Source organism: Streptomyces cinnamoneus, from assembly GCF_014650495.1.
Lineage (GTDB): Bacteria > Actinomycetota > Actinomycetes > Streptomycetales > Streptomycetaceae > Streptomyces > Streptomyces cinnamoneus.
Genome location: NZ_BMVB01000022.1, coordinates 1 through 112,354, shown reverse-complemented (window position 1 = coordinate 112,354; position 112,354 = coordinate 1). Strand labels below are relative to the sequence as shown.

At 71.0% G+C, this 112,354-nt stretch carries 105 protein-coding genes and 2 pseudogenes (1 of these 107 cut by a window edge); 58 read left to right on the top strand and 49 right to left on the bottom strand.

Annotated elements, in window-relative coordinates; translation table 11 throughout:
• A protein-coding gene (locus tag IE182_RS25435; protein WP_190112261.1) for a hypothetical protein crosses the window boundary here: on the top strand, window positions 1–130 show its final stretch. The gene continues 410 nt to the left of window position 1, outside the view; only the last 130 of its 540 coding nucleotides appear in the window; its start codon lies off the left edge, out of view; its stop codon occupies window positions 128–130.
• An 88-nt stretch (window positions 131–218) separates the two neighbouring features.
• Here the strand turns inward: IE182_RS25435 and IE182_RS25430 are convergent, their stop codons facing one another.
• From IE182_RS25430 to IE182_RS32940, 3 genes are all read right to left on the bottom strand, one after another.
• On the bottom strand, window positions 219–512 hold the full coding sequence (locus tag IE182_RS25430) for a hypothetical protein (protein ID WP_190112260.1): 294 nt from the start codon (window positions 510–512) through the stop codon (window positions 219–221).
• A gap of 316 nt (window positions 513–828) precedes the next feature.
• Window positions 829–1,080, bottom strand: coding sequence for a DUF7848 domain-containing protein (locus tag IE182_RS25425; RefSeq protein WP_190112259.1), 252 nt, complete (start codon window positions 1,078–1,080; stop codon window positions 829–831).
• The gene (locus tag IE182_RS32940) at window positions 1,080–1,706 is read right to left on the bottom strand and encodes an ATP-binding protein (RefSeq protein ID WP_506417124.1); all 627 of its coding nucleotides are present in this window, start codon (window positions 1,704–1,706) and stop codon (window positions 1,080–1,082) included. The genes IE182_RS25425 and IE182_RS32940 overlap by 1 nt, the downstream gene beginning before the upstream one ends.
• Window positions 1,707–1,952: 246 nt before the next feature.
• Between IE182_RS32940 and IE182_RS25415 the strand changes: the two genes are divergently transcribed.
• Window positions 1,953–2,669 (top strand): helix-turn-helix domain-containing protein, encoded by a 717-nt coding sequence (locus IE182_RS25415; RefSeq protein WP_190112269.1) that lies wholly within the window; start codon window positions 1,953–1,955, stop codon window positions 2,667–2,669.
• Between the two features lie 2 nt (window positions 2,670–2,671).
• Entirely contained in the window at window positions 2,672–3,142 is a 471-nt protein-coding gene (locus IE182_RS25410; protein ID WP_190112257.1) for an NUDIX domain-containing protein, read from the top strand.
• Window positions 3,143–3,147: 5 nt separating this feature from the next.
• Here IE182_RS25410 and IE182_RS25405 read toward each other — a convergent pair whose 3' ends face one another.
• The 5 genes from IE182_RS25405 to IE182_RS25390 form a co-directional block, all read right to left on the bottom strand.
• Window positions 3,148–3,570: a hypothetical protein gene (locus IE182_RS25405; protein WP_190112256.1), complete on the bottom strand. Its 423-nt coding sequence runs from the start codon at window positions 3,568–3,570 to the stop codon at window positions 3,148–3,150.
• 293 nt (window positions 3,571–3,863) lie between these two features.
• Window positions 3,864–4,718, bottom strand: coding sequence for an SAVMC3_10250 family protein (locus tag IE182_RS32855; RefSeq protein ID WP_373303614.1), 855 nt, complete (start codon window positions 4,716–4,718; stop codon window positions 3,864–3,866).
• A gap of 151 nt (window positions 4,719–4,869) precedes the next feature.
• A protein-coding gene (locus IE182_RS25400; RefSeq protein WP_373303613.1) for an IS5 family transposase occupies window positions 4,870–5,636 on the bottom strand; the annotation gives its coding sequence in 2 pieces (ribosomal slippage) (window positions 4,870–5,358 and window positions 5,361–5,636; 765 coding nt in all).
• A 117-nt stretch (window positions 5,637–5,753) separates the two neighbouring features.
• Complete coding sequence (msrA, locus tag IE182_RS25395) at window positions 5,754–6,455, bottom strand: peptide-methionine (S)-S-oxide reductase MsrA (RefSeq protein ID WP_190112267.1); 702 nt, start codon at window positions 6,453–6,455, stop codon at window positions 5,754–5,756.
• Window positions 6,456–6,479: 24 nt separating this feature from the next.
• Window positions 6,480–7,571 (bottom strand): hypothetical protein, encoded by a 1,092-nt coding sequence (locus IE182_RS25390; RefSeq protein WP_190112255.1) that lies wholly within the window; start codon window positions 7,569–7,571, stop codon window positions 6,480–6,482.
• Between the two features lie 127 nt (window positions 7,572–7,698).
• Here IE182_RS25390 and IE182_RS25385 point away from each other — a divergent pair, with 127 nt between their 5' ends.
• Entirely contained in the window at window positions 7,699–8,844 is a 1,146-nt protein-coding gene (locus tag IE182_RS25385) for a cystathionine gamma-synthase (protein WP_190112254.1), read from the top strand.
• Between the two features lie 324 nt (window positions 8,845–9,168).
• Here IE182_RS25385 and IE182_RS25380 read toward each other — a convergent pair whose 3' ends face one another.
• Entirely contained in the window at window positions 9,169–9,672 is a 504-nt protein-coding gene (locus tag IE182_RS25380) for a MarR family winged helix-turn-helix transcriptional regulator (protein WP_190112253.1), read from the bottom strand.
• Between the two features lie 205 nt (window positions 9,673–9,877).
• On the opposite strand from IE182_RS25380, the gene ilvA reads away from it, so the two are divergent.
• The 3 genes from ilvA (at window position 9,878) to IE182_RS25365 (ending at window position 13,118) form a co-directional block, all read left to right on the top strand.
• On the top strand, window positions 9,878–11,089 hold the full coding sequence (ilvA, locus tag IE182_RS25375; protein WP_190112252.1) for a threonine ammonia-lyase: 1,212 nt from the start codon (window positions 9,878–9,880) through the stop codon (window positions 11,087–11,089).
• Window positions 11,090–11,280: 191 nt separating this feature from the next.
• Complete coding sequence (locus IE182_RS25370; RefSeq protein ID WP_190112251.1) at window positions 11,281–12,261, top strand: ATP-binding cassette domain-containing protein; 981 nt, start codon at window positions 11,281–11,283, stop codon at window positions 12,259–12,261.
• On the top strand, window positions 12,258–13,118 hold the full coding sequence (locus tag IE182_RS25365; protein WP_190112250.1) for an ABC transporter permease: 861 nt from the start codon (window positions 12,258–12,260) through the stop codon (window positions 13,116–13,118). Before IE182_RS25370 ends, IE182_RS25365 begins: the two co-directional genes overlap by 4 nt.
• 61 nt (window positions 13,119–13,179) lie before the next feature.
• On the opposite strand, the gene greA is transcribed toward IE182_RS25365, so the two are convergent.
• Window positions 13,180–13,677, bottom strand: coding sequence for a transcription elongation factor GreA (gene greA / locus IE182_RS25360; RefSeq protein WP_190112249.1), 498 nt, complete (start codon window positions 13,675–13,677; stop codon window positions 13,180–13,182).
• Between the two features lie 244 nt (window positions 13,678–13,921).
• On the bottom strand, window positions 13,922–14,335 hold the full coding sequence (locus IE182_RS25355; protein WP_190112248.1) for a DUF4307 domain-containing protein: 414 nt from the start codon (window positions 14,333–14,335) through the stop codon (window positions 13,922–13,924).
• A gap of 103 nt (window positions 14,336–14,438) precedes the next feature.
• On the opposite strand from IE182_RS25355, the gene mca reads away from it, so the two are divergent.
• The 3 genes from mca (at window position 14,439) to IE182_RS25340 (ending at window position 17,678) form a co-directional block, all read left to right on the top strand.
• Window positions 14,439–15,308 carry a mycothiol conjugate amidase Mca gene (gene mca, locus IE182_RS25350; protein ID WP_190112247.1) on the top strand — a complete coding sequence of 290 codons (870 nt, stop codon included), beginning with the start codon at window positions 14,439–14,441 and terminating at the stop codon, window positions 15,306–15,308.
• Between the two features lie 4 nt (window positions 15,309–15,312).
• Window positions 15,313–15,555, top strand: coding sequence for an RAMP4 family protein (locus tag IE182_RS25345; protein WP_190112246.1), 243 nt, complete (start codon window positions 15,313–15,315; stop codon window positions 15,553–15,555).
• Between the two features lie 95 nt (window positions 15,556–15,650).
• A complete protein-coding gene (locus IE182_RS25340) occupies window positions 15,651–17,678 on the top strand; it encodes a thioredoxin domain-containing protein (protein WP_190112245.1) in 2,028 nt (675 codons plus the stop codon).
• Window positions 17,679–17,882: 204 nt separating this feature from the next.
• Here the strand turns inward: IE182_RS25340 and IE182_RS25335 are convergent, their stop codons facing one another.
• Window positions 17,883–18,515 carry a TetR/AcrR family transcriptional regulator gene (locus IE182_RS25335; protein WP_190112244.1) on the bottom strand — a complete coding sequence of 211 codons (633 nt, stop codon included), beginning with the start codon at window positions 18,513–18,515 and terminating at the stop codon, window positions 17,883–17,885.
• A 339-nt stretch (window positions 18,516–18,854) separates the two neighbouring features.
• Window positions 18,855–19,589 carry a PAQR family membrane homeostasis protein TrhA gene (gene trhA / locus IE182_RS25330; RefSeq protein WP_190112243.1) on the bottom strand — a complete coding sequence of 245 codons (735 nt, stop codon included), beginning with the start codon at window positions 19,587–19,589 and terminating at the stop codon, window positions 18,855–18,857.
• A 282-nt stretch (window positions 19,590–19,871) separates the two neighbouring features.
• Here trhA and IE182_RS25325 point away from each other — a divergent pair, with 282 nt between their 5' ends.
• Window positions 19,872–21,701 (top strand): phosphoenolpyruvate carboxykinase (GTP), encoded by a 1,830-nt coding sequence (locus tag IE182_RS25325; protein WP_190112242.1) that lies wholly within the window; start codon window positions 19,872–19,874, stop codon window positions 21,699–21,701.
• Between the two features lie 98 nt (window positions 21,702–21,799).
• Here the strand turns inward: IE182_RS25325 and IE182_RS25320 are convergent, their stop codons facing one another.
• From IE182_RS25320 to IE182_RS25295, 6 genes are all read right to left on the bottom strand, one after another.
• Window positions 21,800–22,342 (bottom strand): hypothetical protein, encoded by a 543-nt coding sequence (locus IE182_RS25320; RefSeq protein WP_190112241.1) that lies wholly within the window; start codon window positions 22,340–22,342, stop codon window positions 21,800–21,802.
• 161 nt (window positions 22,343–22,503) lie between these two features.
• A complete protein-coding gene (locus IE182_RS25315) occupies window positions 22,504–22,899 on the bottom strand; it encodes an SCO4983 family protein (RefSeq protein WP_190112240.1) in 396 nt (131 codons plus the stop codon).
• A gap of 55 nt (window positions 22,900–22,954) precedes the next feature.
• Window positions 22,955–24,163, bottom strand: a complete 1,209-nt coding sequence (locus IE182_RS25310; RefSeq protein ID WP_190112239.1) for a pyridoxal phosphate-dependent aminotransferase — start codon at window positions 24,161–24,163, stop codon at window positions 22,955–22,957.
• 76 nt (window positions 24,164–24,239) lie between these two features.
• Window positions 24,240–25,844: an N-acyl-D-amino-acid deacylase family protein gene (locus IE182_RS25305; RefSeq protein ID WP_190112238.1), complete on the bottom strand. Its 1,605-nt coding sequence runs from the start codon at window positions 25,842–25,844 to the stop codon at window positions 24,240–24,242.
• Between the two features lie 152 nt (window positions 25,845–25,996).
• Entirely contained in the window at window positions 25,997–27,286 is a 1,290-nt protein-coding gene (locus IE182_RS25300) for an amino acid deaminase (RefSeq protein WP_190112237.1), read from the bottom strand.
• A 178-nt stretch (window positions 27,287–27,464) separates the two neighbouring features.
• A complete protein-coding gene (locus tag IE182_RS25295) occupies window positions 27,465–28,823 on the bottom strand; it encodes a M14 family metallopeptidase (RefSeq protein WP_190112236.1) in 1,359 nt (452 codons plus the stop codon).
• A 215-nt stretch (window positions 28,824–29,038) separates the two neighbouring features.
• Here IE182_RS25295 and IE182_RS25290 point away from each other — a divergent pair, with 215 nt between their 5' ends.
• Entirely contained in the window at window positions 29,039–29,926 is an 888-nt protein-coding gene (locus tag IE182_RS25290) for a trypsin-like serine peptidase (RefSeq protein ID WP_190112235.1), read from the top strand.
• 99 nt (window positions 29,927–30,025) lie between these two features.
• Here the strand turns inward: IE182_RS25290 and IE182_RS25285 are convergent, their stop codons facing one another.
• Complete coding sequence (locus IE182_RS25285) at window positions 30,026–31,687, bottom strand: chitinase (RefSeq protein WP_229845088.1); 1,662 nt, start codon at window positions 31,685–31,687, stop codon at window positions 30,026–30,028.
• Window positions 31,688–32,008: 321 nt separating this feature from the next.
• On the opposite strand from IE182_RS25285, the gene IE182_RS25280 reads away from it, so the two are divergent.
• The 11 genes from IE182_RS25280 to IE182_RS25230 all read left to right on the top strand — a co-directional run bounded on the left by IE182_RS25280 (window position 32,009) and on the right by IE182_RS25230 (window position 41,830).
• Window positions 32,009–32,923, top strand: coding sequence for a hypothetical protein (locus tag IE182_RS25280; RefSeq protein WP_190112233.1), 915 nt, complete (start codon window positions 32,009–32,011; stop codon window positions 32,921–32,923).
• A gap of 51 nt (window positions 32,924–32,974) precedes the next feature.
• Window positions 32,975–33,712: a Flp pilus assembly protein CpaB gene (gene cpaB / locus IE182_RS25275; protein WP_190112232.1), complete on the top strand. Its 738-nt coding sequence runs from the start codon at window positions 32,975–32,977 to the stop codon at window positions 33,710–33,712.
• 62 nt (window positions 33,713–33,774) lie between these two features.
• Complete coding sequence (locus IE182_RS25270; protein ID WP_190112231.1) at window positions 33,775–35,424, top strand: nucleotide-binding protein; 1,650 nt, start codon at window positions 33,775–33,777, stop codon at window positions 35,422–35,424.
• Between the two features lie 3 nt (window positions 35,425–35,427).
• Entirely contained in the window at window positions 35,428–35,910 is a 483-nt protein-coding gene (locus IE182_RS25265) for a TadE/TadG family type IV pilus assembly protein (RefSeq protein ID WP_190112230.1), read from the top strand.
• Window positions 35,907–37,283 (top strand): TadA family conjugal transfer-associated ATPase, encoded by a 1,377-nt coding sequence (locus IE182_RS25260; RefSeq protein ID WP_190112229.1) that lies wholly within the window; start codon window positions 35,907–35,909, stop codon window positions 37,281–37,283. Before IE182_RS25265 ends, IE182_RS25260 begins: the two co-directional genes overlap by 4 nt.
• 147 nt (window positions 37,284–37,430) lie before the next feature.
• Window positions 37,431–38,372 carry a type II secretion system F family protein gene (locus tag IE182_RS25255; RefSeq protein ID WP_190112228.1) on the top strand — a complete coding sequence of 314 codons (942 nt, stop codon included), beginning with the start codon at window positions 37,431–37,433 and terminating at the stop codon, window positions 38,370–38,372.
• A gap of 34 nt (window positions 38,373–38,406) precedes the next feature.
• Window positions 38,407–39,294: a DUF5936 domain-containing protein gene (locus IE182_RS25250; RefSeq protein ID WP_190112227.1), complete on the top strand. Its 888-nt coding sequence runs from the start codon at window positions 38,407–38,409 to the stop codon at window positions 39,292–39,294.
• 362 nt (window positions 39,295–39,656) lie between these two features.
• Window positions 39,657–39,836, top strand: coding sequence for a Flp family type IVb pilin (locus IE182_RS25245; protein WP_190112226.1), 180 nt, complete (start codon window positions 39,657–39,659; stop codon window positions 39,834–39,836).
• Window positions 39,837–39,840: 4 nt separating this feature from the next.
• Window positions 39,841–40,581 (top strand): pilus assembly protein TadG-related protein, encoded by a 741-nt coding sequence (locus tag IE182_RS25240; protein ID WP_190112225.1) that lies wholly within the window; start codon window positions 39,841–39,843, stop codon window positions 40,579–40,581.
• An 81-nt stretch (window positions 40,582–40,662) separates the two neighbouring features.
• Window positions 40,663–41,238 (top strand): hypothetical protein, encoded by a 576-nt coding sequence (locus IE182_RS25235; RefSeq protein ID WP_190112224.1) that lies wholly within the window; start codon window positions 40,663–40,665, stop codon window positions 41,236–41,238.
• 7 nt (window positions 41,239–41,245) lie between these two features.
• Window positions 41,246–41,830, top strand: coding sequence for an OmpA family protein (locus IE182_RS25230; protein WP_190112223.1), 585 nt, complete (start codon window positions 41,246–41,248; stop codon window positions 41,828–41,830).
• A gap of 38 nt (window positions 41,831–41,868) precedes the next feature.
• Here the strand turns inward: IE182_RS25230 and IE182_RS25225 are convergent, their stop codons facing one another.
• Both IE182_RS25225 and IE182_RS25220 read right to left on the bottom strand, forming a co-directional pair.
• Complete coding sequence (locus tag IE182_RS25225; protein ID WP_190112222.1) at window positions 41,869–42,495, bottom strand: hypothetical protein; 627 nt, start codon at window positions 42,493–42,495, stop codon at window positions 41,869–41,871.
• 94 nt (window positions 42,496–42,589) lie between these two features.
• Entirely contained in the window at window positions 42,590–42,808 is a 219-nt protein-coding gene (locus IE182_RS25220; protein ID WP_190112221.1) for a hypothetical protein, read from the bottom strand.
• A gap of 1,032 nt (window positions 42,809–43,840) precedes the next feature.
• On the opposite strand from IE182_RS25220, the pseudogene IE182_RS25215 reads away from it, so the two are divergent.
• A pseudogene (locus tag IE182_RS25215) lies at window positions 43,841–44,045 on the top strand (cellulose-binding protein); the annotation flags it as partial.
• Window positions 44,046–44,461: 416 nt separating this feature from the next.
• Entirely contained in the window at window positions 44,462–44,764 is a 303-nt protein-coding gene (locus IE182_RS25210) for a cupin domain-containing protein (RefSeq protein WP_190112220.1), read from the top strand.
• Here IE182_RS25210 and IE182_RS25205 read toward each other — a convergent pair.
• Both IE182_RS25205 and IE182_RS25200 read right to left on the bottom strand, forming a co-directional pair.
• Complete coding sequence (locus tag IE182_RS25205; RefSeq protein ID WP_190112219.1) at window positions 44,754–44,951, bottom strand: hypothetical protein; 198 nt, start codon at window positions 44,949–44,951, stop codon at window positions 44,754–44,756. The two genes, IE182_RS25210 and IE182_RS25205, sit on opposite strands and share 11 nt — an antisense overlap.
• A gap of 13 nt (window positions 44,952–44,964) precedes the next feature.
• A complete protein-coding gene (locus tag IE182_RS25200) occupies window positions 44,965–45,819 on the bottom strand; it encodes a helix-turn-helix domain-containing protein (RefSeq protein WP_190112218.1) in 855 nt (284 codons plus the stop codon).
• A 277-nt stretch (window positions 45,820–46,096) separates the two neighbouring features.
• Between IE182_RS25200 and IE182_RS25195 the strand changes: the two genes are divergently transcribed.
• A complete protein-coding gene (locus IE182_RS25195) occupies window positions 46,097–46,606 on the top strand; it encodes an ATP-binding protein (RefSeq protein WP_190112217.1) in 510 nt (169 codons plus the stop codon).
• Here IE182_RS25195 and IE182_RS25190 read toward each other — a convergent pair.
• Entirely contained in the window at window positions 46,603–48,894 is a 2,292-nt protein-coding gene (locus tag IE182_RS25190; RefSeq protein ID WP_190112216.1) for a tetratricopeptide repeat protein, read from the bottom strand. The genes IE182_RS25195 and IE182_RS25190 overlap by 4 nt on opposite strands.
• A gap of 162 nt (window positions 48,895–49,056) precedes the next feature.
• Between IE182_RS25190 and IE182_RS25185 the strand changes: the two genes are divergently transcribed.
• The gene (locus tag IE182_RS25185; protein ID WP_190112215.1) at window positions 49,057–50,295 is read left to right on the top strand and encodes a hypothetical protein; all 1,239 of its coding nucleotides are present in this window, start codon (window positions 49,057–49,059) and stop codon (window positions 50,293–50,295) included.
• Here the strand turns inward: IE182_RS25185 and IE182_RS25180 are convergent.
• Window positions 50,270–50,698 carry a DUF192 domain-containing protein gene (locus IE182_RS25180; protein ID WP_190112214.1) on the bottom strand — a complete coding sequence of 143 codons (429 nt, stop codon included), beginning with the start codon at window positions 50,696–50,698 and terminating at the stop codon, window positions 50,270–50,272. The two genes, IE182_RS25185 and IE182_RS25180, sit on opposite strands and share 26 nt — an antisense overlap.
• Before the next feature lie 57 nt (window positions 50,699–50,755).
• Between IE182_RS25180 and IE182_RS25175 the strand changes: the two genes are divergently transcribed.
• The 3 genes from IE182_RS25175 to IE182_RS25165 all read left to right on the top strand — a co-directional run bounded on the left by IE182_RS25175 (window position 50,756) and on the right by IE182_RS25165 (window position 53,379).
• Window positions 50,756–51,472, top strand: a complete 717-nt coding sequence (locus IE182_RS25175) for a prepilin peptidase (protein ID WP_190112213.1) — start codon at window positions 50,756–50,758, stop codon at window positions 51,470–51,472.
• Window positions 51,473–51,497: 25 nt separating this feature from the next.
• Window positions 51,498–52,070: a TetR/AcrR family transcriptional regulator gene (locus tag IE182_RS25170; protein WP_190112212.1), complete on the top strand. Its 573-nt coding sequence runs from the start codon at window positions 51,498–51,500 to the stop codon at window positions 52,068–52,070.
• A 121-nt stretch (window positions 52,071–52,191) separates the two neighbouring features.
• On the top strand, window positions 52,192–53,379 hold the full coding sequence (locus IE182_RS25165; RefSeq protein WP_190112211.1) for an MFS transporter: 1,188 nt from the start codon (window positions 52,192–52,194) through the stop codon (window positions 53,377–53,379).
• Window positions 53,380–53,817: 438 nt separating this feature from the next.
• Here IE182_RS25165 and mgrA read toward each other — a convergent pair whose 3' ends face one another.
• Complete coding sequence (gene mgrA / locus IE182_RS25160; RefSeq protein WP_190112210.1) at window positions 53,818–54,861, bottom strand: L-glyceraldehyde 3-phosphate reductase; 1,044 nt, start codon at window positions 54,859–54,861, stop codon at window positions 53,818–53,820.
• A gap of 110 nt (window positions 54,862–54,971) precedes the next feature.
• On the opposite strand from mgrA, the gene IE182_RS25155 reads away from it, so the two are divergent.
• From IE182_RS25155 to IE182_RS25140, 4 genes are all read left to right on the top strand, one after another.
• Window positions 54,972–55,733 carry an isoprenyl transferase gene (locus tag IE182_RS25155; protein WP_190112209.1) on the top strand — a complete coding sequence of 254 codons (762 nt, stop codon included), beginning with the start codon at window positions 54,972–54,974 and terminating at the stop codon, window positions 55,731–55,733.
• A 704-nt stretch (window positions 55,734–56,437) separates the two neighbouring features.
• The gene (phoH2, locus tag IE182_RS25150) at window positions 56,438–57,760 is read left to right on the top strand and encodes an RNA 5'-3' helicase PhoH2 (RefSeq protein ID WP_190112208.1); all 1,323 of its coding nucleotides are present in this window, start codon (window positions 56,438–56,440) and stop codon (window positions 57,758–57,760) included.
• 413 nt (window positions 57,761–58,173) lie between these two features.
• Window positions 58,174–58,890, top strand: a complete 717-nt coding sequence (locus tag IE182_RS25145; protein WP_506417123.1) for an aggregation-promoting factor C-terminal-like domain-containing protein — start codon at window positions 58,174–58,176, stop codon at window positions 58,888–58,890.
• A 135-nt stretch (window positions 58,891–59,025) separates the two neighbouring features.
• Window positions 59,026–60,375, top strand: a complete 1,350-nt coding sequence (locus IE182_RS25140; RefSeq protein ID WP_190112206.1) for an AI-2E family transporter — start codon at window positions 59,026–59,028, stop codon at window positions 60,373–60,375.
• Between the two features lie 103 nt (window positions 60,376–60,478).
• On the opposite strand, the gene IE182_RS25135 is transcribed toward IE182_RS25140, so the two are convergent.
• Both IE182_RS25135 and IE182_RS25130 read right to left on the bottom strand, forming a co-directional pair.
• On the bottom strand, window positions 60,479–61,012 hold the full coding sequence (locus IE182_RS25135; RefSeq protein WP_071965633.1) for an alkyl hydroperoxide reductase: 534 nt from the start codon (window positions 61,010–61,012) through the stop codon (window positions 60,479–60,481).
• Between the two features lie 11 nt (window positions 61,013–61,023).
• Complete coding sequence (locus IE182_RS25130; RefSeq protein WP_190112205.1) at window positions 61,024–61,578, bottom strand: peroxiredoxin; 555 nt, start codon at window positions 61,576–61,578, stop codon at window positions 61,024–61,026.
• Window positions 61,579–61,708: 130 nt separating this feature from the next.
• Here IE182_RS25130 and IE182_RS25125 point away from each other — a divergent pair, with 130 nt between their 5' ends.
• Window positions 61,709–62,662 carry a LysR substrate-binding domain-containing protein gene (locus IE182_RS25125; RefSeq protein ID WP_190112204.1) on the top strand — a complete coding sequence of 318 codons (954 nt, stop codon included), beginning with the start codon at window positions 61,709–61,711 and terminating at the stop codon, window positions 62,660–62,662.
• A gap of 474 nt (window positions 62,663–63,136) precedes the next feature.
• On the opposite strand, the gene IE182_RS25120 is transcribed toward IE182_RS25125, so the two are convergent.
• Both IE182_RS25120 and IE182_RS25115 read right to left on the bottom strand, forming a co-directional pair.
• Entirely contained in the window at window positions 63,137–63,367 is a 231-nt protein-coding gene (locus tag IE182_RS25120) for a type II toxin-antitoxin system antitoxin (RefSeq protein ID WP_190112203.1), read from the bottom strand.
• Window positions 63,364–64,302 (bottom strand): SPFH domain-containing protein, encoded by a 939-nt coding sequence (locus IE182_RS25115; protein WP_190112202.1) that lies wholly within the window; start codon window positions 64,300–64,302, stop codon window positions 63,364–63,366. The genes IE182_RS25120 and IE182_RS25115 overlap by 4 nt, the downstream gene beginning before the upstream one ends.
• Window positions 64,303–64,543: 241 nt before the next feature.
• Here IE182_RS25115 and IE182_RS25110 point away from each other — a divergent pair, with 241 nt between their 5' ends.
• Complete coding sequence (locus tag IE182_RS25110) at window positions 64,544–66,811, top strand: transglycosylase domain-containing protein (RefSeq protein WP_190112201.1); 2,268 nt, start codon at window positions 64,544–64,546, stop codon at window positions 66,809–66,811.
• Between the two features lie 100 nt (window positions 66,812–66,911).
• Here the strand turns inward: IE182_RS25110 and IE182_RS25105 are convergent, their stop codons facing one another.
• The 4 genes from IE182_RS25105 to IE182_RS25090 form a co-directional block, all read right to left on the bottom strand.
• A complete protein-coding gene (locus IE182_RS25105; protein ID WP_229845087.1) occupies window positions 66,912–69,119 on the bottom strand; it encodes a SpoIIE family protein phosphatase in 2,208 nt (735 codons plus the stop codon).
• 41 nt (window positions 69,120–69,160) lie between these two features.
• The gene (locus IE182_RS25100; protein WP_190112200.1) at window positions 69,161–69,871 is read right to left on the bottom strand and encodes a class I SAM-dependent DNA methyltransferase; all 711 of its coding nucleotides are present in this window, start codon (window positions 69,869–69,871) and stop codon (window positions 69,161–69,163) included.
• 79 nt (window positions 69,872–69,950) lie between these two features.
• Complete coding sequence (gene fomD / locus IE182_RS25095; RefSeq protein ID WP_190112199.1) at window positions 69,951–70,649, bottom strand: cytidylyl-2-hydroxypropylphosphonate hydrolase; 699 nt, start codon at window positions 70,647–70,649, stop codon at window positions 69,951–69,953.
• Between the two features lie 80 nt (window positions 70,650–70,729).
• Window positions 70,730–72,124, bottom strand: a complete 1,395-nt coding sequence (locus IE182_RS25090; protein ID WP_190112198.1) for a class II fumarate hydratase — start codon at window positions 72,122–72,124, stop codon at window positions 70,730–70,732.
• Window positions 72,125–72,232: 108 nt separating this feature from the next.
• Between IE182_RS25090 and IE182_RS25085 the strand changes: the two genes are divergently transcribed.
• Window positions 72,233–73,756, top strand: a complete 1,524-nt coding sequence (locus IE182_RS25085) for a ricin-type beta-trefoil lectin domain protein (protein WP_190112197.1) — start codon at window positions 72,233–72,235, stop codon at window positions 73,754–73,756.
• 141 nt (window positions 73,757–73,897) lie between these two features.
• On the opposite strand, the gene IE182_RS25080 is transcribed toward IE182_RS25085, so the two are convergent.
• Complete coding sequence (locus IE182_RS25080) at window positions 73,898–75,577, bottom strand: fumarate hydratase (RefSeq protein ID WP_190112196.1); 1,680 nt, start codon at window positions 75,575–75,577, stop codon at window positions 73,898–73,900.
• A 161-nt stretch (window positions 75,578–75,738) separates the two neighbouring features.
• Between IE182_RS25080 and IE182_RS25075 the strand changes: the two genes are divergently transcribed.
• Together IE182_RS25075 and IE182_RS25070 are read left to right on the top strand one after the other, a co-directional pair.
• Entirely contained in the window at window positions 75,739–76,434 is a 696-nt protein-coding gene (locus IE182_RS25075) for a DUF1707 SHOCT-like domain-containing protein (protein ID WP_190112195.1), read from the top strand.
• Window positions 76,435–76,614: 180 nt separating this feature from the next.
• Window positions 76,615–76,971, top strand: a complete 357-nt coding sequence (locus IE182_RS25070; RefSeq protein WP_045932326.1) for a WhiB family transcriptional regulator — start codon at window positions 76,615–76,617, stop codon at window positions 76,969–76,971.
• Between the two features lie 190 nt (window positions 76,972–77,161).
• Here IE182_RS25070 and glpX read toward each other — a convergent pair whose 3' ends face one another.
• The gene (gene glpX, locus IE182_RS25065; protein WP_071965612.1) at window positions 77,162–78,193 is read right to left on the bottom strand and encodes a class II fructose-bisphosphatase; all 1,032 of its coding nucleotides are present in this window, start codon (window positions 78,191–78,193) and stop codon (window positions 77,162–77,164) included.
• Window positions 78,194–78,422: 229 nt separating this feature from the next.
• On the opposite strand from glpX, the gene IE182_RS25060 reads away from it, so the two are divergent.
• Window positions 78,423–78,983: a DUF4245 domain-containing protein gene (locus tag IE182_RS25060; RefSeq protein WP_229845085.1), complete on the top strand. Its 561-nt coding sequence runs from the start codon at window positions 78,423–78,425 to the stop codon at window positions 78,981–78,983.
• Between the two features lie 122 nt (window positions 78,984–79,105).
• Here the strand turns inward: IE182_RS25060 and IE182_RS25055 are convergent, their stop codons facing one another.
• The 4 genes from IE182_RS25055 to IE182_RS25040 form a co-directional block, all read right to left on the bottom strand.
• A complete protein-coding gene (locus IE182_RS25055) occupies window positions 79,106–79,696 on the bottom strand; it encodes a malonic semialdehyde reductase (protein WP_190112193.1) in 591 nt (196 codons plus the stop codon).
• Between the two features lie 168 nt (window positions 79,697–79,864).
• Window positions 79,865–80,119, bottom strand: a complete 255-nt coding sequence (locus IE182_RS25050; RefSeq protein WP_190112192.1) for an exodeoxyribonuclease VII small subunit — start codon at window positions 80,117–80,119, stop codon at window positions 79,865–79,867.
• A gap of 10 nt (window positions 80,120–80,129) precedes the next feature.
• Window positions 80,130–81,365 carry an exodeoxyribonuclease VII large subunit gene (xseA, locus tag IE182_RS25045; RefSeq protein ID WP_190112191.1) on the bottom strand — a complete coding sequence of 412 codons (1,236 nt, stop codon included), beginning with the start codon at window positions 81,363–81,365 and terminating at the stop codon, window positions 80,130–80,132.
• A gap of 241 nt (window positions 81,366–81,606) precedes the next feature.
• A complete protein-coding gene (locus tag IE182_RS25040) occupies window positions 81,607–82,974 on the bottom strand; it encodes an APC family permease (RefSeq protein ID WP_190112190.1) in 1,368 nt (455 codons plus the stop codon).
• 66 nt (window positions 82,975–83,040) lie between these two features.
• Between IE182_RS25040 and IE182_RS25035 the strand changes: the two genes are divergently transcribed.
• The gene (locus IE182_RS25035) at window positions 83,041–84,039 is read left to right on the top strand and encodes a 4-hydroxy-3-methylbut-2-enyl diphosphate reductase (protein ID WP_190112189.1); all 999 of its coding nucleotides are present in this window, start codon (window positions 83,041–83,043) and stop codon (window positions 84,037–84,039) included.
• Between the two features lie 29 nt (window positions 84,040–84,068).
• Complete coding sequence (gene ppgK, locus IE182_RS25030) at window positions 84,069–84,833, top strand: polyphosphate--glucose phosphotransferase (RefSeq protein WP_190112188.1); 765 nt, start codon at window positions 84,069–84,071, stop codon at window positions 84,831–84,833.
• Here the strand turns inward: ppgK and IE182_RS25025 are convergent.
• Window positions 84,730–85,332, bottom strand: coding sequence for a DUF6542 domain-containing protein (locus IE182_RS25025; RefSeq protein WP_190112187.1), 603 nt, complete (start codon window positions 85,330–85,332; stop codon window positions 84,730–84,732). The genes ppgK and IE182_RS25025 overlap by 104 nt on opposite strands.
• 187 nt (window positions 85,333–85,519) lie before the next feature.
• Here IE182_RS25025 and ychF point away from each other — a divergent pair, with 187 nt between their 5' ends.
• Window positions 85,520–86,608, top strand: coding sequence for a redox-regulated ATPase YchF (gene ychF, locus IE182_RS25020; protein ID WP_190112186.1), 1,089 nt, complete (start codon window positions 85,520–85,522; stop codon window positions 86,606–86,608).
• A 111-nt stretch (window positions 86,609–86,719) separates the two neighbouring features.
• Here the strand turns inward: ychF and IE182_RS25015 are convergent, their stop codons facing one another.
• Window positions 86,720–87,301, bottom strand: coding sequence for a Uma2 family endonuclease (locus IE182_RS25015; RefSeq protein WP_190112185.1), 582 nt, complete (start codon window positions 87,299–87,301; stop codon window positions 86,720–86,722).
• Between the two features lie 108 nt (window positions 87,302–87,409).
• On the opposite strand from IE182_RS25015, the pseudogene IE182_RS32935 reads away from it, so the two are divergent.
• Together IE182_RS32935 and IE182_RS25010 are read left to right on the top strand one after the other, a co-directional pair.
• A pseudogene (locus IE182_RS32935) lies at window positions 87,410–87,742 on the top strand (DUF8453 domain-containing protein); the annotation flags it as partial.
• Between the two features lie 62 nt (window positions 87,743–87,804).
• The gene (locus IE182_RS25010) at window positions 87,805–88,170 is read left to right on the top strand and encodes a hypothetical protein (protein WP_190112184.1); all 366 of its coding nucleotides are present in this window, start codon (window positions 87,805–87,807) and stop codon (window positions 88,168–88,170) included.
• Window positions 88,171–88,328: 158 nt separating this feature from the next.
• On the opposite strand, the gene IE182_RS25005 is transcribed toward IE182_RS25010, so the two are convergent.
• The gene (locus IE182_RS25005; protein WP_190112183.1) at window positions 88,329–89,492 is read right to left on the bottom strand and encodes a hypothetical protein; all 1,164 of its coding nucleotides are present in this window, start codon (window positions 89,490–89,492) and stop codon (window positions 88,329–88,331) included.
• 159 nt (window positions 89,493–89,651) lie between these two features.
• Here IE182_RS25005 and IE182_RS25000 point away from each other — a divergent pair, with 159 nt between their 5' ends.
• The 7 genes from IE182_RS25000 to IE182_RS24970 all read left to right on the top strand — a co-directional run bounded on the left by IE182_RS25000 (window position 89,652) and on the right by IE182_RS24970 (window position 97,189).
• Window positions 89,652–90,143, top strand: a complete 492-nt coding sequence (locus tag IE182_RS25000) for a cupin domain-containing protein (RefSeq protein ID WP_190112182.1) — start codon at window positions 89,652–89,654, stop codon at window positions 90,141–90,143.
• A gap of 223 nt (window positions 90,144–90,366) precedes the next feature.
• The gene (locus tag IE182_RS24995) at window positions 90,367–91,119 is read left to right on the top strand and encodes a GntR family transcriptional regulator (RefSeq protein WP_190112265.1); all 753 of its coding nucleotides are present in this window, start codon (window positions 90,367–90,369) and stop codon (window positions 91,117–91,119) included.
• A gap of 260 nt (window positions 91,120–91,379) precedes the next feature.
• On the top strand, window positions 91,380–93,023 hold the full coding sequence (locus tag IE182_RS24990; RefSeq protein WP_190112181.1) for an APC family permease: 1,644 nt from the start codon (window positions 91,380–91,382) through the stop codon (window positions 93,021–93,023).
• A gap of 156 nt (window positions 93,024–93,179) precedes the next feature.
• A complete protein-coding gene (locus IE182_RS24985; RefSeq protein WP_190112180.1) occupies window positions 93,180–93,359 on the top strand; it encodes an SPOR domain-containing protein in 180 nt (59 codons plus the stop codon).
• A 124-nt stretch (window positions 93,360–93,483) separates the two neighbouring features.
• Entirely contained in the window at window positions 93,484–93,906 is a 423-nt protein-coding gene (locus tag IE182_RS24980; protein ID WP_190112179.1) for a (deoxy)nucleoside triphosphate pyrophosphohydrolase, read from the top strand.
• Window positions 93,907–94,067: 161 nt separating this feature from the next.
• Complete coding sequence (locus IE182_RS24975; RefSeq protein WP_190112178.1) at window positions 94,068–94,487, top strand: ATP-binding protein; 420 nt, start codon at window positions 94,068–94,070, stop codon at window positions 94,485–94,487.
• Window positions 94,488–94,618: 131 nt separating this feature from the next.
• Complete coding sequence (locus tag IE182_RS24970) at window positions 94,619–97,189, top strand: SpoIIE family protein phosphatase (protein ID WP_373303611.1); 2,571 nt, start codon at window positions 94,619–94,621, stop codon at window positions 97,187–97,189.
• A gap of 37 nt (window positions 97,190–97,226) precedes the next feature.
• Here the strand turns inward: IE182_RS24970 and IE182_RS24965 are convergent, their stop codons facing one another.
• From IE182_RS24965 to IE182_RS24945, 5 genes are all read right to left on the bottom strand, one after another.
• A complete protein-coding gene (locus IE182_RS24965) occupies window positions 97,227–98,987 on the bottom strand; it encodes a TPM domain-containing protein (protein WP_190112177.1) in 1,761 nt (586 codons plus the stop codon).
• A 158-nt stretch (window positions 98,988–99,145) separates the two neighbouring features.
• Window positions 99,146–99,916: a succinate dehydrogenase/fumarate reductase iron-sulfur subunit gene (locus IE182_RS24960; protein WP_190112176.1), complete on the bottom strand. Its 771-nt coding sequence runs from the start codon at window positions 99,914–99,916 to the stop codon at window positions 99,146–99,148.
• The gene (locus tag IE182_RS24955; RefSeq protein ID WP_190112175.1) at window positions 99,913–101,856 is read right to left on the bottom strand and encodes a fumarate reductase/succinate dehydrogenase flavoprotein subunit; all 1,944 of its coding nucleotides are present in this window, start codon (window positions 101,854–101,856) and stop codon (window positions 99,913–99,915) included. The genes IE182_RS24960 and IE182_RS24955 overlap by 4 nt, the downstream gene beginning before the upstream one ends.
• A gap of 17 nt (window positions 101,857–101,873) precedes the next feature.
• The gene (sdhC, locus tag IE182_RS24950; RefSeq protein WP_190112174.1) at window positions 101,874–102,716 is read right to left on the bottom strand and encodes a succinate dehydrogenase subunit SdhC; all 843 of its coding nucleotides are present in this window, start codon (window positions 102,714–102,716) and stop codon (window positions 101,874–101,876) included.
• A gap of 54 nt (window positions 102,717–102,770) precedes the next feature.
• Complete coding sequence (locus tag IE182_RS24945) at window positions 102,771–103,073, bottom strand: Rv0250c family protein (protein ID WP_190112173.1); 303 nt, start codon at window positions 103,071–103,073, stop codon at window positions 102,771–102,773.
• A 270-nt stretch (window positions 103,074–103,343) separates the two neighbouring features.
• Here IE182_RS24945 and IE182_RS24940 point away from each other — a divergent pair, with 270 nt between their 5' ends.
• The 6 genes from IE182_RS24940 to IE182_RS24915 form a co-directional block, all read left to right on the top strand.
• Window positions 103,344–105,386: an ABC transporter family substrate-binding protein gene (locus tag IE182_RS24940; protein ID WP_190112172.1), complete on the top strand. Its 2,043-nt coding sequence runs from the start codon at window positions 103,344–103,346 to the stop codon at window positions 105,384–105,386.
• Between the two features lie 231 nt (window positions 105,387–105,617).
• Window positions 105,618–107,522, top strand: coding sequence for a translational GTPase TypA (gene typA, locus IE182_RS24935; RefSeq protein ID WP_190112171.1), 1,905 nt, complete (start codon window positions 105,618–105,620; stop codon window positions 107,520–107,522).
• Window positions 107,523–108,097: 575 nt separating this feature from the next.
• Window positions 108,098–109,717 carry a peptide ABC transporter substrate-binding protein gene (locus tag IE182_RS24930; RefSeq protein WP_190112170.1) on the top strand — a complete coding sequence of 540 codons (1,620 nt, stop codon included), beginning with the start codon at window positions 108,098–108,100 and terminating at the stop codon, window positions 109,715–109,717.
• Between the two features lie 142 nt (window positions 109,718–109,859).
• The gene (locus tag IE182_RS24925) at window positions 109,860–110,789 is read left to right on the top strand and encodes an ABC transporter permease (RefSeq protein ID WP_190112169.1); all 930 of its coding nucleotides are present in this window, start codon (window positions 109,860–109,862) and stop codon (window positions 110,787–110,789) included.
• A complete protein-coding gene (locus IE182_RS24920) occupies window positions 110,782–111,753 on the top strand; it encodes an ABC transporter permease (protein ID WP_190112168.1) in 972 nt (323 codons plus the stop codon). Before IE182_RS24925 ends, IE182_RS24920 begins: the two co-directional genes overlap by 8 nt.
• A gap of 11 nt (window positions 111,754–111,764) precedes the next feature.
• Window positions 111,765–112,354, top strand: a 590-nt coding sequence (locus IE182_RS24915) for an ABC transporter ATP-binding protein (protein WP_190112167.1), incomplete at its 3' end; no start/stop codon positions are given.

Here is a 112,354-nt window from a genome sequence, read left to right as displayed (position 1 = left end):
CGGCACCCTTGCTCCTGGCCAGACCACGAAGATGACGTTCGGCTTCTCGACGGAGAAGAAGCCGACGTACGTGAACGTGGATGTCACTCCGGGGCTATTCAAGACGGCCCACTTCACTTACAAGTTCTGATGGCCAGGACGACACGTAGAGGATGCCTGACGCTGCCCATTCAGGGCTTGGCCAGGCTGGCGGCGCTTGTGACGCATGGCAAGCCACCTCATCCGGCCCGCCGCAGCTCACCGGCGCTCCGGACGAGGTCCGCCACCGCCCTCACGGTCTCCGCCGGCCACAGCAGACGCACCACCCCCGACCCGTCCGCACGGGTCTGCGCCGAGCTCACCAGGCCCGCCGTATCCAGACCGGCAGCGGCAAGGGCGCCGGTCAGCTCTTCCGCAGCGTCGCGGGCCTCGCGCCAGCCGCTGACGTAGTCCACGCCGCGCACCCAGAGCACGGCATCCGGGTCGAACTCGCAGCCCGTCACCTCGAATGCCTCTTCACCCGACGCAGACATCTTCCACCCCTTCAGTCTTGGCTGATAACTGATCAAGGAAAGGGGCGCAGGCCAGCAACGCACGACGAGAGCCCCGGTACCATCGGCACCGGGGTCACCCGTGATTCCCTGCCGGACCGCCCCCAGGCCCGCCAAGGAATGTGGGGTGGTCCGGTTCTGCTGTTTGTGGTGCGGTCCGGTTCCCCAGGGGAGCTGAGGAACCGGACCGCTTGCTCCCTCCGACGCGGTGAGCCGTTCCGCCCGTGAGTCGGCGAATTAGGACGGACGCCGCTCATGAGCGGTCGCGTCGAAGGAGTCGAGGAGGCGGAACCGTCGTTCAGCCGACGTCGTCCGCCTGGTCCGGCAGGATCCTCCTCATCCGTGAGGCCCGGACGTAGTCAATCGCCGCGAACCTGAAATCCTGGTGATCAGTGGCCTCAGCGTGGCTGGTGGCCCACAGGTCCGCGTCGCTCGCGTCCGGCTCGGGCGCGGAGAAGTCCCGGCACACCCGGCACTCGACGAGATGACGCGGCGGGTTCAGCGACGGGGCCATCGGGTGCAGCATCCACTCGGCCGCTGGCTTGCTCATCAGCGGGCCTCCTGCCAGGACTTCCCCCAGCCGCGCTGAACCGTCACCTCGTGGTCGCGGCCGACACGCAACGGGTCCCCGCCCTTGAACACCACGACGATGTCCCGCCCGCGTTCGCGAACCGCCTTCACTTCCCGCCGCACGCGGCCGTCATCGACCACATCACCGCTGCGCAGCATGTACGCCAGCAGACGCATTACCGCCACCTCCCATCCGGCACGGTGATCACGGCCCACACCGACTTGCCCACGCCTCGCCGGGCGCTGACGCCCCAGCGGTCGGAGAGCGCCTCCACCAGGACCAGGCCACGGCCCCCCCGCCTCACCCGGGGTCCGCATCTGGGGGTGGCGCCGCTCGTCGGTGTCGTCCACGGCGAGCCGCACGCCCTCGGGGCCCCGGCAGAACGAGGTCTCGATGTCCCGCCCCCGCACGTAGGCGTGGGTGATCGCGTTTGTGACCAGCTCCGAGAGAACCAGCACCGCCGGTTCCTCGATCGCGGTCAGCCCCCACTCCGCCAGCGCCGCGCGCAGCTCATCGCGCGCCAGGCCGACGGATCGTCTGTGTGTCGTCCAGCGTTGTACACGGCGCGTCTCACCGCACCTGATAGCCGTACTGGCCCCACTCATAGGTCTCGACCGTCCTTCGAGAGCACGGATAAGTGACGTGAGCGCAGGTAGGGTCGCCGACACGAGGCAGACCCGAGCCCATGTGGCTCTGCTGTCGCTCACGCAGCGAGGATCGCGCCGGTGATCGGGACGGGGAAACCTCCCCCAAACCCCATTCTGGGACGTCCCGTAGGCGGTAGAACGTCCCTAGCGATGTCCCCGACGCCGGGAGAGACTGAGACGTCGAACGAGAGGCTTCGAGCCGCCATGGCCGCCGGAGGGTGGACGTACGCCACCCTTGCGGAGAAGACGGAAGTCGATCCCAAGTCCGTTGAGCGATGGGTGAATCAGGGGCGTGTGCCCCGCCGTGCGACGGCTGTGCAGGCGGCGGAGGCGTTAGGAGAAGACGTGCACGCACTTTGGCCGGCGCTCCGGCAGGCACGTGCCGCACGCGCTGTCAGTCCCGAGCTGGTCGCGCTCTACGACCAGCGCGCGGACGCTCCGGTGTCCCGCTACACCGACCTGTTCGCTCAAGCCCGCGAACACATCGACGTACTCGTCTATGCCGCCGTCTTCCTGCACGAGGCGTACCCCCGCCTGAACGATCTCCTTCGTGAGCGAGCCGCTGAAGGATGCTCGGTGCGGATCGCGCTGGGTGACGCCAACAGTGAGAACGTCCGGCAGCGCGGCGAGGAAGAGCGGTTCGGCCACGGCATCGAGTCCAGGTGTCGACTGGCCCTGATGCACTACCGGCCGTTGGCCGGGGTACCCGGCATCGAGATCCGCACCCACGGGACGACGCTGTACAACTCCCTCTACCGGGCAGATGATCAACTACTGGTCAACGCCCACATCTGGGGAGCGAACGCGTTCGCAGCGCCCGTCTGGCACCTTCGTCGCAACGGTGACGGAGGGGTCTTCGACACGTACGCGCAGAGCTTCGACGCGGTGTGGGCGACAGCGACGCCCGTCCAGGAGGAGTGATCGTGTCCCGCACCGAGTACTACGACGACCCGGAAGCCCCCGAGCCCAACAGCATGGTCGTCGCCGCGTCCGCTGTCGTGACCGACGAACAAGGCCGCATCCTGCTGCAGCGGCGGCGCGACAACGATCTCTGGGCCCTGCCCGGCGGTGGCATGGAGATGACCGATTCCCTCCCCGGCACGGCCGTGCGCGAGGTCAAGGAGGAGACCGGCCTGGACGTCGAGATCACGGGACTGGTCGGCACCTGCACCGACCCGCGCCACGTGATCGCCTACTCGGACGGGGAGGTACGGCGACAGTTCAACGTCTGCTTCACCGCACACGTGACGGGCGGGGAGCTTGCGATCTCCGACGAATCCACGGAGCTGCGATTCATCCATCCCGACGAGATCACCGAGCTCCCGATGCACCACACCCAGGAACTCAGGATCCGGCACTTCCTGGAGCGCCGGGAACACCCCTACCTGGGATGAGACCTCTAGGTGTACATGTATTCTCTCTCGAATTTGTCCACCTCGCGAGCGACGGTCCTGCATGTATCTCGAAATGCGTCAGGAGTTAGTAGTGCACTCCTCATGTTCTGCATGTAGTCCAGAACGTTGTTTCCGTTCGAAAACTTCTTGATGCACCAGAACCCGAGAGGCTTTCTGGCGTTCTCGCGGAGCGCGTAGACTAGCAAGGCTTTAGGAAAATCCCCAGGGTCATTTTCTTTTATGGCGGCCAGGCATGAAAACTCCCAGTATTGACCTTCATTGAATGGGGTAATCCAGACTCTCTGATGTGTTTCTTTTTCGTTGCCGGAAAAGGTGAAGTTAACCTCGGCGTGTGCGGGGTCGACCTCGGCTACCTTGATGTCGGCCTGATAGGCGAGAGTTGTAAGTCGATCGCCGAAGCTGCTCATTGAATCACACCTCCCGTGCATTTATAGTTAGCGAATATGTTTTATGGCCGACGCACACGTGGCCTTTTTCAATTCTCCTACTGTCAGGCTTCGTTCGCATCTGGAGCCGCCGCGGGCGGACTGGGTCATAGCCGCAACGGCTGGAGGCTTGGCGAGTGTTTCGCGGGGCCAGCTTCCAGGGTGTTGTGCTTAGTTGCGTTCGGGTCGGCGTGATCCCCTCGATGATCTTGGCCCCACCCTAGCCAAGCTAGTGCTGCTACCTGCCCCGTTGAGATTCGGCCCGAGCGGGAACGTCACTCTGAGGCTTGAGTGCGCTCGGGTGGGTAGTAGTACCTGCCGCGGTCGCGTGGTGGTTGATCAGGCTGCCACTGCCAGATGGACCGGCGATGGCGGCGGTGCAGGTCATGGTGAAGTCGCAGGCGTGTGAGCCACCGAATCTGCGAGGTGTCCTGGACGTACAAGGGGGTTGCCACGATGAGCCGTGGGAGGATTCGCGACTCGGGAATGTGGAGATCTACCCGAGCTAGCCCCTGTGCCCGTGCCCGATGCTTTGGTGCGTGGTGGCCTTCAATAACGTTAAAAACCCATCGGGCTACTTGATCAGGGCGGTTGATCCGTGGCGCTGCCAAGGCTTCCGCGGTCAGTGCTTCGGGGATGTCTGTGTGTCCGTGTGCATCGGCATTATTGATCTTAAGGATCAGGTCATGTAGCCATTCGGTGCCTGACCCCATCCTGCCTGCCGTCGCAGTCTTCTTGAGTAGATGTTCCGTAGAACCGCACAACATCAGATCGACAGGTATTCCATCCGGACTTCGCTCTCTCCGCAAAGAGCCGAAGAAGAGCACCACATCGTCGAGGTCGGGGAGGGCGCTGTCCTCGTGGGATGTGCTCCAGCCCATCTCTATGTCGAAGAAGATCCATTCGCCAGTCGCTAGCTCGGGAGCGTAGAAATGTGCTGCTTCACGCTCAAGCTGCCGTCGTACTTTCCGGAGCCTATGGAGTTCGGATTCGGTCGGATTCCGTGGCGGAGCGGGGGATAATGCCACCGATGCGACCTGTAAGTCCACTTCTGCGCTTACCGCTGGCATGCGGCGTGGGGGGCGTGCCGGAAAGAAGGCATCCAGTCTACGCCGGGAGAAGTAGATCATGTTGTTCCACCGCATGCATACTCCCTAGGCTCAGTGGCACCTGGATAGCGCTCATGGCATAGATCCTCAACGGCCCGCCGGATGGCTAGCCTTCCCAGCGTCGAGTGACTCAATGGTCAGGTCAACAAAGTGCTTAGAGCTCGTAACAGGATCATGGTCTGCGGTTCTTCAGGCGTCGCCAGCAGATGAGTCCGCACGCGAGTGAGGCAAGGGCGTCGTGCAAGTCGAGGCGTCGTTCCCATCGGATGCTGAGACGCTTGAACTGGTGGAGGAGGGCGAAGGTCTGCTCGACGACGTAGCGGAGCTTGCCCAGGCCGTGGATGTCGGGTGAGCCTTTGCGGGAGATGACCGGCAGGATGCCGCGTTTCCGCAGTTCACGACGGTTCGGATTGCTGTCGTAGCCCTTGTCTCCGAGTAGCGATTCGGGGCGCTTGCGGGGACGGCCGGGACGGCCGGCGACCGGCGGTATGCCGTCGACGAGTGCGAGGGTCCGGGTGACGTCGTTGACGTTGGCTGCGGTGGTGATCACCCTGAACGGGGTGCCGTTGCCGTCACAGATCAGGTGATGTTTGCTGCCGGTCTTGCGGCGGTCGACCGGCGAGGGGCCCGTCGCCTCGCCCCCTTTTTCGCCCGCACGTGGGAGGCGTCCACGCAGACGCGCGACCAGTCCAGTTCTCCGGCCGCGTTCAACTCGGCCAGCAGCAGGCGGTGCAGTGTGTCGAAGACGCCGGCCTCGTGCCAGCGGCCGAGGCGGCGCCAGCAGGCCTGGCCGGAGCCGAAGCCCAGCCCCAGTGGGAGCTGCTGCCAGGTGATGTTGCAGTGCAGCACGTAGAGGATGCCCTGCAGACACCGCCGGTCATCCACCGGACGAGGGCCCGGCGAACGCTCCGGCCACGGAGGCAGAACCGGCTCGACCATCGCCCACAAGTCATCGTCCACGATCCACGGCCTGATACTCACACTCTCACGAACGGCTGAATCGTCGTACGAGTCACGCCAGACCAGCAACGCTCACCAAGATCCTGTTATGAGCTCTTAGCCGCCGTCCGGCGCAGGCGCGATCCCCGTAGGGCACGCCCCGCCCCAGCCCTCCTCCGACGGGTCACCCAGCTTGACCCCCGTCCCCCCGATCCCGCAGTACCCAGCCGGGTTCTTCGCCAAGTACTGCTGGTGATGCGGCTCCGCGTAATAGAACGGCCCCGCCGGGAGGATCTCCGTGGTGATGGGGGCGTGGCCCGCCGTGGTGAGGACCGGCTGGTAGCGGTCGCGGGAGGACTCGGCCGCGGACTGGTCCTCGGGGGAGTGGGTGTAGACCGCCGAGCGGTACTGGGTGCCGCGGTCGTTGCCCTGGCGGAAGCCCTGGGTGGGGTCGTGGGACTCCCAGAAGAGCTTCAGCAGGGACGCGTACGGGATCCGGGCCGGGTCGTAGACCACCCGGACCGCTTCCGTGTGGCCCGTCAGGCCGCTGCAGACCTCGTCGTACGTCGGGTTCGGGGTGTGGCCGCCCTGGTAGCCGACCAGCGTCGTCCACACGCCCTCCGCCTGCCAGAAGATGCGCTCCGCGCCCCAGAAACAGCCCAGGCCGAAGTCGGCGACCGCCAGGCCCTGCGGGTAGGGGGCGGCCAGGGGGGTGCCCAGGACCGTGTGGCGTTCCTGGAGGGGGAACTCCGGCTCCGGGCGGCCCCTGAGGGCCTCCTCGGCGGTGGGCAGGCCGGTTTCGCGTCGTCCGAACAGCATCATGCTCCCTCCAACGGTCATCCCCTACGCGGAATTCCGGCCCGACTCCCAGCCCGCGACCGCCATCGCGCGGTACGCCGTGTACGCCGCCACCGGGTCGGCCTCGTACGTCCACGGCACCGCGCCGATGTGACCGTCCACCTTGCGCAGCTGCTCCAGGGCCTCGCCGTGGCGGTCGGCGCGCACCAGGAACCAGACCAGCAGATGCCGCACGTGCGGCAGCACGGGGTGGTCCTCCGGCGCGTTCGCCACCGCGAACTGTGCGCCCTCGATCGCCTGGCGGATCACCGCGCTCTGGAACAGGCTGCGCACCAGCTGCACGTCCGGCAGGTGGTCGTGGACCGCGAACAGCGGCAGCGCGGGCAGCAGGCTGCCCTGCGCGGCCGAAGCCGCCGCGCGCTGCGCGAAGGCGTCCGCCTGCTCCCGCGAGCCGTGCCACTTCGCGCTCCAGTACCGCAGCGCCGCCAGGTGCGCGCCCATGTGCTGCGGCGCCCGGGAGACCACCGTCTCCCAGACCGACTGGAACTCCGCCTCGCTCGCACCCAGGCCCCGGGCCACGCCCAGCTCGACGATGTACGGCACCGGGTCGCCCGGCGCCAGCAGGGCCGCCTCGGCGCAGACCGTGCGGGCCTCCTCCAGGATCATCCGGAAGTCCTGCGACGACGGGTCGCGCAGCGCCTGCTGGACCAGGAACTCGGCCTGCACCGCCGCGCCGCCCGCGTCCTTGGGCGCGACCACGCGCCAGTGCCGCAGCCACATCCCGCCCGTGCCCGGCGCCTCCGCCAGCTCCTGGGCGGCCGCCCCGGCCAGCGTCTGCACGCGCTGCCAGCGCAGCTCCGCCGCCTCGGTGGCCGACGTCCGGGCCAGCAGCTCGGAGGCCGGCTTCCAGTCCTGGGTGCGGCGCGCCTCCTCGACGGCCGCCAGCAGCTCCGGGTCCGGGCCGGGGAGCCGTACGTCCAACTGTCCGGGCGGGACGAAACCGAAGGCGCCCACCGGATCGACGGCCGCCCCGGCCCCGCGCACGGCGTCCTGCTCGGCGCGGCGCCGGCGCAGCGCGGGCACCGCCACGACGCCGCAGATCACGACGAGGGCGAGCAGGATGAACAGAAACTCCATGAGGCGTCCCGGAAAGCGAGAGAAACGAAGGTGGACGACGGTACAACGCGGCAAACCTGCGGATCGTTCATCCGCCGGTTACAAGTGAACAGGAGTGTTCGGGCGAACGGGCACTACTCTCGGATGAATGAGCGACCAGCACAGCTTCGAGACCCTCGCGATCCATGCCGGGCAGGAGGCGGACCCGCTGACCGGGGCCGTCGTGCCGCCCATCTACCAAGTCTCCACCTACAAGCAGGACGGCGTCGGCGGCCTGCGCGGCGGCTACGAGTACAGCCGCAGCGCCAATCCCACCCGTACCGCCCTGGAAGAGAACCTGGCGGCCCTTGAGGGCGGCGTCCGCGGTCTGGCCTTCGCCTCCGGCCTGGCGGCCGAGGACTGCCTGCTGCGCACGCTGCTGGCGCCCGGCGACCACGTGGTGATCCCGAACGACGCCTACGGCGGCACGTTCCGCCTGTTCGCCAAGGTCGTCGGCCGCTGGGGCGTGGAGTGGTCGGTCGCCGACACCTCCGACGTCGACGCGGTCCGTGCCGCCATCCGGCCGCAGACCAAGGCCGTCTGGGTCGAGACGCCCTCCAACCCGCTGCTCGGCATCACCGACATCGCGGCGGTCGCGGCCGTCGCGCACGAGGCCGGCGCCAAGCTCGTCGTGGACAACACCTTCGCCAGCCCCTACCTCCAGCAGCCGCTGGCCCTGGGGGCCGACGTGGTCGTCCACTCCACCACCAAGTACATGGGCGGCCACTCCGACGTCGTCGGCGGCGCCCTGATCACCTCCGACGCCGGCCTGGGCGAGGAACTGGCCTTCCACCAGAACGCCATGGGCGCCGTCGCCGGCCCCTTCGACTCCTGGCTGACGCTGCGGGGCATCAAGACCCTCGCGGTGCGCATGGACCGCCACACCGCGAACGCCGAGCGCGTGGTGGAGATGCTGCAGGCGCACCCGAAGGTCACGCAGATCTACTACCCGGGTCTGCCCGAGCACCCGCTGCACGAGGTCGCGGCCAAGCAGATGCGCGCCTTCGGCGGCATGGTGTCCTTCCGCGTCGCGGGCGGCGAGGAGGCGGCGGTCGAGGTCTGCAACCGCGCGAAGCTGTTCACCCTCGGTGAGTCGCTGGGCGGCGTGGAGTCGCTGATCGAGCACCCGGGCCGCATGACGCACGCCTCGGTGGCGGGTTCCGCGCTGGAGGTCCCGGCGGACCTGGTGCGCGCGTCGGTGGGCATCGAGTCGGCGGACGACCTGGTCGCCGACCTCGCCCAGGCGCTGGGCTAGCCGCTCGCCCGGCCGTCGGCCGAGGAGCTCGGCCGCCGCGCGCTCGCCCGAGCCCAGGCGCTGGGCCAGCCGTTCGGCGGGCCGTGCCGAGGAGTTCGGCCGCCGCGCGCTCGCCCGGACGCCCGGCCCGGCCGTTCGTTCGGCCGGGGCCCGGCCGGGCATGGGGCCGGATGCGCGCGCGAACGGGCGCCGGGCCGGCTGCTGAGCCACGCTCCGGGGCAGCCGCCCCGGCACACCACAGACCCGGACGGGCCGGGCGGGCCGACGAGGCCCGCACCGGCCCGTCGGCGCGTCGAGGGGTGGCACGGGTGCCGTCCCGCGTGCTCAGGACGCCGGCGGTACCTGCGCCGGCTGCGTGAAGTGGATGTCGGCCAGCGCGCCGTTGAAGCGGGTGAGCAGGGTGCAGAAGGACGTGCGCTCGTCCTCCGTCCAGCCCTCCGTGACCAGCTGCATCAGCTCGCGCCGGGAGGCGCGCACCTCCTCCAGGCGGGCCTTGCCGCGCGGCGAGAGCTGCAGGACGACGGCGCGGCCGTCCTCCGGGTGCGAGGTGCGCTTGACCAGGCCGGTGTCGACCAGCGGCGCCACCTGGCGGGTGACGGTCGAGGAGTCGATCCCCATGCCCGCGGCGAGCGCCTTGACGCCCATCGGGCCTTCCTGGTCGAGACGGTTGAGCAGCAGGTAGGCGGCGCGGTCCATGGAGTTGTGGACCCGGCCGACGCCGCCGAGCCGGGTCTGCTCGGCGCGGCGGGCGAAGACGGCCACCTGGTGCTGGAGGGCGTCGAGGACACCGGGGGCGAGGTCGGTCGTCATGTCCTGAGGGGTGGGCATGGCCTGGGGCTCACTTCGTACGGCGGGCAGGGAACGGACGGGGAACTGCTCAGAACGCTGGGAACTGCTCAGAATGGGGGACAGAGTACGCGCCCCGTCGCCCGCTCGTGCCGGGGCTTCGCAAACCGGTCGGTATGCATGTATCGGGCGTAAGCGGAACGCCGTATCCGTGCAGGTGAGCGGGGTTGCGCGGGATACTGGCCCCATGGCCGCACGTCCGGTTTCCCTCGCCGATGTGCGCCGCGCGCGGCGGACACTGGCCGGGGTGACCCTGACGACGGCGCTGGAGAGCAGCCGTCGTCTCTCCGCGCTGGTCGGTGCCCCGGTCCGCCTCAAATGCGAGAACCTCCAGCGGACGGGATCCTTCAAGCTGCGCGGCGCCTACGTGCGGATCGCCGGCCTCTCGGAGCGCGAGCGGGCGGCGGGCGTCGTCGCGGCGAGCTCCGGCAACCACGCGCAGGGGGTGGCCCTGGCGGCCGCGCTGCTCGGGGTGCGGGCCACGGTGTTCATGCCGCAGGACGCGCCCCTGCCGAAGGTGGCCGCCACCCGCGGCTACGGCGCCGACGTCCGCACGTACGGGCAGGTCGTGGACGAGGCGGTGCGCGGCGCGCAGGAGTACGCGCACGAGACCGGCGCCGTCTTCGTCCATCCCTTCGACCACCGGGACGTCGTCGCCGGGCAGGGCACGGTGGGGCTGGAGATCCTGGAGCAGTGCCCCGAGGTGGCCACCGTCGTGGCGGGGCTCGGCGGGGGCGGGCTGCTGGCCGGCATCGCGGTGGCGGTGAAGGCGCTGCGGCCCGACGTGCGCGTCGTGGGCGTGCAGGCGGCCGGGGCGGCCGCGTACCCGCCGTCGCTGGCCGCCGGGCACCCGGTCCCGCTCGCGCAGCCGGTGACCATGGCCGACGGCATCAGGGTGGGGCGGCCGGGGGCGGTGCCGTTCCGGATCATCCGGGACCTCGTCGACGACGTCCGCACCGTCTCCGAGGACGAGCTGGCCGCCGCGCTGCTGCTGTGCCTGGAGCGGGCGAAGCTGGTGGTGGAGCCGGCCGGGGCGGCTCCGGTGGCGGCGCTGCTGGCGGAGCCCGGGGCGTTCACGGGTCCGGTCGTGGCCGTGCTGTCCGGCGGCAACGTCGATCCGCTGCTGCTGCAGCGCGTGCTGCGGCACGGCATGGCGGCGGCGGGCCGGTACCTGTCGCTGCGGCTGCTGCTGACGGACCGTCCGGGTGCGCTGGCGGCGCTGCTCGACGTGCTCTCCTCGGCCGGCGCCAACGTCATCGACATCGGCCACGTGCGCACCGATCCGCGGCTCGGCCTGACGGAGGCGGAGGTCGAGCTGCACCTGGAGACGGCCGGTCCCGAGCACTGCGCGGCGGTGGGGGCGGCGCTGCGCGCGGCGGGCTACGCGGTGATGTCCTGAAATCCATGGGTTTCCGGGGAATTCCGCGGGCAGCCGAACGGCCGCACCATGCGCCGTCGCGCGGATATCCGGTTCCGTGCTTGAGGGCAGACTTCGCGGCGGGTTTTTCCGGTGGCATTCATTCAGAGGGCGGAACGGCCCCCGGGAACGTAAAATCATCCATTACGTCACCTTTAGCGGGGAGAACCTCCATGCCAGGCGCGATATACGCCGAGGGCCTGGTCAAGACCTTCGGCGACGTCACGGCTCTGGACGGCGTTGATCTCGACGTCCCGGAAGGAACCGTCCTGGGCCTTCTCGGCCCCAACGGCGCGGGCAAGACCACCGCCGTGCGCGTGCTCACCACCCTCATCAAGCCCGACCGCGGCAGGGCCCTGGTCGCCGGTATCGACGTACTGAAGAAACCCAACGAGGTCCGCCACTCCATCGGACTGTCCGGACAATTCGCGGCGGTCGACGAATATCTGACGGGCCGTGAGAATCTGCGGATGGTCGGGCAGCTCTACCAGATGAGCGCGCGCGATGCCAAGGCCCGGGCGGGGGAGCTGCTGGAGCGCTTCAACCTCGCCGACGCCGCCGACCGCCCGGCGAAGACGTACTCCGGCGGCATGCGCCGCCGCCTCGACCTCGCCGCCGCCCTGGTCGTCAGCCCGCCCGTGATGTTCATGGACGAGCCCACCACGGGCCTCGACCCGCGCAACCGGCAGCAGCTGTGGGAGGTCATCCAGGAACTCGTCGCCGGCGGCACGACGCTGCTGCTCACCACCCAGTACTTGGAGGAGGCCGACCATCTCGCGCACGACATCTGCGTGATCGACCACGGCAGGGTCATCGCCCGCGGCACCTCCGACCAGCTCAAGGCGCGCACGGGCGGCGAGCGCGTCGAGCTCGTCGTGCACGAGCGCGAGCACATCGCCTCCGCCCTCGACGTCATGCGCGCCTTCGGCAAGGGCGAGGCCACCGTCGAGCAGCACACCCGCAAGGTCATCGTCCCGGTCTCCGGCGGCGCCAAGCTGCTCGCCGAGGTCATCCGCGAACTCGACACGCGCGGCATCGAGATCGACGACATCGGGCTGCGCCGCCCGACCCTCGACGACGTCTTCATCTCGCTCACCGGGCACGTCGCCGAGGCCGCCGACGGCAACGGCGAGCAGGAAGGGGCCACGTCATGAGCGCGGCAGCCGACACCCTCTCCCGGCGGCCGGTTCCCACGGCGCGTGGCGGAGCCGTGCAGTCCGTGCGCGACTCCCTGGTCGTTGCCCAGAGGAACCTTATCCGCATGGCCCGGATACCCGAGGTGGTTGTCTTCGGCCTCGTCCAGCCGATCATGTTCGTGGTGCTGTTCAGCTACGTCTTCGGCGGATCGATCGCCGTCGGCGGCAGCACGGACCCGAGCCTGTACCGCGAGTTCCTGATGGCGGGCATCTTCGCCCAGACCGTCACCTTCGCCACCGCCGGCGCGGGGGCCGGCATCGCGGACGACATGCACAAGGGCCTCATCGACCGCTTCCGCTCGCTGCCCATGGCGCGCGGGGCCGTGCTCACCGGCCGTACGCTCGCGGACCTGGTGCAGACCGCCCTCACGCTCGTGGTGCTGGCGATCGTCGCCGTGATCGTCGGCTGGCGGATCCACGAGGGCGTGCTCAAGGCACTGGCCGGCTTCGCCCTGCTGCTCCTGCTCGGCTACGCCTTCTCCTGGATCGGCGCCCTGATCGGGCTGTCCGTGCGCACCCCGGAGGCGGCGACCTCGGGCGGCCTGATCTGGCTCTTCCCGCTCACCTTCATCTCCAACGCCTTCGTCCCCGCCGACAACATGCCCACGGTGCTGCGCACGATCGCGGAGTGGAACCCCTTCAGCGCCACGGTGCAGGCGGCGCGCGAGCTGTTCGGCAACCTGCCGCCGGGCTATCCGGTGCCGTCGGCGTGGCCGATGCAGCACCCGGTGTGGGCGTCGCTGATCTGGTCCGTGGTGATCGTCGCGACCTTCCGGGGGCTGGCGGTGCGGAAGTACCGCTCGGCCACGGCATGACGCGGGAGAGCCCCGGACCCATCGGGTCCGGGGCTCTCCGGCGAAGCGTCCGGCGCGGGGCTCAGCCCTGGTAGGGCTTGGCCTCCAGGATGCGGACCATGGCCTTCTTGCCGTTGGGCAGCTCGTACTCGGCGTCCTCGCCGATCTTCTTGCCGTTGACGCCGCTGCCCAGGGGGGACTGGGGCGAGTACGTCTCGATGTCCGAGCTGGCGTACTCGCGCGAGGCGAGCAGGAAGTCGAGCGTGTCGTCCGGGTCGCCGTCGAAGGCGATGGTGACGACCATGCCCGGGGCCACCACGCCGTCGGCCGCCGGGGCCTCGCCGACCTTGGCGGCCTCCAGCAGCTGCGTGAGCTGACGGACGCGGAGCTCCTGCTTGCCCTGCTCCTCCTTGGCCGCGTGGTAACCGCCGTTCTCTCGCAGGTCACCTTCCTCGCGGGCCGCCGCGATCTTTGCGGCGATCTCGGTGCGAGCGGGACCAGACAGGTACTCCAGCTCGGCCTTGAGCTGGTCGTACGCCTCCTGAGTCAGCCAGGTGACGTTGTCGCTGGTCTGGGTCACAGGTGCTCCTCGTCGGTACTGGGGAATGCTTGGGGTACATCGCGATAACAAATGAACGCCCTACTCAGAAGGGTGCACCTTCAAAGCGGGGCGAAACCACGAGCCTAACAATTACGTCCGTTAAGGGGGAAGAAGTAAAGGGGAGAAACCGCGCAAGAATCACGTCATTGCAGGTCAGCGCAGTGTGGTGTGAGACGTAGAACGGCGTGCTGCGGCGCATGCCGGAACGCGGGGCTCCTGTGGATCAGCCGCGGGAGGTGGTGCGGCAGCCTTCGAGCTCCGTGGCGGTGGCGCGTCCGATGGTACGGAAGGTGACCAGCTGGGTGAAGTGATCCTCGCGACGGTCGAGGGTGACGTCCTTGCGGGCCACCTCGCCGCCGTCCTCGCCGAGCGAGCGCAGCGTGCACACGCCGGTGGCGTCCTTCTCCTTGCGGATCTCCAGCACCGCCTGCACGGTGTCGTCCGAGACCGTCTTGGACCGCACGAGCTGGCCGCTCACGTCCGACTTCGTGACGTAGTGCACACCCGCCCAGCCGACGAACCCCAGCAGCGCGGCGAGCAGCACCCCGCCGACGATCTTGAGCTTGCGGTCGGCGCGTTCGTCCGCCGAGCGGCCGTAACGGCCCTCGGGCACGGCGGCTTCGCGCTCCGCAGCCATGATCGTTCCTCCCGGTCCTCGTTCGGCGGACGCGGAATGAAACGGCGCCCGTTTCGGTCACTATAGGAGGCGTCTCCCGCGACAAGTGACTGAGGATCGAGCCTTGACTGAGCAGCTGCGACTGATGGCCGTTCACGCCCACCCCGACGACGAGTCGAGCAAGGGCGCGGCCACGATGGCCAAGTACGTGTCCGAGGGGGTGGACGTGCTGGTCGCCACCTGCACGGGTGGTGAGCGCGGCTCCATCCTCAACCCCAAGCTCCAGGGCGACCCCTACATCGAGGAGCACATCCACGAGGTCCGCGCCAAGGAGATGGCCGAGGCCCGCGACATCCTCGGCGTCCAGCAGGAGTGGCTGGGCTTCGTCGACTCGGGCCTGCCCGAGGGCGACCCGCTGCCCCCGCTGCCCGAGGGCTGCTTCGCCCTCCAGGACGTCGACGAGGCCGCCGGCGCGCTGGTCAAGCTGATCCGCGAGTTCCGCCCGCACGTGATCACCACGTACGACGAGAACGGCGGCTACCCGCACCCCGACCACATCATGACCCACAAGATCTCGATGGTGGCCTTCGAGGCCGCGGGCGACCCCGAGCGCTACCCCGAGGCCGGCGAGCCCTGGCAGCCGCTGAAGCTCTACTACAACCAGGGCTTCAACCGCCCCCGCACCCAGGCCCTGCACGACGCCCTGCTGGAGCGCGGCATGGAGTCCCCGTACGGCGAGTGGCTGGAGCGGTGGCACACGATGGGCCGCGAGCGGACCCTGACCACGTACGTGCCCTGCGGCGACTTCTTCGAGATCCGCGACAAGGCGCTGATCGCCCACGCCACCCAGATCGACCCCGACGGCGGCTGGTTCCGGGTGCCGCTGGACCTCCAGCGCGAGGTCTGGCCGACCGAGGAGTACGAGCTGGCGAAGTCCCTCGTCGACACTTCCCTCCCCGAGGACGACCTCTTCGCGGGCATCCGCAACAATTGACCCCATGATGAGCGCGACCACTTCCCTCGCCGCCACCCACGTGGTGACGCTCGCCAAGGACCTCGACCAGAACAAGGTCACTCCTGGCGTGCTCGGTTTCATCGTCTTCGCCGTCATCGGAGGAGCCGTCTGGCTGCTGATGAAGAGCATGAACAAGCACATGAAGCGGGTGAACTTCGAGGAGGCCCCCGAGCCGGGCGCCTCCGGCGAGGGCCCGGTCGGCAAGATCGGCAACAGCACCGTCTAGATCGGTAACGGCACCGTCCAGGCCGCGGACGCCGCCCGGGACCGCCGGGCGGGTCAGGGGCCCGTCTTCCCCTTCCCTTGGGGAAGGATGGGCCCATGCCGAACCGTCTGGCGCACGAGACGTCCCCCTACCTCCTCCAGCACGCGGACAATCCCGTCGACTGGTGGCCCTGGGCCCCAGGGGCCTTCGCCGAGGCCCGCCGACGGGACGTCCCCGTGCTCCTGAGCGTGGGGTATTCGAGCTGTCACTGGTGCCACGTCATGGCCCACGAGTCGTTCGAGGACGAGCCGACCGCCGCCTACCTCAACGAGCACTTCGTCGCCGTCAAGGTCGACCGCGAGGAGCGGCCCGACGTCGACGCGGTGTACATGGAGGCCGTCCAGGCCGCCACGGGCCAGGGCGGCTGGCCGATGACGGTCTTCCTCACGCCCGACGCCGAGCCCTTCTACTTCGGCACCTACTTCCCGCCCGAGCCCCGGCACGGCATGCCCGGCTTCCAGCAGGTCCTGGAGGGTGTCCAGGCCGCGTGGCGCGACCGGCGGGACGAGGTGGGCCAGGTCGCCCGCCGGATCGTCCGGGACCTCTCGGAGCGGACGCTGGCCGTGGACACCACCCGCCCGCCCGCGGCCGAGGAGCTGCACTCCGCGCTGCTGGGCCTGACCCGCGAGTTCGACGGCGTGCGCGGCGGCTTCGGCGGCGCACCCAAGTTCCCGCCCTCCATGACGCTGGAGTTCCTGCTGCGCCACCACGTGCGCACGGGCTCGGAGGCGGCCCTGGAGATGGCGGCGGCCACCTGCGAGGCGATGGCCCGCGGCGGGATCTACGACCAGCTCGGCGGCGGGTTCGCCCGCTACTCGGTGGACGCCGGGTGGGTGGTGCCGCACTTCGAGAAGATGCTCTACGACAACGCCCTGCTGTGCCGGGTCTACGCCCACCTGTGGCGGGCCACGGGCTCGGAGCTCGCCCGCCGGGTGGCGCTGGAGACGGCGGACTTCATGGTCCGCGAGCTGCGCACCGCGCAGGGCGGCTTCGCCTCGGCGCTGGACGCCGACAGTGACGACGGGAGCGGGCGGCACGTCGAGGGCGCGTACTACGTGTGGACGCCGCAGCAGCTGCGGGAGGTGCTGGGCGAGGCGGACGCGGCGGTCGCGGCGGTGCACTTCGGGGTGACCGAGGAGGGCACGTTCGAGGAGGGCGCGTCCGTCCTGCAGCTGCCCGACACCGACCGGCTCTGGGACGCCGGGAAGATCGAGTCGGTGCGCGCCCGGCTGCTGGCGGCGCGCGAGCAGCGGCCGCGCCCCGGCCGGGACGACAAGGTCGTCGCCGCCTGGAACGGGCTGGCCATCGCGGCCCTCGCCGAGACCGGCGCCTACTTCGACCGCCCCGACCTCGTCCAGGCCGCCACGGACGCCGCCGACCTGCTCGTGCGGACCCACATGGACTGGCACGCGCGGCTGTACCGCACCTCGCTCGACGGCGTCGCCGGCGACCACGCGGGCGTCCTGGAGGACTACGCGGACGTCGCCGAGGGCTTCCTCGCGCTGGCCGCGGTCAGCGGCGAGGGCGTGTGGGTGGACTTCGCGGGCCTGCTCCTGGACACCGTGCTGGTCCACTTCACGGACGTCGACGGAGCGCTCTTCGACACCGCCGACGACGCCGAGATCCTCATCCGCCGCCCCCAGGACCCCACCGACAACGCCACGCCCTCCGGCTGGACCGCGGCGGCCGGCGCCCTGCTGACGTACGCCGCCTACACGGGCAGCACCGCGCACCGGGAGGCGGCGGAGAAGGCGCTGGGCGTCGTGCGGACGCTCGGGCCGAAGGCGCCGCGCTTCATCAGCTGGGGGCTGGCGGTGACGGAGGCCCTGCTCGACGGGCCGCGCGAGGTCGCGGTCGTCGGCCCGGCCGACCACCCCGTCACCGGTCAGCTGCACCAGACCGCCCTGCTGTCCACGGCCCCCGGGCTGGTCGTCGCGGTCGGCGAGCCGGACTCCGGGGAGGTGGCGCTGCTGCGCGGCCGCGGCCTGGTCGACGGCCGGCCGGCCGCCTACGTGTGCCGGAACTTCACCTGCGCGGCGCCGGTTGACGACCCGCGGGCCCTGGCCGCCCGGCTCGCGGACTGAGGCCGGGACGCGGACCGAAGGCCCGGGGCGCCGTGGTCCGCCCGGCGGGGCGCGGGGCGCCGGGCGGGCGCTCAGCGGGCGCTCAGGGGGGTACAGCAGGTCCGGCGGATGCAGCAGGTCCGGCGGGTGTAGCGGCCGCTCAGCGGGGCCGGCGGGTTCAGAGGGTCCAGCGGGCGCTCAGCGGGTCCGGCGGGTTCAGAGGGTTCAGAGGGTGAGGCCGCGGGTCAGGACGCCCAGGGTGCGGTCGAGGAGGGGCAGCAGCTCCTCGCCCTGGCCCTGGTCGACCCAGACCATCATCGCCTCCAGCATCGCCGCGAGGACGGCGGCGACCGCCACCCGCAGTTCCAGGTCGTCCGGCGAGCGGCCGGTGCGCTCGGCGAGGACGGTGCTCAGCGAGCGGGTGGACTGGGCCATGCCCTCCGCCGAGCGGCCGCGCAGCGCGGGCACGTCGTGGACGAGCCGGGCGCGCTGCCGGAGTTCGGCGTCGTCGGTGCGCAGGATGTGGCGCATGGCGTCCAGGACGCCCTGCCGGATGGCCTCCGGCACCGGCTCGTCGGCGGGGCGGGCGCGGATCGACGCCTCCATCGCGGGGTCGTACTCGTCGGTGAGCACGATGTCCTCTTTGGTGGGGAAGTAGCGGAAGACGGTGCTGGGGGAGACGTCCGCGGCCTCGGCGATCCGGTCGACGGACGTGGCGTCGTAGCCGTGCTCCGCGAAGAGGCGGTAGGCGGCGCTGCGGATCGCCCGACGGGTCTGGATCTTCTTCCGCTCGCGCAGGCCCAGGCGGGGGCCGGGCTGCGCGGCGGGGGAGGTCTGTGCGGGGGCCATGCACAGCATTCTCGGTCATCGGCCCGCGCCTGTGGCCGCCTGGGGATCTTGATGACCCGCTGATTGTCAGTGGGGTGTGTGACGCTGTGTGCGGGGCAGGGACCGGTCAGTGAACGATCGGAGGTAGTCATGATTGCCGCACTCAATGTCCTCGCCGTGCTGGTGGCGGGGCTGTGCGTCGGCGGGTACGTGCTGGCGGGGGAGCTGGCCGTGCTCACCGTGGTGCTGGCGGGCGTGGGCTCGCTGGCGTGGCGGGTGGCCGCGGCCTCGCGGCCGCGGCCGGGAAGAGCACGGCGCTCGCCGGGGGCTCTCCGCTTCCCCGGCGTGCACCGCTCCTCAGGCGTGTCCTCAGGCGTGCGAATAGGCCACGAGCGAGATGCCCACGTAGTGGGTGATGAACGCGGCCAGCGTGAGGGAGTGGAACACCTCGTGGAACCCGAACCACCGAGGTGAGGGGTTGGGGCGCTTGATCCCGTAGATCACGCCGCCCGCGGAGTAGAGCAGGCCGCCGACGATCACGAGGACGAGGACGGCGATGCCGCCCTTCTGCAGGAAGTCCGGGAGGAAGAAGACGGCGGCCCAGCCCATGGCGATGTAGCAGGGGGTGTAGAGCCAGCGCGGGGCGCCGACCCAGAAGACGCGGAAGACGATGCCGGCGAGGGCCGCCGCCCAGACCGCCCACAGCAGCACCTGCCCCCTGCTGCCGGGCACGAGCAGCATGGTCAGCGGGGTGTAGGTGCCCGCGATGATCAGGAAGATGTTCGCGTGGTCGAGGCGGCGGAGCACGGCGTTGGTGCGCGGGCTCCAGTCGCCGCGGTGGTACAGCGCGCTGATGCCGAAGAGCAGACAGGCGCTGAGCACGTAGATCGCACAGGCGACTCTGCCGCGGGTGCTGTCGGCCAGTGCCGTGAGGAAGATGCCGGCGATGAGCACCGCCGGGAACATGCCGGCGTGCAGCCAGCCGCGCAGCCGCGGCTTGACGAAGCCCGGGTCCTCGGTGACGGGGGCGTCGGGGAGTGCGGCGGTCGCGGCCGGGGAGGAGGCGGAGGGCGCGATTCGCGCTGCGTCGGGCGCGGGAGTCATGGCGCCATGCTACCTACGCCACCGTAGGTTACGGGCTGGTACCGCGTGGCGATGGTCACGGGGGTGCCCCCTGGACAGATCGGATGATGAGTCGGATGATCAAATGAGTGCGGGCGGCACCGGATGAGCGGTCACGAAGCGTCTGGGTCGCAGCCCCCAAGGGGCATACATGTGCAGAGACGGACCAAGCAGGGCATACCTATGGGCATCCCTATGGGACTGGTCCGTTCCACCCTCAACAGCTGACGCCGGGACCGCGGGTCCCGGCGGGACGGAGCGATCGTGGCGCGCAGCAGTGCGGCTCCCACCACCCCCACCAACCACCAGGAGCTGATCTCCTGGGTCGACGAGATTGCCGCCCTCACCCAGCCGGACCAGGTGGTCTGGTGCGACGGCTCCGAGGCCGAGTACGAGCGCCTGTGCGAGGAGCTCGTCGCCAAGGGGACCTTCCGCAAGCTCGACCCGGTCAAGCGCCCCAACTCCTACTACGCCGCCTCCGACCCCACCGACGTGGCACGCGTCGAGGACCGCACGTTCATCTGCTCCGCCAAGGAAGAGGACGCCGGCCCGACCAACCACTGGAAGGACCCCGCGGAGATGCGGGAGGTCTTCGCCGGCAAGGACGGCGACGGCGGCATCTTCCGCGGCTCCATGCGCGGCCGCACCATGTACGTCGTGCCCTTCTGCATGGGCCCGCTCGGCTCCTCGCTCTCCGCGATCGGCGTCGAGATCACCGACTCCGCCTACGTCGCCGTCTCGATGCGCACCATGACCCGCATGGGGCAGCCCGTCCTCGACGAGCTCGGCACCGACGGCTTCTTCGTCAAGGCCGTCCACACCCTCGGCGCCCCGCTCGCCGAGGGCGAGGCCGACGTCCCCTGGCCGTGCAACTCCACCAAGTACATCTCGCACTTCCCCGAGGACCGCGAGATCTGGTCCTACGGCTCCGGCTACGGCGGCAACGCCCTGCTGGGCAAGAAGTGCTACGCCCTGCGCATCGCCTCCGTGATGGCCCGCGACGAGGGCTGGCTCGCCGAGCACATGCTCATCCTCAAGCTCACCCCGCCGCAGGGCGAGGCGAAGTACGTGGCCGCCGCCTTCCCCTCCGCCTGCGGCAAGACCAACCTCGCCATGCTGGAGCCCACGATCTCCGGCTGGACGGTGGAGACCATCGGCGACGACATCGCCTGGATGCGCTTCGGCGAGGACGGCCGCCTCTACGCCATCAACCCCGAGGCCGGCTTCTTCGGCGTCGCCCCCGGCACCGGCGAGCACACCAACGCCAACGCCATGAAGACCCTGTGGGGCAACGCGGTCTTCACCAACGTCGCGCTGACGGACGACAACGACGTGTGGTGGGAGGGGATGACGGAGAAGTCCCCCGAGCACCTGACGGACTGGAAGGGCAACGACTGGACCCCCGCGTCCGGCACCCCGGCCGCCCACCCCAACGCCCGCTTCACCGTGCCCGCCTCGCAGTGCCCGATCGTCGCCCCCGAGTGGGAGGACCCCAAGGGCGTGCCGATCTCGGCGATCCTCTTCGGCGGCCGCCGCGCCTCGGCCGTTCCGCTGGTCACCGAGTCCTTCACCTGGCAGCACGGCGTCTTCCTCGGTGCCAACGTCGCCTCCGAGAAGACCGCCGCCGCCGAGGGCAAGGTCGGCGAGCTGCGCCGCGACCCGTTCGCCATGCTGCCGTTCTGCGGCTACAACATGGGTGACTACATGGCGCACTGGATCAAGGTGGGCGCCGACAAGGACCAGACGAAGCTCCCGAAGATCTACTACGTGAACTGGTTCCGCAAGAACGACGCGGGCAAGTTCGTGTGGCCCGGCTTCGGCGAGAACAGCCGCGTCCTGAAGTGGATCGTGGAGCGCCTGGAGGGCAAGGCCGAGGGTGTCGAGACGCCGATCGGCATCCTGCCGACCCGCGCCGCCCTCGACACCGACGGGCTCGACCTGCCCGAGGAGGACCTGGACTTCCTGCTCAAGGTCGACACCGAGGTGTGGCGCGAGGAGGCGGCGCTGGTGCCCGAGCACCTCAACACCTTCGGTGACCACACGCCGAAGGAGCTGTGGGACGAGTACCGCGCACTGGTCCAGCGCCTGGGCTGACGCCCCGGAGCATCCCGCTGCCGCACGCCGGCGCCCCCGCCCGACCGGGCCGGGGCGCCGGCGCGCGTCCGCGGGCGGTCACGCGTGCGCGCGGGGGATCAGAAGATCCGTACGATCTCCACCCGCGCGCTCCCGCTCTTGAACGTCGCGTCGCTGTGGGGCGCCAGCTTGGGCGTGCTGTAGGGGCCGTTGTTGGTGCGCTGCTCGTAGTACGTCGCCCGGCAGGTCCACTTACCGGAGTTCATCCTGGTCCGGTGCGCGTAGCCGGCGTCGTTCCAGATCTGCCCCGACCTGTAGAAGCCGTACCACTCGTACGGGACGGGGGCGTAGAGCGTGCAGTCCGAGGGCTCCGGCGGCGTGCGCATCTTGGTGGTCGGCCGGAACGGTGACGCCTCGTCGGCCGTGCCCGCTTCGTCGGCGGCGTCCGCTGTCCGTCCCTCGCGGTAGCCCGTGAAGGTGATGGTGCCCTTCGTGACGTCGATGTCGTAGGTGGCGGTCCTGCCCTCCGGCACCGCGTCGGAGGGGTTGCGCCCCACCCAGGTGAGCTCCTGGGGCTCGGGCGGCGCGCCGGGTGCCGCGACGGCGGGCGACACCGCCGCGAGGGTGGCCGGAACGGCAAGGGCGAGGGCGGCTGCGGCCAAGCGTGATCTTCTCAACGTCCTTCTCCCGTCAGCACATTGGAAAGGGTGCTCGACGGGAGAACGCGTGCACGAAAACGCAAGTGCCCACCTTTTCCGCCGTGTTCATGGCGGAATGGGTGGGCCGCGGAGCGCGCCCGGGCCGGGTCGCGAGGCTGCGTTCGTCAGGCCGCACCGGCGATGCCGAGCGCTGCCGCGTGGGCGTGCAGGCGTTCCTCGGCCAGGGTCGCGCCGGCCGCGTCGCCCCGCTGCGTCGCCACGACCAGTGCCTGTCCGGCCAGGGTGTGGGCGCGCTGGTGCAGGGCCGCGACGTGGCCGGGGCCGGCGGTCCGCGCGGTCGGGACCGCTCGCAGCGGCCTGCCGCCGTGCAGCCGCTCCACCCATCCGGCGAGCCGCGCCGCCGCCTCGTCCAGCGCGGCCGACGGCGTCAGGGCGCGCAGCTCGTCGGTGACGGTCAGCAACGCCATGAAGTGCCCGGCGAGCCGGATCTCCAGCTCCTCCTGGCGCGAGCGGTGAGGGCCGTGTGCGTGGACCGACTTCGTGCGGATCGGTTCGTACATGGATGGCCTCCTGAGTTACCTCTGAAGGCCATCCTAACTTAGACAGCGTCTAAAGTTATTGCCCGTAGCCGTCCAGGAAGGTGCCGATCCGGGTCACGGCCTCGGCGAGGTCCTTGGCGTTCGGCAGCGTGACCAGGCGGAAGTGGTCCGGCTCCGGCCAGTTGAAGCCCGTGCCGTGCACGACCATGATTTTTTCGGCCCGGAGCAGGTCCAGCACCATCTGCCGGTCGTCCTTGATCTTGTAGACCTTCGGGTCCAGCCGCGGGAACGCGTACAGCGCACCCTTGGGCTTCACGCACGTCACGCCCGGGATCTGCGTGAGCAGCTCGTGCGCCACGTCGCGCTGCTCCAGCAGCCGGCCGCCGGGCAGCACCAGGTCGTTGATCGTCTGCCGGCCGCCGAGGGCCGTGGCCACCGCGTACTGGGCGGGCATGTTGGCGCACAGCCGCATGTTGGCCAGGATCGTCAGGCCCTCGATGTAGCTGTCGGCGTGCGCCTTCGGGCCGCAGACCGCCATCCAGCCGCTGCGGTAGCCGGCGACGCGGTACGCCTTGGACAGACCGTTGAAGGTCAGCGTCAGCAGGTCGGGGGCGATGGCGGCGGTCGGGGTGTGCGTCACGCCGTCGTAGAGGATCTTGTCGTAGATCTCGTCGGAGCAGACGATCAGGTTGTGGCGGCGGGCGATCTCCGTCAGGCCGCGCAGCATCTCGTCGTCGTAGACCGCACCCGTGGGGTTGTTCGGGTTGATGATGACGATGGCCTTGGTGCGGTCGGTGACCTTGCGCTCGATGTCGGCCAGGTCCGGCATCCAGTCCGCCTGCTCGTCGCAGCGGTAGTGCACGGCCGTGCCGCCCGCGAGCGAGACGGACGCCGTCCACAGCGGGTAGTCCGGGGCCGGGACGAGGACCTCGTCGCCGTCGTCGAGCAGCGCCTGCATCGACATCTGGATCAGCTCGGAGACGCCGTTGCCGAGGTAGACGTCCTCGACGGAGAGCTCGATGCCCCTGGTCTCGTAGTGCTGCACCACCGCGCGCCGGGCCGACAGCAGACCCTTGGCGTCGCCGTAGCCGTGCGCGTCGCCGACGTTGCGCAGCATGTCCTCAAGGATCTCCGGCGGGCACTCGAACCCGAAGATCGCGGGGTTGCCGGTGTTCAGCTTGAGGATGCGGTGACCTGCTGCCTCAAGTCGCATGGCCTCCTCAAGCACCGGGCCACGGATTTCGTAGCAGACGTTGGCGAGTTTCGTTGACTGGATCACCTGCATGACGGCCACCATACGGGGACGCCCACCGGCGTGCGCGCCCTTTCCCGTGCCGCCGGACGCCCCCGCGGCGCGCCGCTCAGCCCGCCGGAGTGCGCCGGATCGTGCGCCCCGCGAGCACGTCCGTCCGGCGGCCGTCTTCCATCACAAAGCGCCCGGCAATCAGGACATAAGGAATGCCGGTCGGAAGTCGTCGTGGGGCTTCGAAAGTGGCACCGGCGGCCACGGTCGTGGGATCGAAGAGCACCAGGTCGGCGACGTGTCCCTCGCGTACGAGACCCCGGTCCGGCAGCCGGAGCCGGGCCGCGGGCCGCGACGTGAGATGCGCCACGCACTCCTCCAGCGGCAGCACCTCCAGCTCGCGCACATACCGGCCGAGGTAGTGCGGGAACGTGCCGAAAGCTCGGGGGTGCGGCTTCGCGCCGTGCAGGATGCCGTCGCTGCCGCCCGTGTGCACGCGGTGTCGCATGATCGCCCGGACGTTCTCCTCGTTCCCCACGTGGTACAGGATCGTCGACCCCAGCCGGTCCTCCAGCAGCAGCCGCCGGGCGGTCGCCCACGGCTCCTCGGCGCGCTCGCGGGCGCACCGGGCGACGGTCCGGCCGACGTACGGCGCGAGGACGGGGTCGATGACCCCGGAGATCTCGACCGTGTCCCAGTCGACGGGCACGCCGTGACAGCCGTCCGCGCCCTCCACCTCCAGGGCGTGCCGGATCCGCCCGGCGGTGGCGTCGTCGCGCAGCCGCGCCAGCACGGCCTCCGGCCCGCCCTCGCCCGCCCAGCCCGGCAGCAGCGCGACGAGCGTGGTGCAGCCGGGGGTGTAGGGATAGGTGTCGAGCGTGAGGTCCGCGCCGTCGGCGAGCGCGGCGTCCAGGAGGGCCAGCAGCTCGGGGGCCCGCCCCTCGTTCACGCCGAAGTTCATGACGGCGTGGGCCAGGTGCAGCGCGCAGCCCGCCGTGCGGCAGAGCGCGATCACCTCCTCGTACGCGCGGAGCGCACCCGCCCCGTACGAGCGGTGGTGCGGGCAGTAGTAGCCGCCGTACCGGGCCACGACCCGGCACAGCGCGGTCAGCTCGGCGTCGTCGGCGTACGCCCCGGGCGTGTACGTGAGCCCGGACGACATCCCCACCGCCCCCTCCGCCAGCCCGTCGGCGACCAGGCGCCGCATGCGGCCGAGCTCGGCGGCGGTCGCCGGACGGTCCTCCCAGCCGACGGCGAGCATCCGCACGGTGCCCTGCGGGACGAGGTAGGCGGCGTTGACGGCGATGCCCTGCCGGTCGAGCCGGTCCAGGTACCCGCCGACCGTGCGCCAGTCGACGCCGACGTCGTCGGCGTCGCCGTTCCAGCCGCCGATCGCCGTGTTCAGCTCGGCCAGCGTGCGCGCGTCGACGGGCGCGTACGACAGGCCGTCCTGGCCGAGGACCTCCAGGGTCACGCCCTGCGCGACCTTCGCCTCGTGCGCGGGGTCGCGCAGGAGGGCGAGGTCGCTGTGGGCGTGCATGTCGATGAAGCCGGGGGAGAGGGCGAGGCCGTCCGCGTCGAGGACCCGGCGGGCCGTGGGCCTGCGGCCCTCGCCCGGGCGGTGGACACGGACGATCCGGCCGTCGGCCAGGGCGACGTCGGCACGGTAGGAGGGGGCGCCGGTGCCGTCGATGACGCGTGCGTCGCGTAACACGGTGTCCATGGGCGGATACCTTCCCCCACCCCGCCCCTTCCCGAAACCGGGGCTTCGCCCCGGACCCCGACAGGGAAGGGACGGGGAAAGGGCGCGTTCGCGTTCGTCTGCGGGCCGGTGGGGGCCGGCCGTGCAGTTCCCCGCGCCCCTTGCAGGGCGGCTCAGAAGAACGTGCGGACGTACTCCGTCACCGTGCCGTCCGCCGTCGCCAGCGGGATCAGCGGCCACTTCTCGAAGACGGTGCACGGGTGGGACAGGCCGAGCCCCACCCAGTCGCCCACCTCCAGGGCCTGCGCCTCCTCCGCCACCGAGACGAACGCGTGCTGGTCGGCCAGGCGCGTCACCGTCAGCCCGGTGGCCGGCCGGAGGGACCCGTCGCGGGCGGAGCGGACGACCTGTACCTCCGGCAGGCCGAGGTCGTAGGAGACGTCGCGCTTGCCGGCGTTGAGGTAGGCCATGCCCGGCTCGGGGCGGGAGACGACCTGGGTCCACAGCCGCAGCGCGGGCTGCAGCGCGCCCTCCCCGGCGAGCCGGTTGAAGGGGGTCTTGTTCCGGTACTGCCCGTCGTCGTGGGTGACGTACGCGCCGCTGCGCAGCAGCTTGAGCACCGGCGCGGACAGCGGCGGCAGCTGCGCGAAGACCTCGGCGACGGCGTCGAACCAGGCGCTGCCGCCCGCGCTGACGACGATCTCCTCGACTCCGTCGAAGCGGCCCGCCTTGTCGAAGGCGACCGCCAGCCCGGTGAGCCGGAGCAGCCACGCCCGGACGGCCTCGCCGTCGGCGTCCGGGATCTCCGCCTCGTAGCCGGCGAGGCCGACCAGGCGGAGGGTGCCGGTGGCGGCGACGGCGTCCGCGACGCGCTCGCACTCCGCCTCGTCGCGCACGCCCGTCCGGGCGCCGTCGGCGCCGAGCTCGACGACGACGTCGACCGGACGGCCGGCGCCGGCCTCGCGCAGGGCGGCGTCCATCAGCTCGACGCCACGCACCGAGTCGACGTAGGTGACGAGCCGGAAGTCGGGGTCGGCGGCCAGCTCGGCCGCGATCCAGCGCAGGGCGGCGGCGTCGACGACCTCGTTGGCGAGGAAGATCCGCCGGACACCGAAGGCGCGGTAGACGCGGGTCTGCGCGGGCGTGGCGGCGGTGATGCCCCAGGCGCCGTGTTCCAGCTGACGCTCGAAGAGGCGGGGCGCCATGGTCGTCTTGCCGTGCGGGGCGAAGGCCAGGTCGTGCCCGGCGCTGTAGCGCTCCATGAGCGCGAGGTTGTGGTCGAGCGCCTCGGCGCCCAGGGCGAGCACCGGAGTGGTGAAGCCGCCGGTGAACAGGGAGCGGCGCTCGGCCGCCAGCTCGCCGACGGTCCGCCCGTCCGCGTCCGGGGGCAGCCCCTTGAAGCGGTGGTCCAGCCTCTCCTGGGCGAGGCGGGCGACGGCGTCGGTGGCGATGGCGGCTGCCATGGGGCCTCCCGGGTTCGTGGGGCGGTACGTACGGGGTGCCACGTCCCCATGACGGGCGCGCGGCACTGCCCGCTGTCTAACATCCCGCAAAGTGCCCGGTCAACGGCCCGATGGGGGCGGGCGGGCCGCTGGTGGGGCCCGCCCGCCGCGCTGCCGTCACCGGGTCACCACCAGGGCGTTACCGGCAGTACTGCGCCTCCTTGCCGATCGCCCGGTACATGCAGTCGGCGTTCTCCAGCAGTTGGAGCACCGCGTCGCGGTTGCGCGCCGTCTCGCGGTCGATCACTTCGTCGGGCGGGTAGAAGCCGCCGCCGGCGCCGCTGGAGCTCGGATACATCTCGAAGGTGTAGGCGAAGATCTTCTGGTTGCCCCACAGCCAGTCGTCGATCGAGCCGTCGGTGATGTACAGGTCGCTCGACTGCTCGGGGGTGTAGCCGTTGCTCGCGGCCATGGACTTGCCGACGGCCGCGAACGCGTCGCGGTCGTCCTGTGTCATGCCGGGCGCGGTGTCGTTGTACGTCCAGCCGAACGGCCACAGCACCAGTTCGCTGTAGGTGTGGAAGTCGATGGCGGCCTTGATCTGCTGTTTGCCGTCCACGACCCGGCTGCGGACGAAGTCGGCGACGACCTTGACCTCGGGGGCGGACTCGGGGGCGGAGCCGCGGTAGGTCTCGGAGCCGGTGCTGCCCGAGGAGCCGCCGCAGCATCCCCACTTGTAGTCCCAGTTGCGGTTGAGGTCCGTGCCGCGTGCGGACGAGCCGTTGTTGGGCTGGCGGTTCTTGCGCCAGCTGCGGTACGAGCCGGTGGCGATGTCGTACTCGCCGCCGTCGGGGTTGAGGTCGGGCACGACCCACACGACGCGGCTGTCGAGCATCTTGGTGACGCGGGCGTCGCTCCCGTACTTCGAGCCGAACTCCTTGAGCAGGTAGAGGGCCATTTCCACGGTCAGGTGCTCGCGGGCGTGCTGGTGGTGGGTGAAGAGCACCTCGGGCTTGGCCGCCGCGGTGCCGTCGGCAGGCTTCGTACCGGTGCTGGTGCCGGTGCCCGTGCCCGTGACCTTGACGGCGATGATGTCGCGGCCTTCGTACGACTTGCCGATGACCTGTTTGCTCATGAGGGAGGGATACCGGGCGATGTCCGCGTTGATCTCGGCCATCGCCTCGGAGTAGTTGTGGTAGTTCGCGTCCGCGGGCGGGAAGTCGAACGGCTCCGCCCTGCGGCCGTCGCTGCGGTCCGGCGGCCCGGGCAGGGCCCGTACGGTGTAGCCCATGCGCCGGACGCGCTCGGCCTGGGCGGTGTCCGCCGTGATGACGACGGAGCCGCTGCGCACGGCGTCGACGGACGCGCCGGTCGCGGCGACGGCGGTGCGCTGGGCGGCGGTTCTCGGCCCGGTGACCTCGTAGGAGCGCGTCCGCTCCTCGGTGCGGGAGGCCGCCGGCGCGGCCATGGCGAGCGTGAGCAGGACGGCGGTGGCGGCGGTCGCCACCTTGCCGTGCAGCCTGCGGGACCGGGGGGTTCGGGGCGTGGGGGGTCGCATGCGGCCGCCTCCTGGGGGTCCGTTCGTGCGACGAATGCGGTGGGTGAGCCTTCTCAGTGTTCGAGTGCTGGCATGAGCAGGTCAAGCAGCCGGATGCGGGCGAATCAGGCCAACTTCCCCGTCACTTTAGACAGGCCGATTGCCGCACTCCCTCACCGACACCAACAATGCACACGTCAAAACCGAGCACCTGTGATCGGAGAGGACCACCCCCCATGAGACGACCTCTCGTCAGCGCACTCGCCACGCTGCTGCTCACCGGAGCCACCCTGGCCGGCGCCGGCACCGCCCAGGCCGGCGCGGCCCCGCAGCAGCAGGAGAAGGCGGGGGCCACATCCAAGGCCGTCGACTTCGCCGGCACGGTGGCGCTCAGCAACTGCTCCGGCTCCCTGATCCGCCTGCCCGGCTCGGCCGACAACGACCCGGCCCTCGTGCTGACCAACGGCCACTGTCTGGAATCCGGCATGCCCGGCGCCGGCGAGGTCATCACCGACCAGCCCTCCAGCCGCACCTTCGGCCTGCTCAACTCCACCGCGGGCAAGGTCGCCACGCTGCGCGCCGTCAAGGTCTCGTACGCCACCATGACCGACACCGACATCACCGTCTACGAGCTGAACACCACCTACGCGAAGATCAAGCAGCAGTACGGCATCAGCGCGCTCGCCCTGTCGGCCGACCACCCCGCCGCCGGCACCCCGATCAAGGTCGTCTCCGGCTACTGGAAGCGGATCTACTCCTGCAACATCGACGGCTTCGTCCCCCAGCTCCGTGAGGCCGACTGGACCTGGAAGGACTCGGCCCGCTACACCCCGGCGTGCAACACCATAGGCGGAACGTCCGGTTCGCCCGTTGTCGACGTGAACACCGGCAAGGTCGTCGCCGTCAACAACACCGGCAACGAGAGCGGCGAACGCTGCACGATGAACAACCCGTGCGAGGTCGACGCCAACGGCAACGTGACCGTCCGCCGCGGCATCAACTACGCCCAGCAGACGTACGGCATCGCCAAGTGCTTCGCCGCCGGCAACAAGCTCGACCTCGGCCTGCCGGGCTGCGAGCTGCCCAAGCCGGGTGAGGAGGAGGAAGAGGGCGCGCTGCGCTGACGCCCGACCGCCGGACGGGCCGCGCCCGGCCCGTCCGGTGGCGCGCGTCCGCCCGCCCGGCCCGTCCGGCGACCACCGCTGCCCGTCCGGCGCCCCGCGCTACGGCAGCCCGTGGACGTGCGGGCCGACCGCGTTCGACCAGGCGTTGCCGCTCGCCGCGTCCCAGTTCGTCGACCAGGTCATCGCGCCCCTGAGGCCCGGGTACGTCTTCGCGGGCTTGAACGTTCCGCAGCCGGTGCCCCTGGTCAGGCAGTCGAGCGCGTCGTTGACCACCGAGGGCGCCACGTAGCCGCTGCCCGCGCCGCGCGGTGAGGCCGGCAGGCCCAGGCCGACCTGCGAGGGCGCGAGGCCGCCCTCCAGCTGGATGCAGGCCAGTGCGGTGAGGAAGTCCACCGAGCCCTGCGCGTACACCTTGCCGTCGCAGCCGTTCATCGAACCGCTGTTGTAGAACTGTGTGTTGACGACGGTGAGGATGTCCTTGATGTTGAGGGCCGTCCGGAAGTAGCCGGCCGACGTCGACTGCATGTCGAGGGTCTGCGGCGCCATGGTGATGACCAGCTTGCTGCCCGCCTTCGCCGACAGCGCGCGCAGCGCCTGCGTCATGTGGGTGGGGTCGATCCCGTTCTCCAGGTCGATGTCGACGCCGTTGAAGCCGTACTTCTGCATCAGCGCGTGGAGGCTGTCGGCGAAGTTGGCGGCGGACGCGGCGTCGTTGACGCGCACCGTGCCCCGCTCGCCGCCGACGGACAGGACGACGGACGTGCCGGCCGCCTGCTTGGCGGCGATGTCGGCCTTGAACTGCGCCTCGCCGTACTTGAGCGCCGGGTCGAGGGCGAAGGTGACGGCCCCGGGCACGGCCGTGGCCTCCGCGAAGGCGACGGCGATGATGTCGTACTGGCGCGGCACGTCGGCGATCTTCTGGACCGTGGCGCCGTTGGCGAAGTTCTGCCAGTAGCCGGTGACGGCGTGCCGGGGGACGTCCGGGCCGCCGCCGCTGCCCGCGGCCGTGGTGGCGGTGACCGCCGCGGACCTCGGGGACTCGCCGGCCGCGTTGGTGGCCGTCACCTCGAAGCGGTACGAGGTGGCCGGGGCCAGGCCGGTGACGGTGGCCGAGGCGCCGGTGACGCTCCGGTCCGCGGTGCCGCCCCGGTAGACGGTGTAGCCGGTCGCCCCGGGGACGGGGTTCCACGACAGGGCGACCGACGACGCCGTGACGGCCCCGGCGGTGAGGCCGCCGGGCGCGGCCGGCACGGGCTCGCCCGGGTCGCCTCCGCCGGGCCCGGTGAGGGTGACGTCGTCCGCGAGGTAGGCGGGCTGCCCGTACCAGCCGTGCAGGCGGACCGTCACCGAGGTGGTGTTCGTTCCGGTTGTGAAAGCGGTGGTGAGCCGCTGCCAGTCGCCCGCGCTCGGCGTCCACGTCGAGACGTCCGTGGTGCCGGTGCCGCTCGCGCCGAGGTGGACGTACGCGCCCTGGACCCAGGCGCTGAGCGTGTACGAGGAGCCGGGCCGCACGGCGACGGTCTGCGAGCACGTGGCGTTGTCCGCCCCGGCGGGGGCGGCCCTGAGTGCGGCCGTTCCGGAACGGACGGGGGAGGCGACGGTGGTGCCGCTGTCGCCCGAGCACGTCCAGCCGGCGAGGCCGGACTCGAACCCGGGGTTCTTGACGAGATTGACGTCTGCGGCGGTTGCGGCTGTTGCCGTGCCGGCGCCGGCGCCGGCACCGCTCACTGTGAGGGCGAGGACGACAACGGCGCTGCTCAAGCGGCGGAACCGACGGTACCGGCTGAATCTGTGGGGGACGCGTTCCACGACTGCCTCCGGTGGGAAGGGAGTTGGCGCGGTGATGGGGGTGGTGACGCGGGTGTCGACGAGGGAACGGTGGCCGCCGTATGCGCGTAAAGGTGGTCCATACCAATGCGTTCGTCAAGGGTCGGCGGGCCGTCCCACCGGGCCGTGGGGCAAACATCGAGGAACGGTTCTCAGCCGCTCCATTCGTGGATAAAGTGCGGAGGCACCAGCACCGGGCAGTATCGATCTGCGACCGCCGGAGCCCCCGCGGCCGGAGTGAACGGGGAAGCCGACGTGCCGATTGCGATAGCGGTCACCAGCGCCGACCTGGTGCTCCCTCCGCCCGGCGGACCCGCCCCGGCCGCCGCCGTGCTGCAGCCACCCGAGGCGCAGCCGCTGGAGACGGCGGTCACCCAGGCGGCCGTCCTGCTGGAGCAGTGCGGACATCTGGTCGTGCTCTACCCCGACACCCTCCCGGCCGCGTACGTGCGCCGTCTGCACACTGTGCGGTCCGTCCTGGAGAGCGACCGCGTCGCCCTCCTGCCCATGGGGCTGCCCCCGCTGGCCGTGGGCGTACTGGCCCGGCAGTTACGGCAGCTGTCGGTGTCCGACCTCACCCCCGGCGTGCTCGCCTCCGCCGCGCGCCTGCTCGCGCACTACATCTACGCCGGCGCGCACCTGTCCTCCGTCTCCCGCCTCGACCACGTCGACGTCGGGCTCGGCGCGCACCTCACGTCCCTGCTGCCCGGCGCCCACTTCGGGGTCCTCGTCAATCCGTCCCGCCGCATCGTCCGCACCGGCGCCGGCGAGGTCCCCGAGGGCCCCGGCTTCGCCACCCGCATGACCGTCGCCCGCGGCCGGCCCCGCCGGGGCGGCGACGACTGGGTCACCGACACCGTCGCCCCGCAGTGGCGGGTCGAGGGCGTCCAGGAGGTGCTCCCGCTGCCGGAGGAGTCCCGGCGCTGGTGGGGCACCCACCGGGCGGTCGAGTTCGCGGCCGCCATCCCCGATCCGTCCGTGCTGTACCAGCTCATCGCGTCCGTGCGGCGCGAGGAGTGCCACTGGTGCGGGCTCGAACTCATCGGCGACCGCTGCGGGTTCTGCTGCGCGCCGGTGGCCCGCGCCGGCGGGACGCACGCCCTCGACCCACCGGGCCCCGCCCGGAGCGCTCCGGCGCGGGTCGCCTCCCCGGCGCCGTCCAGCCGCTGAACCGCAGACCGGTCACATCCCGAACAGGCCACGAACGAGGTTCGCCGTCCCATGAATTCACGTCAGCGCCGCGGGATCATCCTGCTGCTCCTGTCGGTCCTGTGTGCCGTCGGCGCGTTCGCCGGAGTGTTCTCCGTCATCCACGACGCCGAGTCCAAGGTCGGCCCCGAGACCACCGCCTACCGGCTCCGGTCCGACGTCCCCGCCTACCAGGACCTGGAGCGGAAGACGGACGCGTTCGAGAAGATCTCCGTGCCCGAGCGCTGGCTCCCGCCGACCGCCGTCACCGACCTCTCCGCCCTGCGCGGCAAGATCACCGTCACGCCGCTGCGCAAGGGCTCGCTCCTGCAGACCGACATGATCGTCGCCCGGCCGGCGCTGGAGCCCGGCAAGCAGGAGATCGCCATCATGATCGACGCGGCGACGGGCGTCGCCGGCAAGATCAACCCCGGTGCGCGGGTGAACATCTACGCCACCTTCGACAGCAAGGAGCAGGGCGCCAAGCCCGTCTCCAAGGTCATCGTCAGCGGTGCGCAGGTCATGAACGTCGGCAAGCTCACCCCCTTCGACCGCGACCGGGACGGCGGCGGCAGCCGCACCACCGCCTCCAGCACCCGGCAGGCGGGCGAGGCCGTGCCGATCACCTTCGCGCTCGACACGCGGGACGCCCAGCGCGTCGCGTACGCGGAGTCGTTCGCCACGCACGTCCGGCTCGCGCTCGTCGCTCCCGGCGGCGACGCGGGCGTCAGCAGCGGGGACCGCACGTACACCCTCGACGGCGACAAGTAGCACGTACACAAGCAGCAACACGGACACCTTCGACGGCGACAAGTGATGGAGGAAGGCCCACGGTGACGATCAGAATCCTCCCGGCCGTCGGCGACCCGGACGCCGCCCGCGCCGTGAGCGGGCTGCTCGCCCAGCTCCCGGGCGTCGAACCGCTGCGGACGGCCGGCGACTCGACCCGGCTGCTCGACACCCTCGCCGTGCTGGCCGCGGCCTCGGTGGAGGAGCTGCCGGAGGTCGTCCTCGTCCACGAGCACGTGGGGCCCGTACCCGCCCTCGAACTCATCCGGGAGATCGCCCTGCGCTTCCCGGCCACCGGTTCCATCCTCATCAGCGCCGACGCCGGGCCCGCCCTCTACGCCGCCGCCATGGACTGCGGGGCCCGCGGACTGGCCGCGCTGCCGCTGTCGTACGAGGAGCTGGCCGCGCGGGTGCAGTCGGCCGCGCACTGGGCCACGGGTGTGCGCCGCCACCTCGGCGCGGGCGCGGCCCCGGACGGCCGGCCCGCCCCGGCGGGCGGCGGCACGCTCGTCGCGGTGGCCGGCGCCAAGGGCGGCGTCGGGACGACCGTCACCGCCGTCCAGCTCGCCCTCGCCGCCTGCGCCGCCGGGCGCAGCGTGGCGCTGGCCGACCTCGACCTGCAGTCGGGGGACGTCGCCTCCTACCTCGACGTGCAGTTCCGGCGATCGGTCGCCGACCTCGTGGGCATCGGCGACATCTCGCCGCGGGTCCTGCAGGACGCCGTCTTCCCGCACCCCACCGGCGTCGGCCTGCTGCTGGCCCCGGCGGAGGGCGAGCGCGGCGAGGAGGTCGGCGACCTCGCCTCCCGGCAGATCACCGCCGCCCTGCGCAGCCGCTACGACGTCGTCGTCGTCGACTGCGGCACCCAGATCACGGCCGCGGGCGCGGCGGTCATCGAGACGGCGGACGTGGCCCTCCTCGTCACCACGCCGGACGTGGTGTGCGTACGGGCCGCCAAGCGCATGGTCCGGCTCTGGGAACGGCTGCAGATCCGCAAACCCGAGGAGACGACGACGGTGGTCAACCGCCACACCCGCCAGGCGGAGATCCAGCCGCCCCTCGTCGCCCGCACCACCGGCACCCGCACCGCCCGGACGACCGTTCCGGCCGCCTACAAGGAACTGCAGGGCGCCGTCGACGCCGGCCGCATGCAGGACCTGGACGCCCGCTCCGGCGTCCGCCAGGCCCTGTGGACCCTGGCCGGCGAACTCGGCCTGGCCACGGCCCCCGCCACGGGCCTGCGGCGCCGCCGTGCCATAGGGGGCGGCGGGGGCGGTACGGGTGCCGGTGGGGCCGGTACGGGGCCGGACCAGCTGGCGCCGGTACCGGCACCGGGCCGCTTCCGGCGACGGGCGGCCGGCGACCGCGGTCAGATCGCCCTGGAGTTCGCGGGCGTACTGCCCCTGATCCTGGTCGCGCTGGCGGTGGTCTGGCAGTGCGTACTGGTCGGTTACACCTACTCCCTCGCCGGCCACGCGGCCGACAAGGGCGCCCGCGCGGGCGCGGTGGGCCGCGACTGCCCGGCGGCGGCCCAGTCGGACCTGCCACCGTCCTGGCAGTCCGAACCGACCTGCGCCGCGGAGGCCGGCGTCTACCGCGCGAGCGTCAGACTCCAGGTCCCGGTCCTCTTCCCGGGCACGCTCAACTGGCCCTGGCCGGTGGAGAGCACGGCGGGCATGGCGAGGGAGGACTGAGCGATGGCGTTACCCACCGCGCGCAGCGCGGTTCGGTCCCCGGCGCCCGGGCCCGGGCCCGGACACGACCCGGCACCGTCCATCCGCCCCCGCTCCCGCCCCTGCCCCCGTCGCGGTGACCGCGGCTCGGTCTCCGTCGAATTCCTCGGGTTCCTCCCGCTGCTCCTCCTGGTCGCCCTCGGCGGTGTCCAGCTCGGCCTCGCCGCCTTCGCCGCGCAACAGGCCGGCACCGGTGCCCGGGCCGCCGCCCGTACCGCCACCCTCGACGAGCCCGAAGCGGCCCCCGCCGCCGCCGGCAAGGCGGCGATGACGTCGTGGGTGGCGGCCGACGCAGCCGTCGCCGCCCCCGCCTGCGCCCCCGCCGGCGGGCAGGTCACCGCCACCGTCACCGTCGAGGTGCCGGCCCTGATCCCCGGCACGGGGTTCACCGTCACCCGCCGGGCCACCATGTCCTGCCCGGCCGCGGCCCTCGGCGGTGCCCCATGAGCCTGCGCGCCCGCATCGTTCCCCCCGAGGCCCCGCCCGACGGCGGCCGGGAGTCGGACCACCTCGTCCCCGTCTTCCGCGCGAAGCTGCTCGAAGAGATCGACCTCGCCGAGATGTCCGCCCTCGCCGCCGCCGAGCGCCGCTCCCGCCTGGAGCGCGTGCTCGGCCACATCATCAGCCGCGAGGGACCCGTCCTCTCCACCGCCGAGCGCGACCGCCTCATCAGGCGCGTCGTGGACGAGGCACTGGGCCTCGGCGTCCTGGAGCCGCTCCTGGAGGACCCCTCCGTCACCGAGATCATGGTCAACGGCCCCGACCAGATCTTCGTCGAACGGGCCGGCCGCGTGGAGCTCGTACCCGTCCGCTTCGCCTCCAACGAGCAGCTGATGCAGACCATCGAGCGCATCGTCTCGACCGTCAACCGCCGCGTCGACGAGTCGAATCCGATGGTCGACGCCCGGCTGCCGTCCGGCGAGCGCGTCAACGTCATCATCCCGCCGCTCGCCCTCAACGGCGCGACCCTCACCATCCGCCGCTTCCCGCGCGCCTACACCCTCCACGAGCTCATCGCCCTGGGCACGCTGGACGAGCACATGCTGATGCTGCTGGCCGCGCTCGTCCGCGCGAAGTTCAACGTCGTCGTCTCCGGGCCGACCGGCGCCGGCAAGACGACCCTGCTGAACGCCCTCTCCGGGCTGATCCCGGACGGCGAGCGCATCATCACCGTCGAGGACGCGGCGGAGCTGCAGCTGCAGCAGTCGCACGTCATCCGGCTCGAATCCCGCCCGCCCAACGTGGAGGGCAAGGGCCGCATCACCATCCGCGACCTCGTCCGCAACTCCCTGCGCATGCGCCCCGACCGCATCATCGTCGGCGAGGTGCGCGGCGGCGAGACCCTCGACATGCTGCAGGCGATGTCCACCGGCCACGACGGCTCGCTGGCCACCGTGCACGCGAACAGCGCCGAGGACGCGCTGATGCGGCTGCGGACGCTGGCGTCGATGTCGGAGGTCAAGATCCCGTACGAGGCGCTGCGCGACCAGATCGACAGCGCCGTGGACTGCCTGGTCCAGCTCGCGCGCAACGCGGACGGCTCGCGCCGCATCGCGGAGGTCGCCCTGCTGGACGCGTACGGCGGCGGCGCCGGCCGGTATGAGGGCTACGGGCACGAGGGCTACCGGCTCGTCACCGTCTGCCGCTTCGACCCCGAGCCGATGGGCGCGGACCGGGTCGTACGGGGCACGTTCGCGCACTTCCCCCTCCCGGAGCGGGCCGCCGAGCGGCTGCGGCTGGCGAACGAGGCGGTGCCACCGGCCTTCGGCGTGGCGGCGTTCCCCAGCGAACTCCACATCAGGGAGGCGGGGCAGAGGTAGGCAACAGCAGCCGGATGACCGGATGGCGACCGGACGACCGGATGACGACCGGATGACCGGATGACGACCGGACGACTGGACGGGACGAGAAACGAACAGGCACGGGAAGGAAACGAGGGACACAGGCATGAGCCAAGAGGAACGGGCATGAGCCAAGGGGCACTGGCCGCCGGCGGCGCGACCCTGCTCAGCGGCACGCTGGCCGTCGCGGGCGTCCGCGCGTACGTCACCGGCCGGGACCGCCACCAGGCCCTCGTCGACCGCCTCTCCGACGCCCCCGCCCCACCACCGTCCGGCGGCCGGCCACGCCGCTTCCGGTGGATCGACCACCGGCTGCGCACCACGCGCCCCGGCAGACGGCTGGAACGGCGGATCGCGTCGACGGGGCTGGACGTGACGGTGGGCGAGTTCGCCGCGTACACGGTGGGCGCGGCGGCGGGGCTGTGGCTGCTGGCCGCGGCGGTCCTCGCGCCGTTCTTCGGACCGCTGGCCGGGACCGTCGCCCTGTGGTCCGCCTCCGCCTTCCTCACCTGGCAGCGACGGAAGCGGATCGAGAAGTTCATCAATCAGCTGCCGGAGCTCTCCCGCATCCTGGCCAACGCCACGCAGGCCGGCCTCGCCCTGCGCACGGCCCTGGGCATGGCCGCGGAGGAGATGGAGGCCCCGGCGGGCGAGGAGCTCGCCAAGGTCGCCGACAAGCTCGCGGTCGGCCACTCCGTCGACGAGGCCCTGGGCGAGCTCGCCGAACGGCTTCCCTCGCGCGAACTGGTGGTCCTGGTGACGACCCTCGTGCTCTCCAACCGCGCCGGCGGCACGGTCGTCAGCTCGCTGCGGAACCTCACGGCGACGCTGGAGGAGCGCAAGGAGACGCGGCGCGAGGTGCGGACCCAGCTGTCCCAGGTGACGGTCACGGCATACGTCGTGCCGCTGATGGGCATCGGCACCCTGCTGCTGATGGACCGCATCGCACCGGGCTCCATCGAACGGATGACGGGCAGCTGGCCGGGACAGACGGCGGTCGTGGCCGCCTTCGTCCTGTACGGCCTGGGCTTCTTCCTCATCCGCCGGATGTCGAAGATCGACGTGTGAGGGGGCGGCCGCGGACATGGGGGCGGGAACGGGCATGGGACTGCTGCTGGCGTTGGTGGCGGCCGCATCCGTGGTGGGAATCTGCTACGGCATCGCACTCGTCCGCAGCGAGGCCAAGCTGCCGCCGGACCTGGTGCTCGCCCTGGAGGTCGGCTCCACGCGCACCACGGCCGTCGGCTCCGCCGTCGACCGGCTCGGGATGCGGTACGCACCACTGGTGCTGCGGATGATGGGCGAGAAGCGCGTGTCGCGGGTACGGCGGCGGATCGACCGCGCGGGCAACCCGGGCGGCCTGACCGTCGACCGCTACGCGGCGCGCCGCGCCGTCTACGGGATGCTGGGCTTCGGCGGCGCGCTCGTCATGCTGGCCAAGGGGCAGCCGCTGCTCGCCGTGCTGCTGGTCGCCTTCGGACTGTTCTGGATCGAGGTCGGCATCTGGGCGGCGGTGCGCGAGCGCCGGGACGCCATCGAACGGACGCTGCCGGACTTCCTGGACGTCCTCGCGGTCGTGGTGAGCGCCGGGCTCGGCTTCCGGCAGGCGCTCGACCGCGTCTCCGAGCGGTACGAGGGCCCGTGGGCGGACGAGCTGCGCATCACGCTGCGCCAGATGGACATGGGCGTCAGCCGCCGGCAGGCGTTCGACGAACTGCGCAGGCGCAACGACTCCGAGCAAGTCGCCCAGCTGGTCACGGCGTTGCAGCAGGGCGAGGAGCTGGGCGCGCCCATCGTCGACACCCTGATCGGCATCGCGACGGACATGCGCCGCACGGACGCCCAGCTCGCACGCCGCAGGGCGGCGCGGACGGTACCGAAGGCGACGATGGTCATCACGACGTTCATGGTTCCGGGGACGGTCATCCTGCTGATTGCGGGATTCTTCCTGGGATCGGGTACGGACTTCAGCTCCATCACGGGGGATTGAGGGACATTGACGACGCATGCGATGTCCGCGTCAGCCACGTCCTGGGCGTCCAGGACGTGGCCGGTGAGAGGAGACCCCCGCCATGCCGCACGCATCCCACGCCTCACAGCACATATCGCCGCACCACGCGGCGCCCTGCTCGACCTCTGCGGTGATCCTGGCCGTGGCGCCGCGGCCGGTCGAATTACGGAAACACGGTAAAGGGCTCGGCGAAGGGCCTTCGCGCCTGCAATCGGATGTGGGACAGTCGACGTCCGAGGGCGCGTCCGAGCGGGGGTGACTCATGGTGTCCCAACTGTCTTATGGGGGAAGGGAATGGAGTCGTACTCGCGCAGTGACACACCCGTCGGAAGGGGAAGATGATGGCGAAGCGTTTGCGGGGAGACCGCGAATGGCGCGAACGCGACCGGGGGCAGACCTCGATCGAATACCTGGGCATCATCGCCGTCGTCGTGGCGATCATCCTGGTGCTGATGACGACGGACTTCGGCACGATGATCGCGACCGCCATCACGAACAAGATCCAGCAGATCACCGGATGAGCCGATGAACCGCGCTGCTGTGGAGGGCGAGGACGCGGTCGGCGACGAAGGCCCGCCCCACGGGGACGCGGTCGGCGGCAGGGACACGGGCCAGGCGTTCCCGCTGTACATCACGGCGGTGGCGGCCCTCCTCTTCCTGGCGCTGGCCTTCTTCGCCGTGGGCCGGGCCGGGGCGACCAAGAACGGCGCGCAGACCGCGGCCGACGCGGCCGCACTGGCGGCGGCCCAGGACTACCGGGACCAGCTCCACACCGGCCTGCTGGCGGCCCTGGGCGCCGGAGGCGACTGGGCGGGCTGGCTCGCGGGCCTGGGCGCGGAGCCCGGCAGGGCCTGCGGGGCGGCCGCCTCGTACGCGGGACTGAACGGCGCCGGGCCGGGGATCGCCTGCGACCAGGGTGAGGCCCCGGGCCTGTTCACGGTGACGGTCACGTCGGCGGGGACGGTGGGGGACTCGGTGGTTCCGGGCACCGGGAGCAAGCACGCCAAGGCGACGGCGAAGGCCGGGGTGGTGCCGCGCTGTACGGCGGAGCCGCCGAAGCCGAAGCCGGAGCCTTCGAAGCCGGAGCCGCCGAAGCCGGATCCGTCGGGGACGCAGTCGCCGTCGCCGGCGCCGTCGCCCACGGGCGAGCCTCCGAAGCCTCCGGGCCTAATCCTCAGATGCGACGGCAAGACGCTGGTCATCGACCCTCAGCATCCCGGCACGGTCAGGGCCACGGACCTGTACGCCGTGCACCTGGCGGACTGACCCCGTCGACCGTCGGCCACCCACCCACCGACCGTCCACCCGACCAACCGTCCACCGACCGACCAGCAAAGGAACGTACCCATGAGTTCGAGGATGGCCAGGGCCGCCGGAGCGGCGCTCGCGGTCGTCATATCCCTCGCGGTGGCCGGTTGCGGGGGCGAAGGCGACGGCGGCGAGAAGAAGACAGACCTGGACGCGCCGAAGGGCTCGGCGGCCCCCCGTTCCGCCGGAACGCCGGCGGGCGCACCGGAACCCCGGCCCAGCACGACCATCGGCGAGCTCAAGGGCCCGGACGGCATCGTCGTCACCCTCCACTCGGCGGTGCGCGACAAGGGCGGCTTCCTCACGGTCGACGGCACGGTCACGAACCGGGGCGGCAAGCCCTTCACCTCGCTGACGTGGCGCTCGAAGGAGACGGAGCTGAAGTCGCAGTCCTCCGTCTCCGGGGCGTCCTTGATCGACCAGGCGGGCAAGAAGCGCTACCTCGTCCTGCGCGACACCGACGGCGAGTGCCTGTGCACGACGGGCCTGGTCAACATCCGTCCCAACGAGAGCCGGGCCCTCTTCGCCCAGTTCCCGGCGCCGCCCGACGAGGTGAAGGACGTGGACTTCCAGCTGCCCACGATGCCGTCCGTCCGCATCAAGATCTCGGGGTGAGGGCGCGATGCGGATGACGATCGCGGCGGTCCTGTTCGCCACGGCGCTGGCCCCCTCGCTGGCGTACGCGGACAGCGGCCCCGGCAGCCCCGCGAACACGACCCCGCCGGTACGGATCGACGCGGGCGCACACGGCCTGAAGCTCCGCTCGGGCGCCAAGCTCGCGCCCGGGCGCGTCCTCGACATCAAATCCGTCGTGGAGACGGACGGCGGCGAGGAACGCCGCGAGGACACGAACGTCAACGTCACGTTCGCCCTGCAGGCCGAGGTCCTCTTCGACAAGGACAGCTCCGACCTCAGCGCCCCGGCGACGGCCCGCATCGGCGCCATCGCGGCCGAGGTCAAGAAGCAGCGGGCCACCGCCCTGCGCATCTTCGGCTTCACCGACAACCTCGGCTCGGCCGACCACGGCGTGGCCCTCTCCAAGGAACGCGCCAACGCGGTCCAGCGCCAACTCGCCAAGGACCTCGGCTCCTCCGCCATCCACTACGAGATCCGCGGTTACGGCGAGCAGTACCCGATCTCCGACAACGCCACGGAGGACGGCCGCCGCAAGAACCGCCGCGTAGAGGTGAGCTTCCCGCGGCGGTGATGCGGCGGAGGAGAGAGGCGGAGGAGAGAGCCGCCCGGTCAGGACCCTCCACAAGGGTGAAGATCGGCGAAGTCCCGCTGGCCGGCGATGAAGGTGTCGACCTTTTCGTCCAGGATGCCGAACTTGATGATGTTCCCCTTGGACGTGGCGACGGTCGACCCGAGGACGATCTCCTCGTGCCGGTCGTCGAGGTGACGGGAGCCGATCGACCCGGTGCCCGAGCGCATGGCGTCCAAGCGTGAGGTGCCGCGGTGGACTTCGGAATCCGTGGAAAGGGATTCGGAGGCGGAGGGCAGCACGTAAATCGCTACGAGCTTGTCCTGTGCGAAGCGCAGGATCAGCCCCTGCGGCCCGCCGTCGACCGCCAGGTCCTTGCAGCGCGGTCCCCCGGGGCGGTCCGGTATCGATGCCCCGACCACCTTCTCCGCCTCGGCCCGGCTCAGACCCAGCCGCAGGGGGCCCATGCCTTCGTCGGTGATCGCCTCGTGACTCAGGTCGACCTTGGCGCCGCCCGGAGTGCTCGGGGCGGACGTGGTGCCCTGGGGCGCGGATGTGGTGCCCTGGGGCTCCGGACGGGGGCTCTCCTCCTGCCCGGAGCAGGCGGCGCTGCTCAGCATCACCGAAGCCGCCAGCGCTACCGCGGCGGCCGCATGGGATCGTTTCACCGTCATCACCTGCCGTACGGGCGGCCTGGCTGGACGACCTGCCATCCCAGGGCAGCACGGAAACCGGGGCCCCGCAATTCTGCGAGGCCCCGCGTCAGCCGATCAGCGCGTCGAAGAACGTCACCGCCGGCGCGGACGCACCGGCCCCGGCCAGGACCGCCTGCGCGGGAGACGCGCCGCCGAGCCAGGTGAGTATCCCGGCGCCGATGCCGGTGAGCGTGCCCAGCAGCAGGATGAGAGCTGCCCGCAGCGTGAGGAGCGGACCGTTGTTCGTGCCGTTGCCGTTGCCGTTGCCCGTGCCCGTGCCGTTCATTCGGCTCCCTTCTCCGCCACCACTCTGATGGCGACGGGAGGTGTTGCGGAACGGAAACACCTCTGTTTCCGCAGGTGGCAACACTTGTCCTGCCGAACGTGCAGCGCACGCGCGCGTGAACCGCCACCGTGGACGTGTACGGCAGTTGGCCGGACACCGACCCCAAGGAGGACGGGATTGAACGGGGACTTCGGCAACGACGGCATGTCCTTCGACGACACCGACGGCACCCACGACACCGAGAACGTCAAGGGACTCGCACCACTCCCACCGGGCCTGCGGCACGAGAACCGGGAGTTCGTGCTCGCCATGCGCCGTCTCTTCGGTCAGACCAAGAAGTCCCTGCGGGAGTTCGCCGCCTACCACCACTTCAGCCCCGCCTCCGTCTCGCGCTACCTCAGCGGCAAGCGGCTCCCGGACAAGGTCTTCGTCGACGCCCTGCTGAAGTCGGCCTGCCAGGCCCATCAGGTCCCCCTCACCCCCGAGGTGCAGGAACACGCCTACCGCCTGCACCGCGAGGCGCTGTTCAGCGAGCAGCCGGCCCGCTACCGGCTCCAGATGGAGAGCGACAAGCTGGAGGAGGCCATCCTCGCCCGGGAACAGGCCGAACTGGCCATCCGCGACCTGAAGTCCAGTGTTTCCGACCAGAAACACGAGCTGGAACGGCTCGAACAGCAGAAGCGCGAAATCACCCGCACAGCCGCCCGGGAACGCGCCTACAGCTCCGCCGAGATCGAGCACTACCGCGGCCGCGAGCGCGACCTCGAAGCCCAGTGCCACGAGCTCCGCGAGGAGATCGACCGTCTGGAGGCGGAGCTCACCCAGGCCGAGTACGAGCGCGACGAGGCCCAGTCCCGGTGCCGGGAGCTGGAGGACAAGCTCGCCGTCGTCGAGGAGGACGCCGACCGCGAGGAGCTCCAGGCCCGCGTCGACGAGGTCCGCAGCGAGATCTCCGCCGCCGACGCGCAGGCCGCGGCGCGGGTGGCCGACCTCCAGCGGGCCGAGCAGGAGGCCGAGGAGATCCGCCTCCAGGCCGTCGCCGACGCCCACGCCAAGCGGGAGGAGGCGGACGCCCTCTTCGAGGAGACCCGGAACAAGGCCGCGCAGGCCGCCGCCGACTTCGAGACCAACCTCGCCAAGCGTCGCGAGCAGTCGGAACGGGACTTGGCCTCCCGCCAGAGGAAGGCGGAGAAGCGGCTTGTGGAGATCGAACTCCAGGCGGAGCAGTTGCGGAAGGCGACGGACGTGCTGGCGGTGAAACGGGCAGACGAGGAGGCGCGCGCGGCGCGTACGGCGCTTGCGGAGCCGGTGAGGGCCGCACCGTCCACGGCATCGGCTGTACGCGCGGACAGCGCCGCCGCCCGGCCGGCCCCGGCGTCCTCACCCGAGGCGATCCGCGCGGTCAAGCCCTTCTGGTTCGCCGTACCGGGGCCCCGGCATGCGGTCGGTACCGACGGAGGCCCGGGCTTCATGCTCACCCCTGGCACGTGGTACCTGGCCGTGGCAGAGAAAGGTACCGCCCTGATCGCCGAGGACCGGGCCACCGGCAAGCGGGGGATGCTGATGAACACGGACGGCATCCAGCGGTCGTTCTATTGATCCTTTACCCATCGGTCGACCAACTGTTTCCGCAGGTCAACTAGCGTCTTGCTCATGAAGCTGATCGACCTGAAGACCACTGCCGCCGCCCTTCCCCGCGAGTGGAGCTCGCTCGTGCTGGGGCACGTAGGCTCCGCCTGCGTGAAGGTGCTGCGCATGAACGAGCTGCCCGTGGAGGAAGAGACCCACGATGCGGCCGAGGCCCTGCTGGTCCTTGACGGGCAGCTCGCCCTGGAGGTCGACGGCGAGGAGGTGCGGGTGGGCCCGGGCGAGCTGTACGTGGTCCCGGCGGGCACGCCGCACGCCGTTCGCCCGGGGAGTTGCGGAACGCTCGTGATCGTCGAAGTCAGTCCTTGAGCAGGTGGTCGGCCTTGCCGGCCTTGATGTCGCGGATGAGGGTGCGTAAGGCTTCGCGGGTGTCGGTGACGTAGTGGTCCTCGGCCCCGGTGACGGCTATGTAGGCGTTGCCGAAGGCGTCGGTCCCTATTCGGAAGCAGTTGTTTCCGGTACCGCAGAACGGCTCTTCCCAGCGGATGTGGTGCATGGCGGGTCTCCCTTTAGAGATCAGATGCGATGCGATGGATGAAGTCGCGAGATTGCGATGGGTCGAGTGCCGCCTGATCCATCCAGTCCAGCTGGGCGCGGAAGCGGGCGAGCTGCGACTCGGCGTACCAGAAGGATGGGCCACCGGCGGAATCGAGTTGCACGGTGTCGAGTTGGGGGACCGGACCTTCGGCGAACAACATCGCATGTCCCGCACCAGGGAACGCGCCAGTCTCGACCGGTACCACCCGCAGCGCGATGTTCTCGCGCTCGGACATGACGAGCAGGTGGTTCAGCTGCTCCTTCATCACCGTCTTGCCGCCGAACTGCATACGCAGCGCCGCCTCGTGGATATAGCCCGTGTAGTCGAGTGGGTCCTGCTCCCGTTCGATGACTTGCTGGCGTTGCATCCGGTGCGCCACGTGAAGCTCGACCTCCAGCCGGGGGCGGGGTGGGAGCACCCCCTCGAAGATTGCGCGGGCATAGCTCTCCGTCTGGAGAAGGCCCGGGAGATGCATCACCTGTGACGTCAGTAGTCGGGCGGCGTGCCACTCCAGCTCGGCGATGTCCAACAGCCCAATGGCCAGCTCCCCGCGGAAGCGTTCCCACCAACCACGCTCACGCTCATTCGACATGGCGGCAAGAGCGTCGATGTACTGCTGGTCAGCGCAGGCGTAGTGGCTGGCGAGAGTCCTGAGTCGCTCAGGTGTGATGACACGGATGCCGGACTCTATGTTGGAAATCTTCCCGCGGTCGAGGCCGAGCAGTCCAGCGGCGTACTCGGTTGAAAGCCCCGCTGCGGTGCGCATCCTGCGGAGCTCGAACCCCAACCGTTTCTGGCGTTCTGTGGGTGTGGTCCTGGGTGGCATGCCTCCCTTCCTACAGCGTTCGGGAGTGATGACCCTTGTAAGAGGCGAAGGTTCACCCCTTCGGGTAGATGCCACTCCGTGAGTGGCGCCGCGCCACCGGCCCTCGCTAACTTCAATGCCGCACCGCCAGAACGCCCGGCGCCAGCCGGAAGCGCATCGCGCGAGCGGACCAGCATCCTCCTGCCCTGGGAGAGGTGTGCTCGCGTCAGGGAGACAAGCCACCGGCACGTACCGGCGAGGCGGGCGTACTCATCCCACCCCACTCGGGAGCTGCCGCATGTCATCCGTCAGCCTCTGCCCGCTGTCCACCCCGGCCTCGCAGGAGCCGGCCGATCACCTCCCTCACCCCGTCCCCCTCCGCGACCCGGAGAGCCTCGCCTACAGCTACGCCATCCCCGGCGAACCGCACGCAGCGGCCGTGGCGAGGCGGCACGTGCACACCGCGCTCCGGGCGCACGGTCTCAACGGACTGGAGGTACCGGCCCTGCATGTCGTGGGCGAACTGGTCGCATGCGCCGCACTGTTCGAGCCCGGAAAGATCCTGTACCTGACCCTCGGCTGGAAGGACGACGGCATCCGCATCGTCCTGTGGGACCCGCACACGAACCACGCCGATCCGGACTACAGCGCCCAGTGCACGGCGCGGCGGAACAAGATGCTCTACGTCCTGGCCTGTGTCGTGCACGAGTGCGGCGGCAGCTGGGGGATCGACAAGCCTGCGCCGATGCGGGAGGGCACCAGGGTGTGGGTGAACATCCCGCGGGAAGGCGGTGCCTGGTTCTCCTAGTGACCCGCTTGCCGGAGAGCGATATCCCGTCGCCTGTCGGCCCAGGCGTAGGTGGGGTTGAGTTCGAGGGCGGCGGTCAGGTCGGCGACGGCCTCGTCGTAACGGCCCGCCTGCCGGTGAGCTTCTCCCCGGGAGGCGAGGGCCCAGGCGTAGGCGGGCCTGAGGGCGAGGGCAGCGGTGTAGTCGGCAATGGCCTGCTCGCAGTCGCCCGCCCGCTGGTGGGCTTCTCCCCGGGAGGCGAGGGCCCAGGCGTAGGCGGGCCTGAGGGCGAGGGCGGCGGTGTAGTCGGCGATGGCCTGGTCCAAGCGGCCGGCCTGTTGGTGGGCCGCTCCGCGGGAGCCCAGGGCCCAGGCATAGGCGGGGTTGAGTTCGAGGGCTGCGTCGAAGTCGGCGATGGCCCGGTCGATACGACCGGCCTGCCGGTGGGCGTCCCCGCGGGAGCCCAGAGCCCATGCTGCGTCATCGTGGTCGAGATCCAGGGCGGCGGTGAGGTCGGCGACGGCTTGGTCGAGGCGGCCTGCCTGCCGGTGGGCCTCCCCGCGGTGCGCCAGGGCGGAGGCGTTGCGCGGATCGATGGCCAGGGCACGGTCGAGTTCGGCTACGGCTTCGTCGTCGCGGTCGGCGTAGTAGAGGTGCCGACCGCGGTAGGTATGGGCCCAGGCCCTGGCGGCGGTGTCGAGACGGCCGTGGGCCAGCAGAGCGTCCAGGGAGGCCAGGGCGGGATCGTCGTCCGTGGTGGCGCTCTGGAGGCGGTCGGCCCAGGAGGAGAGCGCGGGGTCGGTGGTGTCGTGGGCCGCTTGGCCAAGGACGTCCGTCCATTGCCGCAAGGTCGCCGTGTCGTGTCCGGCGGCGTGGACGGCTTGTGCCAGAGCGGCCGGCAGCTGGGCGGCGGGGTGTGCGCACAGCCGGTGGTAGATCTCGTCCAGGTGGTGCCGGCGCCACCGGGGATCGGACCACCGCTTGGCCGGGGGGAGGCCCCGCTCGGCGGTGGCGCGCCAGGCGGCGTGGGCGTCGGCGAGCCGCAGGTGCGCCGTCGTCCAGCGCTGCGGGGAGTGGGTGCGCTGCTGGCGGACCATGCTCGCGCGCACCACCGCGTGGTACTGCTTGAAGTCGCCGCGGCCGCTCACGAACGGCTGCCCGCACAGCCATCCCCACAGCCCGCGCGCTTGCTGCGGCGCGGCGGCGGCGAAGACGTCCTCGTTCAGCTGCGGCGCCAGCGCGCAGGCCAGCACGGCCTCCCGCTGCTGCGGGTCGCCGATCCACTGCACGAAACGTTCGACCGCCACGTCCACCACGTCCCCGCCCGCGTGCACGTCCTTGGCATCTGCGGGTCGGGCGAGCGCAAGGAGGTCGACGAGCAGCGGCAGTCCCATCGACAGGTGGAGTACGGCCTCCACCACTCCCGGCTCCGTCACGCCCCGCGCGGCCAACAGCACCCGCGCCTCTCCCGGGGTGAACCCCTCCAGTGGCACGTCCACCACGAGCGCCCGCCACGGTGCCCATTCCCGTTCCGCGAGTTCGTCCCGCCCGGCCAGCACCACCATCACGTTGACCGGCAGCGGCCCGAACCCGTCCTGCAGCAGATTCCGCAGCCATTCGTCCAAGTAGCGGCCGGTCTGCTCCCAGGTGTCGAAGAACAACACCACCCACGTGTGCTTGCGGCACAGCCGGACCAGCTCGGAGACGAACGCACGGCTCAGCCCGGTCGCGTCACCCTCGCGGGTCCGGCGGGCTCGGGCCCGGGCACCGGCCCGGAGCCGGTCCAGGCCCGCAGCGGCGGTGTCCGGGTTCACCATCGCGGTCACCACACCGGCGCCCGGGATCAGCGATGCTGCCCCCAGCGCAGTCTGTGCGGCCACCCGACTCGGGACCGACGGTTCACGGCCCTCCCTGAGCGCCGGATCGGCGGCCGCCTCCTGCTCCCGGCGGTACTGTTCGACCGCCCGGTCGAACTCCTTGAGCGGGTCGGCAGCCTGCTGGGCCAACTGCCGCGCCAGGTCCACCAATGCCTGGTGCACGCCGTGGACATCGTTTTCGTCCAACACCGCGGTTACCGCACCCGCCCGCCGGGCGGCCTCCTGCCACTGCCGCAACAGCGTGGACTTGCCCACCCCGCCCACGCCGCGCACATGGAAGAGGAACTCGGCCGGATCCACCTCGGACGTCGCGTCCTTCGCCAGGTTCTCCGCGAACAACGACAGCTGCGCACTGCGGCCCACGAACTGCGCCCGCATGCGCTGCCGGACCAGCGCACCGCGCGTACGGCCCTGAGGTTCAGCCCCCGACATGCCGTCACCCCCGATCGGCTCCGTCCCCACGGACTTGGGTCCCGGCTCCGCCAGCAGTATGCCGCCCCAGGTACGCGGCACAACCGGTCGCGCCCGTCGCTGATCCCGGGGAGGATGGGCCTGCCCGGGGGAGAGGCAGGTGAGCGGTGAGGGAGGCGGGACATGAGGGGCGGGCTCGTCGTGGGGACGGCGGCGTTCAGCGTGTTCATGGGGGCGGCGGGGGCGGGGGCCGTGGAGAGGGCGGACGGTGCGGTGCCGTACCGGACGGCGCCGGGAGCGACGGCCGTGCAGGGCTCGGTGAGCAGCGCGGACGGACCGTCGCTGAAGGCCGGCGGTGTGTATACGGACAGCCTCAAGCCGGGCGAGAGGAAGTACTACACCGTTGAGCTGGACGCACAGTCCAGTGCGTACGTCTCCGCCGTCGCCGCCCCGGCGCCCGGCAGTTCGATGGGGCTGAAGGACGGCATCGACGTCTCCTTGCAGGCGGCGGACGGGGCGTCGTGCGGTACCGGGCGGCACCGGTCGTTCCTGTCGGCCGGAGGTGCCTATCCGGTGGCCGACTACGCCGAGCGCATCGTGAAGGCCGGCGGGGCGTGCGGGGCGGCAGGGACGTACCGGTTCGTGGTCGAGCGGGGGGACGCGGGCGGGGGCGACGGGGCGCCGGTGCCGGTGGAGCTGAAGTACGTGACGGAGCCGCCGCAGAGAGGCGAGAACGACGGTCCGACGGTGCCCGGGAGCTGGAGTTCGCAGGCGCCGTCCGAGCTGCCGCGGGGGGAGGCCGAGCGGGTGGTGGGCGGGACCGGGTTCAACGACGCCGCCGAGCTGCGGGCCGGGGTGTGGAAGGACGAGCTCAGGCCGGGGGAGACCCACTTCTACCGCGTCTCGGTCGATGCCGGTGAACAGCTCTTCGCCGACGCCGAGTTCGGTGCCGCGCCCGCGCCCGGGCCGTTCGTGGTGAGCGGGGTGCGGGTGGGGCTCAGCAATGCGGCACGGGGGTACGTGATGAACAAAACCGGCCCTTACCAGGGCAAGGCCGCGACCGTCTCCCTGGCCACGCCCCCGGCCGCGTACGGCAGTGGCACCGGCGGCGAGGCGGCGCGCGGCATGCGCTTCGCCGGCTGGTACTACCTGCAGGTCAGCCTGAACCCGAAGGTGCGGCAGGCCGGCGGGGTGCCCGTGACGCTGAGGGTCGAGGTCGCGGGTGCGCGCAAGGCGGACCAGGGGGCCGGGGCCGGGAAGGCGCAGAACGGCGTCGGCGGCGAGCTCGTGGCGGCGGCCGGGAGCAGCGGCCGGCAGAACGGGCGGATGCGGATGCTGGGGTACGCGGGCATCGGCACCGGATCGGCGCTGCTGGTGGGGCTGGGGACCTGGACGTTCATCGCCCGGCGTCGGGACAGCTGATGCCGCTTCCCGGCAACCCACCTTGCGGCGTTCCGCTGCCCGGCGCTCCGCCTCCCGGCGTGATCTCGACGCGCGTCCCGGGGCGCAGCCCCCACTCGGCCATGCGCCCCGCCTCCGCCTCCAGTACGTGCCGCGCCCGCACCCGCGGCAGGCCCAGGCGGCCGGGGGGCATGGTCCGTACGGCCAGGGCGACGAAGTCACGGCTCAGGTAGGCGACATCGAGGGGGAAGCGCATCCCGAAGGTGTGGACGCTGCCGGCCGGGGTGAGGAGCAGCGCGCCCTGCACGCCGTCGCGGCCGAGGAGGCCGCGCGTGCGGGCCCGGTACGAGGCCGCGATCTCGATCGGGACCACCGGTCCGCCGATGATGCGGAGTTGGGCCTCTCCATCCGTCCACCTGGGCATACGGCACTTTATCCACAGGCCCGAGCGGAGCGGGGCGATCGTCCGTAATCTCGGGGCATGTACTCGCTGTTGATCGTCGCTGCCGCTCTGTACGGCGCCGTGGCAGGGGTGTTGGTGCCGCGCGCCCGGTACCGGCTCGCGGTGGAGCCGGAGGAGGGGTGGCGGGACGCCGGGCCGTGCGGACATGCGGTCGGGAGATGGGTCGGGCCGGCGCGGTGCGCCGTGTGCGGAGGGAGGTACGGGCCGGGGGCGCTGTGGCCGGCCGCGGTGACGGCCGTGGTGTGCGGCGGGCTCGCGATGGCGGTGGGGGTGCGGCCCGAGCTCGCGGTATGGCTGGCGGTGACGCCGGTGTGCGTGGTGCTGGCGGTGGTGGACTGGTCGGTGCGCCGGTTGCCGGACATCCTGACGGCGCCGCTGGCGGTGGGGGTGGCCGGCCTGCTGGGCGTGGCCGCGCTGATACCCGGGGCGGCGGGGTCGTGGCCGCGGGCCCTGCTGGGCGGGCTGGCGCTGAGCGGCGGCTATCTGGTGCTGCACCTGCTGCATCCGGCCGGGCTGGGGTTCGGCGATGTGAAGCTCGCGGTGGGGCTGGGGTGCGTACTCGGGTGGTACGGGTGGTGGGTGCTGGCCCTGGGTGCCTTCGCCGGACTGCTGCTCGGGTCGGTCTACGGGACGGGCGTGCTGCTCGCCCGGCGGGTGGCGGTGATGCCACTGGGGCCGTTCATGATCGCGGGGGCATGGCTGGGCGTACTGGGGGGAGCGTATTGGACCGGGTGATCCAAAAGCTGTTACGGTCGTTTCCATGGCCCGACCGAGGAAGTTCGACGAGGAACAGGCGGTGGACGCCGCGCTGGAGGCGTTCTGGACCACCGGGTACGAGGCGACCTCGACACAGGAGTTGTGCGAGGCCACCGGCCTGGGCCGCAGCAGCATCTACAACACCTTTCACAGCAAGCGCGATCTCTTCCGACGGGCCCTCGCCCTGTACATCGACCGCAGGACGGGCGAGCTGACCGAGCTGCTCGACACCGATCTGACGATCCACGCCAAGATCGGCACCTTGCTGGAGCGCGTCGTCGCCGAGGAGAGTGAGCACGACCGGGGCTGTTTCTTCGTCAACAGCGCCATCGAGCTTGCCGATCGCGATGCCGAGGTGGCGCAGGAGCTGGAGCGGGACTACCGGCGCCGGCTGGACGCCCTCACCGCGGCCATCGAGTCCGGCCGGCGGGACGGTGACGTCGACCGTGCCAAGGACGCCCGCGCGCTGGCCCACTTCGTGATCGCGACGATCGGCGGCATCCGGGTCTCGGCCCGGGCCGGCGCCGACCGTGCCGCCCTGGAGAGCGTCGCCCGCACCGCGCTCACCGCGCTCTGACCCGTCGCACCCCGGCGCCCGGGCGTGAGGGGCCCGGCGCGCGGGGCCCTTCCACGCCCGCGCCCATTCATGCCCAGCCATGCCCGTGTTTTGAACCAATCGATACAAAACAAGGAGATCCATGCCCCGCGCCGTCTATGTGCTGGCCCTTGGCGTGTTCGCCATGGTGACCAGCGAGTTCGTCGTGGCCGGCCTGATGCCGCAGATGGCCGACGGCCTGGACGTCGGCATTCCGGACATCGGCTATCTGATCACCGCCTTCGCGGTGGCCATGGCCTTCGGCGGGCCGTTCCTGACCGTGGCCGTGCTGAAGCTGCGCCCGAAGCCGGCCCTGACGGCGCTGTTCGCGATCTTCCTCGCGGGCAACGTCCTCGCCGCCACCGCCTCCGACTACGCCGTCATGGTCGTGGCCCGCGTCGTCACCGGCGTCGCCTCACAGGCGTTCTTCGGGGTCGCCCTGTCGATCTGCGCCCAGCTCACGCGCCCGGAAGTGCGCGGCAGGTCCGTCGCCGTCGTCCTGAACGGGCTGATGCTCGGCACCCTGCTGGGTCTGCCGCTCTCCACGCTGATCGGAGAACATCTGGGCTGGCGCGCGGCCTTCTGGGCCATCGCCGCCCTGACGGTCGTCGCCGCACTGTGCACCGCCGCCGGGGTGCCGTCGCTGGAACACGCCGACGGCGGCGGTGGCCTCCGGCAGGAACTGGGCGTCTTCCGGAACCCGCGGCTGTGGCGGGTGCTCTCCACCAGCACCTGCGTCATCGGTGCGACCTTCTGCGCGTTCAGCTACCTCAACCCGATCCTCACCGAGGTCACCGGCTTCGCCCCCGGCACCGTCCCCCTGCTGCTCGTCGCCTACGGCGCCGCCACGGTGATCGGCAACTACGTCGTCGGGCGGCTCGCCGACCGGTACGCCGTGCCCGTACTTCTGTGCGGTCTGGTGCTGAACGTCCTGTTCCTCGCCGGATTCGCCCTGTTGGCCCATCGCGCCACGCCGGCCGTGGTGTTCATGTTGGGCATCGGTCTGGTCGGCGTGACCATGAATCCGGTCATGGTCACGCGCGTCCAGCGGACCGGCAACGCCCGGCCGCTGGTCAACACCATTCACTCGTCCTTCATCACCCTCGGCATCATCATCGGCTCCTCGCTCGGCGGTCTGACCATCGACCGGTTCGGCCTCCGCTCACCGCTCTGGCTCGGGGCCGTCATGGCGGTGGCGGGTGTCGCCACCCTGCTCCCCGACCTTCCGTTGCGCGGTCGCTCACGCCGCATAAGGGATGAAACGCAGGAAAAGCAGGCGATACGGGCATGATCGCTTCGGAGCGTCACTGATCGACGCACATGTGACGTCCATGACGTCGGGAATCACGTCAAGCCGATGATGACTTTGCAAGACGTTTCCAGAGAGCCCGGTAGGGATCATTCCGTTCAAGATCGGAATGGCTGGTTCTCCGCTGTGGGCCCAGCATTGAAGGGTTCCGCGGACCTCGAAGCCGCCCTGCGCACCGTGCCGTTCAAGATCAATTCAATGGCCACAAGTCAGCGCGCCACGCATTGTCACCCTCACCGATGCATGAAGCACGGCCCCGGACCGGTTATGGTGGAAACCCCCCCTCGGGCCGGTCCGTATCCCCCCCACGGACCGGCCCGTTTTCTTTCCCCCTTGTCACGCTCCGTGTCGAAGCGTGCGGGGATCGCGAGTTGATCGTGAAGACACGCCGGGCCCGGCCCGTGCCGGCCTTGAGTTGATCTAGGAATCTCCCCGCCGGGCCCAGATGTTGACGCCCTCCGTGCTGATCGCCAGGGCATCGATTTCGGCCAGCTCCGCCTTCTCCAGCGGCGGCGCGCCCAGCGCGGCGACGTTGGCCTCCAGCTGTGCCACGCTGGAGGCGCCGATCAGCGCCGACGTCATGCGCTCGTCCCGCAGCACCCAGCTCAGCGCCAGCTGCGCCAGCGACTGGCCCCGGCGCTGTGCGATCTCGTTCAGCCCGCGCAGCCGGCCGACGACCTCCTCGGTCAGCAGCGCCGGGTCCAGCGACGTCCCCCGGGAGGCCCGGGAGCCCTCCGGGATGCCGTGGAGGTACTTGTCGGTGAGCATCCCCTGCGCGAGCGGCGCGAAGGCGATGCAGCCCATGCCCTCGTCCTCCAGGGTGTCCAGCAGCGCGTCGTCCTCGGTCCAGCGGTTGATCATCGAGTAGGACGGCTGGTGGATGAGCGCGGGCACGCCCATCTCCCGCAGCAGGCGCGCGGCCTCCCGGGTCTGCTCGGAGCTGTACGACGACACGCCCGCGTACAGCGCCTTGCCCTGCTGGACGGCGGACGCCAGGGCGCCCATCGTCTCCTCCAGCGGCGTGTGCGGGTCGAAACGGTGCGAATAGAAGATGTCGACATAGTCGACGCCCATCCGGGCAAGCGAGGCGTCGAGGGACGACAGCAGGTACTTCCGCGAGCCCCATTCGCCGTACGGGCCGGGGTGCATCAGGTAGCCGGCCTTGGTCGAAAGGATGATTTCGTCCCGGTAGGGACGGAAATCCTGGGCCATCAGCTTGCCGAGGTTCAGTTCGGCGGAACCGGGCGGCGGGCCGTAGTTGTTGGCCAGGTCGAAGTGGGTGACCCCCAAGTCGAAGGCCCTGCGCAGGATGGCCCGCTGCGAGTCGAGGGTGCGGTCGTCGCCGAAGTTGTGCCACAGTCCCAGGGAGATGGCGGGCAGCTTGAGCCCGCTGCGGCCCGTACGCCGGTACTCCATGGAGTCGTAGCGCGTCCCGGCCGCGCGGTAGAGCGAAGGATCGGTCATGTGCTTCTGCCTATCACGCTCCTGTGACAGGCCGAGTTGGGTCCTCGCGACACGCTGGCAGTAGTGTGGCGCCTTCGGGGCGACCGCCGAGGCATGGAGGGGCAGGAAGAGTGAAGTTGCGCGACCTGGTGTACAGGCTCTACGCACGCCGGGTGGAAGGCCGCCTCGACCATGCCCAGGTGCCCAAGCACATCGGCGTCATCCTCGACGGCAATCGCCGCTGGGCCCGTGCCGACGGCCGCACGCTGGAGCAGGGCCATCAGGCCGGCGCCGACAAGATCTCCGAGCTCCTCGGCTGGTGCGCCGAGACCGACGTCGAGGTCGTCACGCTCTGGATGCTGTCCACGGACAACCTGGACCGCCCGGCGGACCAGCTCGGCCCGCTGCTCACCATCATCGAGAACACGGTGCGCGACCTGGCCGCCGACGGCCGCTGGCGCGTCCACCACGTCGGCACGCTCGACCTGCTGCCCGGCCGGACCCAGACCGTCCTGAAGGAAGCCGAGCAGGCCACGCTCGACGTCGACGGCATACTCGTCAACGTCGCCGTGGGCTACGGCGGCCGTCAGGAGATCGTCGACGCCGTGCGCTCCCTGGTCCTGGAGGCCGCGGACCACGGCGATTCCTTCGAGGAGCTGGCGGAGAAGGTCGACATCGACCACATCACCAAGCACCTCTACACGCGCGGCCAGCCCGACCCGGACCTCATCATCCGCACGAGCGGCGAGCAGCGGCTGTCCGGGTTCATGCTCTGGCAGAGCGCGCACTCCGAGTACTACTTCTGCGAGGTCTTCTGGCCCGCGTTCCGCAAGGTGGACTTCCTGCGGGCGCTGCGCGACTATGCGGCGCGCCATCGGCGGTACGGGAACTGACGGGGTCGCGCACGAGGGCGTTCCTGGCTGGGGGTGCGGGGGTCGTCCCCCGTAAGGCAGGGGCTGCGGGCGCTGCGCGACTATGCGGCGCGCCATCGGCGGTACGGGAACTGACGGGGTCGCGCGCGGGGGCCTTCCGGCTGGGGGTGCGGGGGTCGTCCCCCGTAAGGCAGGGGCTGCGGGCGCTGCGCGACTATGCGGCGCGCCATCGGCGGTACGGGAACTGACGGGCCGCGCACGAGGGCGTTCCTGGCTGGGGGTGCGGGGGGCGTCCCCCGTAAGGCAGGGGCTGCGGGCGCTGCGCGACTATGCGGCGCGCCACCGGCGGTACGGGAACTGACGGAACGCCCGTCCGGGCGAGGACGGGTTCGGCAGTACGAGCAACGGTGGAACAATCGTTCACCTGCTCGTCGCATATGCCGTTGCATGGGCAAGCGGTCCAGCGGGAATATCCCCTGCAGGCCGACGGTCGGAACTGGGACCGTCGCTCTGCCAGCGGGCGGCATGGGGCCGCCCGCCCGGGAGGCCCTTTGCACCAGGACGACGACCGGACGGACCGAGCGGACCCGGGGGCCCGCACGGCCGCCGCGGCGGGCCGGTCGACCGGTCACCCTGGAAGGGCCAGGACCCGGCCCGTTCCCCGCACCCCCGTTCCTCACAACGGCGGTGCGCCCTTACCTCTGCACGAGGGGGTTCGTCCACCCGTGGTGACCAGCAAGCAGCGCCGTGATGGCGACCGGCGCACCTATGTCCTCGACACCAGCGTCCTGCTGGCCGATCCAGGAGCCATGTCCCGCTTCGAGGAGCACGAGGTCGTGCTGCCCGTAGTGGTGGTCACGGAGTTGGAGGCCAAGCGGCACCACCCCGAGCTCGGCTACTTCGCCCGCAAGGCGCTGCGCCTGCTGGACGAGTACCGGGTGCAGTTCGGCCGGCTCGATGCCCCGCTCCCGATCGGCGAGCTCGGCGGCACGATCAGGGTGGAGCTGAACCACTCGGACCCGGGCATACTGCCCGCCGGCTTCCGCCTCGGTGACAACGACTCGCGCATCCTCGCGGTCGCCCGCAACCTCCAGGCCGAGGGGTACGACGTCACCGTCGTCTCCAAGGACCTGCCGCTGCGGATCAAGGCGTCGGCCGTCGGACTGCTGGCCGAGGAGTACCGCGCCGAGTGGGCCATCACCGACTCCGGCTGGACGGGCATGGCGGAGCTCACCGTCACCGCCGAGCAGGTGGACGAACTGTACGCGGCCGAGCGCGTGTACGTTCCCGCCGCCGCCGAACTCCCCGTGCACACCGGCCTGGTGCTGCAGTCCGAGCGCGGCAAGGCCCTGGGCCGGATGGCGGCGGACGGCTCGGTGCGGCTGGTGCGCGGCGACCGCGAGGCGTTCGGCATCCACGGGCGCAGCGCCGAACAGCGCGTGGCGCTGGACCTGCTGCTGGACCCCGACATCGGCATCGTCTCGATGGGCGGCCGTGCCGGCACGGGCAAGTCGGCGCTGGCGCTGTGCGCCGGCCTGGAGGCCGTGCTGGAGCGCCGGCAGCACCGCAAGGTGATGGTCTTCCGGCCGCTGTACGCCGTGGGCGGCCAGGAGTTGGGCTACCTGCCCGGCAGCGAGGCCGAGAAGATGAGCCCGTGGGCCCAGGCGGTCTTCGACACGCTGTCCGCGGTGACCACCGCCGAGGTCATCGAGGAGGTCGTGGGCCGCGGCATGCTGGAGGTCCTGCCGCTGACCCACATCCGCGGCCGGTCGCTGCACGACGCGTTCGTCATCGTCGACGAGGCGCAGTCGCTGGAGCGGAACGTCCTGCTCACGGTGTTGTCGCGGATCGGCGCCAACTCCCGGGTGGTGCTCACCCATGACGTGGCACAGCGGGACAATCTGCGCGTCGGGCGGTACGACGGCGTGGTCGCGGTCGTGGAGCGGCTCAAGGGCCACCCCCTCTTCTCGCACGTCACGCTCACGCGTTCCGAGCGTTCGCCCATTGCGGCGCTGGTGACCGAAATGCTGGAGGACGGCCGCATCTGAGGGTTCCCGGCCGTTACGTGACGGGGCGGCGCGCGGCAAAGCCAAGGAGCTTAGCCGCGCGCCGCCGTGCCGTGCCGACGTTTCCGTGAACGTGCAGGACTAAACGGACTGTGAGCTTTCACACGTGACCGGGAATTGCCTCGGAGCCTGGCGTTCGGGCAGAGTCTGCATCCTGTCAGGCCCCGCATACGGCACATGAGCCCCTCTGGGGGCGGTGCTTCACCAGCAAAACTGAACAGCGTCGCCGTATGCCGCCCGAGCACATGCGGACCTCCTTCGCGGGAGGGCCCACCGGGTCAGTGCCTCCAGTGACCGGCCGGTCCGTTCGCGGGCCGGTGCAATCGGAGGCCAGTGCCAGGGGCACGATCGCGTCCGCGAGGTCACCTATGCGGGCGATGCTGGAAGGAAACCGTGTGAGCCGGATTTCGGTCCGGGGATTCGCCGTGGCTTCTGCCACCGCGGTCACCACCGTAGGCGCCGTCGTGGGTGTCGCTGCGGGCAACGAGCAGGCCACGACCGACCGGGTCGAGGCAACCGCTGCCGACGCGACGCTTCTCGCGGACATCCCCGCAGGACAGAACGTCCAGGCCCAGACCGCTTCCCTCACGCAGCAGGCCGACACGCAGGCCCAGGCCGCCGACGCCGCCGCGAAGAAGGACGCCGAGGAGTCTGCGCGCAAGCAGGCTGCCGAGGACGCCACCGCGAAGAAGGAAGCCGCGGAGGCCGAGGCCAAGAAGAAGGAGGCCGAGGACAAGGCCAAGGAGCGCGAGAAGGAAGACGACGTCGCCAGCCGTTCGGCCACGCGCGACTCCTCCTCTTTCGCGGTCAAGGGTTCGTACTCGGTCGCCGAGGTCAAGGCCATGGCCCGGCAGATGATCCCCTCCGACCAGTTCCAGTGCTTCAGCAACATCGTGAACAACGAGAGCACCTGGGACTACACCGCCACGAACCCCTCCTCGGGTGCGTACGGCCTGGTCCAGGCGCTGCCCGGCACCAAGATGTCCTCCGCGGGCGCCGACTGGCGGACCAACCCGGCCACGCAGATCAAGTGGGGCCTCAGCTACATGAACGAGCGCTACGGCAGCCCCTGTGGCGCCTGGTCGTTCTGGCAGGCCAACCAGTGGTACTAGGCGGTACCGCCTGAGCTCCATTGCTCCGTACAGCTGTCGAAGCCCCCGTCCGAACCGGCCGGGGGCTTCGTCGTGTCCTGATACAGGTAACGTCGACGCGGATGGTCACGGGGGAGTGGGGGTAGAGGAAGAAAAATGTCCAGATTGCCACAATGGGTCGGCGGCCTCGGCAAGGGGCTGATACGGCTCGCCGACCGGCTCGACGCCCGCAAGGCGGGTGCGGAGCCGGAGAGCGGGTCCAGACCCGTGCCCGAGCCCACGCCCACACGTCCGCACGTCCCCGCGCCCGACCCGGCTCCGGCCGCCGTGCCCGCACCCGAGACCGTCACCCCACCGCCCGGTGGCGCAGCCGCGCGGCAGGACCCGGTCGCCGCCGTCCCCTGGGGGATGCGCGTCGCGGCCGAGGTCAGCTGGCGGCTGCTGGTGCTGGCCGGCACCCTGTGGGTGCTGATGCGGGTGATCAGCGCCGTGCGGCTGGTGGTGCTGGCCTTCGTCGCCGGCCTGCTCATCACCGCCCTGCTGCAGCCGACGGTCGGCTGGCTGAAGCGACGCGGCGTGCCGCGTGGCGTCGCCACGGCCATGACCTTCGTCTCCGGCTTCGTCGTCATGGGCCTGGTCGGCTGGTTCGTGGTGTGGCAGGTCACGGAGAACCTCGACGACCTGTCCAAGCAGGTCCAGCACGGCATCTCGGAGCTGAAGCGCTGGCTGCTCAACAGCCCGTTCCACGTCACCGAGGACCAGATCAACAACATCGCCGACAAGCTCAGCGAGGCGATCGGCACCAACACCAAGGACATCACCACCGCCGGCATAGAGGGCGTCCAGGTGATCATCGAGGTGCTGACGGGCATCCTGCTCGCGATGTTCAGCACGCTCTTCCTGCTCTACGACGGCCCCCGCATCTGGCAGTGGCTGCTCAGGCTGGTGCCGGTCGCGGCCCGCCAGGGCGTGGCGGGCGCGGGCCCGCGCGCCTGGACGACGCTGACGGCGTACGTGCGGGGCACGGTGATAGTGGCCCTCATCGACGCGATCTTCATCGGCATCGGGCTGTTCTTCCTCGACGTGCCCATGGCCGTGCCGCTGGCCGTCTTCATCTTCCTGTTCGCCTTCATCCCGCTGGTCGGTGCGGTGGTCTCCGGCGCGCTGGCGGTCGTCGTGGCGCTGGTGACGCGGGACGTGTTCACGGCGGCGATGGTGCTGATCGTGGTGCTCGCGGTGCAGCAGATCGAGGGCCACGTCCTGCAGCCCTTCATCCTGGGCCGTGCCGTGCGCGTCCACCCGCTGGCCGTGGTGCTCGCGGTGGCCGCCGGCTCGATGGTCGCCGGCATCGGCGGCGCGGTGGTCGCGGTGCCGCTCGTGGCGGTGACCAACACGGTCGTCGGCTACCTCCACGCATACGCGAAGGAGAACGCGGCCCGCACCCGCCCGGACACACCCCCGGAGGAGACCCCGGCCACCCCGGCCGTGCCCCCGCCTCCTGCGTGACGCGCTCCGCGTGACGTGCTCCGCGTGACGTGCGCGCACACATGACGAAGCGGGCCCCGACCTTCGAAAGGTCGGGGCCCGCTTCGTTGGCTTCAGCCGGGAATCAGCCGTTCAGTACGGCCTCGGCGTCCAGGGTGGCGCCGACGGCCTGCAGGACCGAGGCGATCTTGAACGCTTCCTGGATGGTCTCGCGCTCCACGCCGGCCTTGCGCAGCACCTGCTCGTGGGAGTCGAGGCACATGCCGCAGCCGTTGATGGCGGAGACGGCCAGGGACCACAGCTCGAAGTCGACCTTCTCCACGCCCGGGTTGCCGATGACGTTCATCCGCAGGCCCGCGCGCAGGTTGCCGTACTCCGGGTCCGACAGCAGGTGCCGGGTGCGGTAGTAGACGTTGTTCATCGCCATGATCGCGGCGGCGGCCTTGGCGGCCGTGTACGCCTCGGGCGACAGGTTGGCCTTGGCCTCGGGCTCCAGCTCGCGCAGCACGATCGGCGAACGGGTCGCGATCGCGCAGGAGAGCACGGTGCCCCACAGCTGCTGCTGGGGAAGGTCGGAGTTGCCGATGACCGAGCCGAGGTTCAGCTTCAGGTCCTTGGCGTAGTCCGGTATGGCGGACTTCAGCTCATCGAGGGCCATGGGGGATCAGCTCACTCGCCCGCGAGGAGCTTGACGGCGTCGAGGGTGTCCTCGCCCTTGTTCCAGTTGCAGGGGCACAGCTCGTCCGTCTGCAGGGCGTCGAGGACCCGCAGGACCTCCTTGGGGTTACGGCCGACGGAGCCGGCGGTCACCATGACGAACTGGATCTCGTTGTTCGGGTCCACGATGAAGACGGCGCGCTGGGCGTAGCCGTCCTCGCCCTCGACGCCGCAGGCGGCCATGAGCTCGTGCTTGGCGTCGGCCAGCATCGGGAAGGGCAGGTCACGCAGGTCGGCGTGGTCCTTGCGCCAGGCGTGGTGCACGAACTCGGAGTCGCCGGAGACACCGAGGATCTGGGCGTCACGGTCGGCGAACTCGTCGTTCAGCTTGCCGAAGGCCGCGATCTCGGTCGGGCACACGAAGGTGAAGTCCTTGGGCCAGAAGAAGACGACCTTCCACTTGCCCTCGTAGGTCTTGTGGTCGATCTGCGCGAAAGCCTTGTCCGCGTCGAGGTCCACACAGGCGGTCAGGTCGAACTCGGGGAACTTGTCACCGACAGTGAGCACGCGCTCTCCTTGCAACGGGAAATCCCCGTTTGCGGGGTTTCCTGCGGGTTGGACGAGGACAACCCTGCCACAGGAGGCATTGATAGCGGAAATAGCTAGACTGGGTTGTGTTGATCGGAGGTAGTTATCAATGTCGTCCATACCCCTGGCGCGGCCCCGCCAGCCCAGCCTTGCTCAGCTGCGTGCGTTCGCCGCCGTGGCCGAGCACCTCCACTTCCGGGACGCCGCCGGCGCCATCGGGATGAGCCAGCCCGCCCTGTCGGGGGCCGTCTCGGCGCTGGAGGAGCTGCTCGGAATTCAGCTTCTTGAGCGTACGACGAGAAAGGTGCTGCTCAGTCCCGCGGGTGAGCGGCTCGCCGCCCGGGCCCGCACCGTCCTGGAGGCGGTCGGTGACTTCATGGAGGAGGCCGACGCGGCCCGTGCGCCCTTCACGGGCGTGCTGCGGCTCGGCGTCATCCCCACCGTCGCGCCCTACCTGCTGCCCACCGTCCTGCGCCTGGTCCACGACTCCTACCCGGACCTCGACCTCCAGGTCCACGAGGAGCAGACCTCCTCGCTGCTCGACGGCCTCGGCCAGGGCCGGCTCGACCTGCTGCTGCTCGCCGTGCCGCTGGGTGCGCCCGGCGTAGCCGAACTGCCGCTGTTCGAAGAGGACTTCGTCCTCGTCACGCCCTGCGACCACTGGCTGGCCGGACGCAGCGACATCCCGCGCGACGCCCTGCGCGAGCTGGACCTGCTGCTGCTCGACGAGGGGCACTGCCTGCGCGACCAGGCCCTCGACATCTGCCGCGAGGTGGGGCGCACGGAAGGGGCGCCGATGACCACGAGCGCCGCCGGGCTGTCCACGCTCGTGCAGCTGGTCGGCGGCGGCCTCGGCGTCACCCTGCTGCCGCGCACTGCTCTGCGCGTGGAGACCGGCCGCAGCGACCGGCTCGCCACCGGCTACTTCGCCGAGCCGGCGCCGTCGCGCAGGATCGCCCTGGCCATGCGGTCGGGTGCGGCGCGGCAGGGCGAGTTCGAGCAGTTCGCGGACGCGCTGCGGAAGGAGCTGCGAAAGCTGCCGGTGCGCATCGTCACCGGCTGACTGCGCCGACTCCGCCGCCTCCGCCGCCTCCGCGCGTAAGGGGCGCCGTCCATGGGCGGCGCCCCTTACTTACCCTTGTGCGGACGGGAGTTACTCCGCCCGCAGCCCCTCCGGGCGCATCATGCGCCCCGCGCGGCGCGTCGCGCTCGCCGCGCAGGTGGACGGTACCGATCGCCTGCCGGACGCCCGGGACCGCGCGGAACTTCGGCACAGGCCAGACCGCCCAGCAGGGCCGGCTCGGGACGCATCGGGTCGCCCCCTGGTGCCCGCCGAAGGCCCTGATGCGTGCGGCCCCGTCCGGCTCGTGCTCGTTGCGGAGGGTGAGCGTGTCGCTGCCGGCGTCGTAGACGAGCTCGTCGGGGCCGGCCAGCCCCTTCTCACCGATGGTGCCCACGATGCGGCCGGGCAGCCGCTCGTGCAGCAGCCGGCCGCCGCCGGAGTCGAGGCCGCGGCAGCCGGGGGAGGGGCCGGGGCCTACTCCTGCGGATCCCGCTTCGGCGGGCGGCCCCGGCGGCGGATGGCGCCCGCGTCGCCCGGCAGCCGGCCGGCGTCCGCCAGCGCTTTCCGCAGCAGGAACTCGATCTGCGCGTTCGCGCTGCGCAGCTCCTCGCCGGCCCAGCGGGCCAGGGCGTCGTGGACGAGCGGGTCGAGCCGCAGCAGCACCTGTTTGCGCTGCTGCGGCCGCCGGGGACGGTCCTCCGTCACTGGTAGAGGGTGCCGGTGTTCAGGACGGGCTGGGCGGCCCGGTCACCGCACAGCACCACCATCAGATTGCTGACCATGGCCGCCTTCCGCTCCTCGTCCAGCTCCACGAAGCCCTGCTCGTTGATCCGCTCCAGTGCCTGCTCCACCATGCCGACCGCGCCCTCGACGATCAACTGGCGCGCCGCCACGACCGCGCCGGCCTGCTGGCGCTGCAGCATCGCGGAGGCGATCTCGGGCGCGTAGGCCAGGTGCGTGAAGCGCGACTCGATGATGCGCACGCCGGCCGCCGCGACCCGCTCGTGCAGCTCGGCGGCGAGCTTCTCGGTGATCTCCTCGGCGTTGCCGCGCAGCGAGAGGGCGTCCTCGTCGTGCGCGTCGTAGGGGTACTCGATGGCGATGTGCCGCACGGCCGCCTCGGTCTGGGTGGCGACGAACTCCTGGAAGTCCTCCACCTCGAACATCGCCTGCGCGGTGTCCTCCACCCGCCACACCACGACCGCCGCCAGCTCGATGGGGTTGCCGTAGGCGTCGTTGACCTTCAGGACGGCGGTCTCGTGGTTGCGGACCCGGGTGGAGATCTTCTCGCGGCTGGTGAAGGGGTTCACCCAGCGCAGGCCCTCGGTGCGGATGGTGCCGCGGTAGCGGCCGAAGAGCTGCACGACCTGTGCCTGACCCGGCGCCACGGTGTTCAGCCCGCACATCGCGATGATCGCGGCGAGGGCGACGACGATGCCGACGGGGATGAGGGCGACGGAGGCCGGCTTGCCGAGCACGGCCCCGGCGACGACCAGGCCGGCGCCGCCGAGCAGGCCCACCAGGCCGAGCAGAAGGGCGAGCCCGCCGCCGATGTCGCTGGCGGGGAGCTCACGGACCGGCGGCCGCGACGACGTGTCCGGCGTGATGGCTGGTGCGGTGCCCGCGGTGGTGTCGGACATGGGATTCCCCCTGTTTCTGCTGCGGTGCGCGGCGGTCGCCGCACCCCCGAACGCTGTCTATCAAAGTGATAGCACATTATTGCCCTGTACGGTTTCCCGCACTGCGTCGTCCCCGGTTCCCGCCGACCGGGGTGCTGTATGTCACGTCCGTTATTGCCGTGATCGATGGGCGTTTGGCGGCAGATGCGGTGTTAGCTTCGTGAGCTGGGTTGGGGGCGGACGGACTGGAGCTACGGGAGAGATGGGCCGAGCGGACGCGCGACGAGCGCAGAAGAAGGGCAGTCGCCCTGCAGAGGGTGGCGGGAAGCCCAAGAAGAAGGGCATACGCCGGTTCTTCACCTGGAAGTTGCTGCTGGCCTACTTCCTGGGTGCGATAGCCCTGGGAATGGGTGCGTTCTACGCGCTGTACCTGTACGTGGACGTACCCGGTAAGGGCAACGAAGCGGCGAAGGCGCAGAGCAACGTCTACAAGAACCAGAAGGGCGAGATCATCGCCCGCCTCGGCGAGGTCAACCGCGAGGAAGTCCCGCTGACGAAGGTCCCCCAGGACGTCCAGCGTGCCGTCGTCGCCGCCGAGAACAAGAACTTCTGGACCGACCCGGGCGTCGACCTCAAGGGCACCGCGCGCGGCATCCTCAACACCGTGATGGGCCGCGGCAAGCAGGGTGGTTCGACGATCACCCAGCAGTACGTCAAGAACTACTACCTGGACCAGCGTCAGACCGTCAGCCGCAAGGTGAAGGAACTGATCATCTCGCTGAAGGTCCAGGACGAGAAGCCGAAGGAAGAGATCCTCGCCGGCTATCTGAACACCAGTTACTTCGGCCGCAACGCCTCCGGCATCCAGGCCGCCGCCCGCGCCTACTACGGCAAGGACGTCGAAAAGATCACACTGGAGGAGGGCGCCTACCTGGCCGCGCTCCTGCAGGCGCCGAGCCAGTACGACTGGGCGTCGGCCTCCGAGGCCGGCAAGCGCAACGTCGAGGCCCGCTGGAACTACGTCCTCGACAAGATGGTCGAGCAGAAGTGGCTCGACCCGGCCAAGCGCCAGTCGATGAAGTTCCAGCCGCCCGGCCAGCCGAAGCCCCCGCAGGGTCTCACCGGCCAGAACGGCTACCTGGTCCAGGCCGCCCGCCAGGAGATGATCCGCGACCTCAAGCGCCAGGGACGCCCGGAGGGCGACTTCGCGGCCGGCGGCTGGACGATCACCCTCAGCATCGACCCGAAGAAGCAGGCGGCGCTGGAGAAGGCCGTCAAGAAGCAGCTGACCGACGACCTGGACCCGAAGGCCCGTGAGGTCGACGGCCACGTCCAGCCCGGCGCCGTGTCCGTGGACGTGAAGACCGGTCAGGTCGTCGCGATGTACGGCGGCCAGGACTTCATCAAGCACCAGACCAACAACGCCACCCGCGGGGACTACCAGCCGGCCTCCACGTTCAAGCCGCTGATCCTCGCCTCGGCCCTGCAGAACGGGTCCAAGACCCAGGACCGCAAGCCGATCACGTCCTCCACCCTCTACGACGGCACCGACAAGCGGCCCGTGGTGGACAAGGGCTCCCCGGTCGGCTTCGCCCCGGAGAACGAGGACGGCTACTCGGAGACCCCGGTCACCGTCCAGAAGGCCATGAACAAGTCGGTCAACTCCGTCTTCGCGCAGATGGCCGTCGACGTCGGTCTCGCCAAGGTCAAGAAGACCGCCGTCGAGCTGGGCATGAAGGGCGACTTCGAGGAGGTTCCCTCGCTGTCGCTGGGCTCCATGGGCGCGAGCCCGCTGGAGATGGCGGGCGTCTACGCGACCCTCGACAACCACGGCAAGAAGATCAACCCCAGCATCATCAAGTCCGTGTCCTGGAAGGGCGAGGCGTACAAGCTCCCCAACCCGGTCACCGACGAGCGCGTGGTCTCCCGCAACACCGCCGACGGCGTCACCGGCGTCATGACGGGTGTGGTCGACGACGGTACGGCCCATGTCGTGGCCAGCTCCCAGTACCAGGTCGCGGGCAAGACCGGTACCTCCGACGACGACAAGTCCGCCTGGTTCACCGGCTACACCCCGGGCCTCGTCACCTCCGTCGGCGTGTTCGGCGAGGGCCCCGGCGGCAAGCAGGTGACCCTGCAGAACACCGGCGGCAACGGTCGTGTCAACGGTGGTTCGTACCCGGCCCACATCTGGGCCTCGTACATGTCCTCCGTCTTCGACGACGACGAGGACAAGTCCAAGTTCGACCTGGACACCGAGGACGGCTTCGTGCCGCCGGAGGCCCCGGCCGGCACCCCGTCGGCGGGCCCGTCGGGCGGCGCCTCCCGCGGCCCGTCGTCCTCGCCGTCGACGCGCTCGCAGTCGCCCTCGACGCCCTCGACGCCCTCCACGCGGCAGAGCACGTCGGGCAAGCCCACCCCGCCCACGAACAAGCCGACCCCGCCGGTCCCGCCCACACCGCCCAATCCGACCAACACGGGCACCACGGGCGACGCCGGCAACCGCCCCAACGGCGGCAGGCTGTCGTAGGGCCCCGGCCCGGCGAACACCGGCACCACGAAGAACCGGCCGCCCTCCCCACGAAGGGGAGGGCGGCCGGTTCCGTTCGTCCGCGCCGCGCCGCGGGCCCTCAGCGCCCCTGGGGCGGTAAGGCCAGCTCGAACCACACGACCTTGCCCGTGCTCAGCCGCGTGGCACCCCAGCGCCGGGCCAGCTTGTTCACCAGGTACAGACCCCGGCCGCCCTCGTCCGAGGGGCGGGCCTGGCGCAGCCGTGGCAGCTGCGGCACGTCGTCGCCGACCTCGCAGCGCAGCACGTCGGTGCGCAGCAGCCGCAGCGTGATCGGCCGCTCGGCGTACCGCACCGCATTGGTGATGACCTCGCTGACCAGCAGCTCCACGCTGTCCGTCAGCTCCTCCAGGCCCCAGCGCGTCAGCGCCCGCCGGGCCAGCCGGCGCGCCTGGCGGGCCGTCTGCGGCCGCGGGTCCAGGAACCAGTACGCGACGTCGCTCGGCGCGATGCCCTCGAAGCGGGCCGCCAGCAGGGCGATGTCGTCGTCCCGGTCGCCGGGGCCGAGCATGCCCAGCACCTCGTCGCACAGCGGCTCCAGCGGAGGCGGTTTGGGGCCGGTCAGCCGGGCGGTGTCGATCAGCCGCTCACGCAGCTGCTCTATGCCCGTCCAGACGTCCCGTATCCGCGACTCCACCAGGCCGTCGGTGTAGAGCAGCAGCGTCGCCCCGGCGGGCGCGTCCAGCTCCACGGCCTCGAAGTCCACGCCGCCCACGCCGATCGGCGCGCCCGGCGGCACCCGCAGCACCTCGGCCCGGCCGCCCCGGTGCAGCAGCACGGGCGGCGGATGACCGGCGTTGGCGATCACGATGCGGTGGGCGACCGGGTCGTACACCGCGTACAGGCAGGTGGCCATGCGGTCGCTGCCCAGGCGCTGCGCCTGCTCGTCCAGGTGGTGCAGCACCTCCTGCGGTGGCAGGTCCAGGCCGGCCAGGGTCTGCGCGGTCGTCCGCAGCTGGCCCATGATCGCGGCGGAGGTCATGGAGTGCCCCATGACGTCGCCGACGACCAGCGCCACCCGGTTGCCCGGCAGCGGGATCGCGTCGTACCAGTCACCGCCCACCCGGGCGGTCTCGGCGGCCGGCAGGTAGCGGCTGGCGAGCCGCACGCCCGTGGGCTGCGGCAGGGAGTCGGGGAGCATGGTGCGCTGCAGCTCGTCCGCGATGTAGACCTCGCGGCCGTAGAGCACGGCCTTGTCCACGCCGAGGGCGGTGTGCGTGGCCAGCTGGGCGGCGACGAGCAGGTCGTCGCTCTCGAAGGCGGGCCGGTCCAGGCGGCGGATGAACACCGCCGCGCCGATCACCCGGCGCCGGCCGCGCAGCGGCGCCAGGATCGTGCGGTGCTGCTCCGGTACGTGCCGGCCTTCGCCGAGCAGCTCCGGCAGGGCCGCCCGCGCGGCTGCGGAGTCCCCGAAGACGGGCCGGACTCCCCGCAGCACCTCCGCGAGCGGCCCGCCTATGCGCACCTCGCACCGCTCCGCGGCCTCGACGGCCAGCTCGGGCCCGGGGTCGGGCCGCTCCTGCGGGCCGTCGGCGTCGTCCAGGCCGCGCACGTACTCGGGCAGCCGGTCCGTGCGCCGCAGCCGCAGCACCACGGGTCCCACGGGCCGCTCGTCGCCCACGGGAAGCGGGTCGCGCAGGTAGACGAGGATCGCGTCGGCGAACGTGGGCACGGTCGCCCGGCACAGCCCGAGCACGATCTCGTCCAGGTCGATGCCCCGCGCGATGCGCCGGGTCGCGGCGCCGACGAAGCGCAGCCGCTCCCCGCCGTGGCCGCCGTGCGGCGGCGGGGCGTCGCCGCCGGCACGGGCTCCGGCGCGCGGGCCGGGACCGGCACCGCCGCCGACGCCGTCCGCCGCGTTCACCGGCTCCGCCACGTTCACCGGATGCGCCGTGTCCACCGGCTCCGCGGGGTTCACCGGAGGCTCGGCGTTCACCGGATGCGCCGCGCAGCCCCCGTCCGCGGGACGGGCACCGGGCGGGACGTGCGCCCCGGACTCCCCGGCCGCCGCGGGTGCCCGGCCCGGCCGTGCCGGCTCCTCAGCGGCCCCGGCCGGGGCATGGGGTCCGTCGTCCCCGGGCAGGGCGGAGCGCGGCTCCTCGCGGGGCGTCTCGCCGGCCCGCCGGGCCGGCCGGTGCGCGGGAGCGGCCGGCTCGCCCGCCGTGCCCTCCGCCTGCCGGGGCAGCCGCGCGGCGACGCCGGGCACGTCCGTGCCGGAGCGCGGCGCGGCGGTGCGCTGTCTTCCGTGGGAGTTGGGATGCTCCGTCACGCGTGGGGTTCCATCCGTCGGGGCCGTGCGCACACACGCGGTCAGGCGCGGCGCAGGTTGAGGAAGAGCTGGATCTCGGGTGGTACGTCCGTACTCGCCGGGGCGTACGCCAGCGAGCTCTCCCCGGCGATGTCGAATCCCGCGTCGCGCACGACCTGGCGCAATTCGTCCCGCAGGTAACCCGATACCCGGATCGTGCTGCCCAGGAACGGGATCGCGTAGTCGTCCACGTCCGCCTCGACCATCGAGAGCGCCAGCAGCCCCCCGGGTCTGAGCAGGTCGTGCAGCATCCGCAGCGCGTGCGGGATCTCCGGACGCGGCAGCATCAGCAGGGCGAAGAAGGCGGTGATGCCGTCGAAGGTGCCCAGGTGACCGTCGCGCAGACCGGCGAGGTCGCCCAGGTGGAAGGTGGCCTCCGGCACGTGGTGGCGGGCCAGGTCCAGCATGCCGGGGGAGAGGTCGTTGCCGACGACCGTGTGGCCGGCCTCCACGAGCTGACGGGCGGTCGGCAGACCGGTGCCGCAGCCGACGTCGAGGATGCGGGAGCCGGGCGGCAGCGCGGCGGACAGCCAGGCGCCGGCCGCGAGCTGGCCCTCCTTGTGCGGGAACGCCTCGTCGTAGCGGTCGCCGATGGCGTCGAACGCCTCGGCCTGGCCGCTGCGGTCCAGCCCTAAGAGGGCGTAACCGTCGTAGTCCCGCTGATCGTCACCGCTCACGGCTCCGCCCTTCCTGTGACTGTGACTGTCCTTCATCGTGCCGTGCTGTGCAGTATCGCGGAGGCCGATCCTACGGTTGTCCGGCGGGGGACCGGCAAGCGGTTGGCGCCCCCGTTCACGCCCCGATGCGCGCCGGCGTGCGGTCCCAGTCGTCGGGCAGCGCCGGCACCGTCCACGCCGGGTCGGGCCGCCAGCTCTCCCAGCCGTCGGTGAAGGGCGCGCCCCAGCGCTCGATCAGCTCGACGGCGGCGCGCCCGGCGGCCCGCACGTCCTCGGCCTGGGCGGCGGTCATCAGGCCGGCCTGCTGTGCCTGCGCGAACTCGTCCTCGTCCTTCCACTCCCAACTGCGGTCGGGGTAGACGGCGATGTCCAGGAAGTGGTCCTCGGAGTCGACGCCGCCGGCCCAGCGCACGAGCGGTTCCTCAAGGTTCACGTACCAGTTCCTGAAGCGCCAGTCGAGGTCCCAGAAGAGCCAGACCGACCAGGGTTCGCCGGGCCGCGCGAGCTTGAGCACGCCGGGCCCGAACCAGCGGGTGACCTCGGTGGTCCGGGGCTTGGTGTAGCGCGTGGCGAGGGGCTCGCGGTGGACGGGAGTGCCGTCGGCGAGCAGCGGTTTGACGCAGTCGGTGCCCGGGGCCATCCAGACGGCGAGCAGCTCGCGGGTGTCCTGCACGACGGTGACGGGGCGGCAGATGTGGATGCTGCGCGCGGAACGGGGCCGGGCGTTGCCGCGGTAGCGCCAGAGGATGTGGTCCCCCGGAGCCCAGTGCTCGCCTGCCGCCGTTCCTGTCGAATCCCTCGTCTCCGCTGCCATGCGCAGATCTTAGGTGCCCGTGTCACGGATGCGCCGTGACGTGCGCCGCAAAGGTACGGTCCAGCGGCGCACGCCGGGGGTCACGGACGCGTCATGCGCAGGACGTCCAGGGCCTCGTCGAGCTGCTCCCGCGTCAGCAGCCCACGGTCCACGTAACCCGATTCGAGGACCACCTCACGGATCGTCTTCCGCTCGGCGAGGGACCTCTTGGCCACCTTCGCGGCCTCCTCGTAGCCGATGTAACGGTTCAGCGGGGTGACGACGGACGGCGAGGACTCCGCGTACTCGCGGGCCCGTTCGGCGTTGGCGGTGATGCCGTCGACGGTGCGGTCCGCCAGCAGCCGGGAGGCGTTGGCGAGCAGCCGCACGGACTCCAGGAGGTTCTTCGCCATCACCGGCAGCATCACGTTGAGCTCGAAGTTGCCGGCGGCGCCCGCGGTGGCGACCGTCGCGTCGTTGCCCGTGACCTGCGCGGCGACCATCAGCACGGCCTCGCAGATGACCGGGTTGACCTTGCCCGGCATGATCGAGGAGCCCGGCTGGAGGTCGGGCAGGTTGATCTCGGCGAGGCCGGTGCGCGGGCCGGAGCCCATCCAGCGCAGATCGTTGGCGATCTTGGTGAGGCCGACGGCGATGGTGCGCAGCTGCCCGCTGGTCTCCACCAGCCCGTCGCGCGCGCCCTGCGCCTCGAAGTGGTCGCGGGCCTCGGTCAGCGGCAGCCCGGTGGCCCGTGCGACCTCGGCGATGACGGCGGCGGAGAAGCCGGGCGGGGTGTTGATGCCCGTGCCCACGGCCGTTCCGCCCAGGGGCAGTTCGGCGAGCCGGGGCAGGGAGGCGCGCAACCGCTCGATGCCGTAGCGGACCTGGGCGGCGTAGCCGCCGAACTCCTGGCCCAGGGTCACGGGCGTGGCGTCCATCAGGTGCGTACGGCCGGACTTGACGACCTCCGCGAACTCCCCGGCCTTGCGCTCCAGGGCCGCCGCCAGGTGCTCCAGCGCCGGGACCAGGTCACCGGTGACGGCGGCGGTGGCCGCGATGTGGATGGAGGACGGGAAGACGTCGTTGGACGACTGGCTGGCGTTGACGTGGTCGTTGGGGTGGACCGGGCGGCCCAGGCGCTCGGTGGCCAGGGTGGCGATGACCTCGTTGGCATTCATGTTCGAGGACGTGCCCGAGCCGGTCTGGAAGACGTCGACGGGGAAGTGGTCGTCCCAGCGGCCCTCGACGACCTCGCCCGCCGCGGCGACGACGGCGGCCGCCACATCCTCGTCGAGCACGCCCAGGCCCGCGTTCACCGTCGCCGCGGCGGCCTTGATGTGGCCCAGCGCCGCGATGTGCGCGCGCTCCAGGCGCTGCCCGCTGATGGGGAAGTTCTCCACCGCCCGCTGGGTCTGTGCACGCCACTTGGCGTGGCCCGGGACGCGCACCTCCCCCATCGAATCGTGTTCGATCCGGTCCTGCCCACTCTCGGTCATCGTTTTCTACCTCCTGACAAACACAGCGTTTGTCTCGTTCAACGTGTTCCCAAAAGGCACTACCGCCTAGTAAATACCGCGGGTAACAACTGAACTCGGGGAGACTCCATGACACGCAGACCCACCCTGCGATGTTCCCTCGCCGCCCTCGCGGCCTTCGCCGCGGCGCTGGCCGGAACCGCCGCCACCGGCCCCACCGCCCAGGCGGCGCCCCGCACCGGGGCCGCCACCACCGCCCCGCTGACCCCCGAACTGGAGGCGATCCGCGCCGCCGAGGCCCAGAAGCTCTACGGGGACCCCGCCCAGCGCCCCCTGGCGGAGCGCAAGACCTCGCTCGTCTCCCTCGGCGACAGCGAGATCTCCGGCGAGGGCGTCGGCACGTACGAACCGGGCACGAACGGCCCCACCAACTGGTGCCACCGCTCGCCCGACGCGGCCATCCACCGCACCGCCATCCCCGCCGACGTCACCTACAACGTCGCCTGCTCCGGCGCGTCCACCGTCAACATCCGCATCGGCGGCAGCAAGCAGTACGCGGACGAGCTCGTCCAGAGCGACAACCTCGCCGTCAAGGCCCGCAACACGCGCGTCAAGATGGTGCTGCTGGTGGCCGGTGCCAACGACGACCTGCAGTTCGGCCCCGTGATGACCGACTGCGTCACCCGCTACCTGACGCTGCAGGGCCCCTGCGAGCCGAAGTACGCCCCCGGCTGGCAGGCGCGCGTCGACGGGCTGGTGCCCAAGGTCGAGCAGACCGTACGGGACCTGCGCAAGGTCATGACGGACGCGGGCTACGCCGACGCCGACTACAAGCTCGTCGTCATGGGCTACCCGAGCCCCATCGGACCCGACTTCGAGGACAACCCCGACTTCCCCGGCAAGATCCCCGGCGGCTGCGTCGGCCACACGTCGGACTCGGCGTGGGGACGGAACGTCGCGGTGCCCGCGTTCGAGCGGGGGATGGCACGCGTCGCGCGCGACACCGGCGCCCTCTTCCTCGACAACTCGCGCCTCTTCCACGGCCACGAGGTGTGCATGGAGGACACCTGGGCCCGCGGCCTGTACATCGACCTGACCAACCCGATCCCGCCGAACGAGAACTCCGTGCGGCAGTCCTTCCACCCCAACGCCCGCGGGCACGGCGCGTTCGCGTCCTGCCTGACCCAGCTGTACCAGTCGGGCTACGGACAGGCCGGCTGCGCCGACCCGGCGAGCACCGGAAAGCCCGTGCTGTACAAGGGCGGCTGGGACGACGCCTTCCGGCCGCTGAAGAGCGCGGCGACGGGCTCCTGCGTGGACGCCTACGGGGCGGCCTCCGCCAACGGGACGCAGGTGGGCGGCTGGCCGTGCTCCGGGAGCCGGAACCAGCAGTGGTGGTTCGACGGGCAGCGGGGGTCGCTGCACAGCGGGCTGACGCACGACCGGTGCGTGGACGTGCCGGGCGGTGCGTATCGGGCCGGGGCGGCGGTGGGGCTGTGGAACTGCCATGGTGGGGCGAACCAGCGGTTCGTACTGAACGGTGGCACGTTCCGTCCCGCTTCGGCGCAGGACCTGTGTCTGACGCTCGCGTCGGCGAAGGATCCCGTGCGCCTGCAGAAGTGTGACGGCTCGGCGTCACAGCGCTTCGCGTAGCCCCCGACCCGCCCTTTCACCGTTTCTTCCGGGGCGGGCCCCCGGGCCCCCGGCCGCGCTGCGCGCGGTGTCCTCGATCGCCGGCCGGGCTGAAATCAGCCCGTCCGGCGATCGAGGACCGGGGTCCGGGGCGGAGCCCCGTCAGTTACCGCCGCGCACCGGGATCGACGTGAACGTCGGCGCCGGGGCGGGGTCCACGAAGAAGTCGTTGCCCTTGTCGTCCACGACGATGAACGCCGGGAAGTCCTCGACCTCGATCTTCCAGACCGCCTCCATGCCGAGCTCCTCGTACTCGACGACCTCGACCTTCTTGATGCAGTCCTGGGCCAGGCGCGCCGCCGGGCCGCCGATCGAGCCGAGGTAGAAGCCGCCGTGGGTGCCGCACGCGTCCGTGACCTGCTTGCTGCGGTTGCCCTTGGCGAGCATGACCTTCGAGCCGCCCGCGGCCTGGAACTGCTCGACGTAGGAGTCCATGCGGCCGGCCGTGGTGGGGCCGAAGGAGCCGGAGGCGTAGCCCTCGGGGGTCTTGGCCGGGCCGGCGTAATAGACCGGGTGGTCCTTGAGGTACTGCGGCATCTCCTCGCCCGCGTCCAGCCGCTCCTTGATCTTCGCGTGGGCGATGTCGCGCGCGACGACCAGCGGGCCGGTCAGCGAAAGGCGGGTCTTGACCGGGTACTTGGTCAGCTCGGCGAGGATCTCGTCCATCGGGCGGTTGAGGTCGATCCGGACGACGTCGCCCTCCGACTCCAGGTGCTCGTCCGTCGTCTCCGGCAGGAAGCGCGCCGGGTCCTTCTCCAGCTGCTCCAGGAAGACGCCCTCGGGGGTGATCTTCGCCAGTGCCTGGCGGTCGGCGGAGCAGGAGACGGCGATGGCGACCGGGCAGGACGCGCCGTGGCGCGGCAGGCGGACGACGCGGACGTCGTGGCAGAAGTACTTGCCGCCGAACTGCGCGCCGATGCCGATCGTCTGCGTGAGCTCGAAGACCTTCTCCTCCAGCTCCTTGTCGCGGAAGCCGTGGCCCAGCGGGGAGCCCTCCTCCGGCAGCTCGTCGAGGTAGTGCGCGGAGGCGTACTTGGCGGTCTTGAGCGCGAACTCGGCGCTCGTGCCGCCGACGACGATCGCCAGGTGGTACGGCGGGCAGGCGGCCGTGCCCAGCGAACGGATCTTCTCCTCCAGGAACTTCATCATGGAGGTCTCGTTGAGGACCGCCTTCGTCTCCTGGAAGAGGAAGGACTTGTTGGCCGAGCCGCCGCCCTTGGCCATGAAGAGGAACTTGTAGGCGCCGCCGTCGGTCGCGTACAGCTCGATCTGCGCGGGCAGGTTGGAGCCGGTGTTCTTCTCGTCCCACATGGTGAGCGGGGCCATCTGCGAGTAGCGCAGGTTGAGCTGGGTGTAGGCGTCGAAGATGCCGTGCGAGAGGGCCTTCTCGTCCTCGCCCTCGGTCAGCACGTTCTGACCGCGCTTGCCCATGACGATCGCCGTGCCGGTGTCCTGGCACATCGGCAGCACGCCGGCGGCGGCGATGTTGGCGTTCTTCAGCAGGTCCAGGGCGACGAAGCGGTCGTTCGGGGACGCCTCGGGGTCGTCGAGGATCCTGCGCAGCTGGGCGAGGTGTGCCGGGCGCAGGTAGTGCGAGATGTCGTGCATCGCCTCGGCGGCCAGCTTCCGCAGCGCCTCGGGCTCCACCTTCAGGAAGGTGCGGCCGTCGGCCTCGAAGGTGGACACGCCCTCGGAGGTGACCAGACGGTACGGAGTGTCGTCCTCGCCCAGGGGCAGGAGGTCCGTGTAGGCGAACTCTGAGCGGGCGGACTGGGCAGACATCGCGGCGTTTCCCTCACTCTGCGGATTTCGTTGCCGGCTTCCTCGGCGGCGTCAACCAGGGTAGGCCGCCCGGAGGCCGGTGGGTTTGTGAGGTAAGGCTCAGTACGTGACCCGGCCACGCGCCACTATCGCGATCTATCGCGTTTGGCTACTCTGCTGCTGTGGATGCAGTGGACAAGTCATCACCATCACCCGAAGAGCGCGTCTCGCTGACCAAGGCCGCCACGGCGCCGGCCGCAGGGGCCGCGGGAGCCGCGCTGCGCGCCTCCGACGCCGACCGCGACCGGACCGCCGAGATCCTGCGCGAGGCCCTGGCGGAGGGGCGGCTGACGACCGAGGAGCACGCCGAGCGGATCGGAGCGGTCTACGAGGCCAGGACGCACGGCGAACTGGAGCCGCTGGTGCACGATCTGCCGACGGGGCGGCCGTCCGCCGCCGGACCTGCCCCCGTGCGCCCGTACGACGCCTCCGTGCGCCCCGGGATGGGTGCGGCCGAGAATCTGGTCGCCGTTTTCGGTGGTGCCACCCGCAAGGGGAGGTGGCGGGTGCGGCCGCGCATGAACGCATTCGCGCTGTTCGGCGGGGTCGAGATCGACCTGACCGAGGCGGTATTCGAGCAGCGGGAGGTCGTCATCAATGCCTGCGCCGTCTTCGGCGGCGTCGACATCAAGCTCCCGGAAAACATCTCCGTGCGCTGCACGGGCACCGGCGTCTTCGGGGGCTTCGACGTGAAGACCGGCGAGGCCCCCGACCCGGAGGCACCCGTCGTCGTGGTCGCGGGTTTCGCCTTCTTCGGCGGCGTCGAGGCGCGTCCCAGGCGGGGCAAGCGGCTGAAGAACCTGCGGGCGGCCAACTGACCGTAACCTCACGGCAACCGACGGCATTCCGCTCATGGCAACGGTGTGAATAAGCTCGCGCACAGCGGGTAAAGCTTGGTGCATCGTCTCTCGTACGGCTGCGGGTGCGAATGGCCGTGCACGTCGAGGCGGGCAAAGGTGACTCAATCGGCCAAGCAAAGCCGTCGTCAGGAGTGGACCGTGCTGCTACCGCATCAGCCCCTGCAGGAAGCCGCCGTACCGTCCCAGCGGATTTCCGCTCGGGAACAGGCCGGCCCCTGGCATTCGGAGGCGGTGTGCCGCCGGGATGAAGCCGGGCTCTTCTTCGCACCATCAAAGGAACCCACGGCCGCCCGTCTTTCGCGCGAGGAGGCCGCCAAGCGCGTCTGCGCCCGCTGCCCGGTCATGGTCGAGTGCCGGGAGCACGCGCTGTTGCAGCCCGAGCCGTACGGCGTCTGGGGCGGGCTCACCGCTGCCGAGCGCCGCGTCGTGCTCGCCCGCCGACGGCGGCGCGAGGCCGAGCTGCAGCGTGCCACGCGCATCGCCGCGGCGGGCTGAGCGCCCGCCGTTCGCCGACTGTTACCAACGGGCCGGGCCCCGCCGTCCGACGGCGGGGCCCGGCCCGTTGGTGCGTGCCGCCTGCGCAGTGCGTGCGGCGTGTGCGGCGCGTGCGGTGCTCACTGGATGCGCCGCGTGACGCGCGTGCCGTGAGGGTCGCGTGCGCCGCGGGTGCCGTGAGGGCCTCGCGTCAGCTGGGGCGCTCGAAGTCGACCGAGCTGTAGGCGCGCAGCTTCGACAGCCGGTGCTCGGAGTCGATCAGGCGGATCGTGCCCGACTTGGAGCGCATGACCAGCGACTGCGTGGTGGCCGTCTCGCCCCGGTAGCGCACGCCGCGCAGCAGCTCGCCGTCGGTGATGCCGGTCGCCACGAAGAACACGTTCTCGCCGCTGACCAGGTCCTCGGTGTGCAGGACGCGGCCGAGCTCGTGGCCGGCGTCGAGGGCGCGCTGCCGCTCCTCGTCGTCCTTCGGCCACAGCTTGGCCTGGATGGTGCCGCCCAGGCACTTCATCGCGCAGGCCGCGATGATGCCCTCGGGCGTACCGCCGATGCCCAGCAGCAGGTCCACGCCGGTGCCCTCGCGGGCGGCCATGATGGCGCCCGCCACGTCGCCGTCGGAGATGAACTTGATGCGGGCGCCCGCCTCGCGGATGTCCTTGACGAGGCCGTCGTGACGGGGGCGGTCCAGGACGACGACCGTGACGTCCTCGACGGAGGAACGCTTCGCCTTCGCGATGCGGCGGATGTTCACGCCCACGGGCGCGTCGATGTCGACGAAGTCGGCCGCCTCGGGGCCGGTGACCAGCTTGTCCATGTAGAACACGGCGGACGGGTCGAACATGGAGCCGCGCTCGGCCACGGCCATCACGGACACGGCGTTCGCCATGCCCTTGGCGGTCAGCGTGGTGCCGTCCACGGGGTCCACGGCGACGTCGCACTCCGCGCCGGTCCCGTCGCCCACACGCTCGCCGTTGTAGAGCATCGGGGCGTTGTCCTTCTCGCCCTCGCCGATGACGACCACGCCGTTCATCGACACGGTGTGGATCAGCGCGCGCATGGCCCGCACGGCCGCGCCGTCCGCGCCGTTCTTGTCGCCACGGCCCACCCAGCGGCCCGAGGCCATGGCCCCCGCCTCGGTGACCCGGACGAGCTCCAGCGCCAGGTTGCGGTCGGGCGCCTCCGGGCTGACTTCGAGCTGGGACGGCAAGTGATGATCGCTCATCGGGGCGCACCTTTCTGTACGGCTGACGGCCGTGGGGCCCCTCCTTCCCCGGGTGGGCCAGGAGGGTGAGGGTGCTGATGACTTTATCGGTTCATTGCCAGAGTGAGCAGGCCGCCCCACGCATGAGCGGCGTCAGGGTTCGGGGCGCGAGCCCCGTCGCACGCGCGTCGCACCCGGTCGCACGCAGGTCGCCGTCAAGATCCCCGGCGCCATGGGGGACGATGGGGGCGTGGCAGGTAGGAACGGCAAGACGCAGACGATTCGGAACATGCTGCTGTCGATGGCGGTGGTCATCCCCGTGGCGGGGCTGAGCTATCTCTTCATCCCGCACGACGAGAGCAAGGATCCGATCAAGACGGTGAACTACCGGGTGGAGCTCGACACCGCCCGGCGTGCGGCGCCGTACGCGGTGGCCGCCCCCGTGGGGCTCGGCGACGGCTGGCGCGCGACCTCGGTCTCGTACAAGGCGCGCGGCAAGGACGGCTCCGAGTGGCACCTCGGCTTCCTCGACCCGCAGAAGCAGTACGTGGCGGTCGAGCAGAGCGACGGCCCGGCGCGGCCCTTCATCGACAACGTCAGCCAGCATGCGGAGAAGGCCCACGCGACGACCAAGGTGGGCGACACCACCTGGCAGCGCTACGAGGGGCCGAAGTACAACGCCCTGGTGCGCGAGGAGAGCGGCGTGACCACGGTGGTCACGGGGACCGCGTCGTACGAGCGGCTGACGCAGATGGCCGCCGCGCTCAAGGCCGAGAAGGCTGACGCCGGTAAGGCGAGCACCTCGGGCTGACGAGCGCGACGGCCGGGTGGCCCGTCCTGCCGGGGGGGGGGAGTGGCGGACGGGCCGGCCTGCCGGCCCCTGGGGGGGGGTAGGGGTGGCAGGCGGTCGTGACGATCAGGCGGTCGTGACGATCAGACGGTCGTGACGGCCTGGTCGAAGGACAGGCGCGGCGAGCGCGGGTAGAAGGCGTCCTCGGCCGGCTTGCCGATGTTGATGACCATCAGCGGCGTGTGGTCGTCGTCCAGGAACTCCTTCTGCACGCCCGCGAAGTCGAAGCCGGTCATCGGGCCCGCGGCCAGACCGGCGGCACGGATGCCGAGGATGAAGTAGGCGGCCTGCAGGGCGCCGTTCAGCGCGGCGGACTGCTCGCGGACCGGGCGCTCGCTGAAGAAGAGCTCCTTGGCCTGCGGGAAGTGCGGCAGCAGCGCCGGCAGCTCCTCGTGGAACTCGTTGTCCGCGGCGAGGATCGCGACCAGCGGCGCGGTGCGGGTCTTGGCCTGGTTGCCCTCGGCCATGTGGGAGACCAGGCGCTCGCGGGCCTCCTCCGAGCGGACGAGGACGATGCGCAGCGGCGACTGGTTGAAGGCGGTCGGCGCGAGCTTGATCAGGTCGTAGATCGCCTGGACCTGCTCCTCGGAGACCGGCTCGTCGGTGAAGGCGTTGGCGGTGTGGGCCTCGCGGAAGAGGAGGTCCTGGGCGGTGGCGTCAAGGGCGAGAGTCATGGCTTCACCATAGTCCGGAGTTGTATTAATTTTCAACTAAATCCGGGGTGGGTGAGAGCCACCTCACGTCGGGGGTGGGGGCGGGGGCGGGTGTGGCCCCTCTGGGCCGGGCGGGAGCGCGGGTCCGGGCTGGGCGGGAGCGGGGTTTCGGGGTTCCCCTCGGCCCCCTCAGTCCGCCTCCGGGCCCTCTCCCTCGGCTTCCTCCTGTGCCAGCGCCGCGTCCAGCCGGGCCCGGGCGCCGTCCAGCCAGCGGCGGCACACCTTCGCCAGCTCCTCGCCGCGCTCCCACAGCGCCAGCGACTCCTCCAGCGTCGTGCCCCCGGCCTCCAGCCGGCGCACGACGTCGATCAGCTCGTCCCGCGCCTGCTCGTAGCCCAGGGCGTCCGTTGCGCCCGCGTCCGTCGCGTCCGTAGTCGTCGCCATGGCCACCAGCCTAGGCGGGCGGTGTGACAGCGGTGGGTGAGGGCAGGGCGCGGACTGCGAACTCGCCGTCTGCCACGCGCGCCCGCAGTTCCTCGTCCGGGGCGACCTCGTCGGCCGCGCGGACCACGTGGCCGTCCGCGTGCTGCAGGACCGCATAGCCGCGCCGCAGCGTCGCCGCCGGCGACAGCGCGACCACACGCGCGTGCGTGTGGGTCAGCTCCGACGACGCCCGGTCCAGCAGGTGGCCCAGCGTGCGGCGGCCACGGGCCACCAGCGCGTCGATCTGCTCCGCCCGCTCGTCCACCATGCGGTGCGGCCGCTCCATGCACGGGCGCGCCCGTGCCGCCGCCAGGCCGCGCTCCTCGCGGTCCAGGTGCGCCGTCACGCAGCGCAGGGCGCGCTCGCGCAGGTGGCGGACGCGGGTCAGCTCCTCGCCCACGTCGGGGACCACCCGCTTCGCCGCGTCGGTGGGCGTCGAGGCGCGCAGGTCGGCGACCAGGTCGAGGAGCGGGGTGTCCGGCTCGTGGCCGATCGCCGAGACCACGGGGGTGCGGCAGTCGGCCACCGTCCGGACGAGCTGCTCGTCCGAGAACGGCAGCAGGTCCTCCACGCTGCCGCCGCCGCGCGCCACGATGATCACGTCGACGCCGGGGTGGGCGTCGAGCTCCTTGACCGCCTCGATGACGTTCGGCACCGCGTGCACGCCCTGCACGGGGACGTTGCGGACCTCGAAGCGGACGGCGGGCCAGCGGTGCCGGGCGTTCTCCAGCACGTCGCGCTCGGCGGCGGAGGCGCGGCCGCAGACCAGGCCGATGAGCTGGGGCAGGAACGGCAGGGCCCGCTTGCGGCCGTCGGCGAACAGGCCCTCCGCGGCGAGGGACTTCTTGAGCTGCTCCAGACGCGCCAGCAGCTCGCCGACGCCGACCGGGCGGATCTCGGCGGCGCGGAGCGAGAGCTGGCCGCGGGGGGCGTACCACTCGGGCTTGGCGTGCACGACGACGCGGGCGCCCTCGGAGACGACGTCGGCGACGCGGTCGAAGACGGCGCGGTAGCAGGTGACGGAGAGGGAGACGTCGTGGGAGGGGTCGCGGAGGGTGAGGAACACGACGCCGGCGCCGGGGCGGCGGGAGATCTGAGTGATCTGGCCCTCGACCCAGATGGCACCGAGGCGGTCGATCCAGCCGCCGATGAGGCGGGAGACCTGGCCTACGGGGAGCGGTGCGTCTGGGGTCGTGTTCGCAGCCATGCGGTCGAGCGTAGCGGGGGGTACCGACAGGGGGCTTCGCCCGGCGGTCGGCGGTGTGGACGGTGCCCGCTGTTCGTTGTGGGGCGGGGCCGGGGCGGGGGCGGGGCCTTCTGGGGCTGGATTATTTACGGCGGCGCGCCCCGAACGTCGTTCCCGCCCCGCATGCCGCCGCAAATAACCCTTACGCCCCTGCCAGGCCCCGCCCCCACCCCGGCCCCTCCGGGCGTCCTAGGGCATTCCGTCATCGGTGGTCGGTCGTCCGGCGGCGGCGCCTTGCGTGCTGGGCCGTGAGGTACGTCAGGCCGGCCGCCAGCCACACCGCTCCGACCAGCTGGGCCGTCCATGCTGCCTCGACGATCACCGCTGTCACCACCGCCAGGCCCAGGAGGGGGATCGTCACGTGCCGCACCGGGTTGATGCGTCCGTTGTGTCTGCGGACGCAGAACCACCCGATCACCGAGACGTGCAGCAAGGCGAAGGCCACCAGTGCGCCCACGTCCACTACGGACACCAGGCGGTCCAGGCCGTCGTCCCGGCGGGCCGCCCAGACGGCGGCGAGCAGCGTGACCGACGCCGAGGCCAGCAGGGCCGGCCGCGGTACGCCCGAACCGGAGTCCACCTTCGACAGGAGGGCCGGCAGCCGGCGGTCCCGGGCCATCGCGAACAGCAGGCGGCCCGCGGCCGCCTGGCCGGCCAGCGCCGCGAAAGCCGCGCCGATCGCCTTGCTCGCCGCCACCAGGTCGTGCAGCCACGGGCCGGTGGCCGCGTCGACCGTTTCGTAGAAGGCCGCGCCCTGGGTGGAGGGGTTCGCTGCCAGATCGGTGGGCGACATGGGGGCCAGGAGAGCGGCCAGGTAGGTCTGGAGGGTGAAGAGCACGCCTGCTGCGGCCAGGCACGTGACCACCGCTCGCGCCACCTTCTCCGAGCCGCCCGCCGCCTCCTCGGCGAACGACGCGATCGCGTCGAAGCCCAGGTACGACAGGACCGCCACGGACACCGCGCCCAGCACCGCCGCCGCCTCGAAGCCCCCCTCCCCGGTCAGCGGTGACAGCCAGCCGCGGCGGGGGCCGTCCTGGGCGAGCGCCACCGCCGCCGCGACCACGAAGGCCGCCAGCACCGCGATCTCCATGGCGAGCACCAGGAAGCCCGCCAGTGCGGCCGCACGGACGCCGGACAGGTTCAGGCCGGTGGTGACGACCACCGCCAGTGCCGTCCACACCCACTGCGGGACGGCCGGTACGAGCGCGTGCATCGCGATGCCCGAGAAGAGGTACGCGACCGCCGGGATCAGCAGGTAGTCCAGCATCGCCATCCAGCCCGCGACGAAGCCGGCCCCCTCGCCGAGCCCCACGCGCGCGTACGTGTAGACGGAGCCCGCCCGGGGTGCCACGCGCACCATCTGCGCGTACGAAAGGGCCGTCAGGGCCATCGCGGCCGTGGCCACGACGTAGACCAGCGCGACCGCCCCGTGCGACCTCGCGTCGAGCGTGCCGAACACGCCCACGGGCGCCATGGGGGCGATGAAGAGCAGACCGTAGACGACCAGGTCACGGAAGGTGAGCGTGCGGCGCAGCGTGCCGTCGCCGTCGGCGGGGACCGGTGGGGACATGTCGCCAGTATTCGGGCGCCGCACCGGCCCCCGGCCGGGCCACGCCGGTGGGTGCGGGCCCTTACGATGGACCGCATGACTGGTACTCCCGCCCGCAAGGTTCTGCTCGCCGCCCCCCGTGGCTACTGCGCGGGCGTGGACCGTGCCGTGATCGCCGTCGAGAAGGCGCTGGAGCAGTACGGCGCCCCCGTCTACGTGCGGCACGAGATCGTCCACAACAAGTACGTGGTCAAGACGCTGGAGCAGAAGGGCGCGATCTTCGTCGACGAGACGGAGGAGGTGCCCGAGGGCAACATCGTCATCTTCTCCGCACACGGTGTCGCCCCCGTGGTGCACGAGGAGGCCGCGCGCGGCAAGCTCGCCACGATCGACGCGACGTGCCCGCTGGTGACCAAGGTCCACAAGGAAGCCATCCGGTTCGCCAACGACGACTACGACATCCTGCTGATCGGTCACGAGGGCCACGAAGAGGTCATCGGGACCAGCGGTGAGGCCCCGGACCACATCACCCTCGTCGACGGGCCGGAGGACGTGGCCAACGTCGAGGTGCGCGACCCCGACAAGGTCGTGTGGCTCTCGCAGACCACCCTGTCGGTGGACGAGACCATGGAGACCGTCGACGCCCTCAAGGGCCGCTTCCCCAACCTGCTCTCCCCGCCCAGCGACGACATCTGCTACGCCACGCAGAACCGCCAGATCGCGGTGAAGCAGATGGGCGCCGAGGCCGATCTGGTGATCGTGGTGGGGTCGAAGAATTCGTCGAACTCGGTGCGGCTGGTCGAGGTGGCGCTGGGGGCCGGTGCGCGGGACGCGCACCTCGTCGACTACGCCGAGGAGATCGACGAAGCCTGGCTGGAGGGTGTCTCCACGGTCGGTGTGACGTCGGGTGCCTCCGTGCCCGAGATCCTCGTCCAGGGCGTGCTGGAGTGGCTGGCGCAGCGCGGCTACGCGGACGTCGAGGTGGTCAAGGCCGCCGAGGAGTCCATTACCTTCTCGCTGCCCAAGGAGCTCCGCCGCGACCTGCGCGCGGAGGCCGCCGGGCTGGTCGCCTCGTCCGAGGGGTGACGCCCCTTTCCACGCCGTAGCGTGTCGGTATGAACGTATTCGGCGTGGACATCGGCGGATCGGGCATCAAGGGCGCTCCGGTGGACCTGGAGCGCGGCGACGTCGCGGAGGAGCGCTTCAAGGTGCTCACTCCGCACCCCGCCACCCCGGAGGCCGTCACCGACTGCGTGCAGCAGGTGGTCCGGCACTTCGGGCTGCCGGTCGGACCGGTGGGGGTGACGTACCCCGGCGTCGTGGTGAACGGCACGACGCGTACCGCCGCCAACATCTCCAAGCACTGGATCGGCCAGGACGCCGCCGGGCTGCTCACCGAGCGGCTGGGCACACCGGTGACCGTGCTCAACGACGCGGACGCCGCCGGGCTGGCCGAGATGGCGTTCGGCGCCGGGCGGGGCCGGACGGGCACCGTCGTCGTGCTGACCTTCGGCACGGGCATCGGCAGCGCGGTCTTCAGCGGCGGCCGGCTCGTGCCCAACACCGAGCTGGGCCACCTGGAGCTGCAGGGCCACGACGCGGAGACCCGCGCCTCCACCCGGGCCAAGGAGACCGAGGACCTCAGCTGGAGCCGCTGGGCCAAGCGGGTCGGGCGCTACCTCGCCCACGTGGAGATGCTGCTGTCGCCCGAGCTGTTCGTGATCGGCGGGGGCGTCAGCCGCAAGGCGGAGAAGTTCCTGCCGCTGATCGAGGGCGTCAGCGCCGAAATCGTGCCCGCTCGTCTGGAGAACAACGCGGGGATCGTGGGTGCTGCGATGGCCGCTTCCGCAGCTGGGCCCGGGCCCGCCGCCGCGCCTTGATCAGCAGGACCCTGCGGACCAGTGCGATCAGCGCGGCCAGCAGCGTGCCCGCGTAGAGCCAGCCGGCGTTCAGCGACAGCAGTGTGACCAGGCTCATCAGCCGGCCGCCGAGCCCGCCCGTGCCGTCGCTCAGCGGCAGGACGCCCACGGCGAAGGCGATGGGCACGCTCACGGGCGCGGTCATCACCTCGGCCGGGCGCACCCACAGCGCGCAGGCCGCGCTGCCGAGCACGAAGAACACGTCGTAGACCCTGGCGCTGCCGTCCAGCAGCGCCGAGTCGGCGACGCCGATCCCCAGCATGGCCAGGGCGGTGAGCAGGCCGCTGCCCAGGCCGGTCAGCCGGGGGGCCGGGGGGCGGTCCGGCGACGGGACGGGGCGCCCGGGGCGGGGGCGCCGGAGGGCGCCGCCCTGGCGCTGCCCCAAGGGTGCGGAGGGGCGGGGCACGGGGGAACCGCGGCGGACCTTGCGCTGGGGGATGCGCGTGCTGGGTTGCTCCACCGCACCAAATTAGGCGGGCGCGGACGGGGAAACCGGCGCGGGACACGCAGTTTGAGCCACCTTGGCCATGCGTTCGAGGAATCGTCCGCACGGGGCCCGTGCGCGGGCGGGACCCGTAGACTGGATGACCGGGCGCGTCACGGGGCGCGGAACCCTCGCTACTACGGGAACAACGGGAAGTCGCCACGTGTCGCTCACGATCGGAATCGTCGGTCTGCCGAATGTCGGCAAGTCGACCCTGTTCAACGCCCTGACCAAGAACGACGTGCTGGCGGCGAACTACCCGTTCGCCACGATCGAGCCCAACGTGGGCGTCGTCGGCGTCCCGGACGCGCGGCTGACCAAGCTGGCCGAGATCTTCGGTTCGCAGAAGGTCCTCCCGGCCACCGTCGACTTCGTCGACATCGCCGGCATCGTGCGCGGCGCCTCCGAGGGCGAGGGCCTGGGCAACAAGTTCCTCGCGAACATCCGCGAGTCCGACGCGATCTGCCAGGTCATCCGCGCCTTCAAGGACGAGAACGTCGTCCACGTCGACGGCAAGGTCTCGCCCAAGGATGACATCGAGACCATCAACACCGAGCTGATCCTCGCGGACCTGCAGACCATCGAGAAGGTCCTGCCGCGCCTGCAGAAGGAAATGCGGATCAAGAAGGACGTCGCCCCCAAGGTGGCGGCCGTCGAGGCGGCCAAGGCCCTCCTGGAAGAGGGCACCACCCTCTTCTCCGCCGGCATCGTCCAGGGCTCGGCGAAGGCGGAGCTCCTGCACGACCTCCACCTGCTCACCACCAAGCCCTTCCTCTACGTCTTCAACGTCGACGAGGACGAGCTGACCGACGACGCCTTCAAGGACGAGCAGCGCGCCCTGGTCGCCCCGGCCGAGGCCATCTTCCTCAACGCCAAGCTGGAGGCCGACCTGGCCGAGCTCGACGAGGAGGACGCCATGGAGCTCCTGCAGTCCGTCGGCGCCGAGGAGCCGGGCCTGGCCACCCTCGCCCGCGTCGGCTTCGACACCCTGGGCCTGCAGACCTACCTGACGGCCGGCCCCAAGGAGTCCCGCGCCTGGACGATCAAGAAGGGCGCGACGGCCCCCGAGGCCGCCGGTGTGATCCACACCGACTTCCAGAAGGGCTTCATCAAGGCCGAGGTCATCTCCTTCGAGGACCTGGTCGCCACCGGCTCCGTCGCCGAGGCCCGCGCCGCCGGCAAGGCGCGCATGGAGGGCAAGGAGTACGTGATGGCGGACGGCGACGTGGTGGAGTTCCGCTTCAACGTGTAATCGTCTCGTTACTGCGTGTTGGCTAGTTTTGTCAAGCATGCAGGTAGAAAGGGGTCGGACTCTCTCGAATCCGATCCCTTCTGCATTCCCGTGCTGACTTGGTGCTGACTTTCAGCTGCTTCGGGGTGGCGTGAGCTTGTCGAGGTCCAAGCTGATCTCGAAGGGCACCGGGCGCTGGAGGGTGCCCCGGAAGATGCCGGCGGGCGCGTAGACGCCGGTGGGTTCGTCGAGCTCGTAGACGTGGACGACTGGTGCTCCGTCCTCGTCCTCGATGCACCAGTAGTGGGGGATGCCGGCTTCCGCGTACTTGCGGAGCTTTACTGTGCGATCGCGATGGGCGGACTCGGGCGAGACCGCCTCCACGACGAGCTTGACGTCCTCCGGGGCGTACCAGGTGCGGTCGGGGTCATAGGTCAGGTTCGTCAACAGGAGGTCCGGCTCGGGCCGGTTGCGGGCATCGAGGCGAATCGTCATCTCACGCTCGACCTCGAAGCCGTCCGGCGCCTGCGCCATGAGGTTGGTGGTCAGGGCGGTGACGAGGCGGCCATGCCAGGACCGCTGGGGCGACATCATGAAGACGAGGGCTCCGTCGATCAGCTCGGTGTGGCGAGGTGCCTCGGGGAGGCGGTCGAGGTCCTCCGCGAACCAGCCTTCCGCGCGCGGCGGGCGCATCCAGTCGGGCAGTGCGGTCATGGCTTCACGGTAGCGGCCCGCAGCTCAGGCTGGAGAGCCAACGATCCCGGTCCGGGGGTTTTCGGCAACTTGTCGCGCCATGACCGGCCACACACCTAGCATCCGGCCATGAGTGACTCATCGGTCCAGATCGCCACGGTGGTCATCTCCGTGGCAGCTCTCGTCTTCTCGACGACGGCCGCGTTTTGGGCCCTCGTCTACAACCGGCGCCAGGCCAGAGCAGTGGCCCAAGCCAACGCCCTCACAGAGAAGGCGCAACGCGAGCAGGCGGAGCCGTACGTCATCGTCGACATCAGGCCTCGTATCCCCGGGTCGTCGCTGCTCGTGCTGGTGGTCGAGAACATTGGTCAGACCTTGGCCCGCAACGTACGCATCTCAGTGAACCCTCCGTTGCAGACCACTCTCGGGTCCGAGCGGGCCGCGACGCTCAACCGCGCTGTCAGTCGCCCCATCGCCCCATCGCCACCTTGCCTCCGAAGCGCCGAATCCCTTTCGTCATGGACATGGGTCATCAGCTGTTCTCCTCGGAGCTGCCCAAGATCTACGAGTTTCGGGTGGAAGCGGATGGACCGTTCGGCCGTGTGGACTCGCTCATCTACACGGTGGATCTTGAAGCCCTCCGAGACAGTGCTCTAGAGACCGACTCGGTGGAGTGGAGTACCCATCAGATTGCGAAGCATCTCAAGAGAAGCGCAGACGCGCAGGAGGAGCAGTCGCGCTCCGTCGAAGCGCTGAGCAGTGAGGTCCGGAAGCGGCTTGGGCGGCAAAGTTCGGAGCAGGCCTCAGGTGTGGAGGTCCCTGAAGTGGTGGAACCCGCCCTCTCTGAGATCTCCATGCGACCGCTGAGTGATGACGACGGTCCCGCGTAGAAGGCGTCGACGCAATCCCGTGCTGATTCTGCGCTGACTTGGACCCTGCAGAACCACGTTTCTGCAGGTGGGAGCGTTGCGCTATGCGTTCCGCTTCAACGTGTGACCGATGCATTACTGCAAGGGGCCGGCTCCTCAGGGGGCCGGCCCCTTCGTCGTCACGGTGCTTCGAGCAGCGGCTCGAAGGCGGACTCCTCCTCACCGGGAACGTGCGGGAGGAACCCGTCGGGGGCGGTGCGGGCGGCAGTGGCGAGGAGGCGGTCCAGGACTTCCTGCTCGGTGGCCGGGGGGAGCCGGAGGGCGGCGAGGAGACGGTCGCGGACGGCAGGGTGATCCGGGTGGTCGTCGAGGTAGTCGGCGTTGAGGACCGGAGGGCGGAAGCCGGCCAGGGCGTCGTGCCAGGACGGGAGGACGACGGCGAGGGTCAGGGCCTCGGCGAGGGACTCGCCGACGAGGGAGGCCCGGCCCTCGGAGTCCGTGTAGAGGACGGCGCGGGGGCCGTCGGGGACGGCCGGGCCGCAGAGGTAGTGGGTGCCGCCCGCGTTGCAGCCGGCGACGGGCTCCACCGGGAGGCCGTTGGGCAGGGCGATCGGCTCGATCGGATCCGTGCGGGCGAGGTCGAACTCGCCGTCGCCGGCCAGGTAGGAGGCGACCTCGGGATGTGCGGCGATCCTCTGCAGCAGTGCGTCGTCCGAGAGGACGGCCGGGTTGAGGGCCCCTGCGATCGCAGGGGTCAACGGGTGTCCGGCGAGGACGTGGCGGACGGCGTCGAGGGGGACGGGGCGCTCGTAGTAGTCCTCGAAGTGGGCCTGGACGGCCTCGGGGGAACGGTCGGTGAGGAGACGGAAGAGGAAGCCGGAGCCGTCCGGGTCCTCGCTGCCGGTGGGGAAGGTGATGGCCGAGCCGGTGCGCCAGACGGTGTCACCGGTCTCCCGCCACAGGCAGACGGTGACCCGAGGCGCGCCGATCCCCTCGTCATGGAAGGCGGGCTCGTCCAGGAGCGGGCGCAGCGCGGCGGGCACTTCGTCGATGACACCGGGCCAGACCTGCTCGTCGTCCGTCCCGTACGGGCTCATCTCCGACTCGTGGTCGAAGCCGCGTATGAGCACGCCGGCGGGGGTGAAGTGGACGGAGAAGTCGTCCCCCGAGCCGTTCTCCATCAGGGCCGCCTCCTCGCCGTGGCCCCGGGCGGTGTCGAAGGTGTACTGGCAGAACCGCGGATCGTCGCCGATCGTCGTGTCCAGGACGGCCAGGGCGCGCAGATGGGCGCGGAGCTGGACGGGGTCGGGGAGAAGGGCGGCGGTCTCGTGCGCAGTGCTCATGGCGCCATGGAAGCAGCCGCCACTGACAACCGTGGGGGCCGGGCTCTGCCGTGTCCGGCCCCTTCGTCGTCCCCGTGGCCGGGAATAGGCCGGTGGCCCCGCGGTTGATCACGGACAGGAACAGTGCCTTCGGGCAGGACTGTTGACAAGGGGGATCCGATGTCGTACCCGGAGTATCCGGAGCAGGTCTATCACCGTGACGAGGGCGAGGTCAGCGCGGTCTTCCGGACCGTGGACACCCCGCCCGAGCTGGGCGTGGCCGGCGGGGACGCGATGCACTACCTGGCCACCAAGGCCACGACGAAGGGCGAGTTCGGGCTCTACCGCGTGGAGATGAGCCCGAAGGCGGGCGGGCCCAAGACGCACTTCCACAAGACGATCTCGGAGTCGTTCTTCGTGCTCGACGGCACGGTCCGGCTGTTCAACGGGGTGGAGTGGATCGACGCCAGGAAGGGTGACTTCCTGTACGTGCCGCAGGGCGGGCTGCACGCCTTCCGCAACGACTCGGACGCGCCCGCCGAGATGCTGATGCTCTTCGCTCCGGGCGCGCCGCGCGAGGAGTACTTCGAGGGGCTCGCGGCCCTCGCGGACGCGACGGACGAGGAGCGCACGGAGTTCTTCGTGCGCCACGACTCCTACTTCGTGGAGTAGGGGAGTGGCGGAGCGCACGCTCCGTGGGCGCGCGCCGTAGCCGCATTCCTTGCATAGATGCGGATGTGCCTCCGGTGCGTGCTCGGCGCATGTGCCGAGTGGATCTCGGGTGGGCCGGTCTGAGCTGGGGCTCGCCGCGCCGGGTAATGCCTTGGCCAGAAGTTGCGGACCGCAACCGTCGGTTGCCAAGCTGTTGCGGACTGTCAACCCTTTGGGAGTGGACGTGGCCTTCGGTGACCAGCCCGCATACCTTCGCGTCGCCGGCGATCTGCGCCAGAAGATCGTCGCCGGCGAGCTGCCGCCGCACACCCGGCTACCGTCCCAGGCGCGCATCCGGGAGCAGTACGGGGTCTCCGACACGGTCGCCCTGGAGGCCCGCAAGGTGCTGATGGCCGAGGGGCTGGTGGAGGGGAGATCCGGCTCCGGGACGTACGTCCGCGAGCAGCCGGTGCCGCGCGCCGTGGTCCGTACGGGGTACCGCGCGGTCGGCGAGTCCACGCCCTTCCGGCAGGAGCAGGCCGACGACCGGGTCAAGGGCACCTGGGAGTCCCGCAGCGAGCAGGGGGTGGCCGACGCCGTCACCGCCCGGCGGCTGCGGATCGCGGTGGGCGACCGGGTGATGCGGACCGACTACCTCTTCCGGTCCGCGGGTGAGCCGTGCATGCTCTCCACCTCCTGGGAGCCCCTGGCCCTCACCGGCCGCACGCCCGTGATGCTGCCCGAGGAGGGCCCGCTGGCCGGGCGCGGTGTGGTGGAGCGGATGGCCGCCATCGACCTGATCGTGGACAACGTCACCGAGGAGGTCGGCGCCCGCCCCGGGCTGGCCGAGGAGACGCTCGCCCTCGGCGGGGTGCCGGGTCACTGCGTGGTGGTGGTGTCGCGGACGTACTGCGCGGGCGGCTGCCCGGTCGAGACCGCCGACGTCGTCATGCTGGCCGAGCGCTACCGGGTCGCTTACCACCTGCCCGTGAAGTAGCCGTGAACCGAACATGAACTGACTCGGAAGTCAGTTGAACAGAAGTCCGGAAACGCCTCCCGCTGGTCCGTACCAGCGGGTAGGAAGTGTCTCCTATGTCCCGTTCCGTCCTCATTCGGAATAGGTCCCTCCGGTGTTGCAAAACTCACATCGTCCCAGGTCAGGGCCTTTTGGCAGAACCAACTCGGCCAAATCGCCCGTACGATGGCGCGGTTTGCGTCCTGCCCGTGGGGGAGTAGAAGGAAAAGGAGATCCGGGGTTTGAGCACCGAACAGGGTTCCCACTCGAATTACCGCCGGACCCTCGGCACGACGGCTCTGACCGCCGTCGGCCTCGGGTCGATCATCGGCTCCGGCTGGCTGTTCGGTGCCGAGCGTGCCGCCGTGCTGGCCGGCCCGGCCGCCATCTTTGCCTGGGTCATCGGCGCCATCGTGGCGCTGACCATCGCGCTGACCTACACCGAGCTCGGCTCGATGTTCCCGAAGGCCGGCGGCATGGTGCGGTACGGCCAGTTCTCGCACGGCTCGCTGGCCGGCTACATGGCCGCCTGGGCCAACTGGATCGCGATCGTCTCCGTCATTCCCGGCGAGGCCACCGCGTCGATCCAGTACATGAGCTCGTGGAAGTTCGACTGGGCGGGCAAGCTCTTCGACGGCAAGGAGCTCACCGGCACCGGCCTCGCGGCCGCCAGCGTCCTGGTGGTCTTCTACTTCTTCCTGAACTGGTTCGCGATCACCCTGTTCGCCAAGACGAACAACGCGATCACCGTGTTCAAGGTCGTGGTGCCGGCGCTGACCGCGGGCGCGCTGATCTTCGCGCACTTCGACACCAGCAACGTCGGCTCCGCCCACGGCGGCTTCGCCCCCAACGGCTGGAGCGCCGTCTTCAGCGCCGTCGCCGTCGCGGGCATCGTCTGGGCCTTCAACGGCTTCCAGTCGCCGCTCAACATGGCCGCCGAGGCCCGCAACCCCGGCAAGTCGCTGCCGAAGGCCGTCGTCGGCTCCATCCTGATCGCGCTGGTCATCTACATCGCGCTGCAGGTCGCCTTCCTGATGGCCGTCCCCGCCGCGGACCTCTCCGGCGGCTGGAACACCCTGGCCTACAAGTCCCCGCTGGCGGACCTCTCCATCACCTGGGGCCTGAACTGGCTGGCGCTGCTGCTCTACGCGGACGCCTTCATCTCCCCCTCGGGCACCGGCATGATCTACGCGGCCACCACCTCGCGCATGATCAACGGCGTCCAGGAGAACGGCCACCTGCCGAAGGTCTTCGGCAAGGTCGACCCCAAGACCGGTGTCCCGAAGCCGGCCCTGCTGCTCAACCTCGTGATCTCCTTCGTCTTCCTGGCCGTCTTCCGCGGCTGGGGCTCGATCGCCGAGATCGTCGGTGTGGCCACGGTCATCTCGTACATCACCGGCCCCGTCGCCGTGATGTCGCTGCGCCGCATCGCGCCGGACATGAAGCGCCCGGTCAAGCTCAAGGCCATGCCGGTCATCGCCCCCATCGCGATGATCTTCGGCTCCCTGGTCATGTACTGGGCCCGCTGGCCGCTCACGGGCAAGGTCATCTTCATCATGGCCATCGGCCTGCCGATCTGGGCCTGGTACGAGCTGCGCAAGCCCTGGGCCGAGCTGAAGCCGCACCTGCAGGCCGGCGCCTGGATGGTGACCTACCTGCTGGTCATGGCGTTCGTCTCGTGGGCCGGCGGCACCGAGTTCGGCGGCAAGGGCTACCTCGCCCCGGGCTGGGACATCGTGGTCGTTGTCCTGATCGCCCTCGCCTTCTACGCGTGGGGCGTGCAGAGCGCCTGGCGCAACCCGACGCTCGTCCAGGTCGAGAAGGAGATGGCCGAGGCTCCCGTGGCCGAGGAGGCCGACGAAGCGGAGCTGGCGAAGGCCACGTAACCCTTACGGGTGGCCGAATGCGTACCTCTTCGTGAAAACCCGTATCCGCTGCGTAAAGGTCGGGCGTACGCTCGGGCATATGCGGACTGCGGTTTCTTCGGAAGTCACCGAAGGGCGTGCGCCGGTGCGCGCGGCGACGGCGGGAGGGCAGGAACGATGACTGACACCGGACCGGTCCTGCCCTGGCTGGTCATCCGCCAGGACGAGAACGGCAACCGCTACCGCGTCGGGCGCTACGCCACCAGAACGGAAGCCGAGCGCGTGGCCGACCGGCTGGACGCCCACGGGCGCCAGCAGCTCTACATAGTCGAGAGGGTCGGCCGCGCGGTCACCTAGCCGCTTCCTGGGGAGGCCGGCGCGCGAGGCGCGCGACTTCTCCAGGTGTGCGCCCCCGGGGCGGCGCCTTCCCAGGCCCGGCGCCGTCCCGGGTCCGCTGCCCCGCACCGTAGGCTTGGCCTCCATGACGACGGTGCGTGTGGTGGTGGGCGGAGCGGTGTTCGACCGGGGGCGGCTGCTGGCCGCGCGGCGCAGCGCCCCTCCCGAGCTGGCCGGCCGCTGGGAACTGCCCGGCGGCAAGATGGAAGCCGGCGAGACGCCCCGGGAGGCGCTCGTCCGGGAGCTGCGCGAGGAGCTCGGCATCGAGGCCGAGCCGCTGGAGCGCATCGAGGGGGAATGGCCCCTCAAGCCCGGCTACGTCCTCCAGGTCTGGACGGCCCGGCTGCTGGCGGGGGAGCCCCGCCCTCTTGAGGACCACGACGAGCTGCGCTGGCTCACCCCCGACCGGATCGACGAGGTCGACTGGCTGGAGCAGGACCGCCCCGCCGTGGCGCTGGCCGCAGGGCTGCTCGCCGCCGCGGACGCCGTTCCCCCTGGCCCCCGCTGACCTGCGGCGCCTCCACTTCGTGCGCAGATGCGCCTACGCCGAATGCGGCACCCGCGACGGACAGAGCCCGGCGGGGAAGATAGGCAAGCCCCCATACCGGGTATGTGCTGATTATTATCCCCAAAGCCGGACATGACGGTGGGGTCGCAGCGGTCTGGGAAGTGGTCGGCGTGAGCGAGAGCGCAGGGACCCTGGCATGGACGCCCGGCTTCGCCGAGTGGAGCTTCCCCGCCGAGGCCGGCGCCGTGCGCACCGCCCGCACCCTGGTGCGCGACACCCTGCGCGAGTGGGGGCTCGACGGCGTCACCGACGTGACGGTCCTGCTGGTCAGTGAGCTCGTCACCAACTCCCTGCGCTACGCCAGCGGGCCGATCGGCGTGCGCATGTACTCCCACGCCGGCCCCACCCTCCTCGTCGAGGTCTCCGACCCCCTGCCCGACCTGCCCCGCGAACGCGTCGCCGGCGCCGACGACGAGGGCGGACGCGGACTGCAACTGGTGGCCCTGGCCTCCAGGCGCTGGGGGACCCGCCCCGGCACCACCGGCAAGACAGTGTGGTTCGAGCTGAGCCTGCCCGGTTAGTAACCCGGGGAGGAGACATAGCGGGATGAGACCGTGCTGTGATCGTGAAGTCCGTGTTCCGAAGGGCCCCTGTGCTGGATACTCGGCCTTCTGATGCCGGTGCGAGCACATGAGCCGGAGGGGACGGGCACGTGAGCGAAAAGCCAGCGGGTACTGCGGGCAGGCCAGAGGGTACGGACGCCACGCTGTGGCAGAACAGTCCGCCCGGCTCCCTCTACGACTACATCCGCGTGGCGTCCTTCTCCCTCGGCTCCGACGGCAGGATCGAGCAATGGAGCGAACGGGCCGCCGAACTCTTCGGGATAACGGCCCGTCACGCCGTCGGCAAGGACCCCCTTGAGGTGTTCGCCCCCGCCGACGTGCACCAGGGGTCGCCGCGCACCGGCGCACCCTTCCTCGCCGAGGGCGGCCTCGACGGCCGGGCGTGGACCGGCCTCGTCCCGTACCAGCGCGGCGAGCGCCACAGCGGCCTGGCCGAGATCTATGTGATGCCCAGTGAGAACGCCGCCGGCGACCGCGCCGCGCTCTGCGTGGCCGTCGACGTCCGGGCGCTGCGCGGAATAGAGACGGACATCGCCGCCTCGGAAGCCGTTTTCGGCCAATCTCCGCTCGGCTTCTTCTTCTTCGGCACGGACCTGACGCTGCTGCGCGTCAACGAGAGTTTCGCCCAGACTTTCGGCCGCCCCGCCGCCTGGCACCGCGGCCGCACCCCGCACGACTTCCTGCCCCGCACCGAGGCGGAGCGGCTGACCGCCGCCCTGCGCCAAGTCCTCGACACCGGCAGGCCCGTGGCGGACATTCAGCTCGTCGGGCCGGTGCCCGGGCACACCGAGCGGCGCCGCTGGTCCGTGGCCCTGTACCGGCTGCACAGCGGCAGCGGACGGCCGATCGGCGTGGCCGCCATCGCCACCGACGTCACCGGCCGCCGCCGTGCCGAGCGGGAGGCTGCGGGCGTCCGGCGCAACCTGGCCCTCCTCAACGAGGCGGGCGCGCGCATCGGCAACTCCCTCGACCTGGAGACCACCGCCCGCGAACTCCTCGACGTCGCCGTCCCGCAGTTCTGCGACCTGGCCTCCGTCGACCTCTACCAGGGCCTGCTGGCCGGCGACGAGGCCCCGCCCGGCCTCGCGGACGGCAGCGCCGAGCTGCGCCGCGTGGCGTACTCCAGCGCCGTCTCCGGGGCGCCGGTCGACCCCGACGACAAGCCCATCCAGGTCGGCGAGGTGCACCGCTACCCCTTCCACTCGCCCTGCGCCCAGGCGCTGCGCACGGCGCACGTCCAGGTCGTCCCCGGCCGCGAGGGCGAGGAGGGCGGCTCGGAGCTGGGCGCGGTCGTGCAGTCCACCCTGGCGGTGCCGATGGTCGCGCGGGACACGGTCGTGGGCCTCGCCCAGTTCTCCCGCACCAAGGGCAGCGAGCCCTTCGGCGAGCGGGACACCGCCCTGGCCGTCGAGCTCGCCGCACGGGCCGCCGTCTGCATCGACAACGCCCGCCTCTACCGGCGCGAGCACGAGCGCGCCCTCATCCTCCAGCGCAGCCTGCTGCCCCCGGGCGACCCGGAGGCCGCCGGCGTCGAGATCGCCTGCCGCTACCTGCCGGGCAACGCCGCGACGGAGGTCGGCGGGGACTGGTTCGACGTCATCGAGCTGCCCGGCCACCGCACGGCGCTCGTCGTCGGCGACGTCATGGGCCGCGGGCTGCGCGCCGCCGTCGCCATGGGCGAACTGCGCACCGCCGTGCGCACCCTGGCCATGCTCGACCTGGAGCCGGCGGAGGTCCTCTCCGCGCTCGACGAGATCGCCCACGGCCTCGGCCGGCCCGGCGGCAAGCAGTCCGCCTCGCGCGGGGTGCGCGGCAGCGTCCGTCCCGCCGACCTCTCCGAGGTCTACCTGGCGACCTGCGTCTACGCCGTCTACGACCCCGTCACCCGGCGCTGCACCGTCGCCAACGCCGGCCACCTGCCGCCGGTCCTCGTCGAGGCGGGCGAGCCCGCCATGCTCCTGGACGTGCCGCCCGGCATGCCGCTGGGCGTGGGCGGCGAGCCGTTCGAGGAGACCGAGATCGAGCTGCCGGACGGCGCGCTGCTCGCCCTCTACACCGACGGCCTCGTCGAGTCCCGCGACCATCCCCTGGACGAGGGCCTCCAGGCGTTCCGCGACGCCCTCACCGACCCGGAGCGGCCGCTGGAGGACGTCTGCGACCACGTCCTGAGCGCCCTGGACACCCACCACGGCGAGGACGACATCGCCCTGCTGATGGCCCGCCTGCGGGGCCTGAGCGAGGGATGCGTCGGCGACTGGACGCTCCCGCCGGAGCCGCGCTCGGTCGCCCGCGCCCGGGAGCTGGCCCGCGAGCAGCTGGAGACCTGGGAGCTCACGGATCTGGTCGACACCACCGAGCTGCTGGTCAGCGAGCTCGTCACCAACGCCCTGCGGTACGGGGAGGGCGAGATCCGGCTGCGGCTGCTGCTGGACCGCACGCTGGTGTGCGAGGTGTGGGACGGCGGCCACGTCCAGCCCCGGCGCCGCCGTGCCCGCGACACGGACGAGGGCGGGCGGGGCCTGCAGCTGGTCGGGCTGCTCAGCGCCGCCTGGGGCAGCCGCCGCATTCCGCACGGCAAGACGGTCTGGTTCGAACTGGGGCTCCCGGACGGCGAGTCGCCGGCCCCGGACGCGGTGGAGGCGCTGCTGAGCCTGTACTGACCTGCCGAGGCGGCCGCTCCGGCCGGGGCCGGCGGGTTCAGCGCGCCAGCCGGCCCCGCGTCGCCCCGCCGCCGAACGTGGCCGGCAGCAGGCCCGCCAGGATGATGCCGCCCAGCAGGGCGCCGCCCAGGATGCGGGTGGGGTGCGGGGCCGTCGGGGCGTCGTACTCCGTGACGTTCTCCCCGGCCAGCGCACGGGCCTCCTGGGCCAGCTCGGCGGCCCGGAGGGCCTCCGCGGCCGCCGCGGGGCCCGTCACGCGTGCCAGCAGCCGCTCCGCCTCCGCCAGCCGCGTCCGCGCCCGGCACCCGATCGCGCCCCGGTGCGTGGCGATGTAGTCGCGCGCCGCCGACACCTCGGCGCGGGCGACGAGCACCGCGCGCGCCGGGCCGGCCGGCACGTTCGTCGTGGTGAGGCCGTGCGTGTGGCGCAGCACGGCGGAGGTGAGGGTGCGGGCCTGGGAGAGGGCGGCCTCGGCGGCCCGCAGGGAGACCGCGGCGTGGTCGGTGTCGTTCGTGGTGATCGCGGCGTGGGCCTCGGCGAGGGCGGTGTCGGCGAAGGCCAGGCGGTCGCGGGCCTCGCCGGGGTGGGCGGCGACGGGGGCGAGGACGTGGTCCGGCCGGTAGGGGGCGAGGGCGGCCAGGACCGCCTCGGCGGTGGCGACGCGCGGCGCGATGGTGCGGGCCATCGCCTCGGCCTGGGCGAGGATCAGGGCGCCGTTGGCCTTGAGGTCGCGCAGCCGGTCGAAGGCCGCCGACTCCGCGTCGAGGCGCCGGTTGGCGCTGGTGCAGCGCGAGCAGATCTCGTCCAGCATGTGCCGGCGTATGTCCTGGTCCACGAAGGGCGAGTCGTCCAGCCGCTGCCGCAGCCGGAAGGCGTCGGCCAGCTCGCCCCGGGCCCAGTCCACGGCCTCCGCGAACGGCCGGGTGGCCGCCTCGCCCAGCTGGGCCGTCGCGAAGACCAGCTCCTCCGCGCTCGTGCGGACCGCGTCGTCGGTGCAGACGAGGTTGACCGCCGCCTCGGCGGCCAGTTCCGGCAACGGGGTGAGGGGCTGGACCATCCGGGTGAACCCGGGCCGCGTGGTGGCGGCGAGGACCGGGTGGTCCCGTGCCGCGGCCCGGCGCCGCCGGGCGGCCCGCGCGCGCCGCGACCGCCGGGAACAGGCGTACAGCCCTGTCAGGCACAGGGCGATGCCCCCGGCGATCGGCACCCAGACGCCCTGCTCGCCGGGGACGAGGCCGTCACCGCCGGGGTCGGCGGCGCCGGGACGGATGACGGGCGTGCGGACCGGCTCGCCCTGCAGGACGGCCCGGTAGCCGTCGGCGGCGCCGACGGCCGCGCCGGCCCAGTCGTGCTGGGCGAGCGCGGGCTCGATGGCCGTGGTGGCGACCTCCTTGAGCTGGGCCTTGCGGAAGCCGGAGCCCTTGTCGGCGGAGACGGCGTACTGGCGCGCATGGGTGGCGATGGCCAGCAGCACGGCGCGGGGGCCGAGCCCGTTGCGGTCGGCGGTGGCGTCCGCCCAGCCGCGTCCGGGGCGACCGGAGAAGTCACGGACGTAGGTGACGTAGAGCTGGATGTGCTGGGAGGCGTGCAGGCGCTCCAGCGCGGCCTCGACCTGCCCGCGGCGGCGGCCGAGGGCGCCGACGGTGTCGGTGATCCGGCCGGAGGCGTCCAGGTCGAGGGGCGTGTCGGCGCGCGCGGCGGGCGCGGGGGGAATCAGGAAGGCGCACAGCGCGAGGAGGGCGCTGATCATGGCCCAGCTGGGCGCCCTCGGCCCCCACCACCAGGAAAGCCGCGTCACATTTTGGAGAGTATGACCGGATTGGCCGATCCGCTACCGGGAGGGAGGAGGGTTCTACGCAGCGTGTTCACGCCCGTTTCCGCAGTCCCGGACGGCACGCCCGGGCGGCTGTGCGCCCCGGGGGCGCAGCGCTCCCGGGGCCGCACACCACCCCCGCGCTACGTGCCCTGCCGGCGGCGGATCTTGTTGCCCAGCCAGACCAGCGGGTCGTACGAACGGTCGACCACCCGCTCCTTCAGCGGGATCAGCGCATTGTCCGTGATCTTGATGTGTTCGGGGCAGACCTCCGAGCAGCACTTGGTGATGTTGCAGTACCCCAGCCCGTGGTCCTCGCGGGCCCCGCGCCGGCGGTCGACGCCGGCCTCGTCGGCCGCGTCCAGCGGGTGCATGTCCAGCTCGGCCACCCGCATCAGGAAGCGCGGCCCGGCGAAGGCGCCCTTGTTCTCCTCGTGGTCGCGCACCACGTGGCAGGTGTCCTGGCACAGGAAGCACTCGATGCACTTGCGGAACTCCTGGATGCGGCCGACGTCCTCCTGCTGCATCCGGTACTGCCCGGGCCCCAGCTCGGCCGGCGGCACGAAGGCCGGGACCTCGCGCGCCTTGGCGTAGTTGTACGACACGTCCGTCACCAGGTCCCGCACCACCGGGAAGGCCCGCATCGGCGTGACCGTGATGGTCTCCGCCGGGTCGAAGACCGACATCCGGGTCATGCACATCAGCCGCGGCCGCCCGTTGATCTCGGCGCTGCACGAGCCGCACTTGCCGGCCTTGCAGTTCCAGCGCACCGCCAGATCGGGCGCGGCGGTCGCCTGCAGGCGGTGGATGATGTCGAGGACGACCTCGCCCTCGTTGACGGCCACCTCGAAGTCGGCGAGGCCGCCGCCGTCCGCATCACCCCGCCACACCTTGAAGCGGGCCTGATAACTCATGACGTGAGCTCCTCGTCGGTCAGGTACTTCGTCAGCTCTTCCTTCTCGAAGAGCGCCATCAGGTCCGGCCGGATCGGCGGCGTCTCGCACCGCTCCAGGCGCACCAGCCCCAGCGCCGAGTCGGTCACGGCCTGCTGGGCGGACTCGTCGGCCAGCCGGCAGACCAGGTTCACGCGCCGCCACCGCCGGTCCATCCCCGGGTGGTCGTCGCGGGTGTGCCCGCCCCGGCTCTCCGTGCGCTCCAGGGCCGCCCGCGCCACGCACTCGCTGACCAGCAGCATGTTGCGCAGGTCCAGGGCCAGGTGCCAGCCCGGGTTGAACTGGCGGTGGCCCTCCACCCCGGCCCGCCGGGCCCGGGCGCGCAGCCCGGCGAGGCGGTGCAGCGCCTCCTCCATCTCCGGGGCCCGCCGGATGATGCCCACCAGGTCGCCCATCGCCTGCTGCAGCTCCTGGTGGAGGGTGTAGGGGTTCTCGGGCGCCCCCTCCTCCTCACCCGGGACACCGCCCTCCGCGCCGAACGGGCGCAGCGCCTCCGCCTCGGCCAGCTCGACGTCGGCGTCCGCGACGGCCGGTGCGGCGCCGGTGGCGAAGCCGGCCGCGTAGCGGGCCGCGTGCAGCCCCGCGCGGCGGCCGAAGACCAGCAGGTCGGACAGGGAGTTGCCGCCGAGCCGGTTGGAGCCGTGCATGCCGCCCGCGACCTCGCCGGCCGCGAAGAGGCCGGGCACCCCGCTCGCGGCGGCGGTGTCCGGGTCGACCTCGATGCCGCCCATCACGTAGTGGCAGGTCGGGCCGACCTCCATCGGCTCGGCCGTGATGTCCACGTCCGCCAGCTCCTTGAACTGGTGGTGCATGGACGGCAGCTTCCGCTTGATCATCTCGGCCGGCATCCGGGTGGAGACGTCCAGGAACACCCCGCCGTGCGGGGAGCCCCGCCCCGCCTTGACCTCGGCGTTGATGGCGCGGGCCACCTCGTCGCGGGGGAGCAGCTCGGGCGGTCTGCGGTTGTGGTCGGGGTCGGTGTACCAGCGGTCGCCCTCGGCCTCGGACTCGGCGTACTTCTCCTTGAAGACGTCCGGTACGTAGTCGAACATGAACCGCCGGCCCTCGCTGTTGCGCAGCACCCCGCCGTCACCGCGCACCGACTCGGTGACGAGGATGCCCTTCACGGAGGGCGGCCAGACCATGCCCGTCGGGTGGAACTGCACGAACTCCATGTTCATCAGGCGGGCCCCGGCCAGCAGGGCCAGCGCGTGCCCGTCGCCGGTGTACTCCCAGGAGTTCGACGTCACCTTGAAGGACTTGCCGATGCCGCCGGTGGCCAGCACCACCGCCGGGGCCTCGATGACGAAGAAACGCCCCGACTCGCGCTCGTAGCCGAAGACGCCGCTCACGCGCCGGTTGTCCTTCAGCACCCGGGTGACCGTGCACTCCTGGAAGACCTTCAGCCGGGCCTCGTAGTCGCCGTACTCCCGCTCGTCCTCCTGCTGCAGCGAAACGATCTTCTGCTGCAGGGTGCGGATCAGCTCCAGGCCCGTACGGTCACCCACGTGCGCCAGGCGCGGGTACTCGTGGCCGCCGAAGTTGCGCTGGGAGATGCGCCCGTCGGGCGTGCGGTCGAAGACCGCGCCCCAGGTCTCCAGCTCCCAGACCCGGTCCGGGGCCTCCTGGGCGTGCAGCTCTGCCATCCGCCAGTTGTTGAGGAACTTGCCGCCGCGCATGGTGTCGCGGAAGTGCACCTGCCAGTTGTCGTTGTGGTTGACGTTGCCCATGGATGCGGCGATGCCGCCCTCCGCCATCACCGTATGGGCCTTGCCGAACAGCGACTTGCAGATGACCGCGCAGCGCAGCCCCTGTTCGCGCGCCTCGATGGCGGCACGCAGTCCGGCGCCCCCCGCGCCCACCACGACGACGTCCCAGGACTGCCGGTCCACCCGTGTCATTCGAAAGGGTCCCTCTCCTAGAAGAAGCGCGGATCGTCGAAGGCGCCGCTGGCGACCAGGTACACGTACAGGTCGGCCACCGCCACGCTCACCAGCGAGGCCCACGCCAGCTGCATGTGGCGGGCGTTGAGCGCGCTGACCCAGCCCCACATGCGGTAGCGCACGGGGTGCTTGGAGAAGTTCCGCAGCCGGCCGCCCACGATGTGCCGGCAGGAGTGGCAGGAGAGGGTGTACGCCCAGATCAGCGCGATGTTGGCGAGCAGGACGAGCGTGCCCAGCCCCATGTGGCCCCAGGCGCCGTCCGCGTCGCGGAAGCCCAGGACGGCGTCGTAGGTGAGGATGCCCGCCACGATCACCGCGAAGTAGAAGAAGTAGCGGTGGACGTTCTGCAGGATCAGCGGGAAGCGGGTCTCGCCGGTGTACGTGGCGTGCGGCTCCGGGACCGCGCAGGCCGGGGGCGAGGCCCAGAAGCCCCGGTAGTACGCCTTGCGGTAGTAGTAGCAGGTCAGCCGGAAGCCCAGCGGGAAGATCAGGATCAGCAGCGCGGGCGACAGACGCCACCACGAGCCGACCAGCTCCCAGTCCGCGCCGCCGTTCATGTCGACGCAGTTCGCCGCGAGGCAGGGGGAGTAGAACGGCGAGACGTAGGGCGCCGCGTAGTAGGCGTCACCGGCGAACGCGCGCCAGGTGGAGTAGGCGACGAACGCCAGCAGTCCGGCGGCGGTCGCGGCCGGCGTGAGCCACCAGCGGTCGGCGCGCAGGTGGCGGGCGGGGATCGCGGCGCGCGAGGCGTGGTGGACGCCGCGCGCGGGGTGGTCGTCCGCGGCGGCGGAGACTTCGGGATCGGTACCAGTGGCCAAGGGGGGCTCCGGAAAGGAGGGGGACGGTGGGGCCGGCCGCGGCCGGGGCGCGGGTCAGGGCACGAGCCCGTGCTGGGAGCCGAGCCCCTCCTCCTCGGCGCCCGCCCACAGCGAGGCGTCGTAGGGGGTGTCGGGCACGGGCACCATCTGCGTCAGGCCGGGCCGGCCGGCGTGCGGGGGTTCCGCGGGGGCGCCGGCCCGCAGCAGGGCGAGGCTCTCGCGCAGGTGCCCGGCGTCGGTGCGCAGCCGCCGCACGTCCAGCACACCCTTGCCCAGGTGCTTCTCCAGCCGCCCGATCGCGCGGTCCAGGTCGTCGAGGCACCGCTGAACAGCAGTCAGTTCTTCTTTGACGGACATGATGTGGCCTTCCGCGTCGGGGGTTGCGGGTGGCGCCCGGTCATGCGACTGAGAGTGTCGCGCGTCACACCCCTCCAGGGGAAGATAGCCGTCCCGATCGCGGCTTCGCGGGAGCGCATTCGCTGCGACCCCCTTTGGCCGTCCCTGCGTTCGCCCAGGTGGGTGGCGTGCGGGCGCTGGGCGACGTGTCGGCGCCCGTCCGCGCGGGGCGTCGCTTTCAGTTGACGCCGTCTGTGCACGATCTTGGACCGGACCGGCGGAGGTAGCCCCATGTCGTCCCAGCACACGCGGTCCCGTACGCGCCTCCGTTCCGCCGTTCTGCTCACCGCGGGCCTGCTCCTGCCGCTGCCGCTCCTCACCGGCTGCGGCGCCGGCGACGACGAGGCCGACGGCCCCGCCGCCCCCCAGGACATCGCGGCGGCCCCGCGCTCCAAGGTCGCCGACAAGGGCACCCTGACCTGGGCCGTCGACGCGCTGCCCGCGACCTACAACACCTTCCAGGCGGATGCGGACCAGGCGTCCCAGCGGGTCGCCGGCGCCGTGCTGCCCACCCTCTTCACGCTCGACGGCCGCGGCCGGCCGCAGCGCAACCCCGACTACCTGGCCTCGGCCTCCGTCACGCAGCGCGAGCCGCGCCAGGTCGTGGTCTACAAGCTCAACCCCAAGGCCGTCTGGAGCAACGGCACCGCCATCACCTCCGCCGACTTCGAGGCCCAGTGGAAGGCGCTGCGCGGCAAGGACAGCGCGTACTGGACGGCCCGCAACGCCGGCTACGACCGGATCGACCGGGTCGAACGCGGTGCGAACGCCCAGGAGGTCAAGGTCACCTTCGCCAAGAACCACGCCGACTGGGCCGCGCTCTTCACCCCGCTCTACCCCCGGTCGGTGATGGGCAGCGGCAGCGCCTTCAACGACTCGGCGCGCAAGGAGCTCAAGCTCGCCGCCGGGCCCTTCGCGGTGGGTGGTCGCGACGCCAAGCAGGGCACGCTGACGCTCGTGCGCAACCCCCGGTGGTGGGGCGAGCGGGCCAAGCTCGACCGGCTCGTGCTGCGGGCCGTGCCGCCGGAGCAACGGGTCGCGGCACTGGCGAGCGGGAAGGTCGACATCGCCGAGATCACCCCGGGCGCCGCGGAGCGCATCACGAAGGCGAACACTCCGTCGAAGAAGGACCGCTCCGACAAGGGCCGCCCGGGCATCATCGCGCCGCCCGGCGCGAGCCCCGGCGCGGCCCGCGCGGAGGGGCGGTCCGACCAGGGCCGGCTGGACGGTGCGAACAAGCCCGCCGCCGCCGATGTGACGGCCCTGCGCGGCCTGGTCGTACGCCGCTCCCTGGAGCCCGCCTACACCCAGCTCGCCCTCAACGGCGCCTCCGGACCGCTCGCCGACGAACGCGTCCGGCGGGCCATCGCCCGGGCCGTCGACCGCAAGGCCATCGCCGAGTACGTCCTGGCGCCCCTGGGGCTGCCCGCCCAGCCGCTCGGCAGCCACGTCCTGGTGGCCGGCCAGCAGGGGTACGAGGACACCAGCAGCGCGATCGGCTCCGTGGATCCCAAGGCGGCCCAGGCCCTGCTGGCGGACGCCGGCTGGAAGGCGGGCCACGGCGCGGCGCCCCAGAAGAAGGCGGCGGGCAGCGCGCCCGGGGTCAGGGCGAAGGGCCGGCCGGCGGATGACGACGACGACCCGGACGGGACCGACGACGACGTGGACGGGCTGGAGGACGAGACGGGCACCGACGACAAGGGCTCCCTCGACACCGGCGACAAGGCCGGGGCCTCCCCGGCCCGCTACAAGGACGGCAAGAAGCTGACCCTCCGCTTCGTCCTGCCGAAGGGGGCCGGGGCCGAGCCGCTGCGCGCGGTGGGCGAGCGCATCGCCCGCCAGCTCGACGCCATCGGGGTGCGCACGGAGGTCATCAAGGTCGACGACGCCTCCTTCTTCAAGGACCACATCGCCTCCGGCGACTTCGACCTGGCCCTCTACGGCTGGCCCACCGGGGCCTTCCCGGCCACCGACGCCCGGCCGATCTTCGCCAAGCCGCAGCCGGCGCCGGACGGATCGCTGATCGTCGAGCAGAACTACACCCGGGTCGGCACCGACCAGATCGACCGGCTCTTCGACCAGGCGTCGACGGAGCTCGACGCCGACGCCTCGCACGACCTGATGGCCCGGGCTGACGCCCGCATCTGGGCCGCGGCGGGATCGATCCCGCTGTACCAGCGACCCGAGCTGGTGGGGACGCGCAGGACGGTCGTGAATGCCGGGGCCTTCGGTCTCGCCAGCCCGCGTTACCAGGACATCGGCTACCGGCGCTGACGGCTTCCCCCACCCTCCCGCCGATGCGTCGCCGGGCGGACCGATCGCACCCGGCCCGCCCCCCGATTGCGGACGAAAGCCGCAGGTCAGAGGGGCCCGGACTGGCCTGAGGCGGCCGAATGCGGCCGCGCCCCGTACCATGGAAGAGGCCGCGGCGTGTTCTGCCCGGCAGGGCGCGCGTGCCGGACCGTACGCGCCGCCATCCACGATTCCGGGAGAAGCGCCGCCAGTATGCCCACGCGCCACGACATTCGTAACGTCGCCATCGTCGCCCACGTCGACCACGGCAAGACGACCATCGTCGACGCCATGCTCAAGCAGGCCGGCGCCTTCGCCGCCCACCAGCTCGACTCCGTCGACGACCGCGTCATGGACTCGAACGACCTGGAGCGTGAGAAGGGCATCACGATCCTCGCCAAGAACACGGCGGTGAAGTACCACCCCAAGGACGGCGGGGACCCGATCACGATCAACATCATCGACACCCCCGGCCACGCCGACTTCGGTGGCGAGGTCGAGCGCGGTCTGTCGATGGTGGACGCGGTCGTGCTGCTGGTGGACGCCTCCGAGGGCCCGCTGCCGCAGACCCGCTTCGTGCTCCGCAAGGCGCTCCAGCAGCGGAAGCCGGTCATCCTCTGCATCAACAAGACGGACCGCCCGGACTCCCGCATCGACGAGGTCGTCAACGAGACGTACGACCTCTTCCTGGACCTGGACGCGGACGAGGACCAGATCGAGTTCCCGATCGTCTACGCCTGCGGCCGTGACGGCATCGCCTCGCTGACCAAGCCGGAGGACGGCACCGTCCCCGCGGACAGCACCAACCTGGAGCCGTTCTTCTCCACGATCCTGGAGCACGTCCCGGCCCCGGCGTACGAGGAGGACGCGCCGCTCCAGGCCCACGTCACCAACCTCGACGCCGACAACTTCCTCGGCCGCATCGCGCTGCTCCGCGTCGAGCAGGGCGAGCTGCGCAAGGGCCAGACCGTGGCCTGGATCAAGCGTGACGGCACGATCTCCAACGTCCGCATCACCGAGCTGATGATGACCGAGGCCCTCACCCGCAAGCCCGCCGAGGTGGCCGGCCCCGGTGACATCTGCGCCGTCGCCGGTATCCCCGACATCATGATCGGTGAGACCCTGGCCGACCCGGAGAACCCGGTCGCGCTGCCCCTGATCACGGTCGACGAGCCCGCGATCTCCATGACCATCGGCACCAACACCTCGCCGCTCGTCGGCCGCGGTGGCACGGGCAAGGGCGCGGACGCCAAGTCCGCGGTCAAGGACCGCAAGGTCACCGCCCGCCAGGTCAAGGACCGTCTGGACCGCGAGCTGGTCGGTAACGTCTCGCTGCGCGTCCTGGACACCGAGCGCCCCGACGCCTGGGAGGTGCAGGGCCGCGGTGAGCTGGCGCTGGCCATCCTGGTCGAGCAGATGCGCCGTGAGGGCTTCGAGATGACCATCGGCAAGCCGCAGGTCGTCACCAAGGAGGTCGACGGCAAGACGCACGAGCCGGTCGAGCGCCTCACGGTCGACGTCCCCGAGGAGCACATGGGCGCGGTCACGCAGCTCATGGGCACCCGCAAGGGCCGCATGGACAACATGTCGAACCACGGCTCCGGCTGGGTCCGCATGGAGTTCGTCGTCCCGTCCCGTGGTCTGATCGGCTTCCGCACGGAGTTCCTGACGAACACCCGCGGTACCGGCATCGCCCACTCCATCCACGAGGGCCACGAGCCGTGGTTCGGCGAGCTGAAGACCCGTAACAACGGTTCGCTGGTCGCCGACCGCGCCGGTGCCGTCACCGCCTTCGCGATGACGAACCTCCAGGAGCGCGGCGTGCTCTTCACCGACCCGGGCACCGAGGTGTACGAGGGCATGATCGTCGGCGAGAACTCGCGCGCCGACGACATGGACGTCAACATCACCAAGGAGAAGAAGCTCACCAACATGCGCTCCTCCTCCGCCGACTCCTTCGAGGCGATCGTCCCGCCGCGCAAGCTGTCGCTGGAGCAGTCCCTGGAGTTCTGCCGCGACGACGAGTGCGTCGAGGTGACCCCGGAGGCGGTCCGCATCCGCAAGGTCGTCCTGGACCAGAAGGAGCGCGGCCGCACCGCTTCCCGCGCCAAGCGCTAAGGACCACCGCGCCGGGCGCCGATGCCCACCGCGCCGCAGACGGCCCGCCGTCCCCCGCCACCATGGCGGGGGACGGCGGGCCGTCGCCGTTCCCGGGCGGGGGAGCGACTACGCGATCCGTCCGGGCGGCCTCGTGTGCCGCTGATCGCCCCGCCGATCGCCCGCCGATCACCCTCTGATTGACCGCTGATCGTCCGCCGATCGTCCCGTCAAAAGCGGATCCTGACCTTCCGGTTGTGTCCGTTCCCGGCGGGCCGTCCGGAAGTCGGTCCGGTGAATCCGGATGTTGTGTTAACAGTCCGTTTCGCGTGTGTCTGTCTCCGATCGCTTTGTCCATATTTTGGGCCTGTGTCGGTGATCGATGTGACCAAAGCGAGACCCTTTAAGTGTGGTTTACAGGACGGACGTACTTAATAGTTGGCTTCACTGAGCTCGGGTCAATGGGTCACGCGCTGTGGGGAGCGCCGACTCACGAGCACACTGAAGGTGCCGGTTCCGTCTCCGCTGTCAGGGGTGTCAGCGTGGGGCCGGTGCCTCTCTTGTAGTGATTTGTGGACTCTTGAGGAGGCATACCCATGCGCGGTGCCAAGAGCGCAAAGTGGGTCGTTGGCGCCATCGTCGTTGCGATGGCCGCGACCGCTTGCAACGGCGGCGGAGACAGCAAGAGCAGTTCCGGTTCCGGCGGTAAGCCTGCGGGCTACGTGTCGGTCGACGTCGGTGAGCCGCAGAACCCGCTCTACCCGACGGACACCAACGAGACGCTGGGCCACTACGTCATCACCGCCCTCTACTCGCCGCTCGTGAAGTTCGACGACAAGGGCAAGATCCTCAACGTCGCCGCCGAGTCCATCACCACCGAGGACTCCAAGACGTGGACGATCAAGCTCAAGTCGGGCTGGACGTTCCACAACGGCGAGAAGGTCACCGCCCAGTCGTATGTCGACGCCTGGAACTGGGGCGCCAACATCAAGAACAACCAGAAGAACAGCCTCTGGTTCAACGACATCAAGGGCTACGAGGACGTCCACCCCGAGAAGGGTGACCCCAAGTCCGACAAGATGTCGGGTCTGACGGCCAAGGACGAGCTGACCCTCAGCGTCGAGCTCAAGAACCCGGTCCCGTACTTCCAGTACAAGCTCGGCTACGTCCCCTTCATGCCGCAGCCGCAGGCGTTCTTCAAGGACCCGAAGGGCTTCGGCCAGAAGCCGGTCGGCCAGGGCCCCTACAAGTTCGAGAAGTGGGACCACAAGAAGCTCATCCAGGTCGCCGCGTACGACGGCTACAAGGGTGACGACAAGCCCAAGAACAAGGGCGTGCAGTTCAAGCAGTACTCCACGGTCGAGGCCGCCTACCAGGAGCTCATGTCGGGCAACCTCGACCTGATCCGCCAGATCGGCCCCAAGGACCTGCCCAAGTACAAGTCCGACCTGGGCGACCGGGCGATCGACAAGCCGTACGCGGCCGTTCAGTCCATCGTCCCGGCCTTCTACAGCGAGCCCTTCAAGGGCATCGACCCGAAGGTCATCCAGGGCCTGTCGATGGCGATCGACCGCCAGACCATCACCAAGACGGTCCTCAACGGCACCCGCACGCCGGCCACCAGCTTCACCCCGCCCGGTGTCGAGGGCAACCAGAGCGACCTGGGCGTCGACGTCTTCAAGTTCGACCCGGCGAAGGCCAAGGACCTCATCAAGGAGGGCGGCGGCGTTCCGGGCAACAAGATCTGGATCCAGTTCAACGGCGACGGCGGCCACAAGGAGTGGATCACGGCCGTCTGCGAGAACATCCGCCAGAACACCGGCGTCGAGTGCCTCGCCGACCCCAAGCCGGACTTCCAGGCCGACCTCGACCTGCGTGACCAGAACAAGGTCAAGGCGATGTACCGCGGTGGCTGGGTCGCCGACTACCCGCTGAACGTCAACTTCATGCGTGAGCTCTACAAGACCGGCGCCGAGGCCAACAGCGGCCGCTTCTCCGACAAGGGCATCGACGAGCTCATGGAGAAGGGTGACAACGCCAAGACCCTGGAGGAGTCGGTCAAGCTGTACCAGGAGGCCGAGAAGGCCATGGTGCAGAAGATGCCCTCCATCCCGCTGTGGAACTACCGGATCAACGGTGGACACTCCAAGACGACCGACAACGTCGTGGTCGACTACCGCGGTGACTACGTCATGACCGAAGTCACCCCCAAGTAGTCCGTCGCGGAGTCATCCCGCATCCGGTTCCCCCGCATCCCCCGCAAGCCGGTACGGGGCGGGAAGGTACCGGGGACCGCTCCCGCAGTGCCCGGCACTGCGCGAGCGGTCCCCGGTGCCGTCGTATCCACATGGAGGCACCATGGGGCGCTATGTCGCGCGGCGACTGCTCCAGATGATCCCGGTCTTCATCGGGTCAACCTTGCTGATCTTCCTCATGATGTACGCCCTGCCCGGTGACCCGGTGCGGGCCATGTGGGGAGAACAGGCCATCGACGAGGCGCAGATCGCCTCGATCAAGCACGATCTCGGGCTCGACCTGCCGCTGTGGCAGCAGTACTGGAACTACGTCAGCGGACTGTTCCAGGGCGACTTCGGCACCCAGATCGCCAGCCAGCGGCCGGTCGCCGACGTCATCGCCGACGCGATTCCGGTGACCCTCCGACTGGCGCTGTTCGCCTTCGTCTTCACCGTCGTCGTCGGCATCAGCCTCGGCGTCCTGGCCGGCCTGAAGGCCGACCGCTGGCTGGACAAGGGCGTGCTGTTCTTCACCCTGCTGCTGGTCTCGGTGCCGTCCTTCGTGCTCGGCTACCTCTTCCAGTTCATCTTCGCGATGAAGCTGGGCTGGCTCACCCCGACGGTCCAGAACTCCGAGGACTTCGGGCAGTTGTTCATGCCCGCCATCGTGCTCGGCTCGCTGTCCCTGGCGTACGTCACCCGGCTGACGCGCACCTCCATCGCGGAGAACAAGCGCGCCGACTACATCCGCACGGCCGTCGCCAAGGGCCTGCCGCGCCGCCGCGTCGTCGGCATCCACCTGCTGCGCAACTCGATGATCCCCGTGGTCACCTTCCTCGGCACCGACCTGGGCGCCCTGCTGGGCGGCGCGGTCGTCACCGAGGGCATCTTCAACGTCCAGGGCATCGGCCGCGAGATCTACGAGGCCCTCAACCGCCACGAGGGTTCGACCGTCGTCGGCATCGTCACGTTGCTCGTCATCGTCTATCTCTGCGCCAGCCTGATCGTCGACCTGCTTTACGCGGTCCTGGACCCGAGGATCCGTTATGCCTGAGGCAACCGAGGGCGCCGTCGTGGCCGGAGCCGCCACCGAGACGACCGTGAGCACCGTGACGACCGCGGGCGGCGCCGGCGGAAGCGGCGGTTCGGTCGGCAAGCCGCGCAGCCTGTGGAGCGACGCCTGGGGCGACCTGCGCCGCAACCCGCTGTTCGTGGCCTCCGCGGTCCTCATCCTGCTGCTGCTGACGATGGCCTGCTTCCCGAGCCTGTTCACCAGCGCCTCGCCGCGCAACGGCGACCTGACCGGGGCCTTCCTCAAGGAGCCCGAGTACGGCAAGGTCTTCTCGCCCGAGTGGCTCGGCTACGACGGCCAGGGCCGCAGCATCTGGGCGCGCCTGGTCTACGGCGCCCGCGCCTCCGTGATCGTCGGTGTCGTCGTCACGGGCACCGTCACCCTCTTCGGCGGCCTCGTCGGCATGCTCGCCGGCTACTTCGGCGGCTGGGCCGACAGCCTGCTCTCCCGCCTGACCGACGTCTTCGCGGGCATCCCGTTCCTGCTGGGCGCCATGGTCGTCCTCACCTCGTTCGAGGTGCGCACGGTCTGGGTGGTCTCCGCCGCCCTCGCCGTCCTCGGCTGGACCCAGATCGCCCGCGTCATGCGCGGCTCGGTGATCTCCATCAAGCAGCAGGACTACGTGATGGCCGCCAAGGCGCTCGGCGCCGGCACCGGCCGCATCCTGCTGCGCCACATCCTGCCGAACGCCGTCGCGCCGGTGATCATCGTCGCAACCACCGCGCTCGGCGGCTACATCGCCGCCGAGGCCACGCTGTCGTACCTCGGCATCGGCCTGGCCGACCCGGCGATCTCCTGGGGCATCGACGTCTCGGCCGGCAAGGACCAGCTGCGCAACGCGCCGCACGTCCTGCTCTTCCCGGCGCTGATGGTCTCGATCACCGTGCTGGCCTTCATCATGCTCGGCGATGCAGTGCGCAACGCCCTCGACCCCAAGCTGCGCTGAGGGAGGCGTACGTGACCACCATCGAGAAGAACGCGAAGGTCCCCGAGCCCCGCAAGGCCGGCGACAAGGGCACCCCGCTGCTCGAAGTCCGCGACCTGCACGTGGAGTTCCACACCCGCGACGGCGTCGCCAAGGCCGTCAACGGCGTCAACTACACGGTCAACGCGGGCGAGACGCTCGCCGTGCTCGGCGAGTCCGGCTCCGGCAAGTCCGTCACCGCCCAGGCCATCATGGGCATCCTCGACATGCCGCCGGGGAAGATCCCGCAGGGCGAGATCCTCTTCCGCGGCCAGGACATGCTGAAGATGTCCGCCGAGGAGCGCCGGAAGATCCGCGGCAGCAAGATCGCCATGATCTTCCAGGACGCGCTGTCCTCCCTGAACCCGGTCCTGACCGTCGGCTACCAGCTCGGCGAGATGTTCCGCGTGCACCAGGGCATGTCCAAGAAGGACGCCAAGGCCAAGGCCATCGAGCTGATGGACCGGGTCCGCATCCCCGCCGCCAAGCAGCGCGTGAGCGACTACCCGCACCAGTTCTCGGGTGGCATGCGTCAGCGCATCATGATCGCGATGGCGCTGGCCCTGGAGCCGGACCTGATCAT

Bases quoted from the DNA above. Each gene is read 5' to 3' on its own strand.
- IE182_RS32855 (WP_373303614.1), bottom strand. From the start codon at position 4,718: ATGATCTACTTCTCCCGGCGTAGACTGGATGCCTTCTTTCCGGCACGC.
- IE182_RS25250 (WP_190112227.1), top strand. From the start codon at position 38,407: ATGGGACTGCTGCTGGCGTTGGTGGCGGCCGCATCCGTGGTGGGAATC.
- IE182_RS25300 (WP_190112237.1), bottom strand. From the start codon at position 27,286: ATGGCAGCCGCCATCGCCACCGACGCCGTCGCCCGCCTCGCCCAGGAG.
- IE182_RS25405 (WP_190112256.1), bottom strand. From the start codon at position 3,570: ATGAGCAGCTTCGGCGATCGACTTACAACTCTCGCCTATCAGGCCGAC.
- IE182_RS24980 (WP_190112179.1), top strand. From the start codon at position 93,484: ATGACGACGGTGCGTGTGGTGGTGGGCGGAGCGGTGTTCGACCGGGGG.
- IE182_RS25340 (WP_190112245.1), top strand. From the start codon at position 15,651: ATGCCGAACCGTCTGGCGCACGAGACGTCCCCCTACCTCCTCCAGCAC.
- IE182_RS25315 (WP_190112240.1), bottom strand. From the start codon at position 22,899: ATGTACGAACCGATCCGCACGAAGTCGGTCCACGCACACGGCCCTCAC.
- ilvA (WP_190112252.1), top strand. From the start codon at position 9,878: ATGGCCGCACGTCCGGTTTCCCTCGCCGATGTGCGCCGCGCGCGGCGG.
- IE182_RS25175 (WP_190112213.1), top strand. From the start codon at position 50,756: ATGTACTCGCTGTTGATCGTCGCTGCCGCTCTGTACGGCGCCGTGGCA.
- IE182_RS25415 (WP_190112269.1), top strand. From the start codon at position 1,953: ATGGCCGCCGGAGGGTGGACGTACGCCACCCTTGCGGAGAAGACGGAA.
- ppgK (WP_190112188.1), top strand. From the start codon at position 84,069: ATGAACGTATTCGGCGTGGACATCGGCGGATCGGGCATCAAGGGCGCT.
- IE182_RS25040 (WP_190112190.1), bottom strand. From the start codon at position 82,974: ATGTCCCCACCGGTCCCCGCCGACGGCGACGGCACGCTGCGCCGCACG.
- IE182_RS25205 (WP_190112219.1), bottom strand. From the start codon at position 44,951: ATGCACCACATCCGCTGGGAAGAGCCGTTCTGCGGTACCGGAAACAAC.
- IE182_RS24920 (WP_190112168.1), top strand. From the start codon at position 110,782: ATGCCTGAGGCAACCGAGGGCGCCGTCGTGGCCGGAGCCGCCACCGAG.
- IE182_RS25295 (WP_190112236.1), bottom strand. From the start codon at position 28,823: ATGCGACCCCCCACGCCCCGAACCCCCCGGTCCCGCAGGCTGCACGGC.
- IE182_RS25190 (WP_190112216.1), bottom strand. From the start codon at position 48,894: ATGTCGGGGGCTGAACCTCAGGGCCGTACGCGCGGTGCGCTGGTCCGG.
- IE182_RS25245 (WP_190112226.1), top strand. From the start codon at position 39,657: ATGGCGAAGCGTTTGCGGGGAGACCGCGAATGGCGCGAACGCGACCGG.
- IE182_RS25055 (WP_190112193.1), bottom strand. From the start codon at position 79,696: ATGACTCTCGCCCTTGACGCCACCGCCCAGGACCTCCTCTTCCGCGAG.
- IE182_RS25305 (WP_190112238.1), bottom strand. From the start codon at position 25,844: ATGGACACCGTGTTACGCGACGCACGCGTCATCGACGGCACCGGCGCC.
- fomD (WP_190112199.1), bottom strand. From the start codon at position 70,649: ATGGCAGCGGAGACGAGGGATTCGACAGGAACGGCGGCAGGCGAGCAC.
- IE182_RS25100 (WP_190112200.1), bottom strand. From the start codon at position 69,871: ATGAAGGACAGTCACAGTCACAGGAAGGGCGGAGCCGTGAGCGGTGAC.
- IE182_RS24930 (WP_190112170.1), top strand. From the start codon at position 108,098: ATGCGCGGTGCCAAGAGCGCAAAGTGGGTCGTTGGCGCCATCGTCGTT.
- IE182_RS25290 (WP_190112235.1), top strand. From the start codon at position 29,039: ATGAGACGACCTCTCGTCAGCGCACTCGCCACGCTGCTGCTCACCGGA.
- IE182_RS25425 (WP_190112259.1), bottom strand. From the start codon at position 1,080: ATGAGCAAGCCAGCGGCCGAGTGGATGCTGCACCCGATGGCCCCGTCG.
- IE182_RS25380 (WP_190112253.1), bottom strand. From the start codon at position 9,672: ATGCCCACCCCTCAGGACATGACGACCGACCTCGCCCCCGGTGTCCTC.
- IE182_RS25135 (WP_071965633.1), bottom strand. From the start codon at position 61,012: ATGGCCCTCGATGAGCTGAAGTCCGCCATACCGGACTACGCCAAGGAC.
- IE182_RS25185 (WP_190112215.1), top strand. From the start codon at position 49,057: ATGAGGGGCGGGCTCGTCGTGGGGACGGCGGCGTTCAGCGTGTTCATG.
- msrA (WP_190112267.1), bottom strand. From the start codon at position 6,455: ATGCTGTTCGGACGACGCGAAACCGGCCTGCCCACCGCCGAGGAGGCC.
- IE182_RS24940 (WP_190112172.1), top strand. From the start codon at position 103,344: ATGTCGTCCCAGCACACGCGGTCCCGTACGCGCCTCCGTTCCGCCGTT.
- IE182_RS25170 (WP_190112212.1), top strand. From the start codon at position 51,498: ATGGCCCGACCGAGGAAGTTCGACGAGGAACAGGCGGTGGACGCCGCG.
- cpaB (WP_190112232.1), top strand. From the start codon at position 32,975: ATGAATTCACGTCAGCGCCGCGGGATCATCCTGCTGCTCCTGTCGGTC.
- IE182_RS25005 (WP_190112183.1), bottom strand. From the start codon at position 89,492: ATGAGCACTGCGCACGAGACCGCCGCCCTTCTCCCCGACCCCGTCCAG.
- IE182_RS25335 (WP_190112244.1), bottom strand. From the start codon at position 18,515: ATGCTGTGCATGGCCCCCGCACAGACCTCCCCCGCCGCGCAGCCCGGC.
- xseA (WP_190112191.1), bottom strand. From the start codon at position 81,365: ATGGCTGCGAACACGACCCCAGACGCACCGCTCCCCGTAGGCCAGGTC.
- IE182_RS25015 (WP_190112185.1), bottom strand. From the start codon at position 87,301: ATGACCGCACTGCCCGACTGGATGCGCCCGCCGCGCGCGGAAGGCTGG.
- IE182_RS25090 (WP_190112198.1), bottom strand. From the start codon at position 72,124: ATGACCGAGAGTGGGCAGGACCGGATCGAACACGATTCGATGGGGGAG.
- IE182_RS25195 (WP_190112217.1), top strand. From the start codon at position 46,097: ATGTCATCCGTCAGCCTCTGCCCGCTGTCCACCCCGGCCTCGCAGGAG.
- IE182_RS25180 (WP_190112214.1), bottom strand. From the start codon at position 50,698: ATGCCCAGGTGGACGGATGGAGAGGCCCAACTCCGCATCATCGGCGGA.
- IE182_RS25260 (WP_190112229.1), top strand. From the start codon at position 35,907: ATGAGCCTGCGCGCCCGCATCGTTCCCCCCGAGGCCCCGCCCGACGGC.
- typA (WP_190112171.1), top strand. From the start codon at position 105,618: ATGCCCACGCGCCACGACATTCGTAACGTCGCCATCGTCGCCCACGTC.
- IE182_RS24925 (WP_190112169.1), top strand. From the start codon at position 109,860: ATGGGGCGCTATGTCGCGCGGCGACTGCTCCAGATGATCCCGGTCTTC.
- IE182_RS25230 (WP_190112223.1), top strand. From the start codon at position 41,246: ATGCGGATGACGATCGCGGCGGTCCTGTTCGCCACGGCGCTGGCCCCC.
- IE182_RS25370 (WP_190112251.1), top strand. From the start codon at position 11,281: ATGCCAGGCGCGATATACGCCGAGGGCCTGGTCAAGACCTTCGGCGAC.
- IE182_RS25200 (WP_190112218.1), bottom strand. From the start codon at position 45,819: ATGCCACCCAGGACCACACCCACAGAACGCCAGAAACGGTTGGGGTTC.
- IE182_RS25035 (WP_190112189.1), top strand. From the start codon at position 83,041: ATGGACCGCATGACTGGTACTCCCGCCCGCAAGGTTCTGCTCGCCGCC.
- IE182_RS25390 (WP_190112255.1), bottom strand. From the start codon at position 7,571: ATGGAGTTTCTGTTCATCCTGCTCGCCCTCGTCGTGATCTGCGGCGTC.
- IE182_RS24955 (WP_190112175.1), bottom strand. From the start codon at position 101,856: ATGACACGGGTGGACCGGCAGTCCTGGGACGTCGTCGTGGTGGGCGCG.
- IE182_RS25345 (WP_190112246.1), top strand. From the start codon at position 15,313: ATGATGAGCGCGACCACTTCCCTCGCCGCCACCCACGTGGTGACGCTC.
- IE182_RS25110 (WP_190112201.1), top strand. From the start codon at position 64,544: ATGGGCCGAGCGGACGCGCGACGAGCGCAGAAGAAGGGCAGTCGCCCT.
- IE182_RS25080 (WP_190112196.1), bottom strand. From the start codon at position 75,577: ATGTCTGCCCAGTCCGCCCGCTCAGAGTTCGCCTACACGGACCTCCTG.
- IE182_RS24960 (WP_190112176.1), bottom strand. From the start codon at position 99,916: ATGAGTTATCAGGCCCGCTTCAAGGTGTGGCGGGGTGATGCGGACGGC.
- IE182_RS25125 (WP_190112204.1), top strand. From the start codon at position 61,709: ATGTCGTCCATACCCCTGGCGCGGCCCCGCCAGCCCAGCCTTGCTCAG.
- trhA (WP_190112243.1), bottom strand. From the start codon at position 19,589: ATGACTCCCGCGCCCGACGCAGCGCGAATCGCGCCCTCCGCCTCCTCC.
- IE182_RS25365 (WP_190112250.1), top strand. From the start codon at position 12,258: ATGAGCGCGGCAGCCGACACCCTCTCCCGGCGGCCGGTTCCCACGGCG.
- IE182_RS25310 (WP_190112239.1), bottom strand. From the start codon at position 24,163: ATGCAGGTGATCCAGTCAACGAAACTCGCCAACGTCTGCTACGAAATC.
- IE182_RS25220 (WP_190112221.1), bottom strand. From the start codon at position 42,808: ATGAACGGCACGGGCACGGGCAACGGCAACGGCAACGGCACGAACAAC.
- IE182_RS32940 (WP_506417124.1), bottom strand. From the start codon at position 1,706: ATGAGTGGGGCCAGTACGGCTATCAGGTGCGGTGAGACGCGCCGTGTA.
- IE182_RS25430 (WP_190112260.1), bottom strand. From the start codon at position 512: ATGTCTGCGTCGGGTGAAGAGGCATTCGAGGTGACGGGCTGCGAGTTC.
- IE182_RS25210 (WP_190112220.1), top strand. From the start codon at position 44,462: ATGAAGCTGATCGACCTGAAGACCACTGCCGCCGCCCTTCCCCGCGAG.
- IE182_RS25385 (WP_190112254.1), top strand. From the start codon at position 7,699: ATGAGCGACCAGCACAGCTTCGAGACCCTCGCGATCCATGCCGGGCAG.
- IE182_RS25355 (WP_190112248.1), bottom strand. From the start codon at position 14,335: ATGGCTGCGGAGCGCGAAGCCGCCGTGCCCGAGGGCCGTTACGGCCGC.
- IE182_RS25235 (WP_190112224.1), top strand. From the start codon at position 40,663: ATGAGTTCGAGGATGGCCAGGGCCGCCGGAGCGGCGCTCGCGGTCGTC.
- IE182_RS25115 (WP_190112202.1), bottom strand. From the start codon at position 64,302: ATGTCCGACACCACCGCGGGCACCGCACCAGCCATCACGCCGGACACG.
- IE182_RS25240 (WP_190112225.1), top strand. From the start codon at position 39,841: ATGAACCGCGCTGCTGTGGAGGGCGAGGACGCGGTCGGCGACGAAGGC.
- IE182_RS25085 (WP_190112197.1), top strand. From the start codon at position 72,233: ATGACACGCAGACCCACCCTGCGATGTTCCCTCGCCGCCCTCGCGGCC.
- mgrA (WP_190112210.1), bottom strand. From the start codon at position 54,861: ATGACCGATCCTTCGCTCTACCGCGCGGCCGGGACGCGCTACGACTCC.
- IE182_RS25050 (WP_190112192.1), bottom strand. From the start codon at position 80,119: ATGGCGACGACTACGGACGCGACGGACGCGGGCGCAACGGACGCCCTG.
- IE182_RS25165 (WP_190112211.1), top strand. From the start codon at position 52,192: ATGCCCCGCGCCGTCTATGTGCTGGCCCTTGGCGTGTTCGCCATGGTG.
- IE182_RS24985 (WP_190112180.1), top strand. From the start codon at position 93,180: ATGACTGACACCGGACCGGTCCTGCCCTGGCTGGTCATCCGCCAGGAC.
- IE182_RS25010 (WP_190112184.1), top strand. From the start codon at position 87,805: ATGGGTCATCAGCTGTTCTCCTCGGAGCTGCCCAAGATCTACGAGTTT.
- IE182_RS25255 (WP_190112228.1), top strand. From the start codon at position 37,431: ATGAGCCAAGGGGCACTGGCCGCCGGCGGCGCGACCCTGCTCAGCGGC.
- IE182_RS25265 (WP_190112230.1), top strand. From the start codon at position 35,428: ATGGCGTTACCCACCGCGCGCAGCGCGGTTCGGTCCCCGGCGCCCGGG.
- IE182_RS25000 (WP_190112182.1), top strand. From the start codon at position 89,652: ATGTCGTACCCGGAGTATCCGGAGCAGGTCTATCACCGTGACGAGGGC.
- glpX (WP_071965612.1), bottom strand. From the start codon at position 78,193: ATGAGCGATCATCACTTGCCGTCCCAGCTCGAAGTCAGCCCGGAGGCG.
- IE182_RS25140 (WP_190112206.1), top strand. From the start codon at position 59,026: ATGTCCAGATTGCCACAATGGGTCGGCGGCCTCGGCAAGGGGCTGATA.
- IE182_RS24945 (WP_190112173.1), bottom strand. From the start codon at position 103,073: ATGTCCGTCAAAGAAGAACTGACTGCTGTTCAGCGGTGCCTCGACGAC.